Annotated in this window: 85 protein-coding genes and 2 tRNA genes (1 of these 87 only partly in view); 40 read left to right on the top strand and 47 right to left on the bottom strand. The window is 60.7% G+C overall.

Annotated elements, in window-relative coordinates; translation table 11 throughout:
- The coding region (locus ACXAG8_RS15485) for a hypothetical protein (protein WP_475228213.1) at positions 1–223 on the bottom strand (223 nt) is incomplete at its 3' end.
- On the opposite strand from ACXAG8_RS15485, the gene ACXAG8_RS15480 reads away from it, so the two are divergent.
- The gene (locus ACXAG8_RS15480) at positions 222–680 is read left to right on the top strand and encodes a GFA family protein (protein WP_475228206.1); all 459 of its coding nucleotides are present in this window, start codon (positions 222–224) and stop codon (positions 678–680) included. The two genes, ACXAG8_RS15485 and ACXAG8_RS15480, sit on opposite strands and share 2 nt — an antisense overlap.
- Before the next feature lie 70 nt (positions 681–750).
- On the opposite strand, the gene ACXAG8_RS15475 is transcribed toward ACXAG8_RS15480, so the two are convergent.
- The gene (locus ACXAG8_RS15475) at positions 751–1,455 is read right to left on the bottom strand and encodes a lysophospholipid acyltransferase family protein (protein WP_475228200.1); all 705 of its coding nucleotides are present in this window, start codon (positions 1,453–1,455) and stop codon (positions 751–753) included.
- 143 nt (positions 1,456–1,598) lie between these two features.
- Here ACXAG8_RS15475 and ACXAG8_RS15470 point away from each other — a divergent pair.
- Positions 1,599–1,674 (top strand) — tRNA-Trp (locus ACXAG8_RS15470).
- Positions 1,675–1,824: 150 nt separating this feature from the next.
- Complete coding sequence (lptF, locus tag ACXAG8_RS15465) at positions 1,825–2,964, top strand: LPS export ABC transporter permease LptF (protein ID WP_475228197.1); 1,140 nt, start codon at positions 1,825–1,827, stop codon at positions 2,962–2,964.
- 22 nt (positions 2,965–2,986) lie between these two features.
- Here lptF and speB read toward each other — a convergent pair whose 3' ends face one another.
- The 10 genes from speB to ACXAG8_RS15415 all read right to left on the bottom strand — a co-directional run bounded on the left by speB (position 2,987) and on the right by ACXAG8_RS15415 (position 14,083).
- Positions 2,987–3,829: an agmatinase gene (gene speB, locus ACXAG8_RS15460; protein ID WP_475228191.1), complete on the bottom strand. Its 843-nt coding sequence runs from the start codon at positions 3,827–3,829 to the stop codon at positions 2,987–2,989.
- Entirely contained in the window at positions 3,826–4,995 is a 1,170-nt protein-coding gene (nspC, locus tag ACXAG8_RS15455) for a carboxynorspermidine decarboxylase (RefSeq protein WP_475228184.1), read from the bottom strand. The genes speB and nspC overlap by 4 nt, the downstream gene beginning before the upstream one ends.
- A gap of 85 nt (positions 4,996–5,080) precedes the next feature.
- The gene (locus tag ACXAG8_RS15450) at positions 5,081–6,304 is read right to left on the bottom strand and encodes a saccharopine dehydrogenase family protein (protein ID WP_475228178.1); all 1,224 of its coding nucleotides are present in this window, start codon (positions 6,302–6,304) and stop codon (positions 5,081–5,083) included.
- A 23-nt stretch (positions 6,305–6,327) separates the two neighbouring features.
- Positions 6,328–8,217, bottom strand: coding sequence for a biosynthetic arginine decarboxylase (speA, locus tag ACXAG8_RS15445; protein WP_475228172.1), 1,890 nt, complete (start codon positions 8,215–8,217; stop codon positions 6,328–6,330).
- A gap of 99 nt (positions 8,218–8,316) precedes the next feature.
- Positions 8,317–9,405 (bottom strand): DUF1513 domain-containing protein, encoded by a 1,089-nt coding sequence (locus ACXAG8_RS15440; RefSeq protein ID WP_475228165.1) that lies wholly within the window; start codon positions 9,403–9,405, stop codon positions 8,317–8,319.
- A gap of 3 nt (positions 9,406–9,408) precedes the next feature.
- Positions 9,409–10,419 carry an imelysin family protein gene (locus ACXAG8_RS15435; protein WP_475228158.1) on the bottom strand — a complete coding sequence of 337 codons (1,011 nt, stop codon included), beginning with the start codon at positions 10,417–10,419 and terminating at the stop codon, positions 9,409–9,411.
- A gap of 3 nt (positions 10,420–10,422) precedes the next feature.
- Complete coding sequence (locus ACXAG8_RS15430) at positions 10,423–11,913, bottom strand: di-heme oxidoreductase family protein (protein ID WP_475228151.1); 1,491 nt, start codon at positions 11,911–11,913, stop codon at positions 10,423–10,425.
- A gap of 16 nt (positions 11,914–11,929) precedes the next feature.
- On the bottom strand, positions 11,930–12,415 hold the full coding sequence (gene bfr, locus ACXAG8_RS15425) for a bacterioferritin (protein ID WP_475228145.1): 486 nt from the start codon (positions 12,413–12,415) through the stop codon (positions 11,930–11,932).
- A complete protein-coding gene (locus tag ACXAG8_RS15420; RefSeq protein ID WP_475228138.1) occupies positions 12,363–12,656 on the bottom strand; it encodes a (2Fe-2S)-binding protein in 294 nt (97 codons plus the stop codon). Before ACXAG8_RS15420 ends, bfr begins: the two co-directional genes overlap by 53 nt.
- Before the next feature lie 155 nt (positions 12,657–12,811).
- Positions 12,812–14,083: an imelysin family protein gene (locus ACXAG8_RS15415; protein WP_475228130.1), complete on the bottom strand. Its 1,272-nt coding sequence runs from the start codon at positions 14,081–14,083 to the stop codon at positions 12,812–12,814.
- 338 nt (positions 14,084–14,421) lie between these two features.
- Here ACXAG8_RS15415 and ACXAG8_RS15410 point away from each other — a divergent pair, with 338 nt between their 5' ends.
- The 7 genes from ACXAG8_RS15410 (at position 14,422) to ACXAG8_RS15380 (ending at position 21,154) form a co-directional block, all read left to right on the top strand.
- Positions 14,422–14,976: a ZrgA family zinc uptake protein gene (locus ACXAG8_RS15410; protein ID WP_475228123.1), complete on the top strand. Its 555-nt coding sequence runs from the start codon at positions 14,422–14,424 to the stop codon at positions 14,974–14,976.
- 8 nt (positions 14,977–14,984) lie between these two features.
- Complete coding sequence (locus ACXAG8_RS15405; protein ID WP_475228119.1) at positions 14,985–15,368, top strand: DUF2218 domain-containing protein; 384 nt, start codon at positions 14,985–14,987, stop codon at positions 15,366–15,368.
- Between the two features lie 104 nt (positions 15,369–15,472).
- Entirely contained in the window at positions 15,473–16,369 is an 897-nt protein-coding gene (locus tag ACXAG8_RS15400; RefSeq protein WP_475228112.1) for a siderophore ABC transporter substrate-binding protein, read from the top strand.
- A gap of 6 nt (positions 16,370–16,375) precedes the next feature.
- Entirely contained in the window at positions 16,376–17,317 is a 942-nt protein-coding gene (locus ACXAG8_RS15395) for an ABC transporter permease (RefSeq protein ID WP_475228107.1), read from the top strand.
- Positions 17,307–18,245 carry an iron chelate uptake ABC transporter family permease subunit gene (locus ACXAG8_RS15390; RefSeq protein WP_475228103.1) on the top strand — a complete coding sequence of 313 codons (939 nt, stop codon included), beginning with the start codon at positions 17,307–17,309 and terminating at the stop codon, positions 18,243–18,245. The genes ACXAG8_RS15395 and ACXAG8_RS15390 overlap by 11 nt, the downstream gene beginning before the upstream one ends.
- Positions 18,242–18,994, top strand: coding sequence for an iron ABC transporter ATP-binding protein (locus ACXAG8_RS15385; RefSeq protein WP_475228096.1), 753 nt, complete (start codon positions 18,242–18,244; stop codon positions 18,992–18,994). The genes ACXAG8_RS15390 and ACXAG8_RS15385 overlap by 4 nt, the downstream gene beginning before the upstream one ends.
- 132 nt (positions 18,995–19,126) lie before the next feature.
- Entirely contained in the window at positions 19,127–21,154 is a 2,028-nt protein-coding gene (locus ACXAG8_RS15380) for a TonB-dependent receptor domain-containing protein (RefSeq protein WP_475228088.1), read from the top strand.
- Positions 21,155–21,177: 23 nt separating this feature from the next.
- Here the strand turns inward: ACXAG8_RS15380 and ACXAG8_RS15375 are convergent, their stop codons facing one another.
- From ACXAG8_RS15375 to ACXAG8_RS15345, 7 genes are all read right to left on the bottom strand, one after another.
- Complete coding sequence (locus ACXAG8_RS15375; RefSeq protein ID WP_475228082.1) at positions 21,178–21,666, bottom strand: MarR family winged helix-turn-helix transcriptional regulator; 489 nt, start codon at positions 21,664–21,666, stop codon at positions 21,178–21,180.
- 171 nt (positions 21,667–21,837) lie between these two features.
- On the bottom strand, positions 21,838–22,686 hold the full coding sequence (locus ACXAG8_RS15370) for an energy transducer TonB (RefSeq protein ID WP_475228076.1): 849 nt from the start codon (positions 22,684–22,686) through the stop codon (positions 21,838–21,840).
- Positions 22,683–23,066: an ExbD/TolR family protein gene (locus ACXAG8_RS15365; protein ID WP_475228068.1), complete on the bottom strand. Its 384-nt coding sequence runs from the start codon at positions 23,064–23,066 to the stop codon at positions 22,683–22,685. Before ACXAG8_RS15365 ends, ACXAG8_RS15370 begins: the two co-directional genes overlap by 4 nt.
- A 4-nt stretch (positions 23,067–23,070) precedes the next feature.
- Positions 23,071–23,442, bottom strand: a complete 372-nt coding sequence (locus ACXAG8_RS15360; protein WP_475228060.1) for an ExbD/TolR family protein — start codon at positions 23,440–23,442, stop codon at positions 23,071–23,073.
- Positions 23,443–23,445: 3 nt separating this feature from the next.
- The gene (locus ACXAG8_RS15355) at positions 23,446–24,303 is read right to left on the bottom strand and encodes a MotA/TolQ/ExbB proton channel family protein (protein WP_475228056.1); all 858 of its coding nucleotides are present in this window, start codon (positions 24,301–24,303) and stop codon (positions 23,446–23,448) included.
- 461 nt (positions 24,304–24,764) lie between these two features.
- The gene (locus ACXAG8_RS15350) at positions 24,765–25,265 is read right to left on the bottom strand and encodes a hypothetical protein (RefSeq protein WP_475228048.1); all 501 of its coding nucleotides are present in this window, start codon (positions 25,263–25,265) and stop codon (positions 24,765–24,767) included.
- A complete protein-coding gene (locus ACXAG8_RS15345; protein ID WP_475228042.1) occupies positions 25,262–25,483 on the bottom strand; it encodes a hypothetical protein in 222 nt (73 codons plus the stop codon). The genes ACXAG8_RS15350 and ACXAG8_RS15345 overlap by 4 nt, the downstream gene beginning before the upstream one ends.
- 397 nt (positions 25,484–25,880) lie before the next feature.
- Between ACXAG8_RS15345 and ACXAG8_RS15340 the strand changes: the two genes are divergently transcribed.
- Entirely contained in the window at positions 25,881–28,670 is a 2,790-nt protein-coding gene (locus ACXAG8_RS15340) for a bifunctional aconitate hydratase 2/2-methylisocitrate dehydratase (RefSeq protein WP_475228035.1), read from the top strand.
- Positions 28,671–28,894: 224 nt separating this feature from the next.
- Here ACXAG8_RS15340 and ACXAG8_RS15335 read toward each other — a convergent pair.
- Both ACXAG8_RS15335 and ACXAG8_RS15330 read right to left on the bottom strand, forming a co-directional pair.
- Positions 28,895–28,969: transfer RNA gene (locus ACXAG8_RS15335), tRNA-Gln, on the bottom strand.
- Between the two features lie 383 nt (positions 28,970–29,352).
- Positions 29,353–29,832, bottom strand: coding sequence for an SH3 domain-containing protein (locus ACXAG8_RS15330; protein WP_475228221.1), 480 nt, complete (start codon positions 29,830–29,832; stop codon positions 29,353–29,355).
- A gap of 181 nt (positions 29,833–30,013) precedes the next feature.
- Here ACXAG8_RS15330 and ACXAG8_RS15325 point away from each other — a divergent pair, with 181 nt between their 5' ends.
- From ACXAG8_RS15325 to ACXAG8_RS15315, 3 genes are all read left to right on the top strand, one after another.
- The gene (locus tag ACXAG8_RS15325; protein ID WP_475228027.1) at positions 30,014–31,000 is read left to right on the top strand and encodes a 2-hydroxyacid dehydrogenase; all 987 of its coding nucleotides are present in this window, start codon (positions 30,014–30,016) and stop codon (positions 30,998–31,000) included.
- Between the two features lie 130 nt (positions 31,001–31,130).
- Complete coding sequence (locus ACXAG8_RS15320; protein WP_475228022.1) at positions 31,131–32,528, top strand: FAD-binding oxidoreductase; 1,398 nt, start codon at positions 31,131–31,133, stop codon at positions 32,526–32,528.
- 178 nt (positions 32,529–32,706) lie between these two features.
- Entirely contained in the window at positions 32,707–35,214 is a 2,508-nt protein-coding gene (locus ACXAG8_RS15315; protein WP_475228021.1) for a GcvT family protein, read from the top strand.
- A 50-nt stretch (positions 35,215–35,264) separates the two neighbouring features.
- On the opposite strand, the gene ACXAG8_RS15310 is transcribed toward ACXAG8_RS15315, so the two are convergent.
- The 11 genes from ACXAG8_RS15310 to xdhA form a co-directional block, all read right to left on the bottom strand.
- Complete coding sequence (locus ACXAG8_RS15310) at positions 35,265–35,600, bottom strand: carboxymuconolactone decarboxylase family protein (protein WP_475228018.1); 336 nt, start codon at positions 35,598–35,600, stop codon at positions 35,265–35,267.
- A gap of 68 nt (positions 35,601–35,668) precedes the next feature.
- Entirely contained in the window at positions 35,669–36,322 is a 654-nt protein-coding gene (locus tag ACXAG8_RS15305; RefSeq protein ID WP_475228011.1) for a DUF938 domain-containing protein, read from the bottom strand.
- Complete coding sequence (locus tag ACXAG8_RS15300; RefSeq protein WP_475228006.1) at positions 36,319–37,386, bottom strand: NAD(P)/FAD-dependent oxidoreductase; 1,068 nt, start codon at positions 37,384–37,386, stop codon at positions 36,319–36,321. Before ACXAG8_RS15300 ends, ACXAG8_RS15305 begins: the two co-directional genes overlap by 4 nt.
- Positions 37,383–38,321 (bottom strand): aldo/keto reductase, encoded by a 939-nt coding sequence (locus ACXAG8_RS15295; RefSeq protein ID WP_475228001.1) that lies wholly within the window; start codon positions 38,319–38,321, stop codon positions 37,383–37,385. Before ACXAG8_RS15295 ends, ACXAG8_RS15300 begins: the two co-directional genes overlap by 4 nt.
- A gap of 148 nt (positions 38,322–38,469) precedes the next feature.
- Complete coding sequence (locus tag ACXAG8_RS15290; RefSeq protein ID WP_475227996.1) at positions 38,470–39,543, bottom strand: BMP family ABC transporter substrate-binding protein; 1,074 nt, start codon at positions 39,541–39,543, stop codon at positions 38,470–38,472.
- Positions 39,544–39,578: 35 nt separating this feature from the next.
- The gene (locus ACXAG8_RS15285; RefSeq protein WP_475227993.1) at positions 39,579–40,499 is read right to left on the bottom strand and encodes an ABC transporter permease; all 921 of its coding nucleotides are present in this window, start codon (positions 40,497–40,499) and stop codon (positions 39,579–39,581) included.
- A 1-nt stretch (position 40,500) separates the two neighbouring features.
- Positions 40,501–41,583, bottom strand: a complete 1,083-nt coding sequence (locus tag ACXAG8_RS15280) for an ABC transporter permease (protein ID WP_475227988.1) — start codon at positions 41,581–41,583, stop codon at positions 40,501–40,503.
- A gap of 63 nt (positions 41,584–41,646) precedes the next feature.
- The gene (locus ACXAG8_RS15275) at positions 41,647–43,164 is read right to left on the bottom strand and encodes an ABC transporter ATP-binding protein (protein WP_475227979.1); all 1,518 of its coding nucleotides are present in this window, start codon (positions 43,162–43,164) and stop codon (positions 41,647–41,649) included.
- The gene (xdhC, locus tag ACXAG8_RS15270; RefSeq protein ID WP_475227972.1) at positions 43,161–44,096 is read right to left on the bottom strand and encodes a xanthine dehydrogenase accessory protein XdhC; all 936 of its coding nucleotides are present in this window, start codon (positions 44,094–44,096) and stop codon (positions 43,161–43,163) included. Before xdhC ends, ACXAG8_RS15275 begins: the two co-directional genes overlap by 4 nt.
- On the bottom strand, positions 44,096–46,510 hold the full coding sequence (gene xdhB / locus ACXAG8_RS15265) for a xanthine dehydrogenase molybdopterin binding subunit (RefSeq protein ID WP_475227966.1): 2,415 nt from the start codon (positions 46,508–46,510) through the stop codon (positions 44,096–44,098). Before xdhB ends, xdhC begins: the two co-directional genes overlap by 1 nt.
- Positions 46,507–47,868: a xanthine dehydrogenase small subunit gene (gene xdhA / locus ACXAG8_RS15260; protein WP_475227959.1), complete on the bottom strand. Its 1,362-nt coding sequence runs from the start codon at positions 47,866–47,868 to the stop codon at positions 46,507–46,509. The genes xdhB and xdhA overlap by 4 nt, the downstream gene beginning before the upstream one ends.
- 343 nt (positions 47,869–48,211) lie before the next feature.
- Between xdhA and dnaE the strand changes: the two genes are divergently transcribed.
- The 3 genes from dnaE (at position 48,212) to ACXAG8_RS15245 (ending at position 52,455) form a co-directional block, all read left to right on the top strand.
- Positions 48,212–51,742 carry a DNA polymerase III subunit alpha gene (gene dnaE, locus ACXAG8_RS15255; RefSeq protein WP_475227954.1) on the top strand — a complete coding sequence of 1,177 codons (3,531 nt, stop codon included), beginning with the start codon at positions 48,212–48,214 and terminating at the stop codon, positions 51,740–51,742.
- 90 nt (positions 51,743–51,832) lie between these two features.
- A complete protein-coding gene (locus ACXAG8_RS15250) occupies positions 51,833–52,051 on the top strand; it encodes a YMGG-like glycine zipper-containing protein (protein ID WP_475227946.1) in 219 nt (72 codons plus the stop codon).
- A gap of 35 nt (positions 52,052–52,086) precedes the next feature.
- A complete protein-coding gene (locus ACXAG8_RS15245) occupies positions 52,087–52,455 on the top strand; it encodes a hypothetical protein (protein WP_475227939.1) in 369 nt (122 codons plus the stop codon).
- A gap of 52 nt (positions 52,456–52,507) precedes the next feature.
- Here ACXAG8_RS15245 and ACXAG8_RS15240 read toward each other — a convergent pair whose 3' ends face one another.
- Both ACXAG8_RS15240 and ACXAG8_RS15235 read right to left on the bottom strand, forming a co-directional pair.
- Positions 52,508–53,266: an SDR family NAD(P)-dependent oxidoreductase gene (locus tag ACXAG8_RS15240; RefSeq protein ID WP_475227936.1), complete on the bottom strand. Its 759-nt coding sequence runs from the start codon at positions 53,264–53,266 to the stop codon at positions 52,508–52,510.
- 102 nt (positions 53,267–53,368) lie between these two features.
- Positions 53,369–53,563 carry a SlyX family protein gene (locus ACXAG8_RS15235; RefSeq protein WP_475227932.1) on the bottom strand — a complete coding sequence of 65 codons (195 nt, stop codon included), beginning with the start codon at positions 53,561–53,563 and terminating at the stop codon, positions 53,369–53,371.
- Between the two features lie 128 nt (positions 53,564–53,691).
- On the opposite strand from ACXAG8_RS15235, the gene hisS reads away from it, so the two are divergent.
- From hisS to hisG, 3 genes are read left to right on the top strand one after another with little or no spacing between them, the layout of a single operon-like run.
- Positions 53,692–55,179: a histidine--tRNA ligase gene (hisS, locus tag ACXAG8_RS15230; protein ID WP_475227925.1), complete on the top strand. Its 1,488-nt coding sequence runs from the start codon at positions 53,692–53,694 to the stop codon at positions 55,177–55,179.
- Between the two features lie 3 nt (positions 55,180–55,182).
- Entirely contained in the window at positions 55,183–56,271 is a 1,089-nt protein-coding gene (locus ACXAG8_RS15225) for an ATP phosphoribosyltransferase regulatory subunit (RefSeq protein WP_475227918.1), read from the top strand.
- Positions 56,268–56,957, top strand: a complete 690-nt coding sequence (gene hisG, locus ACXAG8_RS15220) for an ATP phosphoribosyltransferase (RefSeq protein WP_475227912.1) — start codon at positions 56,268–56,270, stop codon at positions 56,955–56,957. Before ACXAG8_RS15225 ends, hisG begins: the two co-directional genes overlap by 4 nt.
- Here the strand turns inward: hisG and ACXAG8_RS15215 are convergent, their stop codons facing one another.
- Positions 56,958–57,389: a DUF1489 family protein gene (locus ACXAG8_RS15215; RefSeq protein WP_475227905.1), complete on the bottom strand. Its 432-nt coding sequence runs from the start codon at positions 57,387–57,389 to the stop codon at positions 56,958–56,960. It abuts the gene before it with no gap.
- A gap of 129 nt (positions 57,390–57,518) precedes the next feature.
- On the opposite strand from ACXAG8_RS15215, the gene ACXAG8_RS15210 reads away from it, so the two are divergent.
- The 3 genes from ACXAG8_RS15210 to rpsD all read left to right on the top strand — a co-directional run bounded on the left by ACXAG8_RS15210 (position 57,519) and on the right by rpsD (position 61,389).
- The gene (locus ACXAG8_RS15210; protein ID WP_475227898.1) at positions 57,519–59,801 is read left to right on the top strand and encodes an adenosylcobalamin-dependent ribonucleoside-diphosphate reductase; all 2,283 of its coding nucleotides are present in this window, start codon (positions 57,519–57,521) and stop codon (positions 59,799–59,801) included.
- Between the two features lie 172 nt (positions 59,802–59,973).
- On the top strand, positions 59,974–60,480 hold the full coding sequence (locus ACXAG8_RS15205; protein ID WP_475227895.1) for a hypothetical protein: 507 nt from the start codon (positions 59,974–59,976) through the stop codon (positions 60,478–60,480).
- Positions 60,481–60,768: 288 nt separating this feature from the next.
- A complete protein-coding gene (gene rpsD / locus ACXAG8_RS15200) occupies positions 60,769–61,389 on the top strand; it encodes a 30S ribosomal protein S4 (protein WP_170744088.1) in 621 nt (206 codons plus the stop codon).
- Positions 61,390–61,513: 124 nt separating this feature from the next.
- Here rpsD and ACXAG8_RS15195 read toward each other — a convergent pair whose 3' ends face one another.
- The gene (locus tag ACXAG8_RS15195) at positions 61,514–61,975 is read right to left on the bottom strand and encodes an Lrp/AsnC family transcriptional regulator (RefSeq protein WP_475227891.1); all 462 of its coding nucleotides are present in this window, start codon (positions 61,973–61,975) and stop codon (positions 61,514–61,516) included.
- 102 nt (positions 61,976–62,077) lie between these two features.
- Here ACXAG8_RS15195 and ACXAG8_RS15190 point away from each other — a divergent pair, with 102 nt between their 5' ends.
- The 4 genes from ACXAG8_RS15190 to ACXAG8_RS15175 all read left to right on the top strand — a co-directional run bounded on the left by ACXAG8_RS15190 (position 62,078) and on the right by ACXAG8_RS15175 (position 66,418).
- Positions 62,078–63,493, top strand: a complete 1,416-nt coding sequence (locus ACXAG8_RS15190) for an aminotransferase class V-fold PLP-dependent enzyme (RefSeq protein WP_475227888.1) — start codon at positions 62,078–62,080, stop codon at positions 63,491–63,493.
- Between the two features lie 65 nt (positions 63,494–63,558).
- On the top strand, positions 63,559–64,644 hold the full coding sequence (gene hisC, locus ACXAG8_RS15185; RefSeq protein WP_475227885.1) for a histidinol-phosphate transaminase: 1,086 nt from the start codon (positions 63,559–63,561) through the stop codon (positions 64,642–64,644).
- Positions 64,641–65,561, top strand: coding sequence for a prephenate/arogenate dehydrogenase family protein (locus ACXAG8_RS15180; RefSeq protein WP_475227879.1), 921 nt, complete (start codon positions 64,641–64,643; stop codon positions 65,559–65,561). Before hisC ends, ACXAG8_RS15180 begins: the two co-directional genes overlap by 4 nt.
- The gene (locus ACXAG8_RS15175) at positions 65,558–66,418 is read left to right on the top strand and encodes an extensin-like domain-containing protein (RefSeq protein WP_475227873.1); all 861 of its coding nucleotides are present in this window, start codon (positions 65,558–65,560) and stop codon (positions 66,416–66,418) included. The genes ACXAG8_RS15180 and ACXAG8_RS15175 overlap by 4 nt, the downstream gene beginning before the upstream one ends.
- Here ACXAG8_RS15175 and ACXAG8_RS15170 read toward each other — a convergent pair.
- On the bottom strand, positions 66,415–67,416 hold the full coding sequence (locus ACXAG8_RS15170; protein ID WP_475227868.1) for a DUF2125 domain-containing protein: 1,002 nt from the start codon (positions 67,414–67,416) through the stop codon (positions 66,415–66,417). The two genes, ACXAG8_RS15175 and ACXAG8_RS15170, sit on opposite strands and share 4 nt — an antisense overlap.
- Before the next feature lie 67 nt (positions 67,417–67,483).
- On the opposite strand from ACXAG8_RS15170, the gene ACXAG8_RS15165 reads away from it, so the two are divergent.
- The 3 genes from ACXAG8_RS15165 (at position 67,484) to ACXAG8_RS15155 (ending at position 71,007) form a co-directional block, all read left to right on the top strand.
- Positions 67,484–68,014 (top strand): gamma-glutamylcyclotransferase, encoded by a 531-nt coding sequence (locus ACXAG8_RS15165; protein ID WP_475227859.1) that lies wholly within the window; start codon positions 67,484–67,486, stop codon positions 68,012–68,014.
- A 68-nt stretch (positions 68,015–68,082) separates the two neighbouring features.
- Positions 68,083–69,261, top strand: a complete 1,179-nt coding sequence (locus ACXAG8_RS15160) for a biopolymer transporter ExbB (RefSeq protein ID WP_475227852.1) — start codon at positions 68,083–68,085, stop codon at positions 69,259–69,261.
- A gap of 3 nt (positions 69,262–69,264) precedes the next feature.
- Positions 69,265–71,007, top strand: coding sequence for a peptidoglycan -binding protein (locus tag ACXAG8_RS15155; protein ID WP_475227844.1), 1,743 nt, complete (start codon positions 69,265–69,267; stop codon positions 71,005–71,007).
- 450 nt (positions 71,008–71,457) lie between these two features.
- Here ACXAG8_RS15155 and clpA read toward each other — a convergent pair whose 3' ends face one another.
- The gene (gene clpA / locus ACXAG8_RS15150) at positions 71,458–73,782 is read right to left on the bottom strand and encodes an ATP-dependent Clp protease ATP-binding subunit ClpA (RefSeq protein ID WP_475227839.1); all 2,325 of its coding nucleotides are present in this window, start codon (positions 73,780–73,782) and stop codon (positions 71,458–71,460) included.
- A gap of 174 nt (positions 73,783–73,956) precedes the next feature.
- A complete protein-coding gene (gloB, locus tag ACXAG8_RS15145) occupies positions 73,957–74,742 on the bottom strand; it encodes a hydroxyacylglutathione hydrolase (RefSeq protein ID WP_475227832.1) in 786 nt (261 codons plus the stop codon).
- Between the two features lie 43 nt (positions 74,743–74,785).
- Here gloB and ACXAG8_RS15140 point away from each other — a divergent pair, with 43 nt between their 5' ends.
- The 7 genes from ACXAG8_RS15140 (at position 74,786) to ACXAG8_RS15110 (ending at position 81,158) form a co-directional block, all read left to right on the top strand.
- Positions 74,786–75,520 carry a class I SAM-dependent methyltransferase gene (locus tag ACXAG8_RS15140; RefSeq protein ID WP_475227827.1) on the top strand — a complete coding sequence of 245 codons (735 nt, stop codon included), beginning with the start codon at positions 74,786–74,788 and terminating at the stop codon, positions 75,518–75,520.
- A 313-nt stretch (positions 75,521–75,833) separates the two neighbouring features.
- Entirely contained in the window at positions 75,834–76,394 is a 561-nt protein-coding gene (locus tag ACXAG8_RS15135; protein ID WP_475227823.1) for a F0F1 ATP synthase subunit delta, read from the top strand.
- The gene (gene atpA / locus ACXAG8_RS15130) at positions 76,395–77,933 is read left to right on the top strand and encodes a F0F1 ATP synthase subunit alpha (protein ID WP_475227817.1); all 1,539 of its coding nucleotides are present in this window, start codon (positions 76,395–76,397) and stop codon (positions 77,931–77,933) included. It begins immediately after the preceding gene.
- Positions 77,934–77,945: 12 nt separating this feature from the next.
- Entirely contained in the window at positions 77,946–78,824 is an 879-nt protein-coding gene (locus tag ACXAG8_RS15125) for a F0F1 ATP synthase subunit gamma (RefSeq protein WP_475227810.1), read from the top strand.
- Positions 78,825–78,844: 20 nt separating this feature from the next.
- Entirely contained in the window at positions 78,845–80,269 is a 1,425-nt protein-coding gene (gene atpD / locus ACXAG8_RS15120; protein ID WP_475227803.1) for a F0F1 ATP synthase subunit beta, read from the top strand.
- A 12-nt stretch (positions 80,270–80,281) separates the two neighbouring features.
- Positions 80,282–80,692 (top strand): F0F1 ATP synthase subunit epsilon, encoded by a 411-nt coding sequence (locus ACXAG8_RS15115; protein WP_475227796.1) that lies wholly within the window; start codon positions 80,282–80,284, stop codon positions 80,690–80,692.
- Positions 80,693–80,807: 115 nt separating this feature from the next.
- A complete protein-coding gene (locus ACXAG8_RS15110) occupies positions 80,808–81,158 on the top strand; it encodes an H-type lectin domain-containing protein (RefSeq protein WP_475227791.1) in 351 nt (116 codons plus the stop codon).
- Positions 81,159–81,215: 57 nt separating this feature from the next.
- Here the strand turns inward: ACXAG8_RS15110 and ACXAG8_RS15105 are convergent, their stop codons facing one another.
- On the bottom strand, positions 81,216–82,235 hold the full coding sequence (locus ACXAG8_RS15105; RefSeq protein ID WP_475227784.1) for a ribose-phosphate pyrophosphokinase: 1,020 nt from the start codon (positions 82,233–82,235) through the stop codon (positions 81,216–81,218).
- Between the two features lie 108 nt (positions 82,236–82,343).
- Here ACXAG8_RS15105 and ACXAG8_RS15100 point away from each other — a divergent pair, with 108 nt between their 5' ends.
- Together ACXAG8_RS15100 and ACXAG8_RS15095 are read left to right on the top strand one after the other, a co-directional pair.
- Entirely contained in the window at positions 82,344–82,946 is a 603-nt protein-coding gene (locus ACXAG8_RS15100; protein ID WP_475227779.1) for a DsbA family protein, read from the top strand.
- Between the two features lie 8 nt (positions 82,947–82,954).
- Positions 82,955–83,782 carry an alpha/beta fold hydrolase gene (locus ACXAG8_RS15095; RefSeq protein ID WP_475227775.1) on the top strand — a complete coding sequence of 276 codons (828 nt, stop codon included), beginning with the start codon at positions 82,955–82,957 and terminating at the stop codon, positions 83,780–83,782.
- A gap of 55 nt (positions 83,783–83,837) precedes the next feature.
- Here ACXAG8_RS15095 and ACXAG8_RS15090 read toward each other — a convergent pair whose 3' ends face one another.
- The 7 genes from ACXAG8_RS15090 to ACXAG8_RS15060 form a co-directional block, all read right to left on the bottom strand.
- A complete protein-coding gene (locus ACXAG8_RS15090) occupies positions 83,838–84,872 on the bottom strand; it encodes a threonine aldolase family protein (RefSeq protein WP_475227768.1) in 1,035 nt (344 codons plus the stop codon).
- Positions 84,872–85,345 carry a YcgN family cysteine cluster protein gene (locus tag ACXAG8_RS15085; protein WP_475227763.1) on the bottom strand — a complete coding sequence of 158 codons (474 nt, stop codon included), beginning with the start codon at positions 85,343–85,345 and terminating at the stop codon, positions 84,872–84,874. Before ACXAG8_RS15085 ends, ACXAG8_RS15090 begins: the two co-directional genes overlap by 1 nt.
- Positions 85,342–86,274 (bottom strand): bifunctional riboflavin kinase/FAD synthetase, encoded by a 933-nt coding sequence (locus tag ACXAG8_RS15080; protein ID WP_475227760.1) that lies wholly within the window; start codon positions 86,272–86,274, stop codon positions 85,342–85,344. Before ACXAG8_RS15080 ends, ACXAG8_RS15085 begins: the two co-directional genes overlap by 4 nt.
- Positions 86,275–86,369: 95 nt before the next feature.
- The gene (locus tag ACXAG8_RS15075; protein ID WP_475227754.1) at positions 86,370–86,813 is read right to left on the bottom strand and encodes a MaoC family dehydratase; all 444 of its coding nucleotides are present in this window, start codon (positions 86,811–86,813) and stop codon (positions 86,370–86,372) included.
- Positions 86,814–86,914: 101 nt separating this feature from the next.
- Positions 86,915–87,790: a TIGR01459 family HAD-type hydrolase gene (locus ACXAG8_RS15070; RefSeq protein WP_475228218.1), complete on the bottom strand. Its 876-nt coding sequence runs from the start codon at positions 87,788–87,790 to the stop codon at positions 86,915–86,917.
- Positions 87,791–88,022: 232 nt separating this feature from the next.
- Complete coding sequence (locus ACXAG8_RS15065; protein ID WP_475227747.1) at positions 88,023–88,943, bottom strand: manganese-dependent inorganic pyrophosphatase; 921 nt, start codon at positions 88,941–88,943, stop codon at positions 88,023–88,025.
- Positions 88,944–89,053: 110 nt separating this feature from the next.
- The gene (locus ACXAG8_RS15060; RefSeq protein WP_475227740.1) at positions 89,054–90,031 is read right to left on the bottom strand and encodes a TraB/GumN family protein; all 978 of its coding nucleotides are present in this window, start codon (positions 90,029–90,031) and stop codon (positions 89,054–89,056) included.
- Positions 90,032–90,158: 127 nt separating this feature from the next.
- On the opposite strand from ACXAG8_RS15060, the gene ACXAG8_RS15055 reads away from it, so the two are divergent.
- Positions 90,159–90,514 carry the 5' portion of a DUF2161 domain-containing phosphodiesterase gene (locus ACXAG8_RS15055; RefSeq protein WP_475227735.1) on the top strand. 319 nt of this gene lie beyond the right edge of the window, so the window shows 356 of its 675 coding nt (coding positions 1–356); it begins with the start codon at positions 90,159–90,161; its stop codon lies beyond the right edge, outside the window.

Here is a 90,514-nt window from a genome sequence, read left to right as displayed (position 1 = left end):
CACCGTCGGCGCTGGTGTCGTTTCCAAAATTATCGAATAATTTTGGAAAGCGGTGGGCGGCAGTTGCTCTGAAAGAGCAATGAGAGCCCACACCTTTGAATGAAAGAAGGCCGCTCCAAACCGGGGCGGCCTTTTTTGTTTGTCGCCGGTCACAGCGCCCGTCAGTGTCGTTGGTGATGCGGACCGTGCCCGGTTCGCGGCCATAAGAAAGGGCAGAAATCATGGCCACACAACATCCCTTGAAAGGGTCGTGCCTTTGCGGAGCGGTGCATGTCCGTATCGCCGGATCACCGCTTTTGACGTTGGCCTGCCATTGCCGTGATTGCCAAAAACTAAGCGCAAGCGCGTTTTCCCTGACCACGATGTTTCCGCGCGACGGGTTTACCTGCACCGGGGATTTGGTAGACGGCGGACGCGGAACCCAAGGGCGCGCGCATTATTACTGTCGATCCTGCCTGAATTTCGTCTTTACCCGGATCGACGCCGCAGGACCGCGGGTCAACCTGCGGAGTTCGGTTCTGGATGATGCCGCCGATTTTGCGCCTTTTGTCGAAGTGATGACGAGCGAAAAGATGCCCTGGGCCCACGTGCCTGCTGTTCACAGCTATACCCGTTACCCGGAAACGCCAGAAGAATTGCAGGCCCTGATGGCGGACTATTCCCGGTGGCGGTCAGGCTGACAGGCCCGTTACAGCCGGGGAAGGGGAAATTCACGATGGCCCCGCAAAACTCTGAACAATTGGGGCGGTGTCAGCCCTTGTGTTCCCAAGGCGTGCGCCCGACGATTTCATCGGCTTCGGCGGTTATGTCGTTCATGTGCCGTTCAAGGCTCTGGCGCAAGTCTTCCATCTGTGCCTCGCTTGCCTTGCGCGGAACGGGCTCTGTCCATTCGCGGCACAGAAAAACCCCGGTGTTGCGCCAGGGTCGGGGCATAAGCAGACGGTCCCAGGTGCCTGCCTCGCGCCCGTGACGAGTCGAGTACGTAATGCCGAACACCCGCTTTCCGGACGTCCGCGCCCAAATCAGGGGAACCGTCGAGGAAACGCGTTCAGGCCCGCGTGGCCCGTCGGCGGCAATGCCAATTGAAATCCCCTGTTTCATCTTGCCCAGCACCTCGCGAGACAGGGCGACGTGTCGTTTGTGGCTGGACATCGCAATCGTATCCATGCCGAACAGGGTTTGCACCCGACCGACCATGCTGCCGGCGCGCGCGGCCGAGGTGATCGAACAGATCCGGCCCTTGTCGAGCGGGTAGAAATAGGGCGACTGCGCCAGCCTTTGGTGCCACAGGACCACGATGACAGGCTCGCCCTGTTCTGCCAGCCGGTCCAGGTCTTCGTATCCGATGCGCTGCCAGCTGGTGTTGCGGTGAACCATCCGGATATATCCCGCAATCCGCCGGGCAGCCCAGTTCAACACGGTTTCGCTGTTGGCGATTCGTTTGCGGAGACTCAATGGCAGGGTCCTTCTGCTGGCCGATCTTTGTCTTATAGAACTGCGCGCCATGCGCAACGGGTTTGTCCGGGGCGCTTGCGCGGCGGAATGTGAAAAAGCCTCTTGAGTCCGCCGCGCCGCTGGCATATCTGGGGGCGCATCACAGGGGTATAGCTCAGTTGGTAGAGCGACGGTCTCCAAAACCGTAGGTCGCGGGTTCGAACCCTGCTGCCCCTGCCATTTCCAGAAAATCCGCTGATCTGTCATTGCGGCTCCTGTAAAAGGGGCAGGTCGTGGCGTTGCGGGGGCGCAATTGACCGGCAACGTGGTTTCCTATGCCCGCCGAATGGCTTAGTGTCCCGTCAGGTTCGAACACCAAAATGAGGTCTCATGTCGCGTTTTGATGGGTATTTCCTGCGGCAACTGCTGGTGCTCTTTGGCTTTTTCACGCTGGTTTTGGTGGGTGTTTTCTGGATCACGCGCTCGGTCAGCCTGTTTGACCGGGTTATCAGCGGCGGGCAGTCCGCCATGGTTTTCCTTGAGTTCACGGCGCTGACGCTGCCGACCTTGATCAGGACGGTCATGCCGATGGCGGTGTTCGCCGCTGCCGTCTATGCAACCAACCGTCTGAGCAGGGAAAGCGAGCTTACGGTCATGCTGGCGACGGGCTCCAGCCCCTGGCGATTGGCGCGGGCTGTATTGCTGTTTGGGCTGGTGGCCGGGTTGATGATGGCGATCATCAGCGTGTTCCTGCGCCCGGCATCGGTCGATCAGTTGGAACGGCGACAGGCCGAGGTGGCAGGTGACGTCACCGCGCAATTGCTGAACGAAGGCGAGTTCCTGCATCCGTCAAAGGGGGTAACGGTCTATATCGGCAGGATCGACCTGGATGGAACGCTGCACGAGGTGTTCGTTTCGGACCGCCGGGACAAGGCCAACCCGACCAGCTATTCCAGCACGACGGCCTATCTGGTGAACAATGATGCAGGTATTCACCTTGTTATGTTGGACGGGGTTGCGCTGAGGTTGGATCAACAGGGCAGGACGCTGTCTTCGACCCTGTTTGATGACGCGTCCTATGACATCTCAGAACTGACCAACAAGGGCGATTTGAACCAACAAAGTCTCGAAGCGATCGCGACCCTGGACCTGATCACGAATATTGATGGCCTTGCCGCGTCGACCGCCTATGGCAGGGGGCAGCTGATCGAAGAACTGCATCAGCGGTTTTCCTGGATCGCGATCTGCATTGCTGTGGCCATGGCCGGGTATTCGACGCTGATGCTGGGCAGTTTTTCGCGTTTTGGCCTGTGGCCGCAGATTTTCGGGGCCTTCACGATACTGGTTTTGCTGGAAGGTGTCCGCGGCTTTGTTTCGCCGGTGGTCATTGACGACCCCCGGTTGTGGATTCTGCTTTATCTGCCCGCGGTTGCGGGGCTTGCGATTTCCAGCCTGTTCCTGCTGTTTGCCGGGCGCCCCCTGATCCGGAAAAGAAACAACGGCAAGACATCCAGCGCGGTACCGGCTTGAAAGCTGCGCCGGAATTAGGCCCTCAGCACGCCGCCATCAGGCGATACACGATCTGTGCGGCGGTAAAGTCCCAGGCGGCATTGCCGTCGGGGGCCAGTTCGACCACGTCAAAGCCCACGCATTTGCGGCCCTTCAAGGCGTGCTCGACCAGACGCAGCGCCTGGTAATATCCCAGCCCTCCGGGCACCGGCGTGCCGGTCGCGGGCATTTGTGACGGGTCCAGCCCATCGACATCAAAGCTGACATAGACCAGTTCGGGGAAATCCGCGGGCAGGTCGACCGCGTGGATATTGCCGGTGACCAGGTCTTCGGCATCCACGTGGAAAACGTGGTTTTTCAGCCGGCTTTTGGCCTCTTCGGTCGAGAACGCGCGGACGCCGAACTGGGCCAGCCGGATGCCTTCCGAGGCCAGCAGATGCATGACCGAGGCGTGAGAGTGTTTCTCACCCTGATAGGCATCGCGCAAATCGGCATGGGCGTCGATCTGGACGATGCCGACGGGCTGGTTCAGCGCCCGCGCCACACCCATCACCGCGCCGTAGCTGAGCGAATGCTCTCCGCCCAGTGTCACCGGCACTTTGCCCGCGCGCACGGCGGCTTCGGTGCGCTGGGCCAGACGGTCCATGATCTCGGGCAAGGGGCCCTGGCAGTCCACGGGGGGTTCGGTGAAGATACCCTCGACGCAGGGTTCCGCATGGCCGGTGATGCGCTCCAGCTCATTGCTGGCTTCGATGATCGCCTCGGGGCCCTTGGCTGTGCCCGATCCGTAAGAGACAGTCCGCTCCAGCGGTACCGGGATCACGCGAAAACGCGCGTCTTCCGAACGCTCAGCTTCGGTCAGTTCACTGTCGAGGAAAATGCTCATGAAAGGCGGTCCTTAAAGTCGTCATAGCCGAACTGTTTGATGATTTTCAGCTCGTCCGTTTCGCTGTTCCACAGGGCGATGGTTGGCAGAGGAACACCGTTGAACGTGTTGGTCTTGACCATCGAGTAATGCGCCTGATCCAGGAAGGCAAAACGCTGACCTATCGCAAGCGGCTTGTTCCATGTGTAATCGCCGATCACGTCGCCCGCGAGGCATGAAGGCCCGCCCAGCCGATAGGTGTGGCCCGCCTCGGCCTCGTCCATCAGGGCGGGGCGATAGGGGGCTTCGATCACGTCAGGCATGTGGCAAGTGGCCGAGATATCGGTAATGGCAAGGGTCATGCCATTGGTGGGTAGGTCGAGGACTTCGCCAACCAGAATGCCCGCGTCCAGCGCAACGGCCTCGCCGGGTTCGAGATAGACGTCGATGCCGTATGTCGTTCGGATGGATTTGATGAATTCCACTAGCCCGTCACGGTCGTAGTCGTCGCGGGTGATATGGTGGCCACCGCCGAAATTCAGCCATTTGAGTTGGCCGAGGAAGGGTTTGAGTATTGGTTCAACCGCTGCCCACGTGCGCTGCAACGGTTCGAACCCCTGTTCGCAGAGCGTGTGCATGTGCAACCCGTCTACTCCGGTCAGGGTGGCCTGGGTCAGTTGGCTGACGGGTGTTCCCAGGCGCGAGCAGGGGGCGCAGGGATCATATTTTGGGATCTCGCCTTCGGAATGTTCCGGGTTGATGCGCAGGCCGACCTGAACATTTGAGGCTTGGGCTTTGGCAAGGAAGCGGTCTTTCTGGACCGGAGAATTGAAGATGATGTGATCGGACAGCGACAGGATCTCGTCCATGTCGGCGTCTTTGTACCCGGCACAGAAGGTGGCAACTTCGCCGCCATATTCCTCGCGGGCCAGCCGCGCCTCGTAGATGCCGCTGGCGCAGGTGCCGCCGAGATGTTGGCGGACCAGCGGGGCCAGCGAGAACATGGAAAAGGCCTTGAGCGCGCTGAGGACATGTGCGCCGGACCGGTTCCCGATATCCGCAAGGATCGTCAGGTTCCGTTCGACGGCTTTTTCGTCAACCACGAAGCAGGGTGTGGGTACGCGGCTGAGGTCGAAATTGCGGAAGGCTCCGGCGTCGCCGGCTTGGGTGGTCATCATGTCGGACATGTCCGGTGCCTCGGATTGTGGAGAGGCCGGTGGGCGCTGCCCCCCGGACCCCCCGGGATATTTTTGGCCAGATGAAGGTCTGGATCTAGAATTCTACGGGGCCGTCGAGTTCGTGGACCTGCCATGGCAGGCCGTGTTCATTCAGCATGTCCATGAAGTTGTCGGGGTCGAGCTGTTCCATGTTCCAGACGCCCGGCTGGGCCCAGTTGCCTTTGAGCACCTGTGCCGCGCCGATCATGGCGGGGACGCCGGTGGTGTAGCTGACGGCTTGTGATCCGACCTCTGCGTAGCATTCCTGGTGGTCGCAGATGTTGTAGATGTAATAGGTCTTCTCGCCCGAGCCGTCCTTGGCCTGACCGGTGGCGATGTCGCCAATGCAGGCTTTGCCCTTGGTTTCCGCGCCCAGATCGCCGGGATCGGGCAGCAGGGTTTTCAGGAACTGGATCGGGATGATTTCCTTGCCGTCATGCATCACCGGATCGATGCGGGTCATGCCGACGTTTTCCAGCACCTTGGCGTGCATGATGTACGCGTCGCCGAAGGTCATCCAGAAGCGGGCGCGCTCGATCTCGGGGAAGTGGGTGCTGAGCGATTCCAGTTCCTCGTGATACATCAGGTACATGTTCTTGGGGCCGATGGCGGGGAAGTCGAACTCGACCTTGTGGGTCATGGCGGGGGAGTGTTTCCATGCGCCGCCTTCCCAGTGGCGCACTTCGGCCAGCACTTCGCGCAGGTTGATTTCCGGGTTGAAGTTGGTGGCGAATTCCTGATCGTTGCTGCCGCCATTGGCGTCCAGCACGTCGATCTGGCGGATCGTGTCCAGCTTGTGTTTCTTCAGCCATGTGGCGAAGACGGATGTCACGCCCGGATCGAAGCCCGAGCCGAGGATGGCAGTCAGACCCGCCTCTTTGAACCGCTCCTGATAGGCCCATTGCCAGTGGTATTCGAACTTGGCCTCGTCCTCGGGTTCGTAATTCGCGGTGTCGAGGTAGTGGATACCGGCCTTAAGGCAGGCATCCATCAACACCAGATCCTGATAGGGCAGGGCGAGGTTCACCAGGATCTCGGCCCCGGTTTCCTTGATCAGCTTGACCGTGTCTTCGACCTTGTAGGCGTCCAGTTCTGCGGTTTTGATGTCGACGCCGACGCGGTCCTTGACGGCTGCTGCGATGGCATCGCATTTCGATTTCGTGCGGCTGGCCAGAGTGATTTCGGTGAAAATGTCCGAATTCATCGCCATCTTGTGCACGGCGGCGTGGGATACGCCGCCCGCGCCGACAACCAGTGTTTTTCCACTCAAAGTACCCATGGGGGTCGCCTCCTCTCAGGGGGTTATTCGTAATAGGTGTAGCCGTTGATCGAGTCGCGATAGGCGCTCATCAGGGTTTTGCGGTCCTTGGCTTGCAGAGTACCGGTCGAGATCGCCTCGTCCACCATTTTACGGAAGGCGGCGACGCAGTCCTGCGGGTCGAATTCAACGTAAGACAGGACCTGGCTGATCGTGTCACCCTCTTGTTCATGCAGCAGGTCGAACCCGCCATCGGCGCGCAGGTCGATGGTGACGACATTGGTGTCGCCGAACAAGTTGTGCAGATCGCCCAGCGTTTCCTGGTAGGCGCCGACAAAAAAGACGCCCATGAAATATTCCCCCGCGTCGGGCAGGGAATGTACAGGCAGGCTGGGTGAGACACCGTCGGCCAGGATGAACCGGTCGATTTTGCCGTCGCTGTCGCAGGTGATGTCAGACAGAACCGCGCGGCGATCCGGGATCTGGTTCAGCCCTTGCAGCGGCACGATCGGATGCAGTTGGTCAATGGCCCAGACATCTGGCAGGGATTGGAACAGCGAGAAATTGCAGTGGTAGATATCGGCCACTTTTTCAAGCTGGTCGTCCACATCCGTGTCCAAATCATCATTGGCGGCCAGCGCTTTCAGGCGCGCCATCAGTGACAGGTAGATGCGTTCGGCGCGCGCCATCTGGCGCAGGTCGACATAGCCGCGCCTGAACAGGGCGCGCAGTTCGTTGCGATAAAAGGTGGCGTCGTTCCAGCATTCCTGCAACCGGTCACTGCTGAGATAATCGTGCACCGCTGCGAGGTCCGAGACCATATGATGATCGTCCGACTCGACCTTTGGCCCGTTTGGTGCGTCGTAGAGCGTGCTTTCCAGCACGTTGAATACCAGCATCGCCGAAGTCGCCACCACCGCCCGCCCGCTTTCGGTGACCAGCGTCGGGTGCGCGACCTCGGCCTCGTCCATCGCATAGGCCACGGTTTCGACCACGTTGGCGCAGTATTCCTCGACCGTGTAGTTGATCGAGTTCTCGGCGGCCTTCTTTTCGCCTGTGTAATCGACGCCCATGCCGCCGCCGAGGTCCAGATGGGTCAGCGGCACGCCCTCACGCGTCAGTTCGGTATAATAACGGCATGCTTCGCCAACAGCGCGGCGCACATCGTTCACGTCCTGCACCTGGCTGCCCAGATGCGAGTGTTGCAGTTTCAGGCAATGCAGCAGCCCCGCCGCCTTCAGCTTGTCCACAGCGGCAACCAATTGGTCGGTATTCATGCCAAAAGCCGATCGGTCGCCCGAGCTTTCCTCCCACTTGCCGCTGATCTGGTTGGTCAGCTTGACGCGCACGCCGATCAGGGGCTCGATACCCAGCTCATTGTAGACCTCGATCACCGTGTCGGCCTCTTTCGGGCTTTCCAGCACGATCACGGTATTGAAGCCGATCTTGCGGCTGAGGATGGCAAGCTGGATGAATTCGGCATCTTTTACGCCGTTGCAAACGATCAGCGCCTCGCGTGCAAGGCGATGTGCCAGGGCAATCACCAGTTCGGGCTTTGACCCCGCTTCAAGCCCATAGCTGTACTTTTTGCCAAATTCGACAATCCGGTCGATCACCTGGGCCTGCTGGTTTACCTTGATCGGGAAAACGCCGCGATAGCTACCCTTATACTCGGTGCGCGCAATCGCTTCGGCAAAGCTTTCGTTGATATGCGCGATCTCGTGTTCCAGGTATGAACTGACGCGCAGGATCATCGGGGCCTTGATGCCGCGGTCGTCCAGGTCGCTGAGGATGCCAGGCAGGCTGATTGCCGCCGCGTCGGGCGCCAGAGGATTGCGCAGGCCGATCTCGCCCTGCTCTGTCACCTCGATGAGGTCCTTGCCCCATTTCTCAACCCCATAGATGGAATGCGGTGCATCGGGCGTCTGTTTCAATCAGGTCGATCCTTGCTGATAAGGCAGTCAGTTGCGAGCCTGCCAATACGGCAGGGTCATGATTCGTCCAAGTGTAAACTATGTTACCTGACCGACGTGTCAGTTTGTCGGGCCGATCGGGACAAGGTGATTGTCCCACTGGCATGGCGCCTGTGCGGTTATGGTCGCCTTGGTCGCGGTAAGCCGACCGATCTGGCCGGTGCCGGTGGTAAAGACCAGCCCGTCCGACGCCGTGCCAAGGCCACAGACGTCCCCCAGCGTGAAAGACCCGGTGAAATCCCCGGTGTCGGTGTCAAACCGGTGCAGCGCGTCACCGCGCGGGCAGGTGATTGCAACGCCGTGGCCGTCAGGCGAAAACCCGACGCTGCCAGCGTAGCCCTGCACGGTGCTTTGGGCGGCGTCCGGGGCCGACAGCAGCCGGGCCTGCGTGCCGCGCCTGTGCAGCCCCAGCAGCGGAGGGTGCTGTGTCACCGACCCCTGCCACTGCATCGCAAAGGCGATCAGGCCGTCGCGCCGAAGCGCTAGGTGACGGATCGAGTTCTTGTGCATGTCTCGGGGAAGTACGACCTGTTCCAGGATCTGCCCCTCAAGGTCGCAATAGGTTAGGTTGGGCTGCATGACCGGCAGGTTAAGCTTGGTTCGGCCACTGTCGGGATGGGTTTCAATCCCGCCATTGGCAATAGCCAGGCTCGCCCCATCGGGCATCAGGACCATGTCGTGCGGCCCGACCCCGCCCGAAGAAAAGGACCCGATCCGGGAATAACCGTTTGCCACGTCCCAAAGGCCGATCATCCCTTCACCGGCGTCAAAGTTGTTTTCCGTGGTGAACAACAGTCGACCGTCCTGCGAAAACACGCCGTGACCATAGAAATGCCGCCCCGCCGGCGCGGTCAGCCGCGCGATTTCGGTCCCCGAGATGCAGTCGACGACAACCGCAAAGGTTCCGGGCCGCCGTGCGAATGCGACGGCTTGCGCCAGTTCGGGATGTGCTGCCGCCGCGTGTCCACGTTCAGGCAGGGGCAGGGTGAACAGAATCTCGCCATGCTGGCTGAGCCCGGCCAGCCGGTAGAGGCCATCGGGAAAAAGGGCCGCCGCCAGAAAATCCGGGGCCCCCGCGGCGCTCCAGCCGCGGATGGGGGCAAGGCTGGCTGCTGCAAGTCCGGCCAGAAATTGGCGCCTGCTGGTCACCGATCAGTCTCCGTCCAAAGAGTTGAAACCGGCGCTGATCCCCAATGTCGGGCCCAGTTCGGTCGACACGATTTCGCGAATGTCGTTGATCGACTGCTGAAGCGCTTCGATCCGAAGGCGCGATTGCGGGGTTCCGGCCCCGGCAAAGGCTGGATCGTCAAGGGCATGAGCGCGCTTGGTTGCGGCGTCAAATGCCTGGCTCAGACGCGATGCGATTTCGGGGTGATCTGCGGACAAGCGCAGCGCCAGGTCCTTCAGCGCGGCAAGGGACAGTTCGACATGCCGCAGCGATCTTTCGGATCGACGCGCTTCGGCGCGGTTGGGGCGCGGCCGGTCGAAGGTGCCCAAGGGACGCCCCAACCGGGTGTCGGCGGTGAATTCCAGCCCGGTCGTAAGGGCGCGGTAAAGCTCTTGCATCGCTTCATCGCCAGACCGGTAAGGGCTGCCGTCACCCGGATGCATGATCAACGCGGCATAGCCCTGCCAATCGGCATTGATCGCATCGGCGTTGCGCGCAATGTCGGCGGCCATGGCCTGTATCAGTGCACAGCGATAGGTCGCCTGTCCCTGGTCGGCAAAACCGGGATCATACAGCATGCGTTCAAGCGCAAAGAACCCCCGACCTGCAATCGAGACCTGGGCAAATGCCGCCGGGTCGTCAACGGAGCCATCGGCATCCGCAATCATCCGCGACAGGGTCTTGGGTGTGAATCCTTTGGTGTCGGGCCAGAAGGCCAGTGCAAAGGCACGGTCGCCGGTCTCGGTCGGTCCGAAACGCAGGTGGCTGGCGGAAATCCAGCTGTCGAATGCCGCGCCATAGGCAGCCCGCAACGCCGGCGATTCCGGCACGCAATCCGCCTGCGCCGTGGATGCCAGGCTGCTTGCGGTGTCCGACAGGTTTGCAAACCGGGGCAGGATATGGGCCTCGGTTATTTCAGCAAGGATTGGGCCGCGATCCTGCGCAAGAGCGGTTACTGGAAGTGAAAGCAGGACAAGAGTGGCTAGGGTGCGCATGGGTCAGAGGCTCTCCAGGAATCGGATCAGGGCGTCGCGGTCGGCTTTGGGCATCGAAACCACGGCATCGCGGGCGGGCTGAGCCTCGCCGCCGTGCCACAGGATGGCTTCGAGCAAGGAACGTGCCCGCCCGTCATGCAGGAATTGCGTGTGGCCCGATACCTGCCTGGTCAGCCCGATACCCCACAGGGGTGCGGTGCGCCATTCCCGCCCGGTGGCGCGTGCCTCGGGGCGGTGATCGGCCAGGCCTTCGCCCATATCGTGCAGCAAAAGGTCCGTGTAGGGCCAGATCAGTTGAAAGCTATGTTCGGGGCGGTCGGGCATCCGGTGCGTGACATGCGACGGCGTGTGGCATGCGGCACAGCCGGTTGCATGAAACACCTCTTTGCCGCGCAGAACCTGCGGGTCATCCACGTCGCGACGGGCCGGTACGCCAAGGTTCCGGCTGTAAAAGGCCACAAGGTCCATGCCGACCTGATCGATCTCGAACCCGCGTACATCGCCGTCGCCATGCGGCGCGGAAACACAGCCGGTCTGCGCATCTCTGCAATCGCCATGCGGGGCGGGATAAAGCGGATTGGAAATTCCGATATCGCCGGAAAAAGCCGCCGCGGACTGGTCCATGATCGTGGGCATGCCGGCCTTGTGCCCGAACCGCCCCATCATCGGGGTGCCGAATTCGATGGCCCAGACGATATTGGGGCGCCCCGAGATGCCATCGCCATCGCGGTCGTCCGGGTCAGCCCGGGCCAGCAACTCGTCCACGGGGATCGCTTCCAAAAGCCCAAGGCCGATCATTTGCGGGGCGACCCGCGGGCTGAGCATGGCGTCGGGGTGCAAGGGCCCGTATCCAAGATCGGCAGCCTTGTAGCTGGGGCGCCGCAGCGTGACGTTTTCGCCTTCCGACAGGGTGATGGTGACCGGGTCATAAGTCACGTCCAACCGGTATTCGGCCGGATGCCCCGCCAAGGCGAAATCCTGCATCTGCCCGCCATAAGTCGGGTCCGGTGCCGTTGCGATATAGTCGTCGATTTCGGCAAACCCGTCATCGGGGCCGCCGGGGACCGAGACGCGCAGAAACATAGAAATTGCGTGGTCGTCGGGACCCGATGGCGTGTGGCCGCGCCCATCCTTGATATGACAGCGCTGACAGGATCGGGCATTATACAGCGGACCAAGCCCATCCGAGGCCAGCGTCGAAGAGGGTGACGAGACCCATATTTTCTTGAACAGACCGTTGCCCACCTTGAAGTCGAGCTCTTGCTCGAAACTCAGGTTGCCTGATGGCTGTGAAAACGCATCCGCATCCGAACGCACCCGGACCGTGGCCGCGCCACCCGACAGGGTTTCAAAGGCCTGAGGCGCGCTGAAATCGCTGGGGGGTGCCGTGACAGCCGCGATACGGTCCCGTTCGGCATCGGTGCGCGGCAAGATGTTGAGGTGACTGTCCCCTAGCTCGGTCGCCAGGGATGGGGTGGCCACCAGGGCGGCCACCACAAGCGGTCCGAGGTTACTCTCCCTCGTCCATTGTCGACGCGTTAAGCTGCGCATAGTTGGCTTCGCCAATCCTTTCGTACAGATCAAGCTGTGTTTCGAGGAAGTCGATATGTCCCTCTTCGTCGGACATCAACTGCTCGAACAGGGCCATCGACACAAAATCTCCGGCTTTCTGGCAGTATTCGCGCGCTTCCTTATACAGGGCCCGCGCATCGATTTCCGCAGCCAGGTCACATTCCAGTGTTTCCTTGGGCGTTTGACCGATCCGAAGCGGGTCCAGTTTCTGCAGGTTGGGGTGGCCTTCCAGAAAGATGATCCGTTCGATCAGCTTGTCCGCGTGCTCCATTTCTTCAATGGATTCTTCGCGGCTTTTCTTGGCCATGTTGCCAAGGCCCCAATCTTCTTGCAGCCGATAGTGCAGCCAGTACTGGCTGACAGCCGTCAGTTCATGCCGCAGGGATTTGTTTAGGTATTCGATGACCTTCGGGTCGCCCTTCATCTGAATTCTCCTGAGTTACTCCGGTGCGCAACGCACGGAGTTGCATGGGGACTTCCAGATTATCGCTTGAACGCATGGTGTCCAGAAAAAGGGGCATGCACCCGCCACAATCCGCTGACTTGCCAAGCGCATGGTAGATCTTGCCGGGCGTGATGATGGCGCGGGGGTCGGCGGCGCGCATCCAGTCGATTGCGGCGTGGATTTCCGTGTCAGAAATGTTTGTGCAGTGACATACGATCATGGCGACTCGACCCGCGGCGGCTTATCTGACTTAAATAGTAAGTTAAACGCGATTGGTCCAGTTGAAATTTGGTCGTGCAACGCTGAACCGGGGCAAAGGGGCAGAACCAACTGGCCCAAAGGCAGGCCGGCCCATACAGGGCCGGCCGCCGGTGATTAGTGGAAAACCGCGTCGGGGTTGTCCAGGCTGTCGGAGCCTTCGAATTCGATCTGGTCCAGCTCCAGCAAGGCGACGATACGCTCGATGGTCTTGGTCTGGTCGACCAATCCGTTGACGCCACCCATGATAAGGGCTTCGCCGCCGACGTTTCCGCTTTCCAGCATCTGGTCATAGGCAAAACCGGCTTCGGCGGTCGACTTGAGGCGACCCAGTGCCTGCATGGTGTTTGACAGTTTGGCCTTCATCTCGACGTCCAGCGCAGGGTCTGCCGCGATCACCAGGTCCGACAGGGATGCCCCCGAAACCGGGGTGCCGTCGATGCGGACATATTCGCCCAGATAGACGTTCTGAATGCCCAGACCATCGTAATAGTGGCTGTTGTGGGTGTTGTCCGAAAAACAGTCATGCTCTTCTTCGGGATCGTTCAGCATCAGGCCAAGACGCATGCGCTCGCCTGCCTGTTCCCCATAGGACAACGATCCCATGCCGGTCAGGATCGCGCTGACACCTGCGGCTTCGTTCTCGGTCAGGGCCGCGCGGGCCGCGCCGCCTTCTTTCCATTGGGCGGTTATCCATTCCAGGTCGCTGATCAGCAGTTCGGTCGCGGCAGACAGGTACTCTGCGCGGCGATCGCAGTTGCCGCCGGTGCAGTCATCACCTTGCGCGTAATCGGTCCAGGGACGGTTGCCCGCGCCCGCGTTATGGCCGTTCATGTCCTGGCCCCACAGCAGGAATTCAATGGCGTGGTAGCCGGTGGCGACATTTGCTTCGATGCCGTCCGCCTCGTGCAGGGTTTCACCCAGCAGTTCCGGGGTAATTTTGCTTGCGTCAATGGTCTCGCCCGACAGCTCGAAGCTGGGGTTGGCGATGACGTTCAATACCGCAAATTCGTTTTCGTCCGTCGCGCCGCCATATGCCGCGTCAACATAGTCGATCAGACCCTCGTCCAGCGGCCAGGCATTCACCTTGCCTTCCCAGTCGTCGACAATCGCATTGCCAAAGCGATACACTTCGGTTTGCTGATATGGCACCCGAGCCGCAACCCAGGCGGCGCGGGCCGCGTTCAGCGTGGCATCCGACGGCTCGGCGATCAGGGCGTTCACTGCGGCCTGCAGCGTCTTGGCCGAGATCAGGCTGTCGTCATATTTCGCTTCGGCAATATCGGCATAGGTGTTCAGAACATCAGCCTTCGAGGGGGCGTCGCTGGCAAATGCGGCGGTCGCGACGCACAGCGTCAATGCGCTAGCCGCTGTAAATAGTTTGGTCATGGGGCGTGGTCTTTCCTGTCAGATACAAATTTTCTGTGTTCCGCCCTCGGTTGGGCGGCGCTGCGGGAAAACTGAGTGAATTTGTCAGTCAAGTCAACCTGAGTTTTATTGTCAGAATTGTCGCATGGCCTTGATTAAGATGCATTTTGGATACCCCAATTCAGGCCAATGGATCAAAAGAAGGGGCCGAGAAAAGGCCTTGGGCGTTTGCGTCGTCGAATCGGTGCCAGTCCAACTCCCCATATCCAGCGGGTCTGTCCTGGGGTTGCCATCGTTGCGGAACGTTACAAAGAAGTTAAAATGGTCGCCGTGATTCTCTTGTTGGTGCAATAGCGGTTATGAAGATCTCGGTTTTGGTTCTCATGGTTCTGCCGGTCTCGTTGACCGCACAAGGGACCGAAGTTCTGCAAGAGCATGAACACGGCACCGGTATTCTGAAAGTTGCTGTTTCCGGACCTGAATTCACATTGTCGCTGGCCGCACCCGGTGTGGACATTGTCGGCTTTGAAGGCCCGGCCGCGACGGATGACGACCGATCGCTGGTTGCGGGCGCGATGTCCGACCTGTCCCGCCCGCTGGAGTTGTTTCTTGTTCCCGAAAACGGCGGGTGCCATACCGTTTCCGCGAATGTTGCCCTGGTTGACGGCGCGCCGGAACAGGGGGGCGAGGCTTTGGGCGACGGCTCGGACGGCGCGGCCAGTCATACCGAGTTTCAGGCAGAATACCTGATCCATTGCCAGGATATTCAGGCGGTTGACGAAGTGCAGTTTGCCTATTTCGACCGCTTTCCAAACGCTCAGGCGCTTAGGGTGCACATACAATCATCTGATGCGGAAAACCTGTTTGACGTGGTGCGCCAAACGCCGATGGCCAATCTGGCCGGGATGCTCTGACAGCGGCTTTGCCTTTGCGTGACGCACCAGTTTCAGGTTGCGCCGGTCAGACATTTCCGAAACCTTGCGCCGGTGAATTTTGCACCAACAGCAGGGAAAGGTCTGCCATGCTCACCTCACGAAGTTCGTTTGAAACCGCAAATGCCAGTCGGTATTTGCAGCAGCTTTGCAAGCATTTCGGGCACAAAGTCGACGCGGAATATACCGAAACGGAAGGCACAGTCACTTTCCCCGTCGGCCAGCTTGACCTTGCCGCATCTGACGGCCGCCTCGACTTCATCGCGCAATCTGCCGATGCGGAAGGGCTGGAGAAAACCAAATCTGTCGTCGAAAGCCACATCATTCGATTCGCGTTTCGCGAAAACCTGACCGGACTGTCCTGGTCGGATTGAACTCCCCCTGCGGATATGCAAATGTCCGCGCGCAAGTCACATGCAAGCGCATGAAGCCAGCGTCACCTCTTTTATCCGTATTCTCCTAGGTCCGAGGTTACCTGATGATTGCCCGCTTGAGCGCCCTAGTCGCGACAACTTTCCTGGCCACCGCAACCGTGGCTGACCCCCTTAAAATCGAAACCTACCGCGGCCCGGCGGACGTGTCAGAAAACCCGCAGAGAATCGCGGTTTTCGACGTCGCTGCGGCGGATACCATCAATGCGCTGGGCGTTCCCATCGCAGGTACCGTGGACGGTTTATATGTCGATTACCTGGACGATGTCGCCAGGGACGCGACCCCGCTTGGCACATTCTGGGAGCCGGACTTTGAAGGCGTACACGCGCTGGACCCTGACCTGATCATCGTGGGCAGCCGCAGCTCGGACCAATTGGACAACATGGCCCGGATTGCGCCCAGCATCGACATGACAATTGACCAAGACCTTGTTGGCGACGCGGTCAAACGGTTGCGCGATTACGGGCGGATATTCGGCAAAACCGAAGCCGCCGCCGCGCTGGAGGAAAAGCTGGACGAACGGATGTCACAGGCCGCGCAAGCTGCGGCAGGAAAAGGCGACGTGCTGATCGTGATGACCAATGGCCCCAAGATCAGCGCCTATGGCGCGGGCGGGCGTTTCGGGTGGCTGCACAAGGATGTTGGCCTGCCCGAAGCCGCCCCGGAAATCAGTACCGCCACCCATGGCGAGGCGATTTCGTTCGAGTTCATCCGCGACGCCGACCCGGATTGGCTGGTGATCGTGGACCGGCTGGCAGCCATTGGCCAACCCGGTGATGCGGCGCAGGCAACCCTGGACAATGCCCTGGTCCAGCAAAGCAAGGCCTGGAAATCGGGTCAGGTCATCTATTTGAACGCGGCCGATATCTATATCGCGGGGGGTGGTATTCAGTCGATGATCCGCACCCTGGACGACCTGATTGCCGGTTTTTCGCGCGGCTGAACGGCAATGAACACGTGGCTTGGACTGATCGCGCTGGCGCTGCTGGCGTCACTTTCCCTGTTCGTCGGGGTTATTGACGTCTGGCAGGCAGATCGGCACGAGGTCTGGAGCCTTATCCGCGACAGCCGGTTCCCGCGAACCGTCGCGACCGTGCTGACAGGGGCGTCGCTGGCGATTGCCGGTCAGATCATGCAGCAGATTGCGCGAAACCGGTTTGTCGAGCCGATGACAGCCGGGACCGGCCAAAGCGCGGCATTGGGTATCTTGTTGACAGCCATGCTTTTCCCCGCCGCTTCGGTCGGTCTCAAGATGGTGTTGGCATCCTTGGCGGCGCTGGGCGGGTCACTGGTGTTTTTTGCCATCGTGCGCAAGTTGCCGCCGACGCAACCCCTGCTGGTTCCGCTTGTGGGGTTGATCTATGGCGGCGTCGTCGGGGCGGGCGTGACCTATGTTGCCTATCAGGCGGACATGCTGCAATTCATCGGGATCTGGATGAATGGCGAGTTTTCCGGAACGCTGCGCGGCCGGTACGAGTTGCTTTGGCTGGCCGGTCTGGCCGCCGGGCTAAGCTATTTGGTTGCCGATCAGCTTTCCATTATCGGTCTGGGCGAGGCAGTCAGCCTGAACCTTGGTCTGAACTATCGCCAGGTCGTTTTTCTGGGGTTGATCGTGATTTCGGTGGTGACCGGGCTGACGGTTGTTACCGTCGGCATGATCCCGTTTGTTGGCCTGGTTGTGCCCAATCTGGTCAGCCAGATTGCCGGCGACAACCTGAGGCGGTCCTTGCCTTTGACGGCCATGCTCGGGGCCGCGCTGGTTCTGGCGGCCGACATCGTGGGCCGGTTGGTGATCTATCCGTTTGAAATGCCGGTCGGCACGGTGATCGGCATCTTTGGCGCGGTGGCCTTCTTGTGGCTGCTGTACGGAGGCGCGCGCCTTGCACGTTAGACTCGCCGGCCTTGCCGGGTTGCTGATATTGTGCTGCGGCGCGTACCTTACACTTGGGGCCAGGGGCGACTGGTCCTTTGTGCTGGCCCACAGGGGGCAAAAGCTTGCGGCGCTTTTGCTGGTCGGGATGTCTTTGTCCTGGGCCACGGTGATTTTCCAGACCATCACCGGAAACCGCGTTCTGACGCCGTCGATCATGGGTTTTGATGCGCTTTACCTGTTGCTGCAAAGCCTGCTGGTCTGGTCCCTTGGCGCGCGCGTTTACAACACATTACCGGCCCAGGGGCTGATGGCGGTCAACGTCGTGATGCTGTGCGCGGCGTCGCTTGTGTTGTTCATGCTTGTGCTGCGGGCAGGGCGCGACGATCTTATGCGGATGATCCTGACCGGCGTGGTTCTTTCGGTCCTGTTCCGATCCGTCACGTCCTATTTTCAACGCGTCATCGACCCCAATGAATATGCGGTCGTGCAAGCCGTGTCCTTTGCGCGGTTCTCGGGGCTGGAAACCGACTTGCTGGTCGTGGCCGTGGTTTTGTCCGGCGGCGCGATGGCCGCGATCTGGCGCATTCGCAACCGTCTGGACGTTCTTCCGCTGGGTCCGGTCCTGTCGACATCGCTGGGCGAGCCGCCGAAGCGTGCGCAATGGCAGGTTTTGATCCTTGTCTCGGTCCTGGTCGCCGTGTCCACAGCGCTGGTCGGGCCGGTGGCATTCTTCGGATTGCTGGTCACCAGCCTGACCTATCTGGTGGTGCCGTCACCGCGCCACGCGCATCTGTTGCCTGCGGCGGCGTTGATCGCGGGGATCGTGCTGGTCGGCGGTCAGACCGCGATGGAACGTGTTCTGAACCTGAGTACCCCCCTGAGCGTCGTGGTCGAATTTATCGGCGGTCTTGTGTTTCTTTTCCTGCTGCTGCGGAGCTTGCGATGATCGAAGTCGAAAACGTGACACATCGGATCGCCGGGCAGACGATCCTCAGCGATGTCTCGCTTGTGCTTGAAAAGGGTGGGATTGTCGCGCTTGTCGGGCCAAACGGGGCCGGAAAGTCGACGCTCTTGTCGTTGGTGGCCCGCCTGCTACCGCTTCAGTCCGGCGGGATCAAGGTCGACGGCTTGCGGATTGGGGTGGCCGCCGATGACGTTCTGGCCCGCACGCTGGCCATTCTGCCCCAGGAACTGAACGTCGCCAGCCGCCTGACGGTTCGGGACCTTGTCGGGTTTGGGCGCTATCCTTACCACAAGGGGCGACCGACGTCGGAAGATACCGCCCTGGTCGCGCAGGCATTGACCCTTTTTGACCTGGACGACCTCGCTGAAAGGCAGCTTGAGACATTGTCCGGGGGCCAGCGGCAACGCGCATTTGTTGCAATGGCTTACGTTCAGGACACCGAATACCTGTTGCTGGATGAGCCGCTGAACAATCTTGATATCGGAACATCGCGCGCCTTGATGGAGCAATTGCGTAATCTGGCCGAGACCCGCAACCGGACCATCGTGATCGTTCTGCACGACATCAACTATGCCGCCGCCTATGCCGATCGGATCGTGGCCTTGAAGGCCGGGCAGGTGGTTGCGGACGGTCCGCCCGACCAGGTGGTCGACGATGGTCTGCTGCGCCGGGTCTTTGGCACCAATGCGCGGGTCAGCCTGATCGACGGCCGCCCGGTGGTGTTGGTCTGAGGCCACACCGGTCGGGGATGTCCTTGACATGCACTTGCATGTCAAGGCGCAAGGTCTTAACGGAACCCCGCAAACCCCGCGCGTTCTTTCATGGAACCAGCCAGGCAGAAATGAAAGAAACGGGGGGCAATCATGCCATTCAAACTCAACGCGGTTCGCGCGGGTCTTCTGTGCGGGTCGGCCTTGTCTCTGGTGATCGGCACCGGGGTGGCCGCGCAGGACATCGAAGACACAGCATCGACGCCACTGGACGCGGCCGAAGCCGACGTGCTTTCGCTTGACCCGATCGTGGTCCGCAAACGCGACCCGCTGGGCGAAGATGCGGACCGGGCGTCGTCGGTTTACCTGTCCGATGCCGAGGTCGACCGCGCACGGCTGGGCAATGCCAAGGACCTGTTCGAGGGTATCGCCAACGTGTCGGTTGGCGGGGCCATTCCTTTGACCCAAAAGGTCTTTGTGAACGGCATTGACCTGATCAACCTGACCACCCAGATCGACGGAACGCTGCAGAACAACCGGGTTTTCCACCACACCAGCGCCAATGTCTTTGATCCGGGGATGTTGAAATTCGTCCGGGTCGACCCCGGTATCGCCGCGGCGGATACCGGCCCCAATGCAACGGCGGGCGCGGTCATCATGGAAACGATCGACGCGGGTGATGTCATCCAGGACGGCAAGAATTTTGGCGGCACGCTGCGCGCAAGCTATGCCGATAACGGGGACACCTTTGCGCGTTCGCTTGTCCTGGCCGGTCGGGGCGGCGGTTTTGAGGCGCTGGGATACGCGCGGTCAACAACGGGTAACCCCTATACCGATGGCGGCGGCAACCTGACGCAAGGGACGGCAGCGGACATGCAGACCGGCCTGTTGAAATTCGCCTATGAGGGCGATCAGGGCGACCGGTTCGAATTGTCGGGTCAGCGGATCAAGGATTCCGAAAACCGCAACGACAAACCCAATTTCGGCAATTGGGCGCCGCCCTATGTCATGGACTTGGTGCCCTATGATACCGAGCGCAGCAGCTACTCGTTCCGCTATACCAACACCCAAGGCGGCGGCATGTGGGACCCTGAATTCGTGATCGGTTACTCGGATGCCGAAGTCACGCGGGTTGATACCAATTATGAAGGGCTGTCCACGACCCTTTCGGGCAAGCTGCAGAACACGTTCCATCTTGGCGGCGGTTTCTTTCAGGACGGTACGATTGTTGCCGGTCTGGATTTCTATGACAAGGATTCGACCTTTACGGCCCCGACTTACAGCATGCAGGAAAAGGCCAGGAATATCGGCGTTTTCGCGCAGGCCCGGTTTGATCCGTCCGATCGCTGGAGCATCTCGACCGGTGCGCGGTATGACACGCAGGACTTCACCGGTGTCGATGGAACCGAGCTTAGCGATGCGGGCGGCAGCTTTAACATGTCGGCGACCTATCACCTCAGCGATGCCTGGTCGCTGCGTGCGGGGTATTCCAACGTTTTTGGCGGCTACCAGATCGAAGACAACTACAAGTTCTGGACAACCGATTACGACGGGTTTGAATCGTCGCGAGGTGAGAACATCAACCTGGGGCTTGGCTGGGACGTCGGCAGTTTTCACCTGTCGGGTGAGCTGTTCCGGACGTCAATCGACAATGCCCGGATGATGCAATATGACCGCCCGCTGGGCATGTATCTTCACCATCAGGCAGATGTGGAAAGCGAGGGTTTCAACCTGGATGCAACCTATTCCTGGTTCAACGGATCGCTGCGCCTGACCTATACCAATGCCGACCTGACCATCAACGGCGAGAACACCGGCACCTATGAGGCCCAGAGCTTTGGGTTCGGTACACCAATCGGGCAACGTATCGCCCTGCAGGCACAGCAATATGTGCCGCAGATCAACACATTGTTCGGTGCAACGGTGGATATGGCGTTTGACAATGACGCAACCAACACCTGTTCAACCTGCTATTCGCTTGATGGGTATACGGTCGTGAATATCTTTGGCGAATACACGCCACCGGCTTATTCAAACCTGACGCTGCGCCTGTCGGTGAACAACCTGTTCGACGAGAACTATTCGGATCGCGCGACCTATGGTGCCGACTATCCCAATGATCTGGTTCCGCTGATGGAACCGGGTCGCACCTTTGTGGTCGAGGCGGTCGCCCGGTTCTGACCCAAATGCCTGGCCCCGGCATTTCAGTCGGGGCTTGGCAGCAGCTTGATCAGAAGTCGGGCCAGTTTATATGCGTCATCCACATCCATATGTGGCCCGATTTCGGCTTGCATCGCGTCCCAGTAGACCGGCCATATTCGCGCGTGCATGCCCTGACCTTTCTCGGTCAGAAACAGAACCTGCTTGCGGCGAAGATCGGTAACATAGCCGCGACGCAGAAACCCCTCTTGTTCCAGCCGCGCAACATGGCGCGACAGGGCATATTGGGGCACGAACAGTTTCTGTTCCAGCGCGCTCATCAATTGCCCGTCCGGCCCGGCATTTTCGACCTCCAACAGGATCTCGTACCAGATCGGGTCTTTGATTCCACAGGTCTTGAGCGCCTTGGTCATCCTTGGATGAAACTTCCGATGCGCGCGCATCAGGTTGAACCAGACCCGGTTATAGGCGACGATCTCTTGATCATCATTGAAGAACAATTGGTCTTCCGTTGCGGTCTTGATGGGTTCCACCGGGGATCCTGTCTTGTATGAAAAAGCGCGGCACCGCCGCGGTTGGGCAAAAGTAGGTCATCGGGGGAATTGATAAAAGTCTTTTTCTTACAACGATCTAATCGGCGCAAAATCGTGCCGTTTCCCTGTGCGCCAGCAGTGCCCCCAAAGGTTTGGCCGTTGCAGGCGGTGCTATTTCGGTTGCAGCTTCATGACGACCCGAAACCGAAAACTGTTTCCCGGCAGTTCCTTGGGTGCCTTGGGAAATCTTTTTGCCCGCGCGACCGCGCCCATGGCGGCCTTGTCCAGCGCTGCTGCGCCCGAGGATTTCCGAACGCGGTAATTCATCAACGCGCCATCGCGCCCGACGGTCAGTTCCAGGGTCACATCCCCGGCCTGCCGGGTTCCGCGGGGAAACCGTTTGTTGCGCTCGATCCGGGCGCGTATCTTTGCCCCCCAGATCGCCTGCAGCTTGGCCTGCTTGCCGGATGAGGCCGTTGCGGTTTCTTGGGTACCTGCGCCCGCTTGCGGGCTGCCTCCGCTGCCTGCGGACCGTTGCCCGGCCCGGCCAGCCGAGGTCTGGTCGGCCTTTTGCCCCGTCACCGGTGCAGGTTTCTGCTTGGGCCGTGGCTTGGGTTTGGTGTCCGGTTTCCTGGTCGGTTCAACCTCGGGTTTCGGTCGCGGCGGCGTTGGCGTGGACTGGTCCGCGACCACTTGCTGGCTGGCTTGCGGCTGCGCGACTGCGACGCGCATCTGCGCGCGGGGAACTTCGGCCAGCTCTAGCTTGGGCAGCACCTGCGGCTTGGGCGCAGGCGTGTCGGGCGGCGGCATGTCGTTTTGAATCACGGTCGGCGCGTCCAGCGGTTGTTCCCATGTTTCAACCATTTCAACGACCGTCTGCGCCGCAGCCTGGATCGAGATCATGGCCTCGCCGCCGCTGCCCCCGGCCTCGCTGCCGGACCGGCGGGCAGAGGCGAAAAATGCCAGGTGCACGGCGATGGCCAGTGCAGCAAAGAACAGGATTTCTGCCCCGCGTTTCATTCTGGCGCCACCACCAGGTCGGCCCGGACCAGACCGGCCGTTGCCAGGTCGCGCAGCAGACCCGCCAGAACGCGCGCCTCCAGCTCGGCATCGGCGCGCAGTTGAACGACAGGCTGCTGCGCCTGCAGTCCGGCCAAGGCTTGCAACGCAGCTTGGTCCTCTGCCCCGTCAAAAGACATGCGGCCTGATTTGTCCACGAACAGAACCAACTCTTCTTGGGGTTCGGCATCGGTTGCCGCCGCCGGTGGGGTGACATCGAACGGTTCAGGGCGGACCAGTTTCGAGGTCATCAGAAAGAAAATCAGCAGCAGAAACACGACGTTGATCATCGGAACAATCGACTCGGCGCGTGGGGGGCGGGGCGGTTCGCTGAAATCCATTCGCCTACTCCACCAACACGACCGACGGGTACCCGGCTTGTCGGAGCTGTTGGGTGATTGTCACGATGCGCTGAAGGTTCGCGCCATCCTTGCCGCGCAGGATAATCATATCATCCGGGGTCTGCATAAGGCCCGCCAGATCGGCGGCCAGGGTCTCCGTGCTCGTTCCATTCAGCGAAACCTCTGTCGGATAAACATCCACAAGACGGGGTGGCCCGGAATAGGCGCCGCCACCGCTTGCCAGCGGCAAGGGCATGACGGCGTCGGCCCCGAACCGCGATGCGAGCATGAAAAAGACCAGCAGCAAGAACACCACGTCGATCATCGGCGTGAGGCTGGGCTTGCGCCGCGGTCTGCGTGGCGGGGCGAATTGCATGGCCTATTCGGCAGCCAGCTTCAGCTGATCTGACGGCGCCGCCAGGAACAACCGCGTGGCGCCATCTTCGACGTCGCGGCGGATGCGTTCGATGACCGCTTCGAACCAGGTCAGCGCGGCAGAGGCGGGGATTGCAACGGCCATGCCTGCGGCCGTTGTCAAAAGCGCCTCCCAGATACCGCCTGCAAGCAGGGCAGGGTCGGCGCGGTTTCCGGCCTGCTGTAACGCCTGGAAGGCCGCGATCATGCCCAGAACCGTGCCCAACAACCCCAGCAAGGGTGCGATTGTCGCGATCAGTTCCAGGGCCCGTAGGCCGGTTCCGGCATTGCCGATCTCGCGTTTCGCTACGCGGGCGGTTTCTTCTCGGGCATGGTCGTCGGACATGGTGGTCATGGCCTTCAGCGCAGCAAAGACGACGACCGAGCGGATGCCGCGTCTGCCGTTCACGACCGCCAGCGCCGCGTCGCGCTTGCCGGCTTCGAACAAATCTACTGCACGTCCGGCCTGGCCCCGTGACCAGGCACCGATCAGGGCCAGCCGCCAGATCTTCCACAGGATCAGCGCCAGGGTCACCACCGAAAGCGCGGCGATGGCCCAAAGCGATGGGCCGCCATTCCCGAGGAACGCGGCGGCCTCCCAGGTGGCGTCCTGTGCCGCCAGGATCATGTCCTGTGGCACGTCCGCCGGGCTTTCCGTCAGGGGGGCGGGTTCGCCATTCCCGGTGGTCAGGTCGGGCGTTTCGAGTTCGAGGTCCGGCGCAGAGCTGTCCACGCGGTCCGGCGTCGCCAAGCCACCGTTCACAACCGGGGCGTCGGGCGCCGGGATGGCTGGCGCGTTGCTGGAAATGTCTGGCGCTGGCATGGCAGGGGACTGTGTCTCTTGTGCGGCCAGACCCGTTGGCAGCCCGAGAATCGCGACCAGTGCCAGCGACCTGATAATGGGCCAGGGTTTGGGTGCTGACCTTAGGCGCAAAGCCGGAGCCACGGAGGTGGTATTTGGTGGGCCATCTGAATGTCGCACAGCGCGAATTGGGGGCAGCATCATACCGACCTTTCCTGTCCTGCCGGCGCGGATCTTCGTCCGAACCTGCGTTTCGACCGATCGCGTTCGGATCAGCGATGATCCGACAGGCGACCTGTGCCGTGTTTGGCGTTTGGAGTTGCTGGCTGGACATGCGGCCCGATCATGCAGGTCAGGCGCAGGTCTTGCTGTGCGAATGTGAAAGACACATTGGCACAGCACCTAAAATTCCAGAGTGTTTTTGTCAATATATCTGTGCCCTGCGATGGGCAGCAATCGCAAGGGGCTGGTCAGCCTAACGGTCAGACAACGCGCAAGGCGGGCCGCCCGGTGTGGCGGTTCTGCCGCCCCAGACCAGATGGAAAGCGGTTGGCCAGGCCCAGACCAGCCTGGATGATATAGGGGTCGCGCCGCCCGTCCCCCAACCGGTCTGCCGCGTCGCGCGCGGCGGGGGCATTGTCGCGCCGCATATGGTGCAGCATCTGCATCAGGGACAATTCATCCGCGGTCATCACCTCGCGTTCGAAGGGACAAAGCGCGTCCTTGTAGCATATGCCCTCGGGGCGACAGTCCAGAACGGCTTTGACCACCTTATTGGTCAGATGCGCCAGGATCAGGCCATTCTCGATCCCCCAGCGTTCGACCGCGACCGAGTTGGCAAATTGCCACGACTGGCTTTCGGGGCTGTCATAGCAATTGAGGAAATGGCGGGCGACGGCCAAAAGCGAGACCTCGAAGTCGTCAAACCCATACGCATCCACGCGGAGTTCGGTCTTGGCCGATTGTTTCGGGCGGGCGGTCATGCTTTTCGTTTCCTCTGTTCGGGGGTGCCGACGGGAAGCCTGACCGCATTTGCGGGCAGGTCTTCATCGGCAACCGGCGCTTTCAGGGCAGGCGAGGCGGCCCGGCTGTGAAACCGCAGGTCGGCTTCGAACGCGGCACGCAGATCGGGCTTTAGCGCGACACCGAATTGCCTGGCCACGGCGTCGGTTGCCAACAGGTCTGTCAGGATCTTGCTCATTGGCATGTTGCCTTTCACAATTGCGAATTTCGCAGGGGTGCTGAGACTGTGCCAAAAGACAGTGCAGAAACAGCGTTACAATCTGTGTGAAGGCCGGGCGTGATCGGTGGATCTGACTGGGTGGCGCCTAATTGACAAAAATAATCAGGAATAGCAACCCGCGAATCCGCCAATCTGGCGCATATTGGCGGCCATAATCGCGCGCCCATCCCCTGCGCCGCGATTCGCCGGGCGTGCGCGACGCAAGCTTGGCGCAAGAAACTTGAGACATTGAACCACAGGCGGGCGGGTTGAATCTTGATTCAACATTGTATACGTCAGCATACAATTCGGCGGGCCTGGTTACCGGCGCGCCTCCCCTGAAACCGCAGTCGCAACATTATAGCCGGAATTTGCCATGAGCCTGTACAACGACTATCTCGCCGAGATCGAAACGCGCAAAGAGCAGGGGTTGCACCCCAAGCCGATTGATGACGCAGCCCTTGTCAGGGAAATCATCGCGCAGATCAAGGATGCCGATAACGCGCATCGCGAGGATTCGCTGTGGTATTTCATTTACAACACCCTGCCCGGTACAACCAGCGCAGCAGGCGAAAAGGCCAAGTTCCTCAAGGAAATCATCCTGGGAAGTTCCAAGGTTGAAGAGATCACGCCCGCTTTTGCGTTCGAACTGCTGTCGCACATGAAGGGCGGCCCCTCGGTCGAGGTTCTTCTGGACCTGGCGCTGGGCGATGATGCTGATATCGCCGCCCAGGCGGCAGACGTCCTCAAGACCCAGGTCTTTCTCTATGAGGCCGATACCGATCGGTTGGAAGAGGCGTTCAAGGCGGGCAACCCGGTGGCGCGCGACATTCTGGAAAGCTATGCCAAGGCCGAGTTCTTTACCAAACTTCCCGAGATTGACGAAGAGATCGAGGTCGTCACCTATATCGCCGCCGAAGGCGATATCTCGACCGACCTTCTGTCGCCCGGCGCCGAGGCGCATTCGCGCTCGGACCGTGAATTGCACGGCAAATGCATGATCTCGGCGCAGGCCCAGCAGGAAATTCAGGCGCTCAAGCTGCAGCACCCTGGCAAACGGGTGATGCTGATCGCCGAAAAAGGCACGATGGGTGTCGGGTCGTCGCGGATGTCGGGCGTCAACAACGTGGCCTTGTGGACGGGCAAGCAGGCATCGCCTTACGTTCCCTTTGTGAACTATGCCCCGATCGTTGCGGGCACCAACGGGATTTCGCCGATCTTTCTGACTACCGTGGGCGTGACCGGCGGTATCGGTCTGGACCTCAAGAACTGGGTCAAAAAGCTGGATGCGGATGGCAATCCGGTCGTCAACAATGACGGCAACGCGGTTCTGGAAGAGAAATACTCGGTCGAAACCGGCACCGTGCTGAAGATCAACACCAAGTCCCACAAGCTGCTCAGCGAAGAGGGCGAGGAACTGGTGGATGTGTCGTCGTCCTTTACGCCGCAAAAGGCGGAATTCATGAAGGCTGGCGGTTCCTACGCGATTGTCTTTGGCAAGAAGCTGCAGACATTTGCCGCCGAAACCCTTGGCGTCGAGGCGCCTTTGGTCTTCGCTCCGTCCAAGGAAGTCAGCCACGAAGGTCAGGGCCTGACCGCAGTCGAAAAGATCTTCAACCGCAATGCCAAGGGAACAACGCCTGGCAAGGTGCTTCATGCAGGGTCCGATGTGCGGGTTGCCGTGAACATCGTCGGGTCGCAGGACACCACCGGCCTGATGACAAGCCAGGAACTGGAAGCCATGGCCGCGACCATCTTGTCGCCCAGCGTTGATGGCGCCTATCAGTCCGGCTGCCACACGGCGTCGGTCTGGGATGCCAAGGCACAGGCCAACACGCCGCGCCTGATGAAGTTCATGAACGACTTTGGGCTGGTGACGGCCCGCGACCCCAAGGGCGTCTATCATTCGATGACCGACGTCATCCACAAGGTGCTTAACGACATCACCGTAAGCGACTGGGACATCATTATCGGTGGCGACAGCCATACGCGTATGTCCAAAGGCGTGGCTTTCGGGGCGGATTCGGGCACCGTCGCGCTGGCGCTGGCGACGGGTGAGGCTTCGATGCCGGTCCCGGAATCGGTCAAGGTTACCTTCAAGGGCAAAATGGCCGATCACCTTGATTTCCGCGATGTTGTTCACTCGACCCAAAAGCAGATGCTGGAACAGCATGGCGACAACGTCTTTCAGGGCCGCGTGATCGAGGTGCATATCGGCACATTGCTGGCCGACCAGGCCTTTACCTTTACGGACTGGACCGCCGAGATGAAGGCCAAGGCGTCGATCTGTATTTCGAATGACGATACGCTGATCGAGTCGCTGGAATTGGCCAAGCACCGCATTCAGATCATGATCGAAAAGGGGATGGAGCATGAAAACGGCATGCTGCAGAAACTGATCGACAAGGCCGACAAACGCATTGCCGAGATCAAGTCGGGGGATGCACCCGCGTTGACGCCGGATGCGAATGCCGAGTATTTCGCCGAGGTTGTCGTCGACCTGGACGCGATTGACGAGCCGATGATCGCGGACCCCGACGTCAACAATGCCGACGTTTCCAAGCGGTATACCCATGACACGATCCGCCCGGTTTCCTTCTACAAGGCCGAAAAGAAAGTGGATCTGGGCTTTGTCGGCTCTTGCATGGTTCACAAGGGGGACATCAAGATCGTCGCCCAGATGCTGAAGAACCTGGAAAAGGCGCAAGGCAAGGTCGAGTTCAAGGCACCTCTGGTTGTGGCCGCGCCAACTTACAACATCATCGACGAGCTCAAGGAAGAAGGCGACTGGGAGATCCTGGAACGGTATTCCGGGTTCGAGTTCGACGACATCTTCCCCAAAAGCCAGGCGCGCACCGAGTATGAGAATATACTCTATCTCGAACGTCCGGGGTGTAACCTGTGCATGGGCAACCAGGAAAAGGCAGCCAAGGGGGACACCGTCCTGGCGACCTCGACCCGTCTGTTCCAAGGCCGCGTCGTCGGAGATTCGGCCGAGAAGAAAGGCGAGTCGCTTTTGGCCTCGACCCCGGTCGTGGTACTGTCCGCGATCCTCGGGCGCACGCCAGAGATTGACGAGTACAAAGTTGCCGTCGAAGGGATCGACCTGACAAGGTTTGCACCCCCGCTGGCCGTCCCGGCAACAACGCGTTCGGCGCATTTCTGACCCCAAACAGAAACTGACCAAAATTGCGGGGCGGTTCGATCATCCAGGATCGGGCCGCCCTGTTTCGTTGGCAGGGGTCAACCCGGGCCACGCCAACCTCGCTGCACGCCAAGTAGCCCCTGCCAGAAAAGCCCGGCCGCCGGTTTGAATGGGCAGAAATGCCGCCGCAATCCGTCACTACAGCCACCAGGGCAGATGTTTGATTCGCAATAATCTGGGAAAGATGGCTGGGGTGGTAGGATTCGAACCTACGATACACGGTACCAAAAACCGCTGCCTTACCACTTGGCTACACCCCAACGGTGAGCGGCTATCTACGACTGTTGCTATCGGGGTTCAAGAGGATTTCCGCAAAAAATGTGGGCGGGCAACCATTATTTTTTCACCGGCCCCGGTGCCTTTGAAAACCGGTCGCCTTGATGCGCTGACAGGCCTGTGCGCCCCGCTAATCGCCCCTGGTGATGCGTGGGCATGATCCCTCGGGCGCGTCAGGTCAGGTGACTGGATGCGCGATGGCCAAGCAAAGCTGTTTGCGGTCCGTCAGACCTGCGCATTGCTCTGGCTGAGTGGTCGATGTCGGCCCGAGGCCGCGCCTTGCGCGAAAACGCGGGCAAATTCGTGACACCTCGGATTCGTCGGCGCCGCAAGCCTGCCTGGCCGCGCCGCAGCCCCGGCCTTGGGCCTATTCGCGGATTTCGGAAGGCTCGACGCCCCACAGGTTCGATTTGAGCGTCCAGCCCTTGTACCCACCGGCCGAGATGCGGCACCAATCCGGGGTGCAGCTTCCCAACCGGGCCACTACGCCGGTTTCGAAATGGGCGTTGATTTGCGATTTGGGGTCCGGGCTGGCGAAAACCGGCAGCATATCCGATTCAATCAGGACCGTGCGCACCCCGGACAACAAGGCATAGTGGACCCAGCCCCCGGCGCCGTCGCGATCCTGGACCTTGCGCCAATTGCCGTATTCGGCCGTGACCTGCAACGGCATACCGCGCCGCTTGAAAACCCAATCAATACGATGCGTCAGCGACGGGCCGCGCCGGACATTGCCCTCGGCCGCTTTCATCGAGACATAACGGGGCAAGGGCAGGTTCGTGACGGATCCGCGTTTTTCCTCGGCCAGCGCCGGCAGGCTGGCGGCCGCGGTGCAGACCACGACCAGAACCGCCGTAACCCGGCGTATTACCGAAATTTGCGCGCGCACTGCCTGACTGCTCTTACGTGTTGTTGATCGTGTTGCAAAAAAAGGTTGAGTCAATGCCCATGGGGTTCTTGTGCCCCGGCTGATCCTGCGCCACGATGCCATGGCGCGCGGATGTTTGCAAAGTGGTAGGAGGGCAGAGGTGCCAAGAGAACGTCTGAGTGTTGTTGTAACGCGACGGTTGCCCGAAGCAGTGGAAACCCGGTTGAGCGAGCTGTTCAACGTGCAGTTGCGAGACGATGACGCCCCCATGACCCGGGAAGAACTGGTTGCTGCCGCGCAAACAGCGGATGTGCTGGTTCCCACCGTGACGGACACCATTGATGCGGGTATTTTGGGCCAGGCCGGAGAAAACCTGCGTCTGATTGCCAATTACGGCGCGGGCGTCGACAATATCGATGTGGCGACGGCCCGGCAAAGGGGCATTCTGGTCTCGAACACGCCCGGCGTTCTGACTGATGACACGGCCGATATGACGATGGCGCTGATCCTGGCCGTGACCCGCCGAATCCCCGAGGGCCTGGGCATCATGCAAAAAGGTGACTGGGGCGGTTGGGCGCCCACGGCCCTGCTTGGGGGCCGCATCGGCGGTCGGCGTCTGGGCATTCTGGGAATGGGCCGTATCGGCCAGGCGGTGGCACGCCGGGCCAAGGCTTTTGGCATGCAGATACACTATCACAACCGCCGCCGCCTGCGGCCCGAGGTCGAAGAAGAGCTGGAAGCCACCTATTGGGACAGCCTGGATCAGATGGTGGCGCGGATGGACGTGATTTCGGTCAATTGCCCCTCGACCCCGTCAAGTTTCCACCTGATGAACGCCCGCCGGCTAAAGCTCATGAAACCGTCGGCGGTTATCGTGAACACGTCGCGAGGTGAAGTTGTCGATGAAAACGCGCTGACCCGGATGATCCGCGCAGGCGATATCGCCGGGGCCGGTCTGGACGTTTACGAACATGGCACCGACGTAAACCCGCGCTTGCGCCAATTGCCCAACGTCGTGCTGTTGCCGCATATGGGCTCGGCCACGCTGGAAGGCCGGATCGAGATGGGCGAAAAGGTCATCATCAATATCCGAACCTTCGAAGACGGTCACCGTCCACCGGATCAGGTCGTTCCCGCCATGCTTTAACCGCTCAGGCAGGCCCCGGTCAGCGACAGGGGTGCGATGGGTGGCCTGCGGGATTGTTTCCCGGCCGCGCGCCTTTTAAGCAGGCAGGAACAGTCTCGCGGTTGCGCGCGGGTAAGGGAGGCTCGAAAAAATGGTTCAGAATTCTGTCCTGCCGCGAAATGAAATCGGCATAGAGACCGCGATTGGTATCCTCAGGCAACGGTTTGCGGATCGCCTGCAAACCGGCCAATCAATTCGCGAGCAACATGGCCACACCACGACCTGGATCGAAAACCAGGCCCCGGACGCGGTTGTCTTTCCCGATACCACGCAGGACGTATCCGAAATCGTAACCATTTGCGCGGCGCATAATGCCCCGATCATCCCGTTCGGCACGGGCACGTCGCTGGAAGGGCATGTCAACGCACCCGCTGGCGGCATTTCGCTGGATCTTGGCCGGATGAACCGTGTTCTGGCCGTCAACCCGGACGACCTGGATTGCGTCGTCCAACCCGGCGTGACGCGCGAAGACCTCAACACCCACCTGCGCGACCAGGGCCTGTTCTTTCCCATCGACCCGGGCGCGAATGCCTCGCTGGGCGGGATGGCCGCGACGCGGGCGTCAGGGACCAACGCCGTGCGTTATGGCACAATGAAGGACAATGTGCTCAGCCTCGAAGCGGTCATGCCGGACGGCCAGATCATCCGCACCGGGCACCGCGCCAAGAAGTCATCGGCCGGATACGACCTGACCCGGCTTCTTGTCGGGGCCGAAGGGACGCTGGGCGTGATCACCGAACTGACCCTGCGTCTGCATGGCATCCCCGAGGCGATCACCTCGGCCCGATGCTCTTTCCCGTCAGTGGATGCCGCCTGCCGCGCGGTGATGATGACGATACAATACGGCATTCCGGTTGCCCGGATCGAATTGCTGGACGAACTGTCGGTCCGCGCCGCCAACGCATATTCCGGCCTTGCCTTGCCGGAAACCCCGCTGTTGCTGCTTGAGTTTCACGGCTCCGACACCGGCGCTGCCGAGCAGGCGGAAACCTTCGGGCAGATCGCCGAGGACTTTGGCGGTTCGGATTTCGCCGCCACCTCGACGATGGAAGAGCGTAACAAGCTGTGGCAGGCGCGCCACGACATGTATTGGGCCTGCCTGCAATTGCGCCCGGGCGCGCAAGGGATTTCAACGGATGTCTGCGTTCCGATTTCGCGGCTGGCCGAATGCGTGACCTCAGCCCAGGCCAAATCGGCCGAAATCGGCCTTGTCGCACCCATTGTGGGCCATGTGGGCGACGGAAATTTCCACGCACTGCTGTTGATTGACAACAATAACCCGCAAGAGGTCGCCCGCGCCGAGGCCTTTGTCGGATGGTTGAACGATCTTGCCATCTCGATGGACGGCACCTGCACGGGCGAACATGGCATCGGACAGGGCAAACGCCCCTATCTGGCCAAGGAACTCGGCTCTGCCACGACCTACATGGCGGCCATCAAGGCGGCTCTGGATCCCCAGAACATCATGAACCCTGGCAAGATCTTCTGACCAAACCGCCGCTTCGCCTTTTCCCAAATACTCAAAATCCACGGTCACGGCCCGATGCGCGCTTTGTTGAACGCGCCCAAGGTCGGTTTTGTCCACTTTTGCGTCGGATGGACTTGGCGGATGATGCCGCCTTTCGGCATAAACCTTGCCAAACAGACTCATTCCGGAGAACGGGCCAATGAAAACCCAAGTCAAAGCACTGGTCGTCGGCGGCGGTGCCGTCGGCACCTCGATTGCCTACCATCTGGCCAAAGCTGGCTGGGACGATGTGATGCTGATCGAACGGGATGAGCTGACCTCCGGCTCGACCTGGCACGCGGCTGGCCTGCTGCCGCTGTTCAACATGTCTTATGCCACGACCCACATCCACAAATACTCGGTCGATTTCTACAAAACGCTCGAGGAAGAAACCGGCCTGAACGCGGGCTTTGCCGTGGTCGGCAACCTGCGCATGGCGCAGACGCAAGAGCGTATGGATGAATATATGCTCTATGCGTCCACGGCAGAAACCTGCGACGTCAAATACGAATGGCTGACGCCCGACCAGATCAAGGAACGCTGGCCGCTGATCGAAACAGGCGATCTGAAAGGTGCGATCTATCACACCGAGGATGGCTATATTAACCCCGCCGACGTGACGCAGGCGATGGCCAAAGGGGCCCGTCAGCGCGGCGTCGACATCGTCCGCAAGATGCAGGCCGATGCCTTCCACTGGACCGGCACGCATTGGGAAGTCACCTGCACCAGGATGGTCGAAAAAGGCGGCAACCTGGTTCCATCGGATGAACAGGTCGTCATCACCGCCGAGCATGTCGTGACCGCCTCGGGAAACCATGCGCAGCGCACCGCCAAGATGCTGGGCATCAAGATGCCCGCCATCCCGGTCGAACACACGTTCATCGTCATGGACAAGGACCCCGAACTGGTCAAATGGCGCGAAGCGGGCAACCCCGAACACCCTGTTGTGCGGGACGCTGACAACGAATCCTACGCGCGCGAAGAACGCGGCGGCTGGATTTTGGGGATCTACGAACATGGCGCGCCTGCGCAGTTCGAACATGGCGTGCCCGACAGCTTCCGCGCCGACCTGTTCCCGCTGGATCTGGACCGCATTGCCGAGCAATACATGGCAATGGCCGAGCGGGTCCCCTCCTGCGCCGACTCTGGCCTCAAGGACGATTTCAACGGCCCGATCTGCTATACCCCCGACGGCAACCCGCTGGTTGGTCCGGCTCCGGGCCTGCGCAACATGTGGCTGGCCGAAGGCTTCTCGTTCGGCATCACCGCCGCAGGCGGCACCGGCTATTACCTGGCGCAGATGATGGTCGACGGCGAAGCCGAGATCGACATGGCCTCGCTGGACCCCAAGCGGTACTCGTCCAACTGGATGACCACCGAGTTCGCGGCCCGCAAGAACGAAGAGTGCTATGAGCACGTCTACATCCTACACCACCCGGATGAAGAACGTGAAGCCTGCCGCCCGCTGCGGACCGTTCCGGCCTATGACCGTCAGAAAGCCCGCGGCGCGCAGTTCGGCTGGGTCAATGGCTGGGAACGTCCGAACTATTTCGGCCCCGTGGACGCACCGGACAATTTCGACAAGGAAAGCCGCAGCTTCCGCCGTGGTGGCTGGTGGCAATACGCCGTCCAAGAGGCCAAGGCGATCCGTAACGGCGTTGGCCTGATCGACGCGTCGGCCTTTACCAAGCATGTCGTCAAAGGCCCCGGAGCGACGCAATTCCTGGATTGGTTCACCTGCAACAAACTGCCCAAGGTCGGTCGCATCAACCTGACCTATGCGCTGACCTCGCACGGCACCACGCGCACCGAATACACCATCGTCCGCAATGGCGAGAACAGCTATTACATCGTGTCCGCCGGTGCCTGGACCGAGTATGACGCCGACTATCTGCGCAAGGCGGCCGAGGACAAGATGGAGGAGTTCGGCTATATCGAGATCCAGGACGTGACCACCCAGTGGGGCGTCTTCGCCATCGCCGGACCCAAGTCGCGCGACGTTCTGAAAGAGGTCATCAAGGACGCCGATCCGGAAACCGCACTGTCCAACAAGCGCTTCCCGTGGCTGTCGGCCCGTCAGATCGAGTTGGGCATGTGCCCGGTCAACGCGATCCGTGTGGCCTATACCGGTGAGCTGGGTTGGGAACTGCACCATCCCGTAGAGATGCAGAACTACCTGTTCGACCTGCTGGAAAAGGCGGGTGAGAAGCACGGAATGAAACTGGTCGGCGCCCGCGCCCAGAACTGGCTGCGTCAGGAGAAGTCCTATCGCGCCTTCGGCACCGAACTGGGCCGTGACGCGACCCCGCTTGAGGCTGACCTGCCGCGCTTTGTCGACCTGTCCAAGGATTTCTATGGCAAGGCCAAGCTGGAAGAGACCGGTGTGCGCGTCAAATGCTGCACTCTGCTGATCGACGGACCGGAAGACGCCGATCCGTGGGGCCGCGAGGCGCTGTATACGCCGGAAGGCGCGCGTGTCGGTCGTCTGACCTCGGGCGGCTACTCGGTCGCCTTCGAGAAATCCATCGGCATGGGCTATGTGAAGCCCGAACTGGCGGTCGAGGGCACCAAGCTGCAGGTCAAGATACAGGACAAGCTGTGGGATGCGGTCGTCACGTGCGACAGCCCCTATGATCCCAAGAACGAGACTATCCGCAAGGACGGCTGATCTAACGAAAAGGTCCCGGAGATGTTCGGGACCTTTTCTTTTTCAGGTGATCACGCGCTGAGTTCGTCGAAACATTCAAGCGCCTTGGCCGCGTACATCATGGACGGACCGCCACCCATCTGGATGGCCATCGCCAACACGTCCGACAGCTCTTCTCGTGAGGCACCCGCCTTGATCAGCGCCTCGGTATGCAACGAGATGCAAGGCTCGCACCGGACCGCAACCGAGATGCCAAGGGCAACGAACTCTTTGGTTTTGTAATCCAGCGTACCGCCTTCCTTGACCGATTTCCCCAATGCGCCAAATGCGCGCGCGGTATCGGGTATGGCCGCGTTGAGATTGCGCAGCCCTTTGCGCGTGGACGAAAGCCTGTCTTTCCAACTCATGTGGTGGTTCCTCTGTCATATACTGTTTTCAGAATATGACCTGAGGAGTGCCAAAACCTTGATCCTGATCAGGTGGCCGGGGTTTCGGCCACAAAAGCCAGGTTGTTTGCAGGCATTTCCTGAACCAGTGTCAGCGTCATGCCGCAATCCTGGATAAGATCGGCAATATCGGCGTCATTCTTGTACCCGATCTCGGCATCCTGGCCGACCAAGGCTTCGTGAAACTGCTTGTCGCCAGCGCTGGTCAGCGCTCCGTTGCGTTTGAACGGACCATACAGCACAAACCGGCCACCTGGTCCCAGAGCGTGGCCGATCTCGGCGATACTCTGTTCGGCTTCGCGCCAACTGATCAGGTGAAGCAGGTTTATCAGAATGATAAGATCCTGCCCGCCAAACGCGGCATGCCACCCCGGCGCCGTTGCATCAAGCGCGGCGGCGGGGGCCACGTTGGGCAGGTCGCGCGTATAGGCATCGATGCTGGCCCGTCGCGCCGGATCGACCTCGGTGGGTTGCCAATGCAGGCCGGGCAACGCCTGTGCAAAAGCCGCCACATGCTGCCCCGAGCCGCTGGCGATTTCCAATGCACGGCCGGTGGTTGGCGCAACGCGGGTCAACAGGGCGCAGATCACGTCGGCATTGCGGGTTGCGGTAGGCGCAACAAGCTTGTCGCCCTCAGCTTGGTGAGCGACACTGGCGGTTGGTGGCAGCGACCTTTTGGTCATCGGAAAAACCGGGCCGGATCAAGCGCGGCAATCGTGGCCGCGTCCAGTTCACTGGGTTGCCCGGCGACCAAATCGGCAACCAGTTGCCCGGCTGCGGGTGCGGTCTGGAACCCATAGCCGCCTTGCCCCGCAACCCAGACAAAGCTGGGATCGGACGGATCGGGGCCCAGCGCCAGGGTTCCGTCCGGCGCAAAGCTGCGCAATCCGGCCCAGGAAACCTCGACCCGGCGGACGGGGTCGGTGACCATTTCTTCGTACCGCGCCAGGCCTTCGGCAAGAACCATGTCGTCGGCATAGGCGTCATGCGGGGTGACCGGGTCCGTTTCGCAGGGCGAAACCAAGAGTTTTCCGGCGTCAGGCTTTGCATACCAGGTTTCGCCCGCGCCCAGCATCATCGGCCAGGAACTGACATCGTGACCGCCGGGCGCCGGGATGCGGGCCATCGACCTGCGGCACGGCGAAATGCCCAGCGGATGCAGGCCTGCCAGCGTGGCAACCTCGTCCGCCCAGGCCCCGGCTGCGTTGACCAGCGTCCGGGCCTCGAACGAGCGGTCAGTTTGCACTGTCCACCCGGACGCCTTGCGGATTTCCGTCACCCGCTGGCCCGTCAGGACAGTTCCGCCATTGGACCGGATGGCACGGGCAAAACCCTGCAACATAAGGTCCGTATCTATGTCATGGGCATTGTCACTGATGGCCGCGTGGCCAACCGATTTGGCATCCAGTACCGGAACGCGGTCTATGGCATCAAGCGGCGAAATCTCGTCCAGCGCAAGCTCTGCAAGGTCCGCGCGGAACAGGTCAGTCTGCGATGGCTTGGCCACAAGCATCAACCCCCGCGGGGTCAGGTAACTGTTGGATGCCAAGTATGGCTTGCTGGCGCGGTTCAAGGATACAACGGATGGCGGTCCATACCCTTCCTCGAACAGCGCGGCCGACCGGCCGGATGCATGAAACCCGATCGCATGCTCGGACTCCAGCACGGTGACGGTTCCGTGCTGCGAAAGGCGCGCCCCGGCGCTGAGCCCAGCGACGCCTGCGCCGATGACCAGAAAGTCGATCATGCCTGTTCCTCAAGCCTGTCCGTAGCAGGCGGAGGGGTCATGCTCAGGCCCGTGATCCGGTCGTACAGCTCTGACGAAAGGGGGTGGCTCATGGCGGCCAGCGATGGCGCAAGCTGCTCAGCCGACCGCGCCGAGATGATCGGAACCGGCGCAAACCGACTGGCCGCGACCCAGGCAACGGCCAGCGTGGCCGCGTCCTGACCCAGCTCATCAGCCAGGGTGCCAAGGGCATCCGCGGTTTCTGCCATCCAGCCTGCGCCGTACCGCGCGCCATAGCGGCTGTCTTCTTTCAACCGGCCCTGACCGCCTGTGGCATATTTCCCGGTCAGCAGCCCGCCCCCCAATGGCGAATAGGTTGCAGCCAGAATGTTCTGGTCCTGGCACATTGGCAGGATTTCAACCTCGGCTTGCCGTTTCACGAGGTTGTACATCGGTTGCATCACGTCGATGTTCAGATCGAATTCGGCGGCCACGCGAATTGCCTTCATGACTTGCCAGGCCGCGAAATTGGACAGGCCGACATAGCGTATTTTGCCGTCCCGCTTCAGGTTGGCGAGACACTCAAAAGTCTCGGACAATTTGGTATCGGGGTCAAACCGGTGCAGGTAAAGGATGTCGACCATGTCCAGCTGCAGCCGCGTGCGGGATATGTCGAATTGTTGCCTGATATTGGCGTCCCCAGCGCCGCCGACATACCCCACCTTGGTGGCAATCAGCAGCGTCTCGCGCTCGGGGGCGACCATCTGCCCCAGCAACGTTTCCGAAGCCCCGTCGGTATAAAGATAGGCCGTGTCGAAATGGGTAATGCCTGCCGCGCGACATGACGCGTACATGGCCTTGCTTTGGTCCGGGGTTGCCCGGCCTCCGAACTGCATCGCGCCAAATGCAAATTGGCTGGCGGCCGTTCCATTCACTGTTTCAAGTAATCGAGTCATGGGCCGAGACTGACATGCAAACTGGTCTTCGAAAACCCCGCTTGCAATCCTTTGGCCACTGTCGGCACGTCCTGCTGCCCGTTCTGGTTCTGAACGAAAAAGGCCCGCCAATGCGGCGGGCCTTTGTGGTGTGCGGTGTCAGCAGCGGTTACTGCGGAATCTCGCCTTCCAGGCCTTCGACGTAAAAGTTCATTCCGGCCAGGGTGCCGTCATCGGCCACTTCGCCGTCAGCCAGCCAATCGCTGCCGTCCTGCTTTTTCAGCGGGCCGGTGAACGGGTGGTAATCACCAGCGGCCATGGCCGCCTTCATCGCCAGCGCTTCTTCCTTGACGTCCGCCGGTACGGCGTCCGAAATCTCGCCAATCTCGACCATGCCCTGCGCGATGCCGTCCCAGGTGTTCACGGTTGCCCAGGAACCATCCATCACAGCCTGGGTGCGGGCGATATAATAGGGCGCCCAGTTGTCGATGATCGAACTGACACGCGGGAACGGGGCGTATTCGCTCATGTCCGAGGCCTGACCGAAGGTCACGACATTGCCCGCCTCTTGCGCTGCGGCCTGGGGCGCGGTCGAGTCGGTGTGTTGCAGGATCACGTCTGCACCCTGTTCGATCAGCACGGTGGCGGCGTCAGCCTCTTTCGCGGGGTCAAACCAGGTATAGGCCCAGACGATCTTGAACTCGACATCCGGGTTTACTTTCTTGGCGTGGATATAGGCCGAGTTGATGCCGCGGATCACTTCGGGGATCGGGTAGGACCCGATATAGCCGATGATGTTCGACTTGGTCATTTTACCGGCGATGTGCCCCTGAACGGCGCGGCCTTCATAGAAGCGGGCCGAATAGACCGAGACGTTGTCGGCGGTTTTGTAGCCAGTCGCGTGCTCGAACTTCACGTCCGGGAATTTCTTGGCCACGTTGATCGTCGGGTCCATATAGCCGAACGAGGTGGTAAAGATCAGGTCAGCGCCTTCCAGCGCCATCTGGGTCATCACGCGTTCAGCATCCGGGCCTTCGGGTACGGATTCGACAAAGACGGTTTCTACCTTGTCGCCAAAATGCTCTTCGACTGCCAGGCGGCCCTTGTTGTGTTCATAGGTCCAGCCGCCGTCGCCCACGGGGCCGACATAGATAAAACCGACCTTTGTCTTGTCTTCGGCCACGGCCCCCGAGGCCAGGCCCAGCGCCATGGCGGCACTTGCCAGAAGTGTTGTGAATTTCATGTGGTTACTCCCCAAGTTGGTTTAGTTGGCCCCGTCTAATGCGAAGCGTGGAAGGTCCGGCCCAGCGAGGCAGGTGCGCTGCTCTTGTCGGCCGAAAGGATCACAAGCACAAGGATCGTGATGATATAGGGCGACATTGCCAGATACTCGACCGGAATGGCAACGCCCGCCGCCTGCAAATTCAGCTGCAAAACGGTGATGCCGCCGAACAAATAGGCACCCAGCAGGGCACGCCATGGCTTCCAGCTGGCAAACACCACCAAGGCCAGTGCGATCCAGCCGACACCGGCGGTCATCCCCTCGGTCCATTGGGGGACGCGGATCAGGCTGATATAGGCACCACCCAGCCCCGCGCAGGCCCCTCCGAACAGGATTGCCATGATGCGGATCTTGATGACCTTGTAGCCCAACGCATGCGCCGCATCGTGGTTTTCACCGACCGCGCGCAGGATCAGACCGACGCGGGTATATTTCAGCGTGGCCCAGACCGCCGCGGTCAGGGCAATGCCGACATAAAGGATCGGGTCATGCTGAAACAGGATCGGCCCGATGACAGGGATATCGCTGATCACCGGGATATGAATATCCCCCATGCTCGGCGGTTTGATCCCAACATAGCTTTGCCCAAGCAAGGCGCTGAACCCAAGCCCGAACAACGTAAGGGCCAGACCGCTGGCCACCTGGTTGGCCAAAGCCACCTGGGTCAGCAACACAAACAGCAATGACAGGACCGCACCACCAATGGCGGCCGCGACAAAGCCCAGCCAGGGCGATCCGGTCTCGACCGAGATCGCAAAGCCGCTGATGGCGCCGACGATCATCATGCCCTCGACGCCCAGGTTCAGCACGCCTGCTTTCTCGACAACCAGCTCTCCGATCGCGGCCAAAAGCAGGGGGGTCGCCGCCACCATCAACGAGGCGACCAAAAGGACGGGATTGATCTCACCAAGGTCCATGTCACGCCACCTCGCTTTGGGCCGCACGGATGCGGTAGTTTGTCAAAAGGTCGAAGGCCAGCAGGAAAAACAGCAGCATCCCCTGAAACACCTGAATGGCAGCGGCCGGCAGACCCAGCTGAGACTGCGCGATTTCCCCGCCAATGTAAGTCAGCGCCATCAAGCCACCGGCCAGCAGGATGCCAACCGGATGCAGGCGGCCCAGAAAGGCCACGATGATCGCGGTAAAGCCGTAACCGACGTTGAAATCGATGCTGACCACGCCCGAAGGACCAGAGACCTCGAACATGCCCGCAAGCCCGGCCAGCGCGCCTGACAGGCCCAGGCAGAACAGGATCAGCCGAGCCGGGTTAACGCCCGCGAATTTCGCGGCCCTCGGCGCCTCACCTGTCAACCGGATGTGGAAACCCAGCATATGCCGATTCAGCAGGACATAGGCAAAGATGACGGCAATCAATGCGGCCACGACGCCCCAATGCATTCCCGATCCGGCAATCAGCTCGGCATTATGCGCGCTGTCATAGGATTGCAGGTTGCGTGAACCGGGAAAGCCGAACCCTTCGGGGTTTTTCAACAGTCCCAAAGACACCGAGGCCAGCATCTGTTCGGCCACATAGACCAGCATCAGTGACACAAGGATTTCATTGGTGCCAAAGCGAACCTTCAGAAAAGCCGGGATCATCGCCCAAAGCCAGCCGCCAAACGCGCCTGCGATCACCATGATCGGAAAGATGTAGAACGCGTCCAGAGGGTAAAAGGCCAGTCCCGCACCGGCGCCAAAGATGGCCCCCATGATGTACTGTCCTTCCGCCCCGATATTCCAGATTCCGGCGCGAAAACCCAGCGACAGGCCTATGGCGATCAACACCAAGGGCGCCCCTTTCACCAGCAATTGCGGGCGATAGTAAAACGCGAACTCGCCGAACAGAGGCTCCCAGAAAATGGTGCCGATGGCTTCGATGGGATTCTTGCCCAGAAGGGCGAACAAAATCCCGCCAAAGACCATCGTCGCCAGCACAGCGACCAGGGGGGTGGCATAAGACCACGCCTTGGACGGCTGCGGCCGTTTCTCCAACACAATCATCTGCTCATCCCCCCAAGGTCTTCATCTTTTTGTAAATACTCTCGCCGAAGGCGACGCGACGGATCACACATGCGCCACCTCCATGCCGTGGGCGCCGCCCATCATCAGGCCGATTTCATCAACCGTCAGACCCGTGGTCTCGCGCGGGGCGCTTAGCCGCCCTTCGTTCAACGCAGCGAAACTGTCCGAAATTTCCATCAACTCATCCAGGTCCTGGCTGATGCAGATCACCGCAGTACCCTTGGCTGCCAGGTCCAGTATCGCCTGCCGGATCGACGCCGCCGCTGCCGCATCCACGCCCCAGGTTGGCTGGTTCACCACCAACACATCCGGGTTTTGCAGCACTTCACGGCCAATCACGAACTTCTGCAGGTTCCCACCGGACAAGGATCGCGCCGCATTCTCAGGTCCCGGGGTCCGGACATCAAAGGCGCTTATGATCTTTTCGGCAAAGCTCTTGGTTTCCGCCCATTTCAGAAAACCGTTGGACTCCAATCCTTCGCGGACCGACCCGGTCAGCAACGCATTTTCGGTCAGGCTCATATCCGGCGCCGCCGCATGGCCCAGCCGTTCCTCGGGCGCGGTCAACACGCCCAGCCTGCGCCGGGCGGTCGGACCCAGTTTGCCGATCGGCTGTCCATTGAACTTGATCGCGTCTGCCGTGGTCTGGATCTCGCCCGACAAAACGCCCAGCAACTCATCCTGACCATTGCCGGCAACGCCACCGATGCCCAGGACCTCGCCCTTGCGCACGGTCATATGAACGTTCTTCAGCGCAGTGCCGAATTCCGAGGGCGAGGGGACCGACAACCCGCTGACATCCAACGCAACCTCGCCAAACGCGCGGCCCGACCGCTCTGGCGTTTGCAATGTCGCTCCGACCATCATCTCAGCCATATCCCGGGCCGAGGTCTCGGACGGAACGCATTCACCCACATTCTTGCCCAGACGCAGGATCGTTGCGTGGTCGCACAGGGTGCGGATCTCTTCTAGCTTGTGCGAGATATAGAGGATCGAGGTGCCCTCGGACCGCAGTTTGTTCAGTGTTTCAAACAGGATTTCGACTTCCTGAGGGGTCAGCACGCTCGTCGGCTCGTCCATGATCAACAGCTTGGGGTCCTGCAGCAGGCACCGGATGATCTCGACCCGCTGGCGTTCGCCCGCCGACAGGTCGCCCACGGTGCGAAAGGGATCAAGCGGCAGGCCATAGGTCTCGGACACCTCGCGGATGCGCGACGCCAGGTCACCCATCGGGGGCGGGTTCTCCATCCCCAGGGCGATATTTTCCGCCACGTTCAGCGCATCGAACAGCGAAAAGTGCTGAAACACCATCGCGATACCGTCGGCGCGCGCGGCACGGGGTTCAGGCGGGGCAAAGGCCTGCCCGCGCAACAGCATGGTGCCGCTGTCGGGTTTCACCAGCCCATAGATCATCTTGACCAGCGTGGATTTCCCGGCACCGTTTTCCCCCAACAGCGCGTGAACCTCGCCCTCGCCGATGTCAAAAGACACTTGGTCATTGGCCACGACGCCGGGATAGGCCTTGGTCAGCCCTTGCAAGCTCAGAAGTGGAGTTGTCACGCGCTCAGGTCCTTCTTCAAGTCATTCTGCCGGGCGATGCGCAGGATTTGCGCGGCCACCCCGACGGCGATCATTTGCGGGTGTTTCCCCAGGCCCGGGTCGCCGATCGGGCAGGTGATCCGGGCGATCCGTTGTGGCGCATGCCCCAGCGCCGCCAGACGAGACCGAAACCGCGCCCACTTGGTAGCCGAGCCAATCAGCCCCGCAAAGCGGAAATCGTGCAAAAGCAGCCGGTTGCACAGTTCCAGGTCCAGATTATGCGAATAAGTCAGCACCAGGTGTTCGGCATCGCGCGGGGCGTGGCGCACCAACTCGGCGGGTTTGGCTGCGGGAATTGCCCTGACGCCGCCCGGAACCGTATCGGGAAAGCGGTCCGGTCCGGTATCGACCCAGCTTATTGCCAAATCGGGCAGGGGCGACAGGACGCCGACCAGCGCCCGGCCCACATGGCCGGCCCCCCAGATCCACAGATCGCGCGTTGGCTTGTGGACCGGTTCGATCATCCAGCCATCGACCAGTTGCGGCACGGGCGCAATGCCCTGATTGCGGGCTGCGGCCAAAAGGCGTTTGACCGACAGGGGCATATCTGTGCCCGAAACGGGGCGTGCGATGACCGGATCGTCCAGCGTGTCCAGGCGCTCCGCATCATAGATTTCGCTGACCAGTGAAACGGCCCCGCCGCAGCATTGCCCCATATCCGGCCCCAGCGCGTGATGCGTCAGGCGCGTAGGTGCGGTCTGGGCCCGCGCGGCCTCGGCGGCCTGAAACTCAAGGGCTCCACCGCCGATGGTGCCGCTTTGCCCGGTTTCCCAAACCAGCATTGCAGCACCGGTTTCGCGGGGGGACGATCCCTTGATCCCGGCGATGACCATCCGAACCACTTTCCCGTGGGTCTTGACCGCCTCCCGCAACGCCTCAAGGTCAAATCCCATCACAGGCCCCCTTTCATTCTTTGGACGCCGTTCCAGACCTCTTCGGCTGTGGCAGGCGCATCCAGCGCCGGATAGCCGTCGCCGCAGGCCGCCACCGCGTTTGACAGCGCCAGCCAGGCGGAAATGCCCAACATGAAAGGCGGCTCGCCCACTGCTTTCGAGCGATAGATCGTGTTTTCGCGGTTCTCGGCATCCCAAAGCGCGACGTTAAAGATATCGGGCCGGTCGGAACAGGCCGGGATCTTGTAGGTCGACGGCGCATGGGTGCGCAGGTTGCCCTTGCCGTCCCAGACCAACTCCTCGGTTGTCAGCCAACCGGCACCCTGCACATAGGCCCCTTCGACCTGCCCGATATCCAGCGCCGGGTTCAACGACGCCCCCGCGTCATGCAGGATGTCCGTGCGCAGGATGCGGTTTTCGCCGGTCAGCGTATCAATCGCCACCTCGGTAACGGATGCACCGTAGGCAAAGTAAAAGAAAGGTCGCCCCCGGCCCTTGATCCGGTCCCATTCAATCTTGGGTGTTTTGTAAAACCCGGTCGCCGACAGGCTGACACGCCCCTGATAAGCCAGCGCGGCGGCTTCGGCAAAGCCATAGCGTTCTTCGCCCACCGAAACGTGGCCGTCCGAGAACGTAACAGCGGCAGGGTCCGCCTGATGCCGTTCCGCCAGGTAATCGGCCATCCGGTCGCGGATCGTGTCACAGGCGGCTTTCACGGCCATACCGTTCAGGTCGCTGCCTGACGAGGCCGCCGTGGCCGAGGTGTTGGGAACCTTGGCGGTATCGGTCGCGGTGATTTTGACCATCTCAAGCGGAATGCCAAAGCGCGACGCTGCGACCTGCGCGACCTTCTGGAACAGGCCCTGTCCCATCTCGGTGCCGCCATGGTTCAGATGGACTGAGCCGTCCTGATACACATGCACCAACGCACCCGCCTGATTGAGGTGGGTCAGCGTAAAGGAAATCCCGAATTTGACCGGCGAGAAGGCGATGCCTTTCTTGATCACGCTGTTTTCGCTGTTCCACTTGGCAACTGCAGCTTTGCGCGCTGCATAATCGCTGGACTTCAGCAGGGCGGCTGTCATGCCGTGCAGCTCGAAATCCGTTACTTCCATGCCATAAGGCGTCGTGTTGCCCCCTTTGGGCACCGGGCGCACGGGCGGCGGGGTTGTCACCTGCTCGACCGCGCCCAGGCTGGTCAGGTCCTCATGCGGATCGACATGAGCCAGAGGCCGTTCGGGCAGGTCAGGTGCATCCAGTGCAGGCGGGTGCGCCGGTTCGTAATAGTTGCGGCGGCGCAGTTCGACCGGGTCCATCCCCAGCGTGTGCGCGGCGTGATCCATGACACGCTCGATCCCGACCATGCCTTGCGGACCGCCGAACCCGCGATAGGCGGTGGCGGACTGGGTGTTGGTCTTCAGCCGGTGGCTTTCGATCCGCGCATTGGGCAGCAGATAGGCATTGTCCGAATGCAGCATCGCGCGGTCCGCAACCGGCAGGGACAGGTCCTGCGCCCAGCCACAGATGGCATGATGCAGGAACGAGACACCCTGAATGTGGCCGTTTTCATCGAACCCGGCCTTGTAGGCAATCCGGAACGCATGGCGCTTGCCGGTGATGGTCATGTCGTCATCGCGGTCATAGCGCATCTTGCAGGCTTTGCCGGTTGCCCGCGCGGCGATGGCACAGGCGACCGCCAGCGCGTTGCCCTGGCTTTCCTTGCCGCCAAAGCCGCCGCCCATCCGGCGGGTCTCAACCCGGACCGCGTGCATGGGCACGCCCAGAGCGTCAGCGACCTTGTGCTGAATCTCGGTCGGGTGCTGGGTCGAGGAATGAACCAGCATATCGCCGCCTTCGTTCGGCACTGCCAGCGCGGCCTGGCCTTCCAGATAAAAATGCTCCTGCCCGCCCAGTTCGAACCCGCCTTCGATCACATGCGCTGCGCTTGCGATGGCGGCATCGGCATCGCCCTTGGCATAGATGCGCGGGCCTTCCTCGAAACGGCTGTCGGCGGCGAGCGCGTCGTCGACGGTCAGGATCGGCGTCTCCTCGGCATAGTCGATCTTGCCCAGCCGCGCCGCCTTGCGGGCCGCCAGATGGCTGGTTGCGACCACAAGGAAAACCGGCTGGCCGATGTAATTGACCACACCGTCCGACAACAACGGTTCATCATGGATCGACGGCGAGACATCGTTGGCAAACGGCAGGTCCTCGGCGGTCATCACCATGACAACGCCGTGGGCGGCCCTGACGTCGGACAGATCCATCGCCTTGATCTTGCCCTTGGCAATCGGGCTCAGGCCAAAGGCCAGATGCAGCGAACCCTTGGGCGTCGGGATGTCATCCACATAGCGCGCCGTGCCCGAAACATGCAGCGGGGCGGCGTCGTGGGGCAGGGGTTTGGTCACGCTCATGCCGACACCTCCAGCACGTTGATCTCCTCGCCCTGGTCCTCAAAGTAATAGCGTTCAAGCATCGCTTTGGCCGTTTCCAACCGATAGGTGGCCGAGGCACGCATGTCTGTCATCGGCGTAAAGTCCTGAGCAAAAGCTGCGAGCGCGGCCCGAACTGTATCACCGGTCCATGCCTTGCTGGTCAGCGCCTGTTCGACATGTGTTGCCCGTTTCGGAACTCCGGCCATGCCGCCAAACGCGATACGTGCCTGCGTGACGGTGCCGTCCGCGACGGTGATGTTGAAACATCCACACACGGCCGAGATATCCTGATCGAACCGCTTGCTGAGCTTGTAAGCCTTCAGCCGATCCGCCTGACGCGGAAAGCTGACCGCTTCGACGAATTCACCGGGGGCACGGTCCTGATTGCCATAGTCGATGAAGAAGTCTTCCAGTGGGATCGACCGGTTCGTATCGCCCTTGCGCAGGTGCAGTGTGGCGTCCAAAGCAATCAGTGCGGGCGGGTTGTCCCCGATGGGTGAGCCATTGGCGATATTGCCGCCCACCGTGGCCGCGTGGCGCACCTGTACGCTGGCATATCGGCGGATCATCTCGGCATATGATGGATGCAGGTCGGCCAGCGCCTGACCCATACGGTTCATATCGACCATCGCGCCAAAGCGGATTTCATCGTCGGTGATGGTGATTTCTTTCAGGTCGTCGCACCGGTTGAGGAAAATCACAGGGTCCAGATCGCGCAATTGCTTGGTGACCCACAGGCCGACATCGGTGGCCCCGGCAACCAGGGTGGCATCGGGGTTCTTGGCATAGACCTCCGCCAGCGCGTCAGACGATTCAGGCAGCATCGGCGAGGTGGCAGCGGGGGCGACGGGTTTGTCCTTGACCCAGACGGGTACAGGCTGCGCCTCGGCGGCTTTGGCGGCGCGGATGATCGGCGCATAACCGGTGCAGCGGCACAGGTTTCCCGCAAGCTGCGTGTCGTGATCCGTCGCCCCGTTTGCATGACCGGCAACCATCGACATGACAAATCCGGGCGTGCAAAAGCCGCATTGCGAACCATGCAGATCGACCATCGCCTGTTGAACCGGGTGCGCTTCGCCATTCGGGCCGCTGGCGCCTTCGACGGTGCGCACGGCCTTGCCATGCAACTGCGGCAGGAACAGGATGCAGGAGTTCAGCGCCTTGGCGCCGTCTGTATCGGTCACCATGACGGTGCAGGCCCCGCAGTCGCCTTCGTTGCAGCCTTCCTTGGTGCCGGTCAGGCCGCGATCTTCACGCAGCCAGTCCAGCAGGGTGGCTGTCGGATCGACATCCGCCAGCTCCACTGTCTCTCCGTTCAGAAGAAACGTGATATTCATACGTGAAACCCGTCGCCTTACCCGGTTTTGCCCTTTGGTGCTCTCCTTCGATGCGACGTAGAAAGAGTAGCGGGCTGGTAGCTTGCCATCGGATGTTAGGAACAGGCCGGGTTGCATGGCAAGAAAAACTGCCTATTTCATACACTATTACGCCGGGTCTGCCTTGAAAATAGCCGTGCGTCCCGCCGTCATGGGTTTGAAATTGCGCGGTTTTTTGTAAAGAAATCTCAATCAAACCCGAAGCACCTTCCAAAATTCCCGAAGAATGCGTGGTCAAAAATTGTGCGCCGCCGGGCGCCTGTTCTGGCTTTTGCACGACGTTCGGCTGCGATAGCCTGCATGCATGAGCACCTCTGCCCGATTCATTCACCTCCGCGTCCATACCGAATATTCCCTGCTGGAAGGGGCCATTCGCCTGAAGAAACTGCCGGGGCTGTGCGTCGCTGCGGAAATGCCGGCTGTGGCGGTAACAGACACCAACAGCATGTTTTCGGCGCTGGAGTTCTCGGTCACGCTGGGGGATGCAGGGGTGCAGCCGATTGTCGGGTGCCAGGTGGATCTTACCTATGTTCAGGCAAAGCCGGGCGAAAAACCAAGACCCCCGGCACCGCTGGTGCTGCTGGCCCAGTCCGAAACCGGCTATGAGAACCTGATGAAACTCAGTTCCTGCCTTTATGTGGATAAGGGCGGGCAATTGCCGCAGGTCACGCTGGACGAACTGGCGGAGCGGTCCGCCGGGCTGATCTGTCTCAGCGGCGGCCCTGACGGCCCGGTTGGGCGGCTGTTGCAACAGGGCCAAAGACCGGCCGCCGAAGAACTGGTGGATCGGCTGGCGGCAATGTTCCCTGAGCGGCTTTATATCGAGTTGCAACGCCATCCGGGCGAAGATGGCCAGCCTGAGGCCGAACGCCTGACCGAACGCGGCCATGTCGAGATGGCCTATGCCAAGAACCTGCCGCTGGTCGCCACCAATGATGTCTATTTCCCGACCTCGGATATGTACGAGGCGCATGACGCGCTGATCTGCATCGCCGAGGGGGCCTATGTCGATCAGCAAGAAGGCCGCCGCCGCCTGACCGCGCAGCATTATTTCAAGTCGCAGCAGGAAATGGTGACGCTGTTTGCCGATTTGCCCGAAGCCATCGAAAACACCGTCGAGATTGCCAGACGCTGCGCCTTTATGGCGTATCGCCGCGACCCGATCCTGCCCAAATTCGCGGATGACGAGGTGGCCGAGCTGCGCCGCATCGCCAATGAGGGTCTGCAAAAACGCCTGGCCGTGATTCCGCATGCCGTAACGCCCGAAAAGTATCAGGAACGGCTGGATTTCGAGTTGGAAATTATCGAAGGCATGGGCTTTCCCGGTTATTTCCTGATCGTTGCGGACTTTATCCAATGGGCCAAGGATCACGACATCCCGGTGGGGCCGGGGCGGGGTTCGGGCGCGGGATCATTGGTGGCTTATGCGCTGACGATCACCGACCTTGACCCGCTGCGCTACAGCCTGCTGTTCGAGCGGTTCCTGAACCCCGAACGGGTTTCGATGCCCGACTTCGATATCGACTTTTGCATGGATCGCCGCGAAGAGGTGATCCGATATGTTCAACAGAAATACGGGCGCGACAAGGTGGGGCAGATCATCACCTTTGGTGCGCTTCTGTCAAAGGCCGCCGTGCGCGATATCGGGCGGGTTCTGCAAATGCCTTATGGTCAGGTGGATCGGCTGTCCAAGATGATCCCCGTCGAAGGGGTCAAGCCGGTATCGATTGAAAAGGCGCTCGCGGATGAACCTCGGTTGCGCGAAGAGGCAAAAAACGAAGAGGTGGTGGATCGCCTGCTGACCTATGGCCAAAAGGTCGAAGGGCTGTTGCGGAACGCCTCGACGCACGCGGCGGGGGTGGTGATCGGGGACCGGCCGCTGGATGCGTTGGTGCCTTTGTATCAGGATCCGCGGTCCGATATGCCCGCGACCCAGTTCAACATGAAGTGGGTGGAACAGGCCGGGCTGGTCAAGTTTGACTTTCTGGGTCTGAAAACCCTGACCGTCATCCAGAACGCGATGGACATCATCTTCAAGTCCGGGCGCCCTTTGCACATCGCGGCGGATGGCACCGAACTTTACGAACCGGCCGAGGGGGCCGAAAACCAGATCAACGCCATCCCGCTGGATGATGAGGCGACGTACAAGCTTTATTCAGCAGCCAAGACAGTGGCCGTGTTCCAGGTGGAATCCAGTGGCATGATGGATGCGCTCAAGCGCATGAAACCAACTTGCATTGAGGATATCGTGGCCCTTGTGGCGCTCTACCGCCCCGGCCCGATGGAGAACATTCCGACCTATTGCGAGGTCAAGAACGGCCAGCGCGAGATCACATCCGTGCACCCGCTGATCGACCATATCCTTGAGGAAACGCAAGGCATCATCGTCTATCAGGAACAGGTGATGCAGATCGCGCAGGTGATGGCTGGGTATTCCCTTGGCGGCGCGGACCTGCTGCGCCGCGCGATGGGCAAGAAGATCAAAGAGGCGATGGATGCCGAACGCCCGAAATTCGAAAAGGGCGCGGGCGAGAATGGCGTGGATGCCAAGAAGGCCAGCGAGGTTTTCGACCTGCTGGAAAAATTCGCCAATTACGGCTTCAACAAGTCCCACGCGGCGGCCTATGCGGTGGTCAGCTATCAGACCGGCTGGCTGAAGGCGAACCACCCGGTCGAGTTCATGGCAGGGGTCATGAACTGCGATATCCACCTGACCGACAAGCTGGCGGTGTATTTCGAAGAGGTCCGCAAGGGGTTGGACCTGCCCTATGTGCCGCCCTGCGTGAACCGGTCTCTGGCGACGTTTGACGTTGTGAATGGTGAACTGGTCTATGCGCTGGGCGCATTGAAAAACGTGGGTGCCGAGGCGATGAACCTTGTGGTCGAAGGGCGCCGTGCCGGGGGTGCCCAGGGCGATGGCGCTGACAAGCCCTTTGTCAACCTGTTCGACTTCGCCCGCCGGGTCGACCTCAAGAAAGTTGGCAAGCGCCCGCTTGAAATGCTGGCGCGGGCCGGGGCGTTTGACGCGTTGGACAAGAACCGCCGCCGCGTGTTCGACAGTATCGAACAACTGGTGCGCTATTCGGCGGCCATTCATGATCAGAAAAACTCGAACCAGGTGTCTCTTTTTGGCGAGGCCGGGGACGATCTGCCCGAACCGCGGCTTGCCGCGACGCCCGACTGGCTGCCAGCCGAGCGGCTGAGCGAAGAGTTCAAGGCCATCGGGTTCTATTTGTCCGGGCATCCGCTGGACGATTACATGCCTGCATTGAAACGGCGCGACGTGATGACCCTGGACCAGGTGACCGAGCGGGTGCGCGAGCGCGGGATGATGGGCGTCAAGATGGCGGGTGTCGTTGCCGGACGGCAGGAACGAAAATCGGTGCGCGGCAACCGGTTTGCCTTTGCCCAGCTTTCTGATCCCACGGGCGCGTTCGAGGTCACGCTGTTTTCGGAAACGCTTGAAAAATCCCGAGAGTTTCTGGAAACTGGCTCGCAGGTGGTGTTGACGGCCGAAGCGACGATGGAGGCTGATCAGCTTAAGCTGCTTGCCCGGTCCGTCGGACCCATCGACGCGGTTGTCGCCGAGGCAGGTGCAACCGGGTTGCGCATCTTTCTGGACGAGCCACAGGTTATCGAGACCGTCGCGCATGTGCTTGAAGACGCAGTCAGCGCCGCAGGTGGCGCATCCACCGGCCCGGTCCAGTTGCGGTTGCTGTCGCCCGGTTTGCCCGGCGAGGTTGAAATGGAGCTGGGCCGGCAATTCCCGGTCAACCCTCAGATCAAAGGCGCGATCAAGTCCTTGGACGGTGTCCTTTCGGTCGAAGATATCTGAGGCCCGCCCCGTTTGTTGCCAGGTCAAACCTGGCCCGATAGGCTGTTATTGCAGGATGCATCCTGCGTCTGGCCGCGGGAGGGATTGATCATGACGGTTTCAGGATTGGGTTCCAGGACGCTGGTTCTGGTCGTGGCCGCGTCGCTGGCATTGGCGTCGGCCACGGCTGGCTTTGCGGACGACAAGAAGAAAAAGAAAACAGTTGAGGGCGCCCTGATCGGAGCAGGGGTCGGTGCCCTGCTGGGCGATGGCAAGGGCGCAGCCGCCGGTGCCGTGGCCGGGGCAATCATCGGACACAACTGGAAATGACTGCAAGCCCGGCGACCGGGCGATGGAGGTCAATCATGATATCGAACAGAACCAAAGCAGCCACCGTCGCGGCCCTTATCACCATGCCCTGCGTGTCACTTGCCGACGAAGTGGCCGAGCAAATGGTGCAGGATGCTTTGCCGGTCATGTACCACACCTGTGCGTCGGTGATCGAAGAAGCGGATGGCGACGAAACCTTTGTTCTGGCCGTCGTCGAGAAGATGACAGCCCTGTCGATTTACAACCGTCAGATCAACATCGAAGATCACGCCACGACCGAGGCGGAAAAGGCCACGCTGCGCACGGCATTCCTTGCGGCTTTGTCTCAGGGCTGTTCCGAAGACAAGAACGCCTTGCTGGGCGGCGTGGTGGACAGTGCCGTGAAATCGACGCTGGGCCTATGACCGCGACCACGCGCAAGCCATCAGGGGCAGGGCGCGCGCCGGGCGGCGCCCGTCATTCGGGGTCGCGCAGCGCGGGCAAACCGACGCCGGTGCTTTCGAATCCACCATCAGCCGCAATGACCTGACCGGTCACATAGCTGGCCTTGTCCGAGCACAGGAAACAGATGACCTGGGCGATTTCCAGCTCGGACCCATACCGGTTCAACGGGATGGCGTCGTGATAGGCGGCAATGATCTCGGGCGTATGCACGGCCATGGCGAGTTTCGTGCGAACAGGGCCGGGGCAAACGCAGTTGGCGCGTATTCCGTATTCGCCAAGTTCGGCCGCCTGTTGCTTGGTCAGGTGAATGACCCCGGCCTTTGACGTGCCATAGGCCACGCGCAATGTGCTTGCCCGCACCCCCGAGATCGAGGCGATATTGACAATCGCGCCCCGGCTGTCGCGCAGTGCCGGTGTCGTCGCCTGGCTGACCAGAAAGACCCCGTCAAGGTTGGTTTCCATGACCCGGCGCCATGTGGCAAAGCCATGATCTTCTATCGGTCCGAACTCGGCCACGCCGGCATTGTTCACGACCGCGTCGATCTGCCCGAACGCCGACAGGACATCGCCAACCATTCGGTCGACCTGATCGGGCTGCGAAACGTCGGCGACAACGGGCAATATGCCGTCCAGCCCGGCGGTGGCCTGGGTCAGCGCCTCGGCGTCGCGGTCGACCATCGCCACGCGCCACCCGTCTTGCAGAAACAGTTTCGCGGTGGCCAGGCCTATGCCTCGGGCTGCTCCGGTGACGAGGGCCGTTTTGGGTGACATCGAACGCTCCTGTTTTTTTCCGGTATCGATTTCCCACCATCGTCGGCCAGCGCGTCGCTCTCAAGCCCCAATCGGTGCCTATCCGCATGGGGCAGGGACGGGTCAGTAATGTGGTGGCCGTTCGTCGCCAAGCACAATGCCGCCCGATCCCTCCTGTGCGCGTTCGGCCTCGCGGCGCATAAGCATCTCGACCCGGCGGGTCAGGTGGTCGATCTCGGTCTGCTGCCGCGTGACGACGGCGTTCAGGTCCTCAACCGTGCGGGTCAGGTGGGCGATCTGCTCTTCCAGATGCTGCATGGGGGTCTCCTGTGTCTTGTCCGCTCATAGCGGCGCATTGCCGCCATGGCCAGAGAAAGCGCGCCTTGCCCCGATGCGGGGCATGGGATAGACCGCGCGCGGAACACTAAGCCCCAAGGACGCCCCGAATGGCCAAGCCCAAGAAACAGCCCCGCCCCAAGGCCATGACGCCGAAAGGGTTCCGCGACTATTTCGGCGAGGAAGTTGCGCAGCGCACCGAGATGCTGCGGACGATTGCGGGTGTCTATCATCGGTATGGCTTTGACGCCTTGGAAAGCAGTGCGGTCGAGACTGTTGAGGCGCTGGGCAAGTTTCTTCCGGATGTGGACCGCCCGAACGAGGGTGTCTTTGCGTGGCAGGAATTTGACGAAAACGACAAGGGCGACTGGATGGCCCTGCGCTATGACCTGACCGCGCCTTTGGCCCGTGTCTTTGCGCAGCACCGCAACGACCTGCCGACGCCCTATCGTCGCTATGCGATGGGCCCGGTCTGGCGCAACGAAAAACCGGGGCCGGGACGGTATCGTCAGTTCTATCAGTGCGATGCGGATACGGTCGGCACCGCCTCGATGGCTGCGGATGCCGAGATCTGCGCGATGCTGTCGGACACGTTGGAGACGGTGGGCATCCCGCGCGGTGACTATCTGGTGCGGGTCAATAACCGCAAGGTTCTGAACGGCGTGCTTGAGGCAATGGGCCTGGGCGAAGACGCCGCCGCCCGTGACAACGTTCTGCGCACCATCGACAAGTTCGACAAGGTCGGTGAGGCCGGAGTGCGCGAGCTGCTGACCAAGGGGCGTCTGGATGCCTCGGGTGCATTTATCGACGGTGTAGGCCTCAGCGATGATCAGGCAGAACCCGTGATTGCCTTCCTGACTTCCAAAGCCGCCGACACGGCCGGAACGCTGGCGAACCTGCGCGCAGCCGTGGGCGACAGCAAGATCGGTGCGGACGGCATTGCAGAACTGGAACAGATCGGGTCGCTGTTGGATGCGGGCGGATACGGCTCGGATCGGATCGAGATTGACCCTTCGGTCGTACGCGGTCTTGGCTATTACACCGGGCCGGTCTTTGAGGCCGAGCTGACCTTCGAGATTTTCGACGAAAAAGGCCGCAAGCGGCAGTTCGGCTCGGTTTCGGGCGGTGGCCGATACGACGATCTGGTCAAACGCTTCACAGGGCAGGAAGTGCCCGCGACCGGTGTCTCCATCGGTGTTGACCGTCTGTTGGCCGCGCTGCGCGAAAAGGGTCGTCTTGGCGCGCAGGCGACAGGGCCTGTGGTCGTCACCGTGATGGATCGCGACCGTATGGCCGACTATCAGGCGATGGTGGCCGAGCTGCGCAACGCCGGTATCCGGGCCGAGGTCTATCTGGGCAATCCCAAGAACTTTGGCAATCAGTTGAAATATGCAGACAAACGGAATTCTCCCATCGCGGTGATCGAAGGTGGTGACGAAAAGGCGGGTGGCATCGTTCAGATCAAGGACCTGATCCTAGGCGCCAAGATCGCCGAAAGCGCCACGCTGGAGGAATGGAAAGAACGCCCCAGCCAGTTCGAAGTGCCGCGCGGTGATCTGGTCGCCAAAGTGTGTGAAATTCTGGACAGTCAGGACTGACCCATGCCCAACCGTTCCCAGATACAGGCCCGCGCCGCGATGATGCGCGTCCGGTTCGAGGCCGCAGGCGCACAGGTTGTTGACCCGCCGCTGTTGCAGCCCGCCGAAACGCTGTTGGACCTGTACGGCGAAGATATACGTGCGCGCGCTTATGTGACCTCGGACGCCCTGCGCGGCGAACAGATGTTGCGCCCCGACTTCACGCTGCCGGTGGTGCAAATGCACATGCGCGAAGGCGCCGAACCCGCCCGCTATACCTATTCGGGCGAGGTGTTCCGCCGTCAGGAGCATGACCCGGATCGGGCCAATGAATACGTTCAGGTCGGCTATGAGGTCTTTGACCGCGATGACCCGGCAGGCGCTGATGCCGAGGTGTTTTCGCTTTTTGCTCTGCAATTGCGCGGGTTGCCGCTGCGGGCCGCCACTGGTGATATCGGCATTCTGATCGCGGCGGTCGAAGGATTGCGGACAACGGACCGCCGCAAGGCGGCGCTGATGCGGCATCTGTGGCGCCCGCGTCGGTTTCGCACTCTGCTTGACCGTTTCGCAGGGCGCAGGTCCGCGCCCGAGCAGCGCGACGCCTTGCTGGATACCGCCGAGCCGCTGGCGACCGATGCGCCGATGATTGGCAAACGGCGCAAGGCCGAGATCGAGGCGCGTATCGAGGCCTTGCGGGAAGACCGTGCCGCGCCTCCGATTTCGGACAATGAACTGGTTGGGCTGGAAACGCTTTTGAACGTGCGTGAAACCATGCCTTTTGCATTGGAACACTTGCGCGATGTAGCTGTTGACCTGCCGCAGATCACCCCCGCGCTGGACCGGCTAGAGGCGCGTGTCGCTGCGCTGCAGGCGCGTGGAGTTGATGTCGGCAGGCTGGATTTCGAAGCCTCCTATGGGCGGACGTCGATGGAATATTACGACGGTTTTGTCTTTGGCTTTTACGCCGAGGGTCGCCCCGACCTGCCGCCCGTCGCGACCGGTGGCCGCTATGATGCCCTGACGCGCCGATTGGGGAACGGCGCTGAAATTCCGGCAATTGGCGGCGTGATCCGACCGGACCTGATGCTTGAAATCGAGGAGGCCACGCAATGAGCCTGAAACTGGGCGTGCCTTCGAAGGGCAGGTTGATGGACAAAACCTTTGCGTGGTTCGACAAGCGCGGCATCACCCTGTCGCGCAGCGGCTCGGACCGCGAATACGCAGGCAAGGTCGAAGGGATCGACGGGGTGTCCCTGATCTTGCTGTCCGCGGGGGAAATCCCGCGCGAACTGGCGGCGGGTCGTATCCATCTGGGTGTAACCGGAATCGACCTTGTGCATGAAAAGCTGCCGCGTTGGGAACAGCAGGTCGAAGAAATCTCGCAGCTGGGGTTTGGCAAGGCTGACCTGATTATCGCCGCACCTGCCTGCTGGGTCGATGTGGACACGCTGGACGATCTGGATGCGGCTGCTGCGGCGTTTCGCAAGACCCACGGCCACCGGCTGCGGATTGCCACCAAATACCACCGGCTGGTGCGCGAGTTCCTGACTGACGCAGGGGTGGCCGACTATACGCTGGTCGATAGCCAGGGCGCGACCGAGGGAACCGTGATGAACGAAACGGCCGAGGCAATCGCCGATATCACCTCGACCGGCGAAACGTTGCGGGCCAATCACCTCAAGATATTGTCGGATGGTTTGATCCTGCAATCGCAGGCTACGCTTTGGCGCAGCCGTGTTGCCAAGTGCGATGCCGAGGACAAAGACGTTCTGACCGCGCTTCTGGACCGTCTGACCTGATCACAAGACCCCGATGTCGGCCAGGGCGCGGTTCAGATCATCGGGCAGGGCGTCGTCCTGTTCGCGTGATCGGGGCAGGTCGGCGGGGCTGTCTTCGGGTTTGAGGTAACGCCATCCCTGGAACGGGCGTTTCAGGGCGTTTTGCGTGCGGTGGATTTCGGGGTTCAGCACGATGGCACAGCGACGTATCCCATCCTCGCCGCGCACCTCGTCCAGCCGCAGGATACGTTGTCGGCATTGGATCACGCCCTTGATGACCCAAAAGATCGACCCGCCGTTCAGGATTTCGGCCTCGCGCTTGGGCCACATCCGGGTGACGTGGCGCGGGTTGCCGTCCGGATAAAGCGGCCTGCGGCTGTCCTGCCAGTCAATCAGCGACTCGACGCTGTCCGATCCGACAGACAATTTCACAAGGTTCACGAAGTTATCCACAGCATTTCCACAGAGTCGTCCCGGTGTCTCCGTTATATTGTAGCTTGCTGGCGTTGTTCATCAAGGTGTTGTGGTAAGCCTGTAATCCGGGTTAATCTGGCCACCTCTTTTCAGATCAGGGAATCACCAATGAGCCGCTTTGCCGCCCCCATCGCCGAGCAAATCTGGGACATGAAATACCGGTTCAAACAGGCAGACGGTGCGCCCATTGATCAGACGGTCGAGGATACGTGGCGACGCATCGCCCGCGATCTGGCCAAGGTCGAAGGCGATCCGGCGCTGTGGGAGGACAAATTCTTTCACGCGCTGGAAGATTTCAAATACCTGCCCGCGGGTCGTATCACGGCGGGCGCGGGCACGGCGCGGCAGGTGACATTGTTCAACTGTTTTGTCATGGGCACGATCCCCGACAGCATGGGCGGCATTTTCGACATGTTGAAAGAGGCCGCGCTGACCATGCAGCAGGGCGGTGGCATCGGCTATGATTTCTCGACCATCCGCCCGCGCGGCGCAGATGTGCACGGGGTGGCGGCGGATGCTTCGGGCCCGCTGAGTTTCATGGATGTCTGGGACGCAATGTGCCGCACGATCATGTCTGCCGGTTCGCGCCGCGGGGCGATGATGGCCACCATGCGCTGTGACCACCCGGATATCGAACAGTTCATCACCGCCAAGTCCGATCCGGCGCGCCTGCGGATGTTCAACATGTCCGTATTGGTGACGGACGCCTTCATGGAGGCCGTCAAGGCCGACGCCCCCTGGGAGCTGACCTTTGACGGCAAGGTCTATCACACGGTTCAGGCCCGTGATCTGTGGAACAAGATCATGCAGGCCACCTATGATTATGCCGAGCCGGGCGTCATCTTTATTGACCGCATCAACAAGGCCAACAACCTGAACTATGTCGAAACGATTTCGGCCACGAACCCCTGCGGTGAACAACCGCTGCCGCCCTACGGGGCCTGCCTGTTGGGGTCGATCAATCTGGCGCGTCTGGTGGCCGATCCGTTCGAGGACGCCGCGCATCTGGACGAGGCCGCGTTGAGCGATCTTGTCGCGACGGCCGTGCGGATGATGGACAATGTGGTGGACGCATCGAAGTTTCCGCTGCCGGAACAGGCCGCCGAAGCGCAGGCCAAGCGCCGGATCGGCCTGGGCGTGACCGGGCTGGCGGATGGTTTGTTGATGCTGGGCCTGCGCTATGGGTCCGACGAAGCGGCGCGTCAGACCGAGCGATGGTTGCACAGTATCGCCCGCGCCGCATATCTGGCGTCGGTTGACTTGGCAAAGGAAAAAGGGGCGTTCCCTTTGTTCGACGCCGAGAAATTCCTGGCAAGCGGTGCGATGGCCGACATGGACGACGACGTGCGTGACGCGATCCGCGAACATGGTATCCGCAACGCGCTGTTGACGTCGATTGCCCCGACGGGAACGATTTCGCTTTATGCCGGAAACGTGTCTTCGGGGATCGAGCCGGTCTTTGCCTACGCCTATACGCGCAAAGTGCTTCAGAAAGACGGCTCGCGTACCGAAGAAGAGGTTGTGGATTACGCCGTACAGATGTGGCGCGACAAGTTCGGGGATGTCGATTTGCCCGACTATTTCGTGAACGCTCAGACTCTGACGCCGTTGGATCATGTGAAAATGCAGGCGGCGGCCCAGAAATGGATCGACAGTTCGATTTCCAAGACCATCAACTGCCCCGAAGACATCAGCTTTGACGCGTTCAAGGATGTCTACATGCAGGCTTGGGATCAGGGCTGCAAAGGCTGCACGACATATCGGCCCAATGATGTGACGGGCTCGGTTCTGACCGTTTCCGAAAGCGACGACACGGCACCGGGAGAGAGCGCCACGGCGCCGCACGAGGTCGATGGTGGCGACGTCATCTACATGTCCGAACCGCTCGATCGCCCGCAATCGCTGGAAGGATCGACCTACAAGCTGAAGTGGCCCGACAGCGAACATGCGATCTATCTGACCATAAACGATATCGTTATTGGTGGTCGCCGCCGGCCGTTCGAGGTGTTCATCAATTCGAAGAACATGGAGCACTATGCCTGGACACTGGCCCTGACCCGCATGATTTCGGCCGTGTTCCGCAGGGGCGGAGATGTGTCCTTTGTTGTTGAAGAACTTAAGGCTGTGTTCGACCCGCGTGGTGGGGCCTGGGTCAAGGGCAAGTACATTCCGTCAATTCTTGCGGCAATCGGCGGGGTGATCGAGCAGCACATGATCTCGATCGGGTTTCTTGAGGGCGAGGGGATGGGGCTGAAGTCCGATCCGCAGGCGCAGGTCGTCAACATGGATGCCCCGCGCGGCAAAGCCTGCCCGTCCTGCGGACAGTTCGAAATGGTAATGATCGAAGGGTGCATGACCTGCCGCAGTTGCGGCCACTCGAAATGCGGGTAGCATTGGGGGACAGCATTCGCGCTGGTTGATTTGACGCGCGTAAACGTATCAAAATCGCCAATGTCCCCCAAACTTTTTCGTGAAAGCTGCATTTCCGTCTTTTTTCCGCCGAAATTATCTTTGATACACGCCGTCGGTAACGATCGGGATGTTAAAAGGTATGGGCGGGCAGATGAGGACCGGACGAAACGGTATTTTCGGGATTCCATGGCGGCAGACAGAGGTTGACGGGCTTGAGGCCGCGCCTCTTTCCGAGTTGAGCGTCGGGTCGGCATGGTCTTGGCGCGGGCAGGTTGTCAGGATGACAGCGGTCGCGATGTCGGACTATGAACAGGCAGAGATTGGTGGAACTGCGGTGGTGCCGGGCGTTCATGCGCTGGCGCCTGTTTGGGAACGACCGCAAGGCGCATCGGCGATGCTTGTGTTTTCCAATGGCGCACAGAGTTTTCAGGCGGACCTGGTGCGCAGCGATGCCGACGACACGCTGGTTTTGATCTTTGAAGATGGTTTTCCCGAGCGGGATCAGGAGTTCTGGGTCAGCCAGGTAACCAATCTTGAGGCGCTGACAAAAACCGGAGAGGGCCAGGACGAAACGGTTGTGTCTTTTCCCAAACCTCGCGCACCGGCTGTCGCCGAAACGGCCAGCCTGCCGCGTTACGCGGCGTTTGCTGCCGAATAGGTTCGTCTGGCGGCAGGCCGCGTACATGGCGAATGTGTCATTTCCGGTTCCCGGCCTGTTGACTCTGGTAATTTCAGCGATATAAGCGCGGCTTCATTGGTGTTGGTGGCCCCCGCGAGGGGAGGCCTGTCATGGGGGAGACCTCAAGAGGACAACGCCCTTTATAACCCGGCACCACGCCTGGTCTGAACGGGAACTGCACGGTCCGAGCGGCAACGCTATTTCGGGCGGAAAAGCGGGAACCGGTTTTCGGATCAAGCCGAAATGCCACAATAAAGGAGATCAGCCGTGACCAAACGCACGTCTGCCAAGTACAAAATCGACCGCCGGATGGGCGAAAACATCTGGGGTCGTCCGAAATCCCCGATCAACCGCCGCGAATATGGCCCCGGCCAGCACGGCCAGCGCCGTAAGGGCAAACTGTCGGACTTTGGTCTGCAGTTGCGCGCCAAGCAGAAGTTGAAAGGCTATTACGGCGACCTGACCGAAAAGCAGTTCCGCCGCATCTATGCCGAGGCCGAGCGTGTCAAAGGCGACACCGGTGAAAACCTGATCGGTCTGCTGGAACGCCGTCTGGACGCCGTCGTCTACCGCGCCAAGTTCGTTCCGACCGTGTTTGCCGCGCGTCAGTTCGTGAACCACGGCCATGTCAAGGTGAACGGCAAGCGGGTGAACATCCCCAGCTACCGTGTCAAGGAAGGCGACGTGATCGAAGTGCGTGACAAGTCCAAGCAACTGGCTGTTGTTCTGGAAGCTGTTGGTCTGGCCGAGCGTGATGTTCCTGACTATATCGACGCCGACCACTCGAAAATGACCGCGACCTTCGTGCGCGCACCGGGCCTGGGCGATGTGCCTTATCCGGTCGTCATGGAGCCGAACCTGGTTGTTGAATTCTACGCGAAGAACTGATCTTCGCCGTCATCGAATTTTCAAAGGCCGCGCTTTCAGCGCGGTCTTTTTTTGTTTGTAGGGGGCGCTGCCCCCGTCGCTGCGCGACTCCCCCGGGATATTTTTGGCCAGATGAAGGGGCGGATCAGAGAGGCAGCGGGCGCGCTTCGGCGATTGCTTCCATCGCGAAGTAGGACGTGACGCTGTCCAGTTCGACCTTTTCGATCAGGCGTTGGTAGACCTTGTCGTAAGAGGTCATATCCTGTGTCACGACTTTTAGCTGATAGTCATAGTCGCCGCCGATCCGGTGGAAATCCACCACTTCGGGAATGGTCAGGACGTGGCGGCGAAAGGTCTGGAGCCAATCGGCGGAGTGGTGCCGGGTGCGAAGCATCACAAAGACCACGAGGCTGAGCCCCAGTTTTTCACGGGCGATCCGGGCTGTGGACCCCAGCAGGACACCGTCTTCGTTCAGGGCTTTCAGCCGTCGCCAGCAAGCGTTTTGCGACAGGCCGACGCGGTCTGCCAGTTCGCGTTGCGACAGGGTTGCGTCCTGTTGCAGTTCTTTTAGGAGGCGCCTGTCAATTTGATCTATATTTTTCCTCATACCGGGTCAAATGACACAAATATTCTGAAAAGTCAGTAAAATTGTGGGGCGATTTTACGGGTTTGTTGGGTGATATTTGTGATGCCCGACAGGAGAGCAGACATGACCCTTGAACAATTCCAATCAGAGATCAGCGCAGTTGTTTGTGGTGGAACTTTGAACGACGGCTTGATTGGAGAAAACGTTCTGATACCGGGTCTGCATGGGGATGTGCCGCTTGTTTATGCGGATTACGTCGCATCGGGCCGCGCCTTGCGGCAGGTTGAGGCCTACGTGGCGCAGAATGTGCTTCCGTTTTATGCCAACAGCCATACCGAAGCTTCTTTTTGCGGGTCGTATATGACCCGGCTTCGGCGCGATGCGCGCGCCGAGATCGCCCGCATCGTTGGTGCGCGGGAAGCAGAGGCAGTGATCTTTACCGGCTCTGGTGCCACTGCGGGCCTCAACCGGCTGGTCAGCCTGATGGGAGTGTCAGGGGCTGACCGGCCGGTTGTCTTGATCGGGCCGTATGAACATCATTCCAACATTTTACCGTGGCGTGAAAGCAAGGCGCAGGTGGTCGAGATACCGGAGGGTGCAGAGGGCGGCCCTGATCTGGAGGTTCTGAGACAGACCTTGATTGCGCATGAGGATGCGGACCTGGTGATCGGGTCGTTTTCCGCGGCTTCGAACGTGACAGGCATTGTGACCGACCCCGATCCTGTCACCCGGTTGCTAAAGGCACATGGCGCGTTGTCGGTCTGGGATTATGCCGGTGCTGGCCCCTATTTGCCTATCGACATGGGGCCACAGGATGCACGCAAGGACGCCATCGTTGTCTCGCCTCACAAGTTTCCGGGCGGGCCGGGGGCGTCGGGTGTGCTGATCGTCAACCGGGATGTCGTCCGGGGAACATGCCCCAGTTGGCCGGGGGGCGGAACGGTTCGTTTTGTATCGCCGTGGCGCCATGATTACAGTGATGATCTGGTCGCGCGAGAAGAGGCGGGAACGCCAAACGTGATTGGCGATATTCGCGCGGCTTTGGCCTTTCTCGTCAAGGAAGCCGTTGGCACTGACGAGATTGCGCGGCGCGAGGCCGCGTATAACCGCATGGCGTTGGAAGGGTGGGGCAGCAACCCGCACCTGACCCTTCTGGGCGTGGACAAGCCGCATCGGTTGCCGATTTTTTCCTTCCTTGTCCATGACATGACTGATCAGCCGGTGCATCAACAGCTTTTCACCCGGATGTTGAGCGACATTTACGGGATTCAGGCGCGCGGCGGCTGTGCCTGTGCGGGGCCTTATGCGCATCGGTTGCTGGGTATAGACCGCGCATGTTCCGAGCAATTGCACGCGCAGGTTTCGGCGGGCGCGGAATTGAAAAAGCCCGGCTGGGTCCGGTTGAACTTTTCATATTTGATGAGCGCCAAGACCGCCCGCTTTATCATCGACAGCGTGAATGACCTGTCGCGCCGGACCGCCGAGTTCGCGCCGTATTACGACGCCGACCCGGCAACCGCACGCTTCCGGGCGGCCTGAGGGAATTGCTGCTTTTCTCAAGGCGTTGAGACAGGTATGAGAGGCCGCAGTCAACGGAGCCTCACATGAACCAGATCACCCCGCAGCCCGGCATCATGGACATCGCGCTTTACCAGGGCGGGCAGTCGCATATCCAGGGCGTCGCGGATGTCGTCAAGCTCAGCTCCAATGAAAATCCGTTCGGCCCCAGCCCCAGGGCGATCGAAGCGGTGCGTGACAGCGCCGCGACGTTGCACCGTTACCCCGGCACCGATCACGCCAGCCTGCGCGCGGCCATCGGCGAGCGGCATGGGCTGGACCCGGCGCGGATCGTCTGCGGCGTGGGCAGTGACGAGGTGCTGCAATTCGTGGCGCAGGCCTATGCCGGGCCCGGCGACGAGGCGATTTACACCGAGCACGGGTTCTCGATGTATCCGATCATTGCCCGCATGGTCGGGGCGACCCCGGTCATGGTGGCCGAGCGGGATCGCCATGTCGATGTCGACAATATCCTGGCCGCAGTCACCGACCGGACCAAGATCGTTTTCGTGACCAACCCCGGCAACCCGACTTCGACCATGATCCCCGAGAGCGAGCTGCAGCGGCTGGCCGAAGGGCTGCCCCAAACATGCCTGCTGGTCATCGATGGGGCGTATGCCGAGTTCGTAGCCGGGTTCGACGGGGGCGCTGCATTGGTGGACCGGTTTGACAATGTCATCATGACGCGGACCTTTTCCAAGATCTATGGGCTGGGTGGCATGCGGGTTGGTTGGGGGTATGCCGCGCGCCCGATCATTGATGTTCTGAACCGGGTGCGCCAGCCCTTTAACCTGTCGACGGTTGCGCTTGCCGCGGCCGAGGCCGCCGTGCAGGACGAGGAGTTCCTGACATTCTGCCATGCCGAAAACGCGCGTCTGCGCGTTTGGCTGTCTGATCAACTGGCCGGGATCGGTGTGCCGTCGGATGCGTCCTGTACCAATTTCATCCTGGCGCGATTTGCCGACAGGGCCGAGGCCGAGGCCTGCGATGATTACCTGAAGACGCAGGGTTTGATCGTGCGCCGTGTTGCGGGTTACAACCTGCCCAACGCCCTGCGCATCACGGTGGGCGACGAAACCGCATGCCGCCGCGTTGTCGCGGCCATCACCGCGTTCAAAGGGGGCGCCGCATGAGCCAGATTTACGACCGTGTGGCCCTGATCGGGCTGGGCCTGATCGCGTCGTCGATGTTCTGGGCCATAAAACGGGCCGGTCTTGCGGGCGAAGTCACGGGGTATGCCCGGTCTGCGGCAACCCGCGACACCGCGCGTCGCATCGGATTGTGTGACCGGGTTTGCGATACCGCCAAAGAGGCTGTCGAAGGGGCCGACCTGGTCGTTCTGTGCGTTCCGGTTGGCGCGATGGGCGCCGTGGCGCGGGACATTGCACCTGTGTTGAAACCGGGCGCGACGGTAACCGATGTCGGCTCGGTCAAGCGTCACGTCATTCAGGACGTCGGGCCTCATGTCCCCGACGGGGTCCATTTCATCCCGGCGCACCCCTTGGCCGGAACCGAACATTCGGGGCCTGAATCGGGGTTTGCTGAACTTTTCGACAATCGCTGGTGTCTGCTGGTGCCGGTTGAAGGGTCTGCGCCCGATGCAATTGCCCGGCTGCGCGCGTTGTGGGAAGGCATGGGGTCCAATGTTGATGAAATGGACGCGGATTATCATGACCTTGTTCTGGCGGTAACATCTCATGCCCCGCACCTGATTGCCTATACGATGGTTGGCGTCGCCGACGACCTGCGCCGCGTAACGGATACCGAGGTGATCAAGTATTCGGCCGCCGGGTTTCGGGACTTTACCCGAATTGCCGCGTCGGACCCTACCATGTGGCGTGACGTTTTCCTGACCAACAAGGATGCCACGCTAGAGATCCTGGGCCGTTTCACCGAAGAGCTTTTTGCGTTGCAGCGGGCGATCCGAACCGGGGATGGAGAGCACCTGTTCGACTATTTCACCCGGACGCGGGCGATACGTCGCGGAATCATCGATGCGGGGCAGGATACCGACGCTCCGGACTTTGGACGGGGGAAAAAATCGGTATGAGACCCATTCGCGTCTGCATTGCCGCCAGCCTTTTTCTGGCCACCATGTCTCCGGCCTGGGCGAGGCCCCTTGAGAATTCGCTGGTTCCACTGGCGCGGCCGATCCCCGCGACATCCGTGGCCGCGATTGTCGCGGCCCCCTTGCAGGACGGCGTCGTGACGCGGACTGATATCCCGGCAACGCGGCCCGCTCCGCGCCCGGTTTCCCCACAGGTTCTGGCAGCAGCCTCGCGCCCGGTCGCGCTGGCCTTTATGGGGCCTGATACCTCGTTGATGCCGAACCTGCGGCCCAAGGCGTTGGAACAGCAGGTGCTGTTCAAAAAGCGCAAGCTGCGCAAGAACGCGGTGTGCGGTGACATTGCCATTCAGGGCAAGGCGGTTGGCCGGGTTCCCGGAAAGATCAAGGCCTGCGGGATCAAGGACGCAGTTCAAGTCACGTCTGTTTCAGGTGTGGCGCTGAGCCGCCCGTCGACGATGGATTGCGGAACGGCGATTGCGCTGAGCAAATGGGTCGACAAGACAGTCAAGCCGACATTCAAGCGACGCGGGCCGGTGGTCCAGTTGCAGGTCGCGGCGCATTACGCGTGCCGGACCCGGAACAACCGCAAGGGCGCGCGGATTTCCGAACATGGCAAGGGGCGCGCCATTGATATTTCGGGCTTCAAGATGGCCGACGGAGAGGTCGTGACCGTGTTGAACGGTTGGCGCAAGAACCCGTCGAAAAAGCAGCTTGTCAAAATCTGGCGCGGTGCGTGCGGCCCGTTCGGGACGGTCCTGGGGCCGAATTCCGACCGCTATCACCAGGATCATTTCCATCTGGATACCGCAAGATACCGCAGCGGGCCTTATTGCCGTTAACGCAAAATCAGACGCGGCGCTGGCCCCAGCGGCAGTGGCCCCAGCGCGACGAACCCGTCGCGGAAATTAAGCTGAAGATCCAGCGCTTTCGGATTGCCGCCAAGCCCCGCCATGAATTTCAGCGCCCGCGTTACCGGATCGACCGCCTGGTCGGGCAGCGCCCCGGCCGCATTCGCCATGGCGATCATGTCGCGCCAGTTCTCGGCCCTGACCGCGATTTCACCTGACGGAATGCCCTGCGCGTCAACCGTCAGGTCACCGGTTGCAAACAGGCGCAGCTCGCCCCATTTCGCCTCGGCCAGATGCAGGTCGATGGCAACCGGTTGCGGACGCCGCTGTTCCAGGGCGCTTCGGTCCCAGGGTTTGTCGAAGGTTACCGAGCTGTTGATTTCAAGCGTTTCGAATGCCTGCGGCAAGGTCGCGGCGGACCGCATCAGCGCCCGCAGGTCGTCGCCGGGGGCAAAGCCGTCGATCTTGGCGCTGATATCATAGGAATTCGCCGCACCGCTTTGGGTCATGATCAGGGCGAGCGTATCGCCCCCGGCCTGCGCCGCGTCGTCTTGCGTGATCGTCCAGGGCCCGGCGGTCAGCGCGAGGGTTTCAAGCAACAGCGCCACGCCCGGCTGCAGGTGCAGCGCGGCCTGCATGTCGGCGGCCTGGATGATTGCGGTCTGATCGAAATAGGACAGGCGCTGAGGGGTATCGGCAAAGCGCAGAACCTGGCGTCCGGGCCAGATGGCCGGGCTTTGGAACTCGATCCAATCCGCGCTCCAGGCTGTGCCGTTTACGGGGTCGGCAAGCGCCGGATTGTGCAGCCGCGTTACGTGATGAACCGGGTACCCGCTGGTTGCGACATCCGAAAAATCCGCCTGCCAGCCCAGGTCTTGCTGCGTGTCGAACCAATTGGTCAGGGCATTGCGCAGGCCATACCCGGCGATGAACCAATAGGCGCTCCAGGCAAGGGCCAGAAAAATCACAACTCGTATCAGACGGCGCATGGCAAATGGCCCTTTTTCCTACCTTGGAATTGTTGTTTATAGGCGCAAACGTGCAAGGACCAGTGCAATGACGATGTGGGTATTCGGATATGGATCGCTGCTGTGGAACCCGGGGTTCCCTGTGGCCCGCAGCGTGCGTGCGACGCTGCACGGATATGCACGGTCGTTCTGCATGAGCTCGATTCACCATCGCGGCACCGAAGAAAAACCGGGCCTTGTTCTGGCGCTGGATGAACAAGCCAGGGCGGAATGCAAGGGTCTTGCGCTGGCGGTCCAAGCTGGGCACGAGGATCGGACGCTGGACGAGCTGCGTGAACGCGAACTGATCTCGTCGGCTTATGTCGAACGGATGCTGGATATCCGTCTGGAAACCGGCGGCGTGGTCAACGCGGTGACCTATGTGATTGACCCGCATCACGTGCAGTATTGCGGTGGCATGCCCCTGGAGGACCAGGCGGAAATCATCGCCGGCGCGGTTGGCGGCCGGGGTCCGAACACGGAATATCTGTATAATACCGCCGAACATCTGGCCGAGATCGGGCTGCGAGATCCTGATCTTGAGTGGCTGTCGGAAAGAGTGCGGACCCTTACCGCATAAACCCTTGGCGTCACCGGCGGAATTTCGCTAGATTCACCTCAGAGCAGACAATACCGGGAACAACGCGCATGGCGCAGGCACAGCACGGCGCGAGACCGCAATTCTCGCATCCGATCCGTCAGATTCTGATGATGCTGATCGCCATCGGCTTGTCGGGGCTGGGCGTGTTCATGGCCTTGCCATATGTCCTGCCCGTTTTCTTTGCCAACCCCTATCTGAACGGGTTTATCCTTTTGGTCTTCGTGATCGGCGTGGTTGCCTGTTTTTACCAGGTGACACAGCTGATCGGGTCAGTCCGCTGGATCGAGGCTTTTGTCGGCGGTGTCGTGCGCGAAGACGCCCGAACGCCGCAATTGCTGGCTCCGCTGGCCTCTTTGCTGCGTGAGCGGGGCGCCCGGTCGCAGATCAGCTCAAGCTCGACCCGGTCGATCCTGGATTCCGTCGCCGAACGGGTCGAGGAAGAGCGTGAGATCACCCGCTATATCACCAACGTCCTGATTTACCTTGGCCTTTTGGGTACTTTCTTTGGGCTGGCCACGACCGTGCCCGCAATCGTCGACACCATCCGCAGCCTGAACCCGCAGGAGGGTGAAGAAGGCCTTGCCGTGTTCAACCGGCTTATGACGGGGCTTGAGGCGCAGTTGCAGGGCATGGGCGTTGCCTTTGGGTCCTCGCTTTTGGGCCTGGCCGGGTCATTGATCGTGGGGCTTTTGGAACTTTTTGCCGGTCATGGACAGAACCGCTTTTACCGGGAACTGGAAGAGTGGCTGTCATCCATTACCCGCGTCGGGTTCGCCTCGGGTGAAGAAGGCGGCGCCGAGCTTGCCGTTCTGACGCCGGTTCTGGATGCCATGTCCGAACAGATGGACGCCTTGCAGGACCTGTTTTCCGCGCAGGTCGAAGACCGCGCCGAGGTGACGACCAAGCTGGGTCTGTTGGTCGATGTCATCAGCGACATGAACCAACGGCAATCCGAAAGCGAGGATGTGACAGCGGCGCTGGAACGGGTGGCCCTTGGGCAGGACGCGCTGTTGGATCACATGCGCGAGCAGGGCACAGGCGAGGGGATCGACGCAGAAAGCCGGATGCGCCTGCGGTCGATGGACGTGCAATTGCTGAGGATACTCGAAGAGATTTCCGCCGGGCGGCAGGACAGCATGAACGAGTTGCGCAAGGATTTCGAACTGTTGGTCAAGGCGCTGACCCTGCCTCGGGGTGCCGTGCGCACCACGCCGGAAGGAGACTGACGGATGGCGCTGTCCCGTCGAACCGGTCAACGTTTCCAGGGTTCGGTCTGGCCCGGATTCGTCGACGCGATGACGGGTCTTTTGATGGTGCTGACCTTTGTGCTGACCATTTTCATGGTCGTGCAATTCGTGCTGCGGGAAACGATTTCGGGTCAAGAGGATGAGTTGAGCGCGCTGTCCGACGAGGTGGCGGCACTTGCCGGTGCGCTTGGGCTGGAAGAGCGCGAAAACAGCCGGTTGCAGGCGCGGCTGGGTGCGCTGAACACGACGCTTACCCGGGCCGAAGAGGATTTGACCCAGGCGCAGGCCCTGATCGCGTCGTTGACGACCGAACGTGACCAGCAGGCCGAGGCGCTGAATGCCGCGCAGACACGGATCACGGATTTCGAAGCGCAGGTCGCGGCCTTGCTGGCAGAACAGGACCGGGCGCTGGGCGATATCGCCGCGTTGCAGGACCAGCGCGCAGAGTTGCTGACACAGCAAGAGGCATTGAACCTGGCGCTGGCTCAAAGCCGCGCCGAGATGGATGCACAGGTCGAAGCGGCGCGATTGGCCGCAGCGCGCCGGGACGCTCTGGAAGCGCTGGTTGCCGATCTGGAGCAGAACGACGCGGCACAATCGGCTCAGATCGCCGATCTTGAACAGCAACTGAGCGATGAAGAGGCCGCAAAGCTTGCCGAAGCCGCCGCCGCGGAAAACCTGCGCAACAGGTTGCAAAACGCGGATGCCGAGTTGACGGCCATGACCCTTGCGCTTGAGGCCCAGCGCAAAGAGGCCGAAGAGACCCTGACCTTGCTGGCCGCAGCCCAGGCCGCCAAGGCGGAACTGGAACGCCAGTTTGGCGCGTTGAACAACGACGAGCTTCAGGCGCAATTGCAAGCCGCCCTTGATGCCCGGACGCAGGCCCTCTCCGAGGCGGAAACCCAGAAATCGCTGGCAGATGAACGTCAGGCCCTGCTGGCCGTGGCGCGCGATGCGATTGCGGCGGAAAAGGCGATTTCGGCCAAGGCCCAAAGACAGACGGCGCTGTTGAATCAGCAAATATCTGCGCTTCGGGGCCAGTTGGGGTCGTTGCAGGCGTTGCTGGACGACTACAAGGATCGGAACGCCGCCGCCGAGGTTCAGATCCAGACACTTGGGCAGGACCTGAATGCGGCTTTGGCCCGCGCGGCGTCCGAGGAACGGCGCCGGCGCCTGTTGGAAGAAGCCGAACGTATTCGCCTTGAGGCCGAAGCCGAAGCGCTGGCGGGCCGCAATCAGGAACTGACCGCCCAGGCTGAAGACCTGGCGCGCTATCGGTCCGAGTTTTTTGGCCGTCTGCGCGATGTTCTGGGCAATCAGGAAGGCGTCCGGATCGAAGGCGACCGGTTTGTCTTTTCTTCCGAGGTTCTGTTTGACACGGGCTCTGCGGTATTGTCGCCCGAAGGACGGCAAGAGATTGCCAAAGTCGCCGAGATATTGCGCGGCGTTGCCGCCGAAATCCCCAGCGGCCTGAACTGGGTGATCCGTGTCGATGGCCATACTGATGATGTGCCATTGGCCGGAACAGGACGCTATCGCGACAATTGGGAACTCAGCCAGGGCAGGGCGCTGTCGGTGGTGCGTTACATGGTGGATGCGCTCGGCATTCCGCCGAACCGGCTGGCGGCCAATGGGTTCGGTGAGTTCCAGCCTGTCAACCCGGCAAACACGCCGCAAGCGCGCGCGCAAAACCGGCGGATCGAGCTGAAACTCACCGAAAGATAAAACGGGAACTCGTTACCAAACAGCGGTATCGGTCAGGCACCGGGCATGGGCAATGTCACCCGGGCCCGGGCAGACCGAAAGCTGCGATCTGGTATCCCCGCAAACACGGCGGGTTGATCGGTTTGCAACCGGTCAGAAAGCAGGCCTATGTACTGATTGGATATTCGGTCAAAATCGTAAAAGCCCCGTTACACCGGCCCAAGTATCTTTGTGAGAGGGCTGGTGATATTGGGCCGAGGCCAACGCGGCGACAGCCGTGGCGGCGAAAGCGACGCTCCAGACGATTGCGATGTGCTGTTTCATATCAATTGGCCCTGTTTCGCTTCTGTTCCCAACAGAAACGGCGCACCGGCAGATTTCCGTCGCGACGCGGGGTGCGGTCACCGCCCGGGCAAAAGAAAACCGCCCGGCACAGGGTACCGGGCGGCGTGCACAAGTCTATGACCGGGATCAGTCGGCCGTCAGCAGTGGCGGCTTGTCACCAGGAATGCGGGGCTGATCCGGTCCAAGGATTTCAAGATCAAGCTCGTCCTTCTTGACGGACACACGGACCACGCCACCCTTGGCAAGCTTGCCGAACAGCAATTCTTCGGCCAGCGGTTTCTTGATGTGTTCCTGGATCACACGGCCCAGCGGGCGCGCGCCCATCTTGTCGTCATAGCCCTTGTCAGCCAGCCATTCCGCCGCTTTGGGGGTCAGATCGATGGTCACGCCACGATCCAGCAATTGCGCTTCGAGTTGCAGCACGAATTTCTCAACCACCCGCAGGATGACTTGCTTGGGCAATGGTGCGAACGAGATGACCGCATCCAGCCTGTTGCGGAACTCTGGCGTGAACGTCCGTTCGATTGCGGCTGTGTCCTCGCCCTCGCGCCGGTCGCGGGCGAACCCGATCGCGGCTTTGGCCTGTTCCTGGGCGCCGGCGTTCGAGGTCATGATCAGCACCACGTTGCGGAAATTGACCGTGCGGCCATTGTGGTCGGTCAGTTCCCCGTGATCCATCACCTGCAACAGGATGTTGAACACGTCCGGATGCGCCTTTTCGATCTCGTCCAAAAGCAGCACACAATGCGGATGCTGGTCGACGCCATCGGTCAGAAGACCACCCTGATCAAACCCGACATAGCCCGGAGGCGCGCCGATCAGGCGGCTGACCGCGTGCTTTTCCATGTACTCCGACATATCAAAGCGCAGCAGTTCGACCCCAAGCGTGTCGGCCAATTGCTTGGCCACTTCGGTCTTGCCGACGCCGGTCGGACCCGCGAACAGGTAGTTGCCGATGGGCTTTTCAGGTTCGCGCAGGCCGGCCCGGGCCAGCTTGATGGCGCTGGACAGGGCTTCGATGGCTTCGTTCTGGCCGAACACCACCCGTTTGAGCGAGGTTTCAAGGTCCTTGAGAACCTCGGCATCATCCTTGGTGACGTTCTTGGGCGGGATGCGCGCGATCTTGGCCACGACGGCCTCGATCTCTTTGACCCCGATGGTCTTGCGCCGCTTGCTTTCGGCAACCAGATGCTGAGCCGCGCCCGCTTCGTCAATCACGTCGATTGCCTTGTCCGGCAGCTTGCGGTCGTTGATGTAACGGGCCGACAACTCGACCGCGGTCTTGATCGCGTCGGCGGTATATTTGATCTCGTGGTGTTCTTCGAAATAGGGCTTGAGGCCCCGCAGGATCTTTACGCTGTCTTCGACCGAAGGTTCGTTCACGTCGATCTTCTGGAACCGGCGGCTCAGCGCGCGGTCCTTTTCGAAATGCTGGCGGAACTCTTTGTAGGTGGTCGAGCCCATGGTGCGCAGTTTGCCGCCCTGCAGCGCAGGTTTCAGCAGGTTCGAGGCATCCATGGCACCGCCCGAGGTGGCACCCGCGCCGATGACCGTGTGGATTTCGTCGATGAACAGAACCGCATCGGGATGCTCTTCAAGTTCGGTTACGACGGCTTTCAGGCGTTCCTCAAAATCACCGCGATACCGGGTACCTGCCAGCAACGCGCCCATGTCGAGCGAGTAGATCGTGGTGTTGGACAGAACGTCAGGCGCCTCTCCGGCAACGATCTTGTGGGCCAGCCCTTCGGCGATGGCGGTTTTGCCGACCCCGGGATCACCCACCAGCAGGGGGTTGTTCTTGCGGCGGCGGCACAGAACCTGAATGCAGCGTTCGACTTCGGACGCGCGGCCGATCAGCGGGTCGACATCGCCTGCGCGCGATTTGGTGTTCAGATCGACACAGTATTTCCCAAGCGCGCTTTCCTTTTGTTCCGAATCCGTCGTGGCCTGCTGAGTCTCGTCCTCGACCTGGTCCGCGCCCGTGACGGGGCGGTTCTCGCCGAATGCAGGGTCCTTGGCCACACCATGCGCGATAAAGTTCACCGCGTCATAGCGTGTCATATCCTGTTCCTGCAGGAAGTAGGCGGCGTTGCTTTCACGTTCGGCAAAGATGGCAACCAGAACATTGGCCCCGGTCACCTCGGTACGGCCCGAGCTTTGGACGTGAATGGCGGCCCGCTGAATGACCCGCTGGAAAGCGGCGGTCGGCACCGCCTCGGAGCCGTCAATATCCGTCACCAGGTTTGACAGGTCTTCGTCGATAAATTCGACAAGCGTACTGCGCAGGTCGTCCAAGTCGACGCCGCAGGCTTGCATGACGCGTATCGCGTCGGGTTCTTCCAAAAGCGCCAGCAGCAGATGCTCCAGCGTTGCGAATTCGTGACGCCGTTCGTTCGCCGCCGCAAGGGCCGCGTGGATGGCTTGTTCCAATGTGCTCGAGAATGAAGGCACGCGGGTGCTCCTCTGTATTGGGCCGGAAGGGGGCGGGCCGCAGGCCGGATCCCCATCCCAACCATGTCCTCATACTATTAGAGTTTGGTTGATCGTGGCCCGGCTTCAAGGGTTTTCTTGCTCTTGACAGTCACATTTGTTGTGAGCGTGGCCGTGAAAAGCAGCCAGAGCCGGTCAAAAGCGGTCTTTTCGGGCACGGATTTCGGCAAAAACCGCGGCCGGGTCGGCGCCCTTCATCCCAAGACGGGCCTGAATCACCGGGTCGGCTGCGCGCAGAAACGGGTTCGTGGCCTTTTCAAGGGCCAAAGCCGAAGGAACGGTTGGCTCTCCTGCCGCGCGGGCGCGGTCGATATCGGCGGCACGTTTTTGCAGGGCCACATTGTCCGGATCGATGGTCAGGGCGAATTTTGCATTAGACTGGGTATATTCATGCCCCGAACACACGATGGTGTCATCCGGCAAGGCCGCCAGCTTGCTCAGCGAGGCCCACATCTGTGCGGGCTCGCCTTCGAACAACCGCCCGCATCCCAGCGCCATCAGGCTGTCGGCGGTGAATACGACCCCCGATTGCGGCATGTAGAAAGCGACATGGTCTATGGTGTGGCCGGATACGTCCAGAACCTCGACCGGTTCGCCGCCGATATCGAACCTGTCGCCTTCGACCACGGCTTGATCCAGTTTTGGCAGCCGGTGCGCATCGGCTTTGGCGCCGATCACCCGGGCGGGCTGTTTTGCAAGCACGGCGGCAAGGCCATCCACATGATCCCAATGGTGGTGGGTCAGCAGAACGTGGCTGAGCGTCCATCCGCGCGCATCCAGTTCGGCCAGAATCGGCGGCCCGTCGGGGGCGTCGATCAGCGCTGTCTCGCCGCTGGCCGGGTCATGGGCGAGAAAGGCATAGTTGTCGCTGAGGCAGGGAATGGTAACGATCTCAAGAGGCATGGCCTTTTGCCCTTTCATTGCTAGACTGCGTTCAGCTAAGCCGATTGACCAGGTGTCCGCAATGCATCTTGATGTGCAGGATCTGAGGAATTTCTACTATCGCAGCACATTGGGGCGTGCGGCGCAGGCGGCCATTCGCGGCCGCGTGGTGGACCTGTGGCCCGAGGCCAAGGGGCAGTCGGTCGCGGGGTTCGGTTTTGCGGTGCCGTTGCTGCGACCCTATCTTGCAGATGCGCGGCGGGTGATCGGGCTGATGCCGGGGCCGCAGGGCGTGATGCCATGGCCTGCCGGGATGCCGAACGTGTCAGTCCTGACCGAGGAAACCCAATGGCCCATTGAAACCGGACATGTGGACAAGCTGGTGGTGATGCACGGGCTGGAAACCTCGGAACGGCCCAGCCAGTTGCTGGACGAATGCTGGCGTGTGCTGGGGCCGGGCGGGCGGGCCCTTTTCGTCGTTCCCAACCGCGCAGGCCTGTGGTCGCGTTCTGACAGAACGCCATTTGGGTATGGGCGTCCCTATTCGGCAACCCAGCTGGAAAATCAGCTGCGGGCGCATCACTTCAATCCGGAAAACCACTGCTCGGCATTGTACCTGCCGCCGTCCTTTCGCCGGTTCTGGCTCAAGTCGGGCAGCCTGATCGAAAAGACCGGGCAACGGATTCCCACGGTCATGGCAGGGGGCGTGCTGATGGTCGAGGCCAGCAAGCTTATTCGTCCGCCCAGCGGAAACGTGACGAAAGATGCCGTAAAACGTCCGATCAAGGCGTTGGACGGGCTGCTCAAGCCGGCGTGATCTTGTGGCCGGTTCCCAGCCAATCGGGGCGCGGAATCTGAGGAAAAAATGCCACAGGAATCGCGAAAAGCTGCACTTTGGTAACATTTTTCAACCTGACGAACCGGTCCAAAGGGTCGCACTTTGCCTAAGTGTATGAAATCACTCATTTTGTGGATAAAGCTGTTACCGCTATATTATATTGCGAGGTTGGATAGGCTCTGCTACATCCCCGGTGATTTTGATCCCCGCCCTAAATGGACGGGGTTTCTTCACGCCCCCGGGTTGGCTTTTACAGCGCGATATCGGGGCCTAAAGTATCGGAAGGGTGGACGTGTCCGAACCAGCTTCGATTTCCACGGGCATAGCTGAACGCTATGCCACCGCGATCTTCGAGATTGCGAAAGAGAACAATGATCTTGCAGGTCTGGAATCCGGCATCAACGATCTGGCAGCAGCATTGGGCGACAGCGCCGAATTGCGCGACCTGATATCTTCTCCGTTGATTTCGCGTGCCGAGCAGGAAACAGCCATTACCGCGATTGCCGACAAGATGGGCCTGAATGCCATCCTGCGCAATACGCTGGGCCTGATGGCGCAAAAGCGTCGCCTGTTCGTTGTGCCGCAACTGGTACAGGTTCTGCGCGACATGCTGGCGGAAGAGCGCGGCGAAGTGACCGCCGATGTGGCCTCGGCCAAGGCGCTGACCAAGACCCAGCTGGACAAGCTGTCCAAGACGCTGTCCGAGCGTGTGGGCAAGACCGTGACAATCAATGCGACCGTTGATGAAAGCCTCATCGGCGGTCTTGTCGTTAAAGTGGGCTCGAAGATGATCGACAGCTCGATCCGTTCGAAGCTCAACTCCCTACAGAATGCAATGAAAGAGGTCGGATAAATGGGAATCCAAGCTGCAGAGATTTCTGCAATCCTGAAGGACCAGATCAAGAATTTTGGTCAAGAAGCCGAAGTGGCCGAAATCGGCCGCGTGCTGAGCGTCGGTGACGGGATTGCCCGTGTATACGGTCTGGACAACGTGCAAGCGGGTGAAATGGTCGAATTCCCCGGCGGCATCATGGGCATGGCGCTGAACCTGGAAAGCGACAACGTTGGTGTCGTTATCTTCGGGTCCGACCGTGACATCAAAGAAGGTGACACGGTCAAGCGTACCAACTCGATCGTGGACGTTCCGATCGGCGACGAACTGCTGGGCCGCGTTGTTGACGGCCTGGGCAACCCGCTGGACGGCAAGGGTCCGATCAACTCTTCCAAGCGCGGCGTTGCAGACGTCAAGGCGCCGGGCATCATCCCGCGTAAATCGGTGCACGAGCCGATGGCAACCGGCCTGAAATCGGTCGACGCGATGATCCCGATCGGCCGTGGCCAGCGGGAACTGATCATTGGGGACCGTCAGACCGGTAAAACGGCCGTTGCTCTGGACACCATCCTGAACCAGAAAGTGTACAACGAGGCCGCAGGCGACGACGAGTCGAAGAAACTGTACTGTGTCTACGTTGCGGTTGGTCAAAAGCGTTCGACCGTTGCGCAGCTGGTGAAGAAACTGGAAGAGTCCGGCGCTATCGAATATTCGATCGTTGTGGCCGCGACCGCGTCCGACCCGGCCCCGATGCAGTTCCTGGCACCTTACGCCGCGACCGCGATGGCCGAATACTTCCGTGACAATGGCCGCCACGCGCTGATCATCTATGATGACTTGTCGAAACAGGCCGTTTCGTATCGTCAGATGTCGCTGCTGCTGCGCCGCCCGCCGGGGCGTGAAGCGTATCCGGGCGACGTTTTCTATCTCCACTCGCGCCTGCTGGAGCGTTCGGCAAAGCTGAACGAAGACTTCGGTGCCGGATCGCTGACCGCTCTTCCGGTTATCGAAACCCAGGGTGGTGACGTTTCGGCGTTTATTCCGACCAACGTGATCTCGATCACCGACGGTCAGATCTTCCTGGAAACCGAACTGTTCTATCAGGGTATCCGTCCTGCTGTGAACACCGGTCTGTCGGTTTCGCGTGTGGGCTCTTCGGCTCAGACCGATGCGATGAAATCGGTTGCTGGTCCGGTTAAGCTGGAACTGGCTCAGTACCGCGAAATGGCAGCCTTTGCGCAGTTTGGTTCCGACCTTGATGCCGCGACCCAGCAGCTGCTGAACCGTGGTGCGCGTCTGACCGAGCTGATGAAACAGCCGCAATATTCGCCGCTGACCAATGCTGAAATCGTCTGCGTTATCTTCGCAGGCACCAACGGTTACCTCGACAAGATCGACGTATCGGATGTTGGCCGCTATGAAGCCGGTCTGCTGGCGCACCTGCGCGGTAAGCATGCTGACCTGCTGAAGTGGATCACCGACGAAGATCCGAAGATCAAAGGTGAGGCCGCCGACAAACTCAAGGCAGCGATCGACGAATACGCCGCGACCTTCGCTTGATAGGGGGTTCCGATGCCTAGTCTGAAGGACCTTAAAAACAGGATCGAGTCGGTCAAATCGACCCGCAAGATCACCAAGGCCATGCAGATGGTCGCGGCTGCAAAACTGCGCCGCGCCCAGGAATCTGCCGAAGCCGGTCGCCCCTATGCCGAACGGTTCAATGCCGTGATGGCGGGGCTGGCGGCCTCGGTCGGGGGCAGCGACAGCGCCCCCAAGCTGCTCCGTGGTACGGGCAGTGATGATGTCCATCTGCTGGTTGTGATGACAGCTGAACGCGGCCTGTGTGGCGGCTTCAACGCGAACATCGCCAAGCTTGCCCGCGCCAAAGCGGAAGAGCTGCGCGGCAAAGGCAAAACGGTCAAGGTTCTGACCGTTGGCAAAAAAGGCCGCGACGCGCTCAAGCGTGATCTGGGCGATCTGTTCGTCGGGCATGTTGATCTGAGCGACGTCAAGCGTATCGGGTATACCAATGCGCAAGACATCGCGAAGGACATCCTGTCTCGTTTCGACGGGGGAGAGTTCGATGTTGCCACGATCTTCTACGCGAAGTTCGTCAACGTTGTGACCCAGATCCCGACGGCACAGCAGGTCATTCCCGCCTCGTTCGACGACGAAGCGGCAGGTGACGACAGCGGTGCCATTTTCGACTATGAGCCCAGCGAAGAGGCCATCTTGGCCGACCTGCTGCCCAAAGGGGTTGCAACCGCGATCTTCTCGGCTCTGCTCGAAAACGGAGCGTCCGAACAGGGTGCACGGATGTCCGCGATGGACAACGCGACACGCAACGCGGGTGAGATGATCGACAAGCTGACGATCCAGTTCAACCGCTCGCGTCAGGCCGTGATCACCAACGAGCTGATTGAAATTATTTCCGGCGCCGAAGCGCTGTAGAGACATACCGGAGACGAAACATGGCGAATGCAAAAGGCAAAGTCACACAGATCATCGGGGCCGTCGTTGACGTGCAGTTCGATGATCAGCTGCCTGAAATTCTGAACGCGCTGGAAACAACCAACAACGGCAAGCGCCTGGTGTTGGAAGTTGCTCAGCACCTGGGTGAAAACACCGTCCGTACTATCGCGATGGACGCGACCGAAGGTCTGGTTCGTGGCGAAGCCGTGACAGACACCGGCGCACCGATCTCGGTTCCGGTTGGCAACGCCACCCTGGGCCGTATCCTGAACGTGGTCGGCGAGCCGATCGACGAAAAAGGCCCGGTTGAAGCGACCGAAGCCCGCGCGATCCACCAGCCCGCACCGACCTTTGACGAACAGTCGACCGAGTCGGAAGTTCTGGTGACCGGCATCAAGGTTGTTGACCTGCTGGCCCCCTACGCCAAAGGCGGTAAGATCGGCCTGTTCGGCGGCGCCGGCGTTGGTAAAACCGTTCTGATCATGGAACTGATCAACAACATCGCAAAAGTGCACTCGGGCTTTTCCGTGTTCGCGGGCGTTGGTGAACGGACCCGTGAAGGGAACGACCTGTACCACGAGATGATCGAATCGAACGTGATCAAGCCGGACAACCTGGCGGATTCGCAGGTTGCCCTGGTTTACGGTCAGATGAACGAACCTCCGGGTGCGCGTGCGCGTGTTGCTCTGACCGGTCTGACCCTGGCCGAGCAGTTCCGCGACCAGTCCGGTACCGACGTTCTGTTCTTTGTCGACAACATCTTCCGCTTTACGCAGGCGGGTTCCGAGGTTTCGGCTCTGCTGGGTCGTATTCCTTCGGCTGTGGGCTACCAGCCGACACTGGCCACCGATATGGGTGCCCTGCAGGAACGCATCACCTCGACCAAGTCGGGCTCGATCACCTCGGTGCAGGCGATCTATGTTCCTGCGGATGACCTTACCGACCCTGCGCCGGCAACCTCGTTCGCGCACTTGGACGCGACCACCGTTCTTAACCGTGCGATCTCGGAAAAGGGTATCTACCCCGCCGTGGACCCGCTCGACTCGACCTCTCGTCTGCTTGACCCGGCCATCGTCGGTGAAGAGCACTACAAGGTTGCGACCGACGTTCAGCAGATCCTCCAGCGCTACAAGTCGCTGCAGGACATCATCGCCATCCTTGGCATGGACGAACTGTCCGAAGAGGACAAACTGACCGTGGCCCGTGCCCGTAAGATCGAACGCTTCCTGTCGCAGCCGTTCGACGTGGCCGAGGTTTTCACCGGCTCGCCCGGCGTTCAGGTTCCTTTGGATGTCACCATCGCGTCGTTCAAGGCCGTTGTGGCTGGCGAATACGATCACCTGCCCGAAGCGGCCTTCCTGATGGTTGGCGGCATCGAAGAAGTGATCGCCAAAGCCGAGAAGATGGCAGCAGAAGCCGCCTAAGGAGTATCCCTGATGGCAAACACGATGCAATTCGACCTCGTCAGCCCTGAGCGGAGCCTTGCTTCGCTTGAGGTTACCGCGGTCCAGATTCCCGGCGCGGACGGGGACATGACGGCAATGCCCGATCATGCCCCCACCATCACCACGCTGCGCCCCGGTCTGCTCAAGGTCGAGGCACCCGAAGGGTCCAGCGAATACCTGGTCACCGGCGGGTTTGCCCAGATCAATGGCGACAGCCTGTCGGTTCTGGCCGAAAAGGCCATTTCTGTTGCAGAAGTGACCCGGTCGCATCTGGACGAGATGATCGCCGAGGCCCGCGCGTCATATGACGCGGCCAAGGACGGAGATGATCAGACAATCGTCGACGAAGCCGCCAAGCTGTTGGCAGACATGGAAGCTTTGGGAACGCATATGAGCCTGTAAAGGCCCATAGGTTCTGGATTTTCGAAACGGCCCTGCAATCGCGGGGCCGTTTTTTGTCGTGCTTTTGCCAAATTGCGAATGTAAGCTGCGGGAATTCAAGAATAATGATGAAACGATGAAGAAATTTCAAACGCATCCGATCGGCATCGACCAGGGCGAAGAAGTCCTGTTTTCCGAGTTTGCCGAGGGCGGCGAAATGTGGACCGGCGAAGGGGCCCGTGAACGTCGGGCGGCGATCCGTTTCAGCGAGCCGTTTCGCAGCCCGCCCGTGGTTCAGATCGGCGTGTCCCTGTGGGATGTCGACACGTCATCAGCCTTGCGCGCCGAGGTTCAGGCAGAGGACATCACCCCCGAGGGGTTCAATGCTGTTTTCCGGACCTGGTCCGATACGCGCATCGCGCGCATTCGCGTGACTTGGACAGCGTTTGGCGAAGTCCCGCATGTCGATGACTGGGAGGTTGACTGAACAGAGGCACAGGCCGGGCCAGAGGTCCGGCCCGGTCGTTTGGCACCTGCGGGCAGGTCAGTCCATGTTGTACAGTGATTCGTAGATCGGGGTCAGGGTCTTGTCCTCGAACAGGGATGAAACGCTTGTGCCGTTCCAGATATTCAGGATTGCCTGGGTAAAGATCGGCGCGGTCGGAACGATGCGGATATTCGCGGCCTTGGTGACCTCTGGGGTGGGCTGGATCGTATCCGTCAGAACAAGCGATTTCATGACCGAATTGGTCACGCGCTCCACCGCCGGGCCGCTCATGACGCCATGCGTGATGTATGAATGGACCTCTTTCGCGCCATTGTCCAACAGCACCTGGGCGGCCTTGCACAGCGTTCCGGCCGTATCGCACATATCGTCCACGATCAGGCAGATCTTGTCTTTCACGTCACCGATTACGGTCATCTCGGCCACTTCGCCGGCCTTTTCGCGGCGTTTGTCCACGATCGACAGCGGCGCTTCGATGCGCTTGGCCAATTCGCGTGCGCGGGCAACGCCGCCGACGTCGGGCGACACGACCATGATCTCGTCCATCTGATCCTTGAACTGGGTTTTCACGTCCAGCGCAAAGATCGGCGAGGCATACAGGTTGTCCACGGGCATATCGAAAAAGCCCTGAATCTGGGCTGCGTGCAGGTCCATGGTCAAAATCCGCTCGATCCCGGCGCCGGTCAGCATGTTGGCAACCAGCTTGGCACTGATCGGCGTCCGCGCCTTGGTGCGGCGGTCCTGGCGCGCATATCCGAAATAGGGGATCACGGCGGTGATCCGTTGCGCCGATGACCGGCGCAGCGCGTCCGCGATGATCAGCAATTCCATCAGGTTGTCATTCGCCGGGTTCGAGGTCGGCTGAATGATGAACATGTCCTCGCCGCGGACATTCTCGAACACTTCGACAAAAATCTCGCCGTCATTGAACCGTTCAACGCGGGCATCGACCAGACCCTGGTCGACACCGCGGTGCAGGCTCATGCGTCGTGCGATGGTTTTGGCAAGCGGAAGATTGGCGTTCCCAGCGATAAGCTTGGGTTCGTGAAGTGTCGGCATCGGCTGAAGGTCCCCGGGCAGCAATGGCAATGTGACAGATTCGTGATGTTGACACCGCTTAGCATGGCCTTACCGTTCCGCAAAGATTACCCAGCGGAGAAAGTGAACATGGCCGATATTGACTACTTTTTTGCGACACTCTCGCCATACTCTTACCTGGCAGGTAACCGTCTGGAAGAGATCGCCGCAAAACATGGCGCCACGATCAACTATAAGCCGCTGGACATCATTGCCCTGTTCGGGCGCACCGGGGGAACACCGCCCAAGGACCGCCATACCTCGCGGTTGGAATATCGCGCGCAGGAACTGCAACGCATGGCCCGGAACCTGGGCATGCCTTTCAACATCCAGCCCGCCCATTGGCCGACAAATATGGCACCGTCCTCATACGCGGTGATCGCCGCGGCCAAGGACGGGTCAGGCGATATCGGACAGCTGTGCCAGTCGTTTCTGCGCGCCTGCTGGGCCGAGGAAAAGGACATCGCGCAGGACGAGGTGATCCGGGCTTGTCTGGAAAGTGCCGGGTTTGATCCCGCCTTGGCCGATAGCGGCCTGCTGCTGGGTGCCGAAACCTATGCGGCCAACCTGGAAGAAGCCGTTGAACGCGGTGTCTTTGGCGCGCCGTTCTATATCACGTCGGATGACCAAAGGTTCTGGGGCCAGGACCGGTTGAATGACCTGGACCGCCACTTGGGCGAAATGGCGTCGTGACAGGCGGTATGCAACCGGCCCAGGCGGCCCATGTCAGAACCCTGGGCACAGGGCCGCGTGACGTTCTGGCCCTGCATTGCACGATCGCCCATTCCGGGGCCTGGTCGGGTCTGGCCAAGGTTCTGGACGGTCAGGCCCGTTTTACGGCGCCGGATATGCTGTCGCATGGCCGCAGCCCGGATTGGGACGGGCAGGGCGACTTCTTTGACCGGATCACGGAACTGGCGCTGGGCCAGCTGCCTGAACCCATGGATGTGATCGGACATTCCTTTGGCGCCATGGTCGCGCTGCGGCTGGCGATAGAGCATCCCGAACTGGTCAAATCGGCGGTTTTGGTCGAACCGGTGTTTTTTGCCGTGGCACAACAGGATGCACCTGCGCTGGTCGACCTGCACAACAGGGATGCCGAACCCTATCTGGATGCCTTTGCCGCCGGGGATAGGGAAACCGCAGCGCGTTTGTTCAATCGGATGTGGGGTACGGATGACAGCCCTCGCTGGCCGGATCTGCCGGACCGGACGCGGGCTGCGATGATCCGCGGCATCCATGTGGTCGATGCCGTCGAAGGCGCGATATTCCGGGACAGCAAGGGGCTGCTGCACCCCGGAGTTCTGGATCGTGCCGCGATGCCGATCCTGTTGCTGCGGGGGGGAAAGACGCACCCGATCATGCCCGCCGTGATTGACGGGTTGACCCGACGCCTGCCATTCGCATCCAGTGCAACAATTTCAGGGGCGGGGCACATGCTGCCCATTTCGCACCCGCAGGCGACCGCGGCACATCTGCGTTCGTTCTGGGCACAACACGCGGCGGTGCCGCCCCTGGCGGTAAAGTAACCCGATGGGTCGCGATGCCGTGACAGCAGGGCGGCCCGAGACCCTGAAGCGTTGATCAGAGCAATGCCAGAAACCGGTCAATCTGCTCGGCCTCGATGGACCAGTCGCAGACCAATCGGCAGGGCAGCATTTCATCCGGGTCGTCCCCCTCCAACTCGGCGCCCCACAAGTGATAGACGGCCCCGGCGTCGTGCAGGCGTTTGTGCAGGCTTCGGGGGAAGCTGGCAAAGACGATATTGGCGTCAGGCGCGTGCAAGAACTCGGCCCCCGCCGCCCGGAGGCCTTGAACAAGGCGGGCGCAGTTTGCATTTGCCTGACGGGCAGACCGCAACCAAAGGTCGTCCGTCAGATATGCCGCCATCTGGGCGGACAGATAACGGTGCTTGGAAAAAAGATGCGCCCCGCGCTTGCGCCGCAGCTCAAATTCCCACGCCTTGGATTCGTCAAAGAAAATAACGGCTTCGACGCCCATCAACCCGTTCTTGGTGCCGCCAAAGCTTACCACGTCGACACCGGCTTTCCAGGTCATCTCGGCCGGTGTGCAATCCAGCGCGACCAGCGCATTGGTAAACCGCGCCCCATCCAGATGCACCGGCAGGCCAAATTCCTTTGCGACGTCGCACAATGCCTGCAATTCCGCCAGCGAATAGACGGTTCCCCGTTCGGTCACCTGGGTGATCGAAACCGGCCCACGCTGTGGCCCGTGCACGCCGCGCGTTTCTTCGCCCTGAATCGACCGGCGCAGCGCATCGGCGCTCATCTTGTCGCCGCCGGGTACCAGGGTCAGCTTGGCGCCGCTGTAAAACTCGGGCGCATTACACTCGTCTTCGTGGATATGGGACATTGCCGAGCAAAAGACCGTTTCCCACGGGTTCGAAAGGGTCGCCAGGGCCAGCGCATTTGCCGCCGTCCCGGTCGCAACCAGATAGACAGCCGCGCCCGGCGCTTCGAAGATCGCCCTGATCCGGTCTCGGACCTGGTTCATCAGGGCGTCAGCACCATAGGCCATCGCGTAACCCTGATTGGCCTCGGCCAGAGCTGCCAGGACCTCGGGATGAACGGGGCCGGAATTGTCAGAGGCAAAATGCATCAGGTGGGCTCCTCGATGATATGGTCTTCCCACTCTTCTTGTGGCGTTTCGAACTCGGATACGGTGCGATGCCGCACCGATACACCCGCCGCATGAACACTGTCAGCTGTGCCAGACAGCAGTGGGTGCCAGTCAAACAGCGGTTTTCCTTCCCACAGCAGGCGATAGGCACAGGTTTGCGGCAGCCAATAGGCGTGGGTGTCAATATTGTCGGGCTTCATGACAATACATTCCGGCACGAACTGATGCCGGATGTCGTATTGTGTGCAGCGGCAGGTTTCATCATCCAGCAAGCGGCAGGCGACGCAGGTCAGGGCGACCTCGCCCGTGTCTTCGTCTTCCAGCTTGTTCAGACAGCATTTCCCGCACCCGTCGCACAGGGCTTCCCATTCCTGCGGGTTCATCTTGCGCAGGGGTTTGCGCTCCCAGAATTTCGGGGACAGACCCCGGCGGTCAATCGGGTCCGAGCTCATCGCGCGGCCAGAATTTTTCGCGCACGGTCGCAATCCGCGTGCATCTGGTCGATCAGCCCGTCCAGCCCGTCAAAGGTCATCTCGGGGCGCAGGTATTCCACCAGCCCGACAGACAGCGTGGCACCGTAAAGATCGCCCGAAAAATCGAACAGGAAGGTTTCGATATTGGGGACCTCGCCCTTGAACATGGGCCGCGTTCCAACCGAGGCCGCGCCGAGAAAGCTGCCCTGATGGGGGCCATCCAGCACGTCGACAAGAACGGCATACACGCCGAATTTCGGCTGATGCAGGCCTTCGATTGAAAGGTTGGCCGTTGGGAACCCAAGTTCCCGCCCGCGCTGCTCGCCGCCGATAACCTTGCCTTCGATGCGATGCCAATGCCCCAGCATCGCCGCCGCGTCCCGCGGGCGACCTTCGCTCAGCGCGGTGCGGATGGCGGTTGACGAAACAACGTTTTCCGACCGCTCCATCAAATTGGCCACGGTGACGCCAAACCCCATGTCCTGGCCAAACCGGACCATGTCGCGGGCCGAACCACTGCGGCCCTTGCCGAAACAGAAATCGGCGCCGACCACCACATGCGACAAGCCAAGCCCGTCACAGATCACCAGGCGGGCAAACTCTTCCGGCGATAATCCGGCCAGGGCTGCGTTGAACGGCAGTTCATACAGCTTTTGAACACCCAGTTTCTCCAGCCGGTGCGCCCGTGCATTGCCACGCATCAGACGAAAGGGCGGGGCGTCGGGCGCAAAATACTCGCGCGGATGGGGTTCAAAGGTCAGAATACCCAGCGGAGCATCCGGCTGGGCGCTGCGGGCCAAGTCAATGACGGATTGATGGCCAATGTGAACGCCATCGAAATTGCCGATGGCGGCACTTGCGCCCCGGTCCTGGGGCTCGACGAACTGGAAATCCCGAATGATCTGCATTGTGGTTGCCTAGCGGGACTGCCGGGCAGGTTCAAGCCGCAGTTGGAACAAGGGGCAGATCGCCGGGCCGTGCCCGGCCATCAGGTCGGCGCGCGTCAGTCGAACTTGCGGCTGGGTGCCAGGACCATGGCCTCGCCCACCAGGACTTTCTTGCCATCGACCGAACAATGACAATCCAGCTTTACCCGGCGCTTGGCGAAATCGATGTCGATCACCTTGACCTCGGCATAGACCTGGTCCCCCGGACGCACTGGCGCAAGAAACTTGAGCGACTGGCCCATATATACGGTCCCGTGTCCGGGCAGTTGCTCGCCGATTACGGCCGAGATCAGGCCAGCGGTCAGCATGCCATGGGCTATGCGCCCCTCGAATATCGTATCGCGGGCATAATCATCATCCAGGTGCACCGGGTTCCGGTCTGTGGATACCTGGGCGAACATCTCGATATCTTCATCGGTTACCACCTTTCGCAGGTGGCGGCTCATGCCCATCTCGATGTCTTCAATACAGATTGTACCGCGCGGAAGATTGTCCAACATGTCGCCCTCACTTGAAATTCGCCAAGCAACAAAAAGTCACCAATGACGTCAGGTTGGCAACTTTATTACTTCGCAAGCGCAGAAAATCAAGTTATTTTTGACTACCTCAGGCGACCGATCGAATAGGTCGGATTCACTTTTTCCTTTGCAATGTAGTGCATTAGCGAGTCGTGGTCCGGCTGGTGCGACGTTTTGGTCTCGGCAGCAGCGAGCCCGCCGGTGATGAACAGGGAATCAAGACCCTCGCCCATGCCGCCTGCGATGTCGGTATGGGGCCCGTCGCCGATGACAAGGATTTCAGAGTCCGGGATGTCCTTTCCCAGCGATTGCAACCTGCGACGTGCCAGGTCATAGATCGGTGGGTGTGGTTTGCCGAAATAAAGGCTCTCGCCACCCATTTCGGTGTACAGCCGCGCCAGCGCACCGGCGCACCACTCGCGCACTTCGCCGCGATCCACAACGATGTCAGGATTTGCGCAAAGCAGTTTCATGCCTTTTTGCTTAGCAAAGAGAAAATCGGCCCGATTCACCGAAGGATCGGCCATCGGGTCAAGCGGGCCGCAGCAAACGATCCCGTCGGCATCTTTCAGGGCGACCCGTTCAATGTCTACCGGGTTCTCCAGCAGTTTCAGCGGCTCGAAGAAGCCCTCATCCCGCGCCCAGTCGCCCATGAAGTAGACCTTGTTTCCCACTGCCCCGCGAAACATGGCCGAACGCGCGGAATCGCCACTTGAGGCGATCGTGTCATAGGCGTCGTCCGGCACATTGAACTCGGAAAGCTGCTCGGCCACGCCGGCACGGGGTTTGGGTGAGTTGGTGACCAATACAACGATACCACCCCGTTGCCGGTAGGATTGCAACGCGGCGACAGCCTCGGGAAACGCTGTTATCCCGTTGTGAACACATCCCCACAGATCGACAAACAAGGCCTTGTAGCGGTCGGATATCTCTGCAAGCGAATTCGCGATCTGTGTCATTGGACTACTTTCGGTTTGGTCGGACTTGCTATCGCTATGGCAGAGCCGGTCCGGTTTTGCCAGAGGGGGCTCTGCCCCCGCCGCCCTGCGGGCGACTCCCCCGGGATATTTGCGGCCAGATGAAGCTGCGGATCCTTCATTCATCTGGCCATAAATATCCCGGAGCGCGAGGCAGAGCCTCGCAAAGAAAAGGCGCCCTTGGGGGCGCCTTTGAACGGCTATGTCGACGACATCAGACTTTGAGGTTCGGAATGATCTGCTTTTTGCGGCTCATGATTCCGGGCAGGACGACGGTATCGCCCTCGACGGTCGCGCCAAAGCTTTTTTCGGCGACGGCTTTGACCAGATCGTTCGGCACCAGCAGCGTGGCTTCTTCGTTCAGAATGTCGACGACGAACAGCAGAACCTGGTCGACGCCATCCTCTTGCGCGACGTCGCTCATCGATGTGGCAAGGGATGCCTTGCGGTCCAGCACGACGCCAGGTGCGGTGGTTTCCAGAACCGACACGCGGAACTTGGTGCCGTCTACCGCATATTCCTTGCTGTCCATGCGGATGAGTTCGGCATCGGAAAAGGACGAAACGTCAGATTTTGCCGCGAACATATCGGCTGCGTAAGCGGAAATATCGAGGTCAAGGTCGGCGGCCAGTTTTTCGGCTACTTCGCGGTCATGCGGCGTTGTGGTGGGGGACCGGAACTCCAGCGTGTCCGAAAGAATGCAAGTCAGGGCCGTTCCTTTTGCCCAATCGGGCATTTTGGCGGCGTCGTCGCCCATCAGGTCAACCATGATGGTTGCGGTGCAGGCCAGCGGGCGGACGGTGATGTCGATCGGCCCCTTGGTTTCCAGGCCTCCGACCAGCTTGTGGTGGTCGATGATCGCGCGGATATCGGCGCCATTGATGCTGGCGGGCAGTTCAGCGGGGTTATTGGTGTCGACAATGACAACCGGCGCGTCTTCGGCCACGTCGTCGATGATGCGCGGCTTGGGCAGGTCCCACCGTTTGAGCAGAAAGGCGGCCTCGGTGTTGGGTTCGCCCAGCAAAACGGCTTCGGCCTTTTCGCCCTGAACTTCGTTCAGGTACCAGGCCCACAGGATGGGCGAGCCGGTCGAGTCGGTGTCGGGGGATTTATGGCCAAAAACTTGAATTGTCATGTCAGCGTCCTGAGGATTGGGAATTTGCGCGCCTTATAGGGCGGCCAACCGGACTTGTCACGCGGGTCCGGCCACTCTGCGACGGTTGGTCTGAATTTTGCCGCGCCAGATCAGAACGCGGCGCGGGTCAGCTCGAAACCGGCGGCTTGCAGTTGGTTCAACAGCCCAAACGTCCCTGCTAGGTGGCCCGCGCCGACTGCAATTACGGCCCTGTCGGCGCGAATGGCAAGAATGTGTTTCATCCATGCGTCGTTGCGGGCGATCAGCAGGTGCTGTTCGAAGCTTTCCCATTCGGCATCAAAAACTTCCCCAGGCAGGTCCGAGGCGTCCTGCCCCTGCAACCGCGCAAGTCGCAGAATTTGACCGTGCTGTTCCTCGAAATACATGTTGGCCATTGTCGCCAGTTGATCTTCGCTGCCGTCAAGCGCATCGGCCATCCGGACAAGCGACTGGACTTGGTCTTCGATTGGGTGGCTGTCGAAAATGGCTATCACCTCATCGATACTTTCCAATGAGTATTGTGGAATTTCCTTTTCCTTTGCCAGGTCGGAAAGCCGGGCATCCATTCCGAAATCGGCATTTGGGTCTTGGATCATGCAAGGTGGAATGCCCAGCATCATACTCAGAAACCAGGGCCGCATCTTGGCGGCCATCCATCCTGGAACTCCGCGCTCGGTCAGCCGGGTCGACAATGCGTTCCAATCCTCTGCCGGCATCAGGTCAATCAGAGTTGGGCCAGATGTGATCAATATCGGGCTGAGGTCGCTGGCAAGACCCTGCTCGAATGCCGCCATCTCGTCTTGGGTGACCTCGAAATAGAATGCGTCGGCCTTGCCGATGACTGGTGTCAGCCGGGTGACCACTGCATCCATGCGCGCATCATTGGCGTGAAATGTCCCGATCAGGTGCAAGACCTTTCCGTCTTTTGAGGCGACCCAGTGGTTGCCCTGCGGATAGGGAAGCTCGCTCAGCGCCTGTTGCAGGTCCGCTTGCATCCCGGCGGACAGGTCAGGCCGCAGGTCACGCCCGTCGCAGGCCGCATGCACGGCGGCGGGAAAGATCAGGAAAAAGAACAGTATGAAACGCATTCGGTCAATCCGGCCAGTTGAAAACATCTGGGGGGACTTTGCCTTTGCCGTGGCACAGGTTCAAGTCGGATGCGTGGCGCGCATCCCGGCGGGTGGCATTCCGGTGCAAATCGCTTAGCATGGGAACATGGACCGCGAGCAGGATCTCTATCCCCCGATCAAGGCGTTGCTGGAACGTCAGGGTTATTCTGTAAAGGGCGAGGTCGGCGCCGCCGATATCGTTGCCGTACGGGATGGGTCAGATCCGGTGATTGTCGAATTGAAGCTGCGCTTTTCACTGGCGCTGTTCCATCAGGCGGTTACGCGCCTGAAGGTGACGGACCTGGTCTATGTCGGGGTGTGCAAGCCCAAGGGGCGGACCGCCCGGCGCGCGTTGAAGGATAACCTTGCCCTGTGCCGGCGGTTGGGCCTGGGGTTGATCACGGTGCGCGCGGATGGGGCGGTCGAGGTCCACTGTGACCCCGGGCCGTATTCGCCGCGCAA

It is taken from the genome of Ruegeria sp. ABD4_443 (assembly GCF_056160865.1).
This window is presented reverse-complemented; position numbering and strand designations above follow the sequence as displayed.

Bases quoted from the DNA above. Each gene is read 5' to 3' on its own strand.
- ACXAG8_RS15480 (WP_475228206.1), top strand. From the start codon at position 222: ATGGCCACACAACATCCCTTGAAAGGGTCGTGCCTTTGCGGAGCGGTG.
- lptF (WP_475228197.1), top strand. From the start codon at position 1,825: ATGTCGCGTTTTGATGGGTATTTCCTGCGGCAACTGCTGGTGCTCTTT.
- speB (WP_475228191.1), bottom strand. From the start codon at position 3,829: ATGAGCATTTTCCTCGACAGTGAACTGACCGAAGCTGAGCGTTCGGAA.
- nspC (WP_475228184.1), bottom strand. From the start codon at position 4,995: ATGTCCGACATGATGACCACCCAAGCCGGCGACGCCGGAGCCTTCCGC.
- ACXAG8_RS15450 (WP_475228178.1), bottom strand. From the start codon at position 6,304: ATGGGTACTTTGAGTGGAAAAACACTGGTTGTCGGCGCGGGCGGCGTA.
- ACXAG8_RS15435 (WP_475228158.1), bottom strand. From the start codon at position 10,419: ATGCGCACCCTAGCCACTCTTGTCCTGCTTTCACTTCCAGTAACCGCT.
- bfr (WP_475228145.1), bottom strand. From the start codon at position 12,415: ATGAAGGGCGACCCGAAGGTCATCGAATACCTAAACAAATCCCTGCGG.
- ACXAG8_RS15420 (WP_475228138.1), bottom strand. From the start codon at position 12,656: ATGATCGTATGTCACTGCACAAACATTTCTGACACGGAAATCCACGCC.
- ACXAG8_RS15415 (WP_475228130.1), bottom strand. From the start codon at position 14,083: ATGACCAAACTATTTACAGCGGCTAGCGCATTGACGCTGTGCGTCGCG.
- ACXAG8_RS15410 (WP_475228123.1), top strand. From the start codon at position 14,422: ATGAAGATCTCGGTTTTGGTTCTCATGGTTCTGCCGGTCTCGTTGACC.
- ACXAG8_RS15400 (WP_475228112.1), top strand. From the start codon at position 15,473: ATGATTGCCCGCTTGAGCGCCCTAGTCGCGACAACTTTCCTGGCCACC.
- ACXAG8_RS15395 (WP_475228107.1), top strand. From the start codon at position 16,376: ATGAACACGTGGCTTGGACTGATCGCGCTGGCGCTGCTGGCGTCACTT.
- ACXAG8_RS15385 (WP_475228096.1), top strand. From the start codon at position 18,242: ATGATCGAAGTCGAAAACGTGACACATCGGATCGCCGGGCAGACGATC.
- ACXAG8_RS15380 (WP_475228088.1), top strand. From the start codon at position 19,127: ATGCCATTCAAACTCAACGCGGTTCGCGCGGGTCTTCTGTGCGGGTCG.
- ACXAG8_RS15370 (WP_475228076.1), bottom strand. From the start codon at position 22,686: ATGAAACGCGGGGCAGAAATCCTGTTCTTTGCTGCACTGGCCATCGCC.
- ACXAG8_RS15365 (WP_475228068.1), bottom strand. From the start codon at position 23,066: ATGGATTTCAGCGAACCGCCCCGCCCCCCACGCGCCGAGTCGATTGTT.
- ACXAG8_RS15360 (WP_475228060.1), bottom strand. From the start codon at position 23,442: ATGCAATTCGCCCCGCCACGCAGACCGCGGCGCAAGCCCAGCCTCACG.
- ACXAG8_RS15355 (WP_475228056.1), bottom strand. From the start codon at position 24,303: ATGCCAGCGCCAGACATTTCCAGCAACGCGCCAGCCATCCCGGCGCCC.
- ACXAG8_RS15350 (WP_475228048.1), bottom strand. From the start codon at position 25,265: ATGACCGCCCGCCCGAAACAATCGGCCAAGACCGAACTCCGCGTGGAT.
- ACXAG8_RS15345 (WP_475228042.1), bottom strand. From the start codon at position 25,483: ATGAGCAAGATCCTGACAGACCTGTTGGCAACCGACGCCGTGGCCAGG.
- ACXAG8_RS15340 (WP_475228035.1), top strand. From the start codon at position 25,881: ATGAGCCTGTACAACGACTATCTCGCCGAGATCGAAACGCGCAAAGAG.
- ACXAG8_RS15320 (WP_475228022.1), top strand. From the start codon at position 31,131: ATGGTTCAGAATTCTGTCCTGCCGCGAAATGAAATCGGCATAGAGACC.
- ACXAG8_RS15315 (WP_475228021.1), top strand. From the start codon at position 32,707: ATGAAAACCCAAGTCAAAGCACTGGTCGTCGGCGGCGGTGCCGTCGGC.
- ACXAG8_RS15310 (WP_475228018.1), bottom strand. From the start codon at position 35,600: ATGAGTTGGAAAGACAGGCTTTCGTCCACGCGCAAAGGGCTGCGCAAT.
- ACXAG8_RS15305 (WP_475228011.1), bottom strand. From the start codon at position 36,322: ATGACCAAAAGGTCGCTGCCACCAACCGCCAGTGTCGCTCACCAAGCT.
- ACXAG8_RS15300 (WP_475228006.1), bottom strand. From the start codon at position 37,386: ATGATCGACTTTCTGGTCATCGGCGCAGGCGTCGCTGGGCTCAGCGCC.
- ACXAG8_RS15295 (WP_475228001.1), bottom strand. From the start codon at position 38,321: ATGACTCGATTACTTGAAACAGTGAATGGAACGGCCGCCAGCCAATTT.
- ACXAG8_RS15290 (WP_475227996.1), bottom strand. From the start codon at position 39,543: ATGAAATTCACAACACTTCTGGCAAGTGCCGCCATGGCGCTGGGCCTG.
- ACXAG8_RS15285 (WP_475227993.1), bottom strand. From the start codon at position 40,499: ATGGACCTTGGTGAGATCAATCCCGTCCTTTTGGTCGCCTCGTTGATG.
- ACXAG8_RS15280 (WP_475227988.1), bottom strand. From the start codon at position 41,583: ATGATTGTGTTGGAGAAACGGCCGCAGCCGTCCAAGGCGTGGTCTTAT.
- xdhC (WP_475227972.1), bottom strand. From the start codon at position 44,096: ATGGGATTTGACCTTGAGGCGTTGCGGGAGGCGGTCAAGACCCACGGG.
- xdhB (WP_475227966.1), bottom strand. From the start codon at position 46,510: ATGAGCGTGACCAAACCCCTGCCCCACGACGCCGCCCCGCTGCATGTT.
- xdhA (WP_475227959.1), bottom strand. From the start codon at position 47,868: ATGAATATCACGTTTCTTCTGAACGGAGAGACAGTGGAGCTGGCGGAT.
- dnaE (WP_475227954.1), top strand. From the start codon at position 48,212: ATGAGCACCTCTGCCCGATTCATTCACCTCCGCGTCCATACCGAATAT.
- ACXAG8_RS15250 (WP_475227946.1), top strand. From the start codon at position 51,833: ATGACGGTTTCAGGATTGGGTTCCAGGACGCTGGTTCTGGTCGTGGCC.
- ACXAG8_RS15245 (WP_475227939.1), top strand. From the start codon at position 52,087: ATGATATCGAACAGAACCAAAGCAGCCACCGTCGCGGCCCTTATCACC.
- ACXAG8_RS15240 (WP_475227936.1), bottom strand. From the start codon at position 53,266: ATGTCACCCAAAACGGCCCTCGTCACCGGAGCAGCCCGAGGCATAGGC.
- ACXAG8_RS15235 (WP_475227932.1), bottom strand. From the start codon at position 53,563: ATGCAGCATCTGGAAGAGCAGATCGCCCACCTGACCCGCACGGTTGAG.
- hisS (WP_475227925.1), top strand. From the start codon at position 53,692: ATGGCCAAGCCCAAGAAACAGCCCCGCCCCAAGGCCATGACGCCGAAA.
- ACXAG8_RS15225 (WP_475227918.1), top strand. From the start codon at position 55,183: ATGCCCAACCGTTCCCAGATACAGGCCCGCGCCGCGATGATGCGCGTC.
- hisG (WP_475227912.1), top strand. From the start codon at position 56,268: ATGAGCCTGAAACTGGGCGTGCCTTCGAAGGGCAGGTTGATGGACAAA.
- ACXAG8_RS15210 (WP_475227898.1), top strand. From the start codon at position 57,519: ATGAGCCGCTTTGCCGCCCCCATCGCCGAGCAAATCTGGGACATGAAA.
- ACXAG8_RS15205 (WP_475227895.1), top strand. From the start codon at position 59,974: ATGAGGACCGGACGAAACGGTATTTTCGGGATTCCATGGCGGCAGACA.
- ACXAG8_RS15195 (WP_475227891.1), bottom strand. From the start codon at position 61,975: ATGAGGAAAAATATAGATCAAATTGACAGGCGCCTCCTAAAAGAACTG.
- ACXAG8_RS15190 (WP_475227888.1), top strand. From the start codon at position 62,078: ATGACCCTTGAACAATTCCAATCAGAGATCAGCGCAGTTGTTTGTGGT.
- hisC (WP_475227885.1), top strand. From the start codon at position 63,559: ATGAACCAGATCACCCCGCAGCCCGGCATCATGGACATCGCGCTTTAC.
- ACXAG8_RS15180 (WP_475227879.1), top strand. From the start codon at position 64,641: ATGAGCCAGATTTACGACCGTGTGGCCCTGATCGGGCTGGGCCTGATC.
- ACXAG8_RS15175 (WP_475227873.1), top strand. From the start codon at position 65,558: ATGAGACCCATTCGCGTCTGCATTGCCGCCAGCCTTTTTCTGGCCACC.
- ACXAG8_RS15170 (WP_475227868.1), bottom strand. From the start codon at position 67,416: ATGCGCCGTCTGATACGAGTTGTGATTTTTCTGGCCCTTGCCTGGAGC.
- ACXAG8_RS15165 (WP_475227859.1), top strand. From the start codon at position 67,484: ATGACGATGTGGGTATTCGGATATGGATCGCTGCTGTGGAACCCGGGG.
- ACXAG8_RS15160 (WP_475227852.1), top strand. From the start codon at position 68,083: ATGGCGCAGGCACAGCACGGCGCGAGACCGCAATTCTCGCATCCGATC.
- ACXAG8_RS15155 (WP_475227844.1), top strand. From the start codon at position 69,265: ATGGCGCTGTCCCGTCGAACCGGTCAACGTTTCCAGGGTTCGGTCTGG.
- gloB (WP_475227832.1), bottom strand. From the start codon at position 74,742: ATGAAAGGGCAAAAGGCCATGCCTCTTGAGATCGTTACCATTCCCTGC.
- ACXAG8_RS15140 (WP_475227827.1), top strand. From the start codon at position 74,786: ATGCATCTTGATGTGCAGGATCTGAGGAATTTCTACTATCGCAGCACA.
- atpA (WP_475227817.1), top strand. From the start codon at position 76,395: ATGGGAATCCAAGCTGCAGAGATTTCTGCAATCCTGAAGGACCAGATC.
- ACXAG8_RS15125 (WP_475227810.1), top strand. From the start codon at position 77,946: ATGCCTAGTCTGAAGGACCTTAAAAACAGGATCGAGTCGGTCAAATCG.
- atpD (WP_475227803.1), top strand. From the start codon at position 78,845: ATGGCGAATGCAAAAGGCAAAGTCACACAGATCATCGGGGCCGTCGTT.
- ACXAG8_RS15115 (WP_475227796.1), top strand. From the start codon at position 80,282: ATGGCAAACACGATGCAATTCGACCTCGTCAGCCCTGAGCGGAGCCTT.
- ACXAG8_RS15110 (WP_475227791.1), top strand. From the start codon at position 80,808: ATGAAGAAATTTCAAACGCATCCGATCGGCATCGACCAGGGCGAAGAA.
- ACXAG8_RS15105 (WP_475227784.1), bottom strand. From the start codon at position 82,235: ATGCCGACACTTCACGAACCCAAGCTTATCGCTGGGAACGCCAATCTT.
- ACXAG8_RS15100 (WP_475227779.1), top strand. From the start codon at position 82,344: ATGGCCGATATTGACTACTTTTTTGCGACACTCTCGCCATACTCTTAC.
- ACXAG8_RS15095 (WP_475227775.1), top strand. From the start codon at position 82,955: ATGCAACCGGCCCAGGCGGCCCATGTCAGAACCCTGGGCACAGGGCCG.
- ACXAG8_RS15090 (WP_475227768.1), bottom strand. From the start codon at position 84,872: ATGCATTTTGCCTCTGACAATTCCGGCCCCGTTCATCCCGAGGTCCTG.
- ACXAG8_RS15085 (WP_475227763.1), bottom strand. From the start codon at position 85,345: ATGAGCTCGGACCCGATTGACCGCCGGGGTCTGTCCCCGAAATTCTGG.
- ACXAG8_RS15080 (WP_475227760.1), bottom strand. From the start codon at position 86,274: ATGCAGATCATTCGGGATTTCCAGTTCGTCGAGCCCCAGGACCGGGGC.
- ACXAG8_RS15075 (WP_475227754.1), bottom strand. From the start codon at position 86,813: ATGTTGGACAATCTTCCGCGCGGTACAATCTGTATTGAAGACATCGAG.
- ACXAG8_RS15070 (WP_475228218.1), bottom strand. From the start codon at position 87,790: ATGACACAGATCGCGAATTCGCTTGCAGAGATATCCGACCGCTACAAG.
- ACXAG8_RS15065 (WP_475227747.1), bottom strand. From the start codon at position 88,943: ATGACAATTCAAGTTTTTGGCCATAAATCCCCCGACACCGACTCGACC.
- ACXAG8_RS15060 (WP_475227740.1), bottom strand. From the start codon at position 90,031: ATGCGTTTCATACTGTTCTTTTTCCTGATCTTTCCCGCCGCCGTGCAT.